Source organism: Rhizobium sp. CB3090 (assembly GCF_029714285.1).
In the GTDB taxonomy this organism is placed as follows: domain Bacteria; phylum Pseudomonadota; class Alphaproteobacteria; order Rhizobiales; family Rhizobiaceae; genus Rhizobium.
Window position 1 is genome coordinate 3,248,085 of record NZ_CP121662.1, and the last position, 115,343, is coordinate 3,363,427.

General features: G+C 60.5%; 96 protein-coding genes and 2 riboswitches (1 of these 98 only partly in view). Of the genes, 55 read left to right on the forward strand and 41 right to left on the reverse strand.

Annotated features, from left to right (window positions below; genetic code table 11):
* Window positions 1-211 precede the first annotated feature (211 nt).
* Window positions 212-856 carry a TetR family transcriptional regulator gene (locus QA646_RS15655; RefSeq protein WP_283056337.1) on the forward strand — a complete coding sequence of 215 codons (645 nt, stop codon included), beginning with the start codon at window positions 212-214 and terminating at the stop codon, window positions 854-856.
* A 61-nt stretch (window positions 857-917) separates the two neighbouring features.
* Window positions 918-1,295: a DUF427 domain-containing protein gene (locus QA646_RS15660; protein ID WP_283056338.1), complete on the forward strand. Its 378-nt coding sequence runs from the start codon at window positions 918-920 to the stop codon at window positions 1,293-1,295.
* On the opposite strand, the gene ugpC (QA646_RS15665) is transcribed toward QA646_RS15660, so the two are convergent.
* From ugpC (QA646_RS15665) to QA646_RS15680, 4 genes are all read right to left on the reverse strand, one after another.
* Entirely contained in the window at window positions 1,292-2,362 is a 1,071-nt protein-coding gene (ugpC, locus tag QA646_RS15665; protein WP_283056339.1) for a sn-glycerol-3-phosphate ABC transporter ATP-binding protein UgpC, read from the reverse strand. The two genes, QA646_RS15660 and ugpC (QA646_RS15665), sit on opposite strands and share 4 nt — an antisense overlap.
* Window positions 2,363-2,383: 21 nt before the next feature.
* Entirely contained in the window at window positions 2,384-3,232 is an 849-nt protein-coding gene (locus tag QA646_RS15670) for a carbohydrate ABC transporter permease (protein ID WP_283056340.1), read from the reverse strand.
* Window positions 3,225-4,163 carry a sugar ABC transporter permease gene (locus QA646_RS15675; RefSeq protein ID WP_283056341.1) on the reverse strand — a complete coding sequence of 313 codons (939 nt, stop codon included), beginning with the start codon at window positions 4,161-4,163 and terminating at the stop codon, window positions 3,225-3,227. Before QA646_RS15675 ends, QA646_RS15670 begins: the two co-directional genes overlap by 8 nt.
* 274 nt (window positions 4,164-4,437) lie before the next feature.
* Entirely contained in the window at window positions 4,438-5,739 is a 1,302-nt protein-coding gene (locus QA646_RS15680) for an extracellular solute-binding protein (RefSeq protein ID WP_283056342.1), read from the reverse strand.
* Window positions 5,740-5,959: 220 nt separating this feature from the next.
* Here QA646_RS15680 and QA646_RS15685 point away from each other — a divergent pair, with 220 nt between their 5' ends.
* The 11 genes from QA646_RS15685 to QA646_RS15735 all read left to right on the forward strand — a co-directional run bounded on the left by QA646_RS15685 (window position 5,960) and on the right by QA646_RS15735 (window position 18,174).
* Complete coding sequence (locus QA646_RS15685) at window positions 5,960-7,162, forward strand: ROK family transcriptional regulator (RefSeq protein WP_283056343.1); 1,203 nt, start codon at window positions 5,960-5,962, stop codon at window positions 7,160-7,162.
* Between the two features lie 141 nt (window positions 7,163-7,303).
* Window positions 7,304-8,404 carry a Gfo/Idh/MocA family oxidoreductase gene (locus QA646_RS15690; RefSeq protein WP_283056344.1) on the forward strand — a complete coding sequence of 367 codons (1,101 nt, stop codon included), beginning with the start codon at window positions 7,304-7,306 and terminating at the stop codon, window positions 8,402-8,404.
* Between the two features lie 24 nt (window positions 8,405-8,428).
* A complete protein-coding gene (locus tag QA646_RS15695; RefSeq protein WP_283056345.1) occupies window positions 8,429-9,070 on the forward strand; it encodes a ThuA domain-containing protein in 642 nt (213 codons plus the stop codon).
* A gap of 329 nt (window positions 9,071-9,399) precedes the next feature.
* Window positions 9,400-10,443 (forward strand): zinc transporter ZntB, encoded by a 1,044-nt coding sequence (locus QA646_RS15700; RefSeq protein WP_283056346.1) that lies wholly within the window; start codon window positions 9,400-9,402, stop codon window positions 10,441-10,443.
* A 943-nt stretch (window positions 10,444-11,386) separates the two neighbouring features.
* Window positions 11,387-12,469, forward strand: coding sequence for an ABC transporter ATP-binding protein (locus QA646_RS15705; protein WP_283056347.1), 1,083 nt, complete (start codon window positions 11,387-11,389; stop codon window positions 12,467-12,469).
* Between the two features lie 15 nt (window positions 12,470-12,484).
* On the forward strand, window positions 12,485-13,555 hold the full coding sequence (locus QA646_RS15710; protein WP_283056348.1) for an ABC transporter ATP-binding protein: 1,071 nt from the start codon (window positions 12,485-12,487) through the stop codon (window positions 13,553-13,555).
* Window positions 13,556-13,557: 2 nt separating this feature from the next.
* Window positions 13,558-14,430, forward strand: a complete 873-nt coding sequence (locus QA646_RS15715) for a sugar ABC transporter permease (RefSeq protein WP_283056349.1) — start codon at window positions 13,558-13,560, stop codon at window positions 14,428-14,430.
* Window positions 14,427-15,350: a carbohydrate ABC transporter permease gene (locus QA646_RS15720; protein ID WP_283056350.1), complete on the forward strand. Its 924-nt coding sequence runs from the start codon at window positions 14,427-14,429 to the stop codon at window positions 15,348-15,350. Before QA646_RS15715 ends, QA646_RS15720 begins: the two co-directional genes overlap by 4 nt.
* Window positions 15,351-15,362: 12 nt before the next feature.
* Window positions 15,363-15,650 (forward strand): DUF2160 domain-containing protein, encoded by a 288-nt coding sequence (locus QA646_RS15725; RefSeq protein ID WP_283056351.1) that lies wholly within the window; start codon window positions 15,363-15,365, stop codon window positions 15,648-15,650.
* A gap of 125 nt (window positions 15,651-15,775) precedes the next feature.
* The gene (locus QA646_RS15730) at window positions 15,776-17,506 is read left to right on the forward strand and encodes an ABC transporter substrate-binding protein (RefSeq protein WP_283056352.1); all 1,731 of its coding nucleotides are present in this window, start codon (window positions 15,776-15,778) and stop codon (window positions 17,504-17,506) included.
* A 224-nt stretch (window positions 17,507-17,730) separates the two neighbouring features.
* Window positions 17,731-18,174, forward strand: a complete 444-nt coding sequence (locus tag QA646_RS15735) for an SRPBCC family protein (protein ID WP_283056353.1) — start codon at window positions 17,731-17,733, stop codon at window positions 18,172-18,174.
* Between the two features lie 126 nt (window positions 18,175-18,300).
* Here QA646_RS15735 and QA646_RS15740 read toward each other — a convergent pair whose 3' ends face one another.
* Window positions 18,301-19,596 (reverse strand): extracellular solute-binding protein, encoded by a 1,296-nt coding sequence (locus QA646_RS15740; RefSeq protein WP_283056354.1) that lies wholly within the window; start codon window positions 19,594-19,596, stop codon window positions 18,301-18,303.
* A gap of 161 nt (window positions 19,597-19,757) precedes the next feature.
* Between QA646_RS15740 and QA646_RS15745 the strand changes: the two genes are divergently transcribed.
* From QA646_RS15745 to QA646_RS15760, 4 genes are all read left to right on the forward strand, one after another.
* Window positions 19,758-20,780 carry a LacI family DNA-binding transcriptional regulator gene (locus QA646_RS15745; protein WP_283056355.1) on the forward strand — a complete coding sequence of 341 codons (1,023 nt, stop codon included), beginning with the start codon at window positions 19,758-19,760 and terminating at the stop codon, window positions 20,778-20,780.
* A gap of 42 nt (window positions 20,781-20,822) precedes the next feature.
* Window positions 20,823-22,679 carry a DUF2264 domain-containing protein gene (locus QA646_RS15750; protein ID WP_283056356.1) on the forward strand — a complete coding sequence of 619 codons (1,857 nt, stop codon included), beginning with the start codon at window positions 20,823-20,825 and terminating at the stop codon, window positions 22,677-22,679.
* On the forward strand, window positions 22,676-23,701 hold the full coding sequence (locus tag QA646_RS15755; protein WP_283056357.1) for a hydroxyacid dehydrogenase: 1,026 nt from the start codon (window positions 22,676-22,678) through the stop codon (window positions 23,699-23,701). The genes QA646_RS15750 and QA646_RS15755 overlap by 4 nt, the downstream gene beginning before the upstream one ends.
* Before the next feature lie 102 nt (window positions 23,702-23,803).
* Window positions 23,804-24,391 (forward strand): hypothetical protein, encoded by a 588-nt coding sequence (locus QA646_RS15760; protein WP_283056358.1) that lies wholly within the window; start codon window positions 23,804-23,806, stop codon window positions 24,389-24,391.
* Between the two features lie 21 nt (window positions 24,392-24,412).
* Here the strand turns inward: QA646_RS15760 and QA646_RS15765 are convergent, their stop codons facing one another.
* The 3 genes from QA646_RS15765 to QA646_RS15775 all read right to left on the reverse strand — a co-directional run bounded on the left by QA646_RS15765 (window position 24,413) and on the right by QA646_RS15775 (window position 28,191).
* Window positions 24,413-25,675 (reverse strand): Gfo/Idh/MocA family oxidoreductase, encoded by a 1,263-nt coding sequence (locus QA646_RS15765; RefSeq protein WP_283056359.1) that lies wholly within the window; start codon window positions 25,673-25,675, stop codon window positions 24,413-24,415.
* 139 nt (window positions 25,676-25,814) lie between these two features.
* Window positions 25,815-27,266, reverse strand: coding sequence for a mandelate racemase (locus QA646_RS15770; RefSeq protein WP_283056360.1), 1,452 nt, complete (start codon window positions 27,264-27,266; stop codon window positions 25,815-25,817).
* Window positions 27,267-27,495: 229 nt separating this feature from the next.
* Window positions 27,496-28,191 carry a TetR/AcrR family transcriptional regulator gene (locus QA646_RS15775; protein ID WP_283056361.1) on the reverse strand — a complete coding sequence of 232 codons (696 nt, stop codon included), beginning with the start codon at window positions 28,189-28,191 and terminating at the stop codon, window positions 27,496-27,498.
* Window positions 28,192-28,371: 180 nt separating this feature from the next.
* Between QA646_RS15775 and QA646_RS15780 the strand changes: the two genes are divergently transcribed.
* The 7 genes from QA646_RS15780 (at window position 28,372) to QA646_RS15810 (ending at window position 36,677) form a co-directional block, all read left to right on the forward strand.
* Window positions 28,372-29,655 carry an ABC transporter substrate-binding protein gene (locus tag QA646_RS15780; RefSeq protein ID WP_283056362.1) on the forward strand — a complete coding sequence of 428 codons (1,284 nt, stop codon included), beginning with the start codon at window positions 28,372-28,374 and terminating at the stop codon, window positions 29,653-29,655.
* 61 nt (window positions 29,656-29,716) lie between these two features.
* Complete coding sequence (locus QA646_RS15785; RefSeq protein ID WP_283058884.1) at window positions 29,717-30,628, forward strand: sugar ABC transporter permease; 912 nt, start codon at window positions 29,717-29,719, stop codon at window positions 30,626-30,628.
* 103 nt (window positions 30,629-30,731) lie between these two features.
* Complete coding sequence (locus tag QA646_RS15790) at window positions 30,732-31,505, forward strand: carbohydrate ABC transporter permease (protein ID WP_283058885.1); 774 nt, start codon at window positions 30,732-30,734, stop codon at window positions 31,503-31,505.
* A 73-nt stretch (window positions 31,506-31,578) separates the two neighbouring features.
* Window positions 31,579-32,604 (forward strand): Gfo/Idh/MocA family oxidoreductase, encoded by a 1,026-nt coding sequence (locus QA646_RS15795; RefSeq protein ID WP_283056363.1) that lies wholly within the window; start codon window positions 31,579-31,581, stop codon window positions 32,602-32,604.
* 7 nt (window positions 32,605-32,611) lie between these two features.
* A complete protein-coding gene (locus QA646_RS15800; protein WP_283056364.1) occupies window positions 32,612-33,682 on the forward strand; it encodes a Gfo/Idh/MocA family oxidoreductase in 1,071 nt (356 codons plus the stop codon).
* A 44-nt stretch (window positions 33,683-33,726) separates the two neighbouring features.
* Window positions 33,727-34,806 (forward strand): sn-glycerol-3-phosphate ABC transporter ATP-binding protein UgpC, encoded by a 1,080-nt coding sequence (gene ugpC / locus QA646_RS15805; protein ID WP_283058886.1) that lies wholly within the window; start codon window positions 33,727-33,729, stop codon window positions 34,804-34,806.
* 29 nt (window positions 34,807-34,835) lie between these two features.
* Complete coding sequence (locus QA646_RS15810; protein ID WP_283056365.1) at window positions 34,836-36,677, forward strand: aconitase X; 1,842 nt, start codon at window positions 34,836-34,838, stop codon at window positions 36,675-36,677.
* A gap of 14 nt (window positions 36,678-36,691) precedes the next feature.
* Here the strand turns inward: QA646_RS15810 and QA646_RS15815 are convergent, their stop codons facing one another.
* From QA646_RS15815 to epmA, 7 genes are all read right to left on the reverse strand, one after another.
* On the reverse strand, window positions 36,692-39,163 hold the full coding sequence (locus QA646_RS15815) for a glycoside hydrolase family 2 protein (RefSeq protein ID WP_283056366.1): 2,472 nt from the start codon (window positions 39,161-39,163) through the stop codon (window positions 36,692-36,694).
* A 67-nt stretch (window positions 39,164-39,230) separates the two neighbouring features.
* A complete protein-coding gene (locus QA646_RS15820) occupies window positions 39,231-40,190 on the reverse strand; it encodes a DUF1839 family protein (RefSeq protein WP_283058887.1) in 960 nt (319 codons plus the stop codon).
* An 8-nt stretch (window positions 40,191-40,198) separates the two neighbouring features.
* On the reverse strand, window positions 40,199-41,107 hold the full coding sequence (locus QA646_RS15825; protein ID WP_283056367.1) for an amino acid--[acyl-carrier-protein] ligase: 909 nt from the start codon (window positions 41,105-41,107) through the stop codon (window positions 40,199-40,201).
* Between the two features lie 5 nt (window positions 41,108-41,112).
* Complete coding sequence (locus QA646_RS15830) at window positions 41,113-42,306, reverse strand: acyl-CoA dehydrogenase family protein (RefSeq protein ID WP_283056368.1); 1,194 nt, start codon at window positions 42,304-42,306, stop codon at window positions 41,113-41,115.
* Window positions 42,306-42,557: an acyl carrier protein gene (locus tag QA646_RS15835; protein ID WP_283056369.1), complete on the reverse strand. Its 252-nt coding sequence runs from the start codon at window positions 42,555-42,557 to the stop codon at window positions 42,306-42,308. The genes QA646_RS15830 and QA646_RS15835 overlap by 1 nt, the downstream gene beginning before the upstream one ends.
* Window positions 42,558-42,911: 354 nt before the next feature.
* Window positions 42,912-43,964: a lysine-2,3-aminomutase-like protein gene (locus tag QA646_RS15840; RefSeq protein WP_283056370.1), complete on the reverse strand. Its 1,053-nt coding sequence runs from the start codon at window positions 43,962-43,964 to the stop codon at window positions 42,912-42,914.
* Window positions 43,961-45,025 (reverse strand): EF-P lysine aminoacylase EpmA, encoded by a 1,065-nt coding sequence (gene epmA / locus QA646_RS15845; RefSeq protein WP_283056371.1) that lies wholly within the window; start codon window positions 45,023-45,025, stop codon window positions 43,961-43,963. The genes QA646_RS15840 and epmA overlap by 4 nt, the downstream gene beginning before the upstream one ends.
* A 149-nt stretch (window positions 45,026-45,174) precedes the next feature.
* Here epmA and efp point away from each other — a divergent pair, with 149 nt between their 5' ends.
* The 3 genes from efp to QA646_RS15860 all read left to right on the forward strand — a co-directional run bounded on the left by efp (window position 45,175) and on the right by QA646_RS15860 (window position 46,521).
* A complete protein-coding gene (efp, locus tag QA646_RS15850) occupies window positions 45,175-45,744 on the forward strand; it encodes an elongation factor P (RefSeq protein WP_106999436.1) in 570 nt (189 codons plus the stop codon).
* 170 nt (window positions 45,745-45,914) lie between these two features.
* Entirely contained in the window at window positions 45,915-46,115 is a 201-nt protein-coding gene (locus QA646_RS15855) for a DUF4160 domain-containing protein (protein WP_283056372.1), read from the forward strand.
* Window positions 46,108-46,521, forward strand: coding sequence for a DUF2442 domain-containing protein (locus tag QA646_RS15860; protein ID WP_283056373.1), 414 nt, complete (start codon window positions 46,108-46,110; stop codon window positions 46,519-46,521). Before QA646_RS15855 ends, QA646_RS15860 begins: the two co-directional genes overlap by 8 nt.
* Window positions 46,522-46,530: 9 nt before the next feature.
* Here QA646_RS15860 and QA646_RS15865 read toward each other — a convergent pair whose 3' ends face one another.
* Complete coding sequence (locus QA646_RS15865; protein WP_283056374.1) at window positions 46,531-48,384, reverse strand: ABC transporter ATP-binding protein/permease; 1,854 nt, start codon at window positions 48,382-48,384, stop codon at window positions 46,531-46,533.
* Window positions 48,385-48,552: 168 nt separating this feature from the next.
* Between QA646_RS15865 and QA646_RS15870 the strand changes: the two genes are divergently transcribed.
* From QA646_RS15870 to QA646_RS15910, 9 genes are all read left to right on the forward strand, one after another.
* The gene (locus QA646_RS15870; RefSeq protein WP_283056375.1) at window positions 48,553-49,395 is read left to right on the forward strand and encodes a MoxR family ATPase; all 843 of its coding nucleotides are present in this window, start codon (window positions 48,553-48,555) and stop codon (window positions 49,393-49,395) included.
* The gene (locus tag QA646_RS15875; protein WP_283058888.1) at window positions 49,395-49,817 is read left to right on the forward strand and encodes an NUDIX domain-containing protein; all 423 of its coding nucleotides are present in this window, start codon (window positions 49,395-49,397) and stop codon (window positions 49,815-49,817) included. The genes QA646_RS15870 and QA646_RS15875 overlap by 1 nt, the downstream gene beginning before the upstream one ends.
* 275 nt (window positions 49,818-50,092) lie before the next feature.
* A riboswitch (SAM riboswitch) is annotated at window positions 50,093-50,170 on the forward strand.
* A gap of 48 nt (window positions 50,171-50,218) precedes the next feature.
* Window positions 50,219-51,145: a homoserine O-succinyltransferase gene (gene metA, locus QA646_RS15880; protein WP_283056376.1), complete on the forward strand. Its 927-nt coding sequence runs from the start codon at window positions 50,219-50,221 to the stop codon at window positions 51,143-51,145.
* A gap of 2 nt (window positions 51,146-51,147) precedes the next feature.
* Complete coding sequence (locus QA646_RS15885; protein ID WP_283056377.1) at window positions 51,148-52,335, forward strand: VWA domain-containing protein; 1,188 nt, start codon at window positions 51,148-51,150, stop codon at window positions 52,333-52,335.
* A 198-nt stretch (window positions 52,336-52,533) separates the two neighbouring features.
* Window positions 52,534-53,559: an aldose epimerase family protein gene (locus QA646_RS15890; RefSeq protein WP_283056378.1), complete on the forward strand. Its 1,026-nt coding sequence runs from the start codon at window positions 52,534-52,536 to the stop codon at window positions 53,557-53,559.
* A gap of 112 nt (window positions 53,560-53,671) precedes the next feature.
* Complete coding sequence (locus QA646_RS15895) at window positions 53,672-54,445, forward strand: GntR family transcriptional regulator (RefSeq protein WP_283056379.1); 774 nt, start codon at window positions 53,672-53,674, stop codon at window positions 54,443-54,445.
* Complete coding sequence (locus tag QA646_RS15900; protein ID WP_283056380.1) at window positions 54,442-55,473, forward strand: SIS domain-containing protein; 1,032 nt, start codon at window positions 54,442-54,444, stop codon at window positions 55,471-55,473. The genes QA646_RS15895 and QA646_RS15900 overlap by 4 nt, the downstream gene beginning before the upstream one ends.
* The gene (nagA, locus tag QA646_RS15905; RefSeq protein ID WP_283056381.1) at window positions 55,473-56,630 is read left to right on the forward strand and encodes an N-acetylglucosamine-6-phosphate deacetylase; all 1,158 of its coding nucleotides are present in this window, start codon (window positions 55,473-55,475) and stop codon (window positions 56,628-56,630) included. The genes QA646_RS15900 and nagA overlap by 1 nt, the downstream gene beginning before the upstream one ends.
* A gap of 83 nt (window positions 56,631-56,713) precedes the next feature.
* The gene (locus QA646_RS15910; protein ID WP_283056382.1) at window positions 56,714-57,442 is read left to right on the forward strand and encodes an SIS domain-containing protein; all 729 of its coding nucleotides are present in this window, start codon (window positions 56,714-56,716) and stop codon (window positions 57,440-57,442) included.
* A gap of 6 nt (window positions 57,443-57,448) precedes the next feature.
* Here the strand turns inward: QA646_RS15910 and QA646_RS15915 are convergent, their stop codons facing one another.
* From QA646_RS15915 to QA646_RS15935, 5 genes are all read right to left on the reverse strand, one after another.
* Window positions 57,449-60,628 carry a multidrug efflux RND transporter permease subunit gene (locus QA646_RS15915; RefSeq protein ID WP_283056383.1) on the reverse strand — a complete coding sequence of 1,060 codons (3,180 nt, stop codon included), beginning with the start codon at window positions 60,626-60,628 and terminating at the stop codon, window positions 57,449-57,451.
* Window positions 60,625-61,809, reverse strand: coding sequence for an efflux RND transporter periplasmic adaptor subunit (locus QA646_RS15920; protein ID WP_283056384.1), 1,185 nt, complete (start codon window positions 61,807-61,809; stop codon window positions 60,625-60,627). The genes QA646_RS15915 and QA646_RS15920 overlap by 4 nt, the downstream gene beginning before the upstream one ends.
* A 417-nt stretch (window positions 61,810-62,226) precedes the next feature.
* A complete protein-coding gene (locus QA646_RS15925) occupies window positions 62,227-64,053 on the reverse strand; it encodes an ABC-F family ATP-binding cassette domain-containing protein (RefSeq protein ID WP_283056385.1) in 1,827 nt (608 codons plus the stop codon).
* Window positions 64,054-64,055: 2 nt separating this feature from the next.
* A complete protein-coding gene (locus QA646_RS15930; protein WP_283056386.1) occupies window positions 64,056-64,709 on the reverse strand; it encodes a thiamine diphosphokinase in 654 nt (217 codons plus the stop codon).
* 72 nt (window positions 64,710-64,781) lie between these two features.
* Window positions 64,782-65,309 carry a MarR family winged helix-turn-helix transcriptional regulator gene (locus QA646_RS15935; RefSeq protein ID WP_283058889.1) on the reverse strand — a complete coding sequence of 176 codons (528 nt, stop codon included), beginning with the start codon at window positions 65,307-65,309 and terminating at the stop codon, window positions 64,782-64,784.
* Between the two features lie 214 nt (window positions 65,310-65,523).
* Here QA646_RS15935 and QA646_RS15940 point away from each other — a divergent pair, with 214 nt between their 5' ends.
* The 7 genes from QA646_RS15940 to QA646_RS15970 all read left to right on the forward strand — a co-directional run bounded on the left by QA646_RS15940 (window position 65,524) and on the right by QA646_RS15970 (window position 73,131).
* Window positions 65,524-67,059, forward strand: coding sequence for an MDR family MFS transporter (locus QA646_RS15940; RefSeq protein ID WP_283056387.1), 1,536 nt, complete (start codon window positions 65,524-65,526; stop codon window positions 67,057-67,059).
* Window positions 67,060-67,140: 81 nt separating this feature from the next.
* Window positions 67,141-67,258, forward strand: a riboswitch (TPP riboswitch).
* Between the two features lie 49 nt (window positions 67,259-67,307).
* Window positions 67,308-68,336 (forward strand): thiamine ABC transporter substrate binding subunit, encoded by a 1,029-nt coding sequence (gene thiB, locus QA646_RS15945; protein ID WP_283056388.1) that lies wholly within the window; start codon window positions 67,308-67,310, stop codon window positions 68,334-68,336.
* Window positions 68,337-68,343: 7 nt separating this feature from the next.
* Entirely contained in the window at window positions 68,344-69,987 is a 1,644-nt protein-coding gene (gene thiP / locus QA646_RS15950; protein WP_283056389.1) for a thiamine/thiamine pyrophosphate ABC transporter permease ThiP, read from the forward strand.
* Window positions 69,977-70,705, forward strand: a complete 729-nt coding sequence (locus QA646_RS15955; protein WP_283056390.1) for an ATP-binding cassette domain-containing protein — start codon at window positions 69,977-69,979, stop codon at window positions 70,703-70,705. The genes thiP and QA646_RS15955 overlap by 11 nt, the downstream gene beginning before the upstream one ends.
* A gap of 342 nt (window positions 70,706-71,047) precedes the next feature.
* On the forward strand, window positions 71,048-72,508 hold the full coding sequence (locus tag QA646_RS15960; protein ID WP_283058890.1) for a M48 family metalloprotease: 1,461 nt from the start codon (window positions 71,048-71,050) through the stop codon (window positions 72,506-72,508).
* A gap of 97 nt (window positions 72,509-72,605) precedes the next feature.
* Window positions 72,606-72,857, forward strand: a complete 252-nt coding sequence (locus QA646_RS15965; RefSeq protein WP_283056391.1) for a type II toxin-antitoxin system prevent-host-death family antitoxin — start codon at window positions 72,606-72,608, stop codon at window positions 72,855-72,857.
* A gap of 1 nt (window position 72,858) precedes the next feature.
* Window positions 72,859-73,131 carry a Txe/YoeB family addiction module toxin gene (locus tag QA646_RS15970; RefSeq protein ID WP_283056392.1) on the forward strand — a complete coding sequence of 91 codons (273 nt, stop codon included), beginning with the start codon at window positions 72,859-72,861 and terminating at the stop codon, window positions 73,129-73,131.
* Window positions 73,132-73,214: 83 nt separating this feature from the next.
* Here QA646_RS15970 and QA646_RS15975 read toward each other — a convergent pair whose 3' ends face one another.
* The 5 genes from QA646_RS15975 to QA646_RS15995 form a co-directional block, all read right to left on the reverse strand.
* Complete coding sequence (locus QA646_RS15975; protein ID WP_283056393.1) at window positions 73,215-74,078, reverse strand: RNA polymerase factor sigma-32; 864 nt, start codon at window positions 74,076-74,078, stop codon at window positions 73,215-73,217.
* A gap of 411 nt (window positions 74,079-74,489) precedes the next feature.
* The gene (locus QA646_RS15980; RefSeq protein WP_107109815.1) at window positions 74,490-75,062 is read right to left on the reverse strand and encodes a CarD family transcriptional regulator; all 573 of its coding nucleotides are present in this window, start codon (window positions 75,060-75,062) and stop codon (window positions 74,490-74,492) included.
* 400 nt (window positions 75,063-75,462) lie between these two features.
* Window positions 75,463-75,801 carry a ferredoxin FdxA gene (fdxA, locus tag QA646_RS15985; RefSeq protein ID WP_107109816.1) on the reverse strand — a complete coding sequence of 113 codons (339 nt, stop codon included), beginning with the start codon at window positions 75,799-75,801 and terminating at the stop codon, window positions 75,463-75,465.
* A 207-nt stretch (window positions 75,802-76,008) separates the two neighbouring features.
* The gene (locus QA646_RS15990; protein WP_283056394.1) at window positions 76,009-76,413 is read right to left on the reverse strand and encodes an RNA-binding S4 domain-containing protein; all 405 of its coding nucleotides are present in this window, start codon (window positions 76,411-76,413) and stop codon (window positions 76,009-76,011) included.
* Window positions 76,414-76,416: 3 nt separating this feature from the next.
* Window positions 76,417-79,602: a helicase-related protein gene (locus tag QA646_RS15995; RefSeq protein ID WP_283056395.1), complete on the reverse strand. Its 3,186-nt coding sequence runs from the start codon at window positions 79,600-79,602 to the stop codon at window positions 76,417-76,419.
* Window positions 79,603-80,888: 1,286 nt separating this feature from the next.
* Between QA646_RS15995 and QA646_RS16000 the strand changes: the two genes are divergently transcribed.
* From QA646_RS16000 to QA646_RS16010, 3 genes are all read left to right on the forward strand, one after another.
* Entirely contained in the window at window positions 80,889-81,044 is a 156-nt protein-coding gene (locus tag QA646_RS16000; RefSeq protein ID WP_283056396.1) for a DUF3309 domain-containing protein, read from the forward strand.
* A 47-nt stretch (window positions 81,045-81,091) separates the two neighbouring features.
* Entirely contained in the window at window positions 81,092-81,346 is a 255-nt protein-coding gene (locus QA646_RS16005) for a YMGG-like glycine zipper-containing protein (protein WP_283056397.1), read from the forward strand.
* Between the two features lie 170 nt (window positions 81,347-81,516).
* Window positions 81,517-81,690 (forward strand): hypothetical protein, encoded by a 174-nt coding sequence (locus QA646_RS16010; RefSeq protein WP_283056398.1) that lies wholly within the window; start codon window positions 81,517-81,519, stop codon window positions 81,688-81,690.
* A 46-nt stretch (window positions 81,691-81,736) separates the two neighbouring features.
* Here QA646_RS16010 and QA646_RS16015 read toward each other — a convergent pair whose 3' ends face one another.
* Both QA646_RS16015 and QA646_RS16020 read right to left on the reverse strand, forming a co-directional pair.
* On the reverse strand, window positions 81,737-82,462 hold the full coding sequence (locus QA646_RS16015; RefSeq protein ID WP_283056399.1) for a beta-ketoacyl-ACP reductase: 726 nt from the start codon (window positions 82,460-82,462) through the stop codon (window positions 81,737-81,739).
* 122 nt (window positions 82,463-82,584) lie between these two features.
* Entirely contained in the window at window positions 82,585-83,766 is a 1,182-nt protein-coding gene (locus QA646_RS16020) for an acetyl-CoA C-acetyltransferase (protein WP_283056400.1), read from the reverse strand.
* A 236-nt stretch (window positions 83,767-84,002) separates the two neighbouring features.
* Here QA646_RS16020 and phaR point away from each other — a divergent pair, with 236 nt between their 5' ends.
* The gene (phaR, locus tag QA646_RS16025; RefSeq protein WP_107109823.1) at window positions 84,003-84,575 is read left to right on the forward strand and encodes a polyhydroxyalkanoate synthesis repressor PhaR; all 573 of its coding nucleotides are present in this window, start codon (window positions 84,003-84,005) and stop codon (window positions 84,573-84,575) included.
* Window positions 84,576-84,750: 175 nt separating this feature from the next.
* Here the strand turns inward: phaR and QA646_RS16030 are convergent, their stop codons facing one another.
* From QA646_RS16030 to mtgA, 5 genes are all read right to left on the reverse strand, one after another.
* A complete protein-coding gene (locus tag QA646_RS16030; RefSeq protein ID WP_283056401.1) occupies window positions 84,751-85,158 on the reverse strand; it encodes a hypothetical protein in 408 nt (135 codons plus the stop codon).
* Window positions 85,159-85,322: 164 nt separating this feature from the next.
* A complete protein-coding gene (gene rpmF / locus QA646_RS16035; RefSeq protein WP_003543812.1) occupies window positions 85,323-85,508 on the reverse strand; it encodes a 50S ribosomal protein L32 in 186 nt (61 codons plus the stop codon).
* 179 nt (window positions 85,509-85,687) lie between these two features.
* Entirely contained in the window at window positions 85,688-86,335 is a 648-nt protein-coding gene (locus QA646_RS16040) for a glutathione S-transferase family protein (RefSeq protein WP_283056402.1), read from the reverse strand.
* Window positions 86,336-86,347: 12 nt separating this feature from the next.
* Window positions 86,348-87,070, reverse strand: a complete 723-nt coding sequence (locus QA646_RS16045; RefSeq protein ID WP_283056403.1) for a DUF1868 domain-containing protein — start codon at window positions 87,068-87,070, stop codon at window positions 86,348-86,350.
* Window positions 87,071-87,165: 95 nt separating this feature from the next.
* Window positions 87,166-87,912 carry a monofunctional biosynthetic peptidoglycan transglycosylase gene (gene mtgA / locus QA646_RS16050; RefSeq protein ID WP_283058891.1) on the reverse strand — a complete coding sequence of 249 codons (747 nt, stop codon included), beginning with the start codon at window positions 87,910-87,912 and terminating at the stop codon, window positions 87,166-87,168.
* Window positions 87,913-88,091: 179 nt separating this feature from the next.
* On the opposite strand from mtgA, the gene QA646_RS16055 reads away from it, so the two are divergent.
* Together QA646_RS16055 and QA646_RS16060 are read left to right on the forward strand one after the other, a co-directional pair.
* Entirely contained in the window at window positions 88,092-89,006 is a 915-nt protein-coding gene (locus QA646_RS16055; RefSeq protein WP_283056404.1) for a polyprenyl synthetase family protein, read from the forward strand.
* A gap of 147 nt (window positions 89,007-89,153) precedes the next feature.
* Window positions 89,154-89,795, forward strand: coding sequence for a LysE family translocator (locus QA646_RS16060; protein ID WP_283056405.1), 642 nt, complete (start codon window positions 89,154-89,156; stop codon window positions 89,793-89,795).
* A gap of 18 nt (window positions 89,796-89,813) precedes the next feature.
* Here the strand turns inward: QA646_RS16060 and ispG are convergent, their stop codons facing one another.
* Together ispG and QA646_RS16070 are read right to left on the reverse strand one after the other, a co-directional pair.
* Window positions 89,814-91,067, reverse strand: a complete 1,254-nt coding sequence (gene ispG, locus QA646_RS16065; RefSeq protein WP_283056406.1) for a flavodoxin-dependent (E)-4-hydroxy-3-methylbut-2-enyl-diphosphate synthase — start codon at window positions 91,065-91,067, stop codon at window positions 89,814-89,816.
* A gap of 129 nt (window positions 91,068-91,196) precedes the next feature.
* A complete protein-coding gene (locus QA646_RS16070) occupies window positions 91,197-92,396 on the reverse strand; it encodes an MFS transporter (protein ID WP_283056407.1) in 1,200 nt (399 codons plus the stop codon).
* A 253-nt stretch (window positions 92,397-92,649) separates the two neighbouring features.
* Between QA646_RS16070 and QA646_RS16075 the strand changes: the two genes are divergently transcribed.
* Window positions 92,650-93,522 (forward strand): DMT family transporter, encoded by an 873-nt coding sequence (locus QA646_RS16075; protein ID WP_283056408.1) that lies wholly within the window; start codon window positions 92,650-92,652, stop codon window positions 93,520-93,522.
* 144 nt (window positions 93,523-93,666) lie between these two features.
* On the opposite strand, the gene QA646_RS16080 is transcribed toward QA646_RS16075, so the two are convergent.
* Window positions 93,667-94,137, reverse strand: coding sequence for a BA14K family protein (locus tag QA646_RS16080; protein ID WP_283056409.1), 471 nt, complete (start codon window positions 94,135-94,137; stop codon window positions 93,667-93,669).
* A 289-nt stretch (window positions 94,138-94,426) separates the two neighbouring features.
* Here QA646_RS16080 and QA646_RS16085 point away from each other — a divergent pair, with 289 nt between their 5' ends.
* The 3 genes from QA646_RS16085 (at window position 94,427) to QA646_RS16095 (ending at window position 96,720) form a co-directional block, all read left to right on the forward strand.
* Window positions 94,427-95,200, forward strand: coding sequence for an amino acid ABC transporter substrate-binding protein (locus QA646_RS16085; RefSeq protein WP_283056410.1), 774 nt, complete (start codon window positions 94,427-94,429; stop codon window positions 95,198-95,200).
* Window positions 95,201-95,281: 81 nt separating this feature from the next.
* Window positions 95,282-95,962: an amino acid ABC transporter permease gene (locus tag QA646_RS16090; RefSeq protein WP_283056411.1), complete on the forward strand. Its 681-nt coding sequence runs from the start codon at window positions 95,282-95,284 to the stop codon at window positions 95,960-95,962.
* The gene (locus QA646_RS16095; protein ID WP_283056412.1) at window positions 95,959-96,720 is read left to right on the forward strand and encodes an amino acid ABC transporter ATP-binding protein; all 762 of its coding nucleotides are present in this window, start codon (window positions 95,959-95,961) and stop codon (window positions 96,718-96,720) included. Before QA646_RS16090 ends, QA646_RS16095 begins: the two co-directional genes overlap by 4 nt.
* Before the next feature lie 188 nt (window positions 96,721-96,908).
* Here the strand turns inward: QA646_RS16095 and pyc are convergent, their stop codons facing one another.
* Both pyc and QA646_RS16105 read right to left on the reverse strand, forming a co-directional pair.
* Window positions 96,909-100,370, reverse strand: coding sequence for a pyruvate carboxylase (pyc, locus tag QA646_RS16100; RefSeq protein WP_283056413.1), 3,462 nt, complete (start codon window positions 100,368-100,370; stop codon window positions 96,909-96,911).
* 117 nt (window positions 100,371-100,487) lie between these two features.
* Complete coding sequence (locus tag QA646_RS16105; protein WP_283056414.1) at window positions 100,488-101,228, reverse strand: LuxR family transcriptional regulator; 741 nt, start codon at window positions 101,226-101,228, stop codon at window positions 100,488-100,490.
* Between the two features lie 366 nt (window positions 101,229-101,594).
* Here QA646_RS16105 and QA646_RS16110 point away from each other — a divergent pair, with 366 nt between their 5' ends.
* Both QA646_RS16110 and QA646_RS16115 read left to right on the forward strand, forming a co-directional pair.
* Window positions 101,595-103,364, forward strand: a complete 1,770-nt coding sequence (locus QA646_RS16110; RefSeq protein ID WP_283056415.1) for a glucan ABC transporter ATP-binding protein/ permease — start codon at window positions 101,595-101,597, stop codon at window positions 103,362-103,364.
* Window positions 103,365-103,558: 194 nt separating this feature from the next.
* Window positions 103,559-104,317 carry a DUF3800 domain-containing protein gene (locus QA646_RS16115; protein WP_283056416.1) on the forward strand — a complete coding sequence of 253 codons (759 nt, stop codon included), beginning with the start codon at window positions 103,559-103,561 and terminating at the stop codon, window positions 104,315-104,317.
* Between the two features lie 143 nt (window positions 104,318-104,460).
* On the opposite strand, the gene opgC is transcribed toward QA646_RS16115, so the two are convergent.
* From opgC to QA646_RS16130, 3 genes are all read right to left on the reverse strand, one after another.
* Complete coding sequence (opgC, locus tag QA646_RS16120) at window positions 104,461-105,672, reverse strand: OpgC domain-containing protein (protein WP_283056417.1); 1,212 nt, start codon at window positions 105,670-105,672, stop codon at window positions 104,461-104,463.
* Between the two features lie 91 nt (window positions 105,673-105,763).
* Complete coding sequence (locus QA646_RS16125) at window positions 105,764-114,274, reverse strand: glucoamylase family protein (protein WP_283056418.1); 8,511 nt, start codon at window positions 114,272-114,274, stop codon at window positions 105,764-105,766.
* Between the two features lie 423 nt (window positions 114,275-114,697).
* Window positions 114,698-115,343, reverse strand: the 3' portion of a protein-coding gene (locus QA646_RS16130) for an XRE family transcriptional regulator (RefSeq protein ID WP_283056419.1). The gene runs 38 nt beyond the window's last position; the window shows 646 of its 684 coding nt (coding positions 39-684); its start codon lies beyond the right edge, outside the window; its stop codon occupies window positions 114,698-114,700.

A 115,343-nucleotide genomic window follows, 5' to 3' on the forward strand; every position in this document is an offset into this window, starting at 1 on the left:
GTAATCAGGCTACAGCGCTTTCGCCGGCGCTCGTGGCTCGTAGTGGGACGCCTGCAAGGGCCGCGCTTTCACCGTCTACGCTCCTCCGATCAGACGGCAATGGCATCTTGGCCCGTTATGCGATAACAATCCTCTGGTACTCCAGATTAAGCGGAGGCGCCTCCGTTTATTATCCTAGAGACTTGTCGGATATCGTCAAGTCGCAATCCGCATGGAGCGAAAATTGGCTTCGAGGCCATCGTCAGAGCTGAAGGACGACACGCCGCCAGGCACCAAAACCCTACGCGCGGATGCGCGTCGCAATCGTGACAAGCTCATCGAAGCCGCGGCGCAAGCCTTCGCCAGCCACGGCACCGCCGCCTCGCTCGAAGACATTGCCCGACGCGCCGGTGTCGGCGTCGGTACGCTCTACCGTCATTTTCCGACCCGCGAACATCTGGTCGAAGTCGTCTATCGCCATGAGGTGGAAGTGCTCTGCAATGCGGCCGAAGAGCTTTCGCGTGAACATGCGCCGGATCAGGCGCTGGAAGAATGGATGCACCGCTTCGTCGGCTATATTGCCACCAAGCGCGGCATGGCCGACAGCCTGCGCATCCTGCTCAACAGCAATTCCGAACTCTTCGCCGACAGCTACGGCATGGTGCCGATCGCGCTCCGTGGCCTGATCGAACGGGCAGTGGCCGACGGCTCGATCCGCACCGATGTCGACAGCACCGACGTGCTGCATGCCCTATCCGGAACCTATTCCATGCCCAATTCACCCGAGTGGCACGACCGCTCCCGCCGCCTCGTCCGCCTGCTGATGGATGGCCTGCGCTGGGGGGCGCCGAAAGCGCGGATGCCGCAGGGGACCTGATAATCGGCTGGATGCTTCCTATATGCTTTTGAACTGAGATCGTCAGGCGAGGAGAGCAAGAATGTCCGAAAAGCCGATCAAAATCCCCGGACCTGATCATCCCATCACGATCGAGAACAAGCGTGCGCATGTCACCGTTTCGGCTGCCGGCAAGGTCATTGCCGATACACGTGACGCGCTGTCCCTGAAGGAAGCCTCCTATCCGGCGGTCATTTATGTGCCGCGCAAGGATGTCGATATGTCCGCGCTCCAGAGAACGGACCATGCCACCTACTGTCCCTACAAGGGCGATTGCTCCTACTACAGCATCCCTGCCGGCGGCGAGCGTTCGGTGAACGCGGTCTGGACCTACGAATATCCCCACGCCTCCGTCAGCCAGATCAAGGATTACATGGCCTTCTACCCGGATCGGGTCGACGCTATAAGGGTCGATGCTTAAAGAGCCAGACCGCTTCCACTGTCGAAGACATAGACCTGATCGGCATTGACGTTGACCTTCAGTTGCTCGCCATAGCGAACCGGCGTCTCTCCGTCGACGACGGCGGTCACCTGCTCGCCGGCCAGATCGAACAGTACATGCGTCTGCGCACCAGTCGGTTCGACCAGCAAGGTCTGGCCACTGAGCGGTGAGCCGCTGCCCGTCAAGCTCAGATGTTCCGGTCGAAGGCCGATCTTCACGCTCTGGCCGGCCTTCACTTTGCGCTCGCCGGCGATGCGGATCGGCGTGCTGTCCTTCAGCCGCACGGCGGGGGCGCCCTCGACGCCATCCACCACGCCATCGAGGAAATTCATGGCTGGCGAGCCGATGAAGCCGGCGACGAAGAGATTGGCCGGCTGGCGGTAAAGCTCGATCGGCGTGCCCTGCTGCTCGATCCGGCCCTGATTCAGCACGACGATGCGGTCCGCAAGCGTCATGGCTTCGATCTGGTCGTGGGTGACATAGATCGAGGTGGTCTGCACCTTCTGATGCAGCGCCTTGATCTCCGAACGCATCTGCACGCGCAGCTTTGCATCGAGGTTCGACAAGGGTTCGTCGAACAGGAAGACGGCCGGATTGCGCACCACGGCGCGGCCCATGGCGACACGCTGGCGCTGGCCGCCGGAAAGCTGCGCCGGCTTGCGGTCGAGCAGCTTGGTGAGGTCGAGCATGCGCGCCGCTTCGTTGACCCGCTGCTCGATCACCGGCTTGGTCTCGCCCGAGAGCTTCAGGTTAAAGCCCATGTTCTCGGCGACCGTCATATGCGGATAGAGCGCATAGGACTGGAAGACCATGGCAATGTTGCGCTCGCGCGGCGTCATGGCGTTGACCACCTGCCCGCCGATCGACACATCGCCGTCCGTGATTTCCTCAAGCCCGGCGATCATCCGCAGTAGCGTGGACTTGCCGCAGCCGGACGGGCCAACGAGCGCGATGAACTCACCGTCCTCGATCGAAAGCGAGATGTCGTGGATGACGGTCAGCGCCCCATAGGCTTTATGGATGTTATGTAGTTCGACGGATGCCATTTGTTTGTGCTCCAATAAGGCTCAGGATTTCACGGCGCCGGCGGTGAGGCCGGCAATGATGTGCTTCTGCGCCAGGAAGAAGACGATAATGGTGGGCAGGATGGTCAGCGTGATGAAGGCAAGTACCAGCTCCCATTCCGTGCCGAATTCGCCGCTATAGACCATCATGCCCAGCGGCCAGGGATAGATCGAATCCGAGTTCAGCATGATGAGTGGCAGGATGTAGCTGTTCCAACTGCCGACGAAGGAAATGATGCTGACGGTCGCGATGATCGGTCGCGAGAGCGGCAGCGAGATATGCCAGAAGAAGCGGATATAGCCGCAACCATCGACGAAAGCCGCCTGGAACAATTCTTCCGGAAGGTTGCGAAAATAGTTTCTAAACAGAAGAATGCTCATGCCGAGGCCGAAAGCCACCTGCGGCAGCACCACTCCCCAATAGGTGTTCAGCAGGCCGAGATCGCGGATGCGGATGAAGAGCGGCAGGATCGCAGTCGCCGCCGGAAACATCAGGCCAATGAGGAAATAGTTCAGCAGGAAGTTCGAGCCAAAGAATTTCACATGCGCGAAGGCGAAAGCCGCCATGGCCGAGACCGACAGCGTCAGGAACACGGTCAGCACAGCGATGATCAGCGAATTCATCATCTGTCGCCAATAGCGGTCACCGAACAGGATGCCGGTATAATTCTCGAAATGCCACTCGGCCGGCAGGCCGAAGGGGTTGGTGCGGAGATCGCCTAGCGTCTTGAAGCCGCCGAGCGCGGTCGTCAGAAGCGGGATCAGCACGATGGCGGCGATGATGGTCAGCGACACGTAGAGATAGATCTTGGTGCCGGTGGTCATGCGAACGGATGAAGCCATATCAGTCATTGCGCATAAATATCCGTTTGTAGCCGAAGGCGAGGGTGACGCAGATCACGAACAGCACGACGCCGACGGCGCTGCCGAGGCCGACCTGCATGCGGGTGACGCCGAAATTATAAAGGAAGGTCACCATCGTCTGGGTCGAGTTGAACGGGCCGCCGCCGGTAAGCGGCATGATCATGTCGAAAAGCTGCAGCGATCCGACGACGGCGAAGAAGACGGAAAGACGTAGCGTCGAGCCCAAGAGTGGCAGCGTCACGTAGCGGAATTTCTGCCAGCCGGTGGCGCCGTCGATCTCGGCCGCCTCCAGCACGCTCTTGTCGAGCGACTGCATGCCGGCGATGAACAGCATCATGTGAAAGCCGAAATATTTCCACACGATCACGCCGAGCACGGCATACATCGCCAGATTTTTGTCGGCGAGCACGTAGGGCGTCGGGGTACCGATGAAATGCGCGATCGCGGCAAACAAGCCGTAATCACCGTCATAGACGAAACGCCAGATCAGGCCGGCCGCCACTTCGGCCAGCACGTAGGGCAAAAAGAAGATCAGCCGGAAGAGCACGACGCCGCGAATGCGGTGCGCCAGCATCGTCGCCAGCCAGATAGCAAGCGGTACCTGGACTGCGATCGAAACCAGGATGATGAGCGCATTGTTCTTGAGCGACGTCAGGAAGGCGCCGTTCTTGAACAACACCTGGAAATTGCGCAGGCCCACAAATTCGGTCGGTGGCCCGTAGCCGTTCCAGCGATAAAGGCTGTACCAGGCCGCTTCCCCCATCGGCAGGATGACGAAGATGGTGAAGAGCAGCAGCGCCGGCGGCAGGAACAGCAGGATGACGGGCAAGCGGCCGCGCGCAGCCGGCGATTTTCGTTTCGCAGCAGACCTCGCTCTTGCGATGGAAGGCATGGCGGTCGTGGCGCTGACATCGGTCATTGATGATCCTGACCCCTGAGGTTCCAGGGAAGCATGTCGTCTTTGGAATGGCGAGCCGGTTTCGGAGCTGGCTCACCCGGTCAATTGTCTCGCCAAATTGGCGAAAGGCACGTTTCACCTTCGCCCCGCCGGGGAGAAGGATGCCCGAAGGGCAGGTTGAGGGGGCATTGCACCGTAAGGGTTGCACAGGACACCCCTCATCCGTCTCTCACGATTTCGCGACGCTCAATCGTTCGATTCACCTTCTCCCCGTCGGCGCGAAGGGGTTTAAACGTCAGAACTGATCCTGTTCGAAGGCGTCCTGGACCTGCTGCGCGCCATCCTTTGGCGAAATCTGGCCGGAGACGATGCCGACAGCCACATCGTTGACGACGCGGCCGACCGAGGGGCCGAGATCCTGGTCGAAGAAGTTCTGATGCCAGGTGGAATGCGCGAGCTGGTCGGCCGCTTCGTGCATCAGCGGCCCCTTGACGCCGTCTTCTGCGCCGACGGCGACCGGGATGATCATGCCGGCCTGCGCCATGGTGCGCTCGTTTTCGGCATTGGTCAGATAGGCGAGGAAATCAAGCGCCTCGGGCGGAGCCTTCTTGGTGACGGCCCAGCCGTTCAGGCCACCGAGCGTATCGGTCGGAAGACCGGCACCGCCAGTCACGGCCGGGAAGGCGAAGCGACCGATATTATCGTCCGCCAGACCCTTGCCGTCGCCGGAATTGGTGCGTTGGTTGGCAACCGTATTTTCGAAGCCGAGGATCATCGCAGCCTTGCCGTCGCCAAAGACGCCGAGAGCCTGCGGCCAGGTCGTGCCGAGATAGCCGGGCTGGAAGGGTTCGAGCTTGCCGAGTTCGGCAAGCTGTTCGCCGGCCTTGATGATCGCCGGATCGTTGAAGCCGTTGCCCTTACCGGTTTTGGCGTCGTTGAACACCTGCTGGCCGCCGTCGCGCATCACCAGATAGCTCCAGTAGAAATGGATCGGCCACTTCTCGCCGCCACCGCCGGCGATCGGCGCGATACCCGCAGCCTTGAGCTTCTTGACGGCGGCCAGATAATCGTCCCAGGTCTTGATAGCATTGGCATCGACGCCGGCCTTGGCGAACAGCGCCTTGTTGTAGAAGAAGGAAACCGTGCCGAGCTTATAGGGTACGGCGCTGATCTTGCCGTCGAACGTCAGGCCTTTCACCGCCGCGGGATTGTAGCTCTTCACCCAGGCGCCATCCTTGGCGTTCATCGCCGCAGTCAGATCCATCAGCGTGCCGGTCGCCTGCTGCTGCTTCAGCACGCCGCCGCCCCAGCTAAAGAAGAAATCGGGCGCGTCCTTCGATTGCAGCAGCGTCGGCAGTTTGGCCTTGAAGGCCTCGTTGGCGAGGAACTGCATCTCGATCTTGGTGCCGGGATGCTTGGCCTCGTACTGATCCGCGATCTTGCGCCAGACGGCGACATAGTTCGGATCGGTTTCCAGATGCAGCCATTTGACGACGGTATCGGCGGCAGCGGTCGACGCACCCGCCAGAATCGTCAGCCCGGTCGTTGCGGCAATCGCGGCGATGCGAAGGGCCTTGGCCCCACGTAGATGGATCATGATTTTCTCCTCCCAAGGGAACCAAGAGCCTCAATATTTTTTCCCTTATGCGGAATAATTCAGCGGAGCTTTGCTGAAATGTCAACCACCATCCCTAAATTTTTGCCGCATCGCCTGCAAAACGGCTTGACATTGGGCGACGACCATAGGCTATTTAATTCGTATTCCGTCAAAAATATCAGGCCGTAGCCGAGCGGGTCCATCATTCGGCGCCATTCTCATGAAAACAGCAGATCCCGAGCTTATGCGGGCGATAAACCGCTTCAATGTGCTGGATACGATCCGGCGGGCAGGCTCCATCGCACGTATCGAAATCAGCGACCGCACCCAGCTTTCGACCACGACAGTCTCGGCAATCACCGCGTCATTGCTGGATGACGGGCTGATCCTGGCGCGCACCGAAGGCGACCTGCGCGAGGCGGCCGCCCGAGGCCGGCCCCGCGTCATGCTGGAACTCAATCCGGATGCCGCGCGCGTCGTCGGCGCGAAAATTGCCGCCAACCGCATGGTCTTCGTCGTGACAGACTTCCGCGGCGAGGTTCTTTCCACGCTGACGCTGGCGCTCCGCGTCGACCGGCAGCCGATCGGCGTCATTGCCGATCTCATCGAAGATGGCGTGCGCCGCTGCGTCGTCGACGCCAATCTGGCTCTGGACGAGATCGATTCCGTCTGTCTCGGCCTGCCCGGCGTCGTCGAGCACCGCACCGGCCACGTCCGCACCAGCCCGATCTTTCGCGAAACCGGCGTCGATTTCGCCAAGGAAATGTCGGAACGCCTGGGTGTGACCACCATCGTCGAGAGTGATGCGCATGCCATCACCCTGGCGCATCACTGGTTCGGCAAGGCGAGAGACCTGGACGACATGGTGCTCGTGTCGCTGGAACAGACGCTGGGGCTTGGCGTGCTGCATGGCGGCCAACTCTTTCGCGGCGCCGGCGGCCTTAGCCACAATCTCGGCGATCTCGTGCTCGGCATGGGGCCGCAGGGCACCATCAGATTGGCAAGCCTTGCCGGCGAAAGCGCTATCCTTGGCGATCAGCCGAGCGGCCGTTTTGCCGAAGCCATCCGCCTCGGCCGGGGAATGGCGCATGCCAAGACGCTGATCGACGCCGACGACAACACGCTGATCAGCGCGGCAATCCGCGCCGGCGAGGCCTGCGGCATGGCTCTCGCCAATATCGTCACGCTGTTTGCCCCGCCGCGCGTCATCCTGGTCGGTTCGAGCCTGGCGCTCGGTCAGCCCTTCCTCGACAGGCTGCGGGAAGCCTATTCGCTGGCGATCCCGCCATCGATCAAGGGCGTGACCGAACTCGTTTTCGACCAGTCGACCGACGAGACCTGGGCGCAGGGCGCTGCGGTCGTGGCGCTGCGGGAACTCTACGAATCGCCCTGGGGAACGACGGGACCGGCACCGGCCCTTTGATCTCCGGAGCAATTCCAGGAAAAGTGCGCAGCGGTTTTCCGTCCGGAATTGCGTCGAAACAACAGGATAGAGCGGCTCAGCGCTTCTGTGAACGCTGAGCCGCTCCAAGACAGCCAAAGACAATTCATCTGGATTAAACCTATGAACAAGGTCGGCATCGGCATTATCGGCTGCGGAAACATTTCCGGCGCCTATCTCACCGCCATGAAATCCTTTCCCATCCTCGACATCAAAGGTGTGGCCGACCTCAATCGCGAACTCGCCGAGGCGAAGGCCGCCGAATTCGGCCTGAAGGCGGTCGATATCGCTTCCCTGCTGGCAGACCCCTCGATCGAGATCATCGTCAACCTGACCATTCCAAAGGCGCATGTCGCCGTGGGGCTGCAGGCGCTGGAAGCCGGCAAACATACCTATTCGGAAAAGCCGCTCGGCATCAATTTCACCGAGGGCAAGACGCTCGCGGATGCGGCGGCCGCCAAGGGCCTGCGCATCGGCGCGGCCCCCGATACCTTCCTCGGCGGCGGCCACCAGACGGCGCGCGCCATCATCGACGAGGGTGCGATCGGCATTCCGGTCGGCGGCACCGCCACTTTCATGTGCCCCGGCCATGAACGCTGGCATCCGAATCCGGCTTTCTATTATGAAGTCGGCGGCGGCCCGATGCTCGATATGGGCCCCTATTACATCACGGATCTCGTCAACCTGCTTGGCCCCGTCTCCCAGGTCGCCGGCTTTGCCGTCACGCCGCGCAAGGAGCGCATCATCACCAGCGAGCCGCGCAATGGCGAGCACATCCCCGTGCATGTGCCGACGCATGTTGCCGGCGTTATGGCCTTTGCCAATGGCGCTGTCGTCCAGATCGGCATGAGCTTCGATGTCGCCGGCCACAAGCATGTGCCCCTCGAAGTCTACGGCACCGAAGGCACGCTGATCGTGCCCGATCCGAATCGTTTCGGCGGCCCCGTGGAGTTCCTGAAGAAGGGAGGCGAATTTGCCGAGCGCGAAATCACCGCACCCTATGCCGACGGCAATTACCGCTCGCTCGGCGTCGCCGACATGGCGCATGCCATCCGCTCGAACCGTCCGCATCGCGCCAATGGCAGCCTCGCGCTGCATGTGCTCGAAGTCATGGAAGCCTTCCAGACGGCCTCCGACACCGGGCGCACCGTCACTATCACGACGCAAACGGAGCGTCCTGCCCCTCTGTCCGAGTCCCTGGTTGACGGACAGATCGGCCGCTAATTGAGCTAGTTCAGGAGGAATATCATGCGTGAAGCACTCATCGTCTGGGGCGGCTGGAGCGGCCATGAACCGCAGGAATGCGCCCATATCATCCGTGACATGCTGGAGGAGGACAGCTTCAAGGTCTATCTCGAAAACAGCACCGAAGCCTTCGCCGATCCGTCGATCCACGATCTCAGCCTGATCGTGCCGATCGTCACCATGTCGAAGATCGAGAAGGAAGAGGTGAAGAACCTTGCCGCCGCGATAGAAAGCGGCGTCGGCATCGCCGGCTATCATGGCGGCGCGGGCGACAGCTTCCGCGAAAGCGTCGAGTATCAGTTCATCATCGGCGGCCAATGGGTCGCCCATCCCGGCAACATCATCGACTACACAGTCAATATCACGCGCCCGGATGATCCGGTCATGGAGGGGATCACCGATTTCCCCTACACGTCGGAGCAATATTACATGCATGTCGACCCGTCGAACGAGGTGCTGGCGACCACGACCTTCACCGGCGACCATGCCTACTGGATCGACGGCGTCGTCATGCCGGTCGCCTGGAAACGCAAGTACGGCAAGGGCCGCGTCTTCTATTCCTCGCTCGGCCACCAGGCCAAGGAATTTAACGTGCCGCAGATGAAAACCATCTTCCGCCGCGGCGCCAACTGGGCGGCGCGTTGAGGCGCCTGCCTTTATTTGATTTCTGAGCCAGAATGGCCCCTCACCCTAGCCTCTCCCCGTTTTGACGGGGAGAGGGGACGACCTCTCTACCCACGTCTAGGCAACTGGATGAAGGGAAGGCTGCAAGTGCGCCCATCCCCTTCGCCCCATCCTGAGCTTGTCGAAAAGGCGGGGAGAAGGTGGCCGCCCTTCGCCAAGTTCAGGAGGCCGGATGAGGGGCTTCACACACCATCCATCTCATCTTGCCACCTTGACCCGAACTGATAAAATAGCGTCAGCACGCCACAAATCCTTGTGCTGCTTGCGCTTTTTGCTGTCATGGGGGACGGATGGGTCAAGGCGCCATGGAAGCATCGAACACCTCGACGGTCAGCTACGGCACCGAACCGGGTTTGCGTTTCGCTTCCCAGCTCGACGGACACGGCGGCTGCAAGCAGTTGTGCTTGGATGAGGTCAGTGTCTGGAAACCCGGAGAGGGTGTGACCTGGCTGCATCTCGAGCGCGACCACCCCGCCGCAGCCGACTGGGTCACCCATAAAAGCGGTTTCGATCCCTTCGTCATCGAAGCGCTGTTGGAAGAAGATTCGCGCCCGCGCGTCGAACCCGTAGGCGATGGCCTGTTGATCATCCTGCGAGGCGTCTGCGCCACGTCGCCGGACGGCGCGACGCAGAAACCTGCCGATATCGACCTTGTGCCCATACATCTCTGGGTCGATGGCAATCGCATTGTTTCGCTCCGCGACAGCGGTCACTATATCACCGCGCTGCGCGATATCCGCCTGTCGCTGGAGAAGAAGAAGGGACCGCAGCGCACCGGCGACCTGCTCGCTCTCATCGGCGACAAGCTGGTGCGCGACCTCGAACCCGTGCTCGACGCCATGGACGAAGAGGTGGACGAACTCGACGAACTGATCTTCCATGGCGAAGCCGGCCAGGTGCGCGAACGTCTGAAACTGCTGCGCCGGCGAGCCGTGCAGCTTCGCCGCTATCTCGCCCCGCAACGCGACGCGCTGAACCGCATCGAGCATGACGATGCGCCCTGGCTTGCCGAGCGCGACAAGCTGCGCATGCGCGAAGTCATCGACAAGCTGATGCGCTACATCGAATATCTCGACGCCATCCGCGACCGCACCAGCATCCTGCACGACGACTTGTCGACCGTCATCAGCGAGCGCATCGCCCGCAACTCCAACCGCCTTGCCGCCCTCGCGGCCCTGCTTTTGCCGCCAAGCGTCGTGGCCGGCCTCTTCGGCATGAATGTCGGGGGCATTCCCGGCGTCAACGACACCTGGGCCTTCATCATCATCGTCGTCTTCGTCACGGTAAGCTCGATCGCGACTCTCTGGGTGCTGAAGCGCATCAACTGGCTTTAGATCAGAGCACCCCAACACCGGTCAGTCCGCCCTGAACGGCACCGCCAGCGGCTGGATAGGGCGTGCCTATGAGGGTTTCGGCCACGCTTCTGCGAACTTCATCGCTTTCGAATATACGACAGGCGATCCGGACTGGTGTTACGACATCATGAAAGGACCGCTGGAGGTGATTATCAAGAACGGCTTCATCGATGTCATCGGCCGGCCGGCATAGTGTCGATCTTATCCCGGAAAAGGCCAGCCGCTATCCTGCCGGGGGACGATTGCGATTTCTTCACCTGATTCTTCGGCCCTATTCGGAAAGGGAAAGCCGAGCATGCGGGGCAGAACCGCCGTACCTTGGCTCTCCATGCTTGGGCGGACTTTCAGCCATTTTCGATATCGATCCAAGTTGCGACGTGGGTGAAGGCATGTGCCTTGGATACGGGTTTCGATTGGAAATTGCGGCGCGCCCAATTTTCGTTTGACATTCCTTTATCTTCATTTATCGTCATTCCGGTTTCGGTTTTCGCGTGAGGGGCGGAAATCGAAACGAGGGGAGATACAATTGTCCAAAACTCAAATCGACGTCACGGATGTCATTGATTATGGCGTGAGCCGCAGTCGCGTCGGGCGTGCTTGCCGTATCCTTCAAAGGAAGATGCAGGCTTCCGCCTCACGGGCTCCGAACCATATTCGCCATGGTCTGCGCCATCGCGAACTCCTGACATCCGGATTGACGCAATTCGCTTCCCCACGACCATCCAGCCGCGCCCCAATCTGTCGAAGGGGCGGGGCTCTCAGTGTCGATACCTTAGTCGATTTGGCAACAGGCATCGCTCAGTGAAGACATAAGCGATCGGGGCGGAGTCATATCCTCCGGATCGTTACCCAATGGGCAACAAACAGGCCTCACGGCCAATCCGTCGCAGCGTCACCATATGACGCACGGAAGGAGCATATCGTGCTTGAACTTAGAAACGTGTCGAAGGCGGTCAGCGGCGAAATGCACATCGCCGAAACGAACCTGACGCTGCAGCGCGGCTCGTTGAATGTCCTGCTCGGACCGACACTTTCGGGCAAGACGTCGCTGATGCGGCTGATGGCTGGGCTGGACAAGCCGACTTCGGGCACGATCCACGTCGACGGCACCGATGTTACGGGCGTGCCCGTGCAACGGCGCAACGTCGCCATGGTCTACCAGCAATTCATCAACTATCCGGCCATGACCGTTTACGACAATATCGCATCGCCGATGCGCCTTAGCGGCGTCAATGCGGCGACGATCGACCGCGAGGTGAAGAAAGCGGCCGATCTCCTGCGGCTCGGGCCCTTCCTCGATCGCCTGCCGCTCAGCCTCTCCGGGGGCCAGCAGCAGCGCACGGCGCTTGCCCGCGCCATCGTCAAGAATGCCGGCCTGGTGCTGCTCGACGAGCCGCTTGCCAATCTCGACTATAAGCTGCGCGAAGAGCTGCGCGCCGAATTGCCGAAAATCTTCGCCGAATCCGGCGCCATCTTCGTCTACGCCACGACTGAGCCCTCCGAAGCGCTGCTTCTGGGCGGCAATACCGCCACTCTGTCGGAAGGCAGGATCACGCAGTTCGGACCGACGATCGATGTCTTCCGCAGGCCGAAGGATCTGATCACCGCCGTCACCTTCGCCGATCCGCCGCTGAACACGATCTCGCTCGACAAGCGCGGCAATCTCTTCGTGCTGAACGGCGCGATAAGCCTGCCGGTGCCGCAGGGCCTCGAAGCCCAGCCGGACGGCCCCTACACCATCGCCTTCCAGCCGCACCATCTGGCGCTGAAGCCGCAGACATCCGAGGCGGTCGCAGCGCCTGCAAGGGTGATGGTAACCGAAATCACCGGTTCGGAAAGCTTCATCCACATCGATTTCGCCGACCAGCGCTGGGTCATGCTGACCCAGGGCGTCGAGGACATCGATGTCGACGACGCGATCGATATCTACATCGACCCGCGCCACATCATGGTGTTCGACACCAACGGCGCCGCCGTCACACCCGCCCTGCAACGGGCCGCCTGAGGAGAGACACGGCCAATGGCACGCATCGACCTTGACCATATAAGACACGCCTATAACGACCACCCAAAATCCGATGCGGACTATGCGCTGAAGGAAGTTCATCATAGCTGGGAGGACGGCAGCGCCTATGCGCTGCTCGGACCGTCGGGCTGCGGCAAGACCACCCTGCTGAACATCGTTTCCGGCCTCGTGCGCGCCTCGGAAGGCCGTATCCTCTTCGACGGCAAGGACGTGACCAAGCTGTCAACGCAGGAGCGCAACATTGCCCAGGTCTTCCAGTTTCCGGTTGTCTACGACACGATGACGGTCTTTGAAAACCTCGCTTTTCCCTTGCGCAACCGGCACGTGCCGGAAGCCGAAGTGAAGCGCAAGGTCGATGAGATCATCGAGATGATCGGCCTTTCCGACAGCGCCCATCGCAAGGCGCGTGGATTGACGGCCGATGCCAAGCAGAAAATCTCTCTCGGCCGTGGCCTGGTGCGCTCCGATGTCAGCGCCATCCTGTTCGACGAACCGCTGACGGTCATCGACCCGCATATGAAATGGGTGCTGCGTTCGCAATTGAAGCAGCTCCACCGCCGCTTCGGCTTCACCATGGTCTATGTCACCCACGATCAGACGGAGGCGCTGACCTTCGCCGACAAGGTGGTGGTGATGTACAATGGCGAGGTGGTGCAGATCGGCACGCCGAACGATCTCTTCGAGCGGCCGCGCCACACCTTCGTCGGCTATTTCATCGGTTCGCCGGGCATGAACGTCATGCCGGTAGAGATCGAGGGCCGCAACGCCCGCCTTGCCGGCAGCACCGTCGCGCTGCCCGGCGCCCCAGCCAACGGCCAGGGCGGCAAGACTGAACTCGGCATCCGCCCGGAATTCGTCCGCCTCGGCCGCGAGGGCATGCCGGCGACCGTGACCAAGGTCGAGGACCTCGGCCGCCGCAAGGTGGTGCGCGCCAAACTGCAAGGACAGGAGATCACGGCGATCATCGGCGAGGATCAGACCGTGCCGGCCGAACCGCACATCGCCTTCGATCCCGCCGGCATCAATATCTATGCCAACTCCTGGCGCGTCGAGATGGGAGCCTGATCATGGACAAGACCTGGAACAACAAAGCCTGGTTCATGCTCATTCCCGTCCTGGTGCTGGTCGGCTTCTCGGCCGTCATCCCGCTGATGACGGTGGTGAACTATTCGGTACAGGACACCTTCGGCAACAACGTGTTCTTCTGGGCGGGGACGCAGTGGTTCGAGGAGATTCTTCATTCCAGCCGCTTCTGGGATTCGATGATCCGCAACCTGATCTTCTCCTTCGTCATCCTGGCGATCGAGGTGCCGCTCGGCATCTTCATCGCTCTCAACATGCCGAAGAAGGGGATCGGCGTGCCGGTCTGCCTGGTGCTGATGGCGCTGCCGCTGCTGATCCCGTGGAATGTCGTGGGGACGATCTGGCAGGTGTTCGGCCGCAGCGATATCGGCCTGATGGGCTATGTCCTCGTCGGCCTCGGCATCGACTACAACTACGTGTCCGATCCGGCCGATGCCTGGGCGACGATCATCATCATGGATGTCTGGCATTGGACCAGCCTCGTCGTGCTGCTCTGCTATGCCGGCCTCGCCTCCATTCCCGATGCCTTCTACCAGGCCGCCAAGATCGATGGCGCCTCGCGCTGGTCCGTCTTCCGCTACATCCAGCTCCCGAAGATGAACCGCGTGCTTTTGATCGCCGTGCTCCTGCGCTTCATGGACAGTTTCATGATCTATACCGAACCCTTCGTCGTCACCGGCGGCGGCCCCGGCAATTCGACGACCTTCCTGTCGATCGATCTCGTCAAGATGGCGCTTGGCCAGTTCGATCTCGGCCCGGCGGCGGCAATGTCGCTCATCTACTTCCTGATCGTGCTTCTGCTGTCCTGGGTCTTCTACACCGTCATGACCAATTATGATGCGGGAGCGACGCGATGAGCGGCAAACCTCTTACGACCTCCGCGGGCGATAACGCCATGAACAAAGTGGCAGCTTCCAGCCCGGTCGCGGGCGTCACCCCCACGACCGGCACACAACTGGTAAGCCGGCACCGCGAGGAAGGGCGCTGGTCCTGGGTGGTGCCGACGCTCTACATCATCTTCCTGCTGCTGCCGATCTACTGGCTCGTCAACATGAGCTTCAAGACGAATGAGGAGATCGTCAGCGGATTGACGCTCTATCCGCATGAGCCGACGCTGCGCAATTACGCGATCATCTTCACCGATCCGTCCTGGTACAAGGGCTATATCAACTCGATCACTTATGTCGTCATGAACATGGTGATCTCGGTTGCCTGCGCCCTGCCCGCAGCCTACGCCTTCTCGCGCTACCGGTTCCTCGGCGACAAGCATGTCTTCTTCTGGCTGCTGACCAACCGCATGGCGCCGCCGGCGGTCTTCGCCCTGCCTTTCTTCCAGCTCTATTCGGCCTTCGGCCTGATCGACACCCATATCGCCGTGGCGTTGGCGCACTGCCTGTTCAACGTGCCCTTGGCGGTCTGGATTCTCGAAGGCTTCATGTCCGGCGTGCCGAAGGAGATTGACGAGACGGCCTATATCGACGGCTATTCGTTCCCGCGCTTCTTCCTGAAGATCTTCATTCCGTTGATCGCAAGCGGCATCGGCGTCGCCGCCTTCTTCTGCTTCATGTTCTCCTGGGTCGAACTGTTGATCGCTCGCACGCTGACGACAACAGACGCCAAGCCGATCGCCGCCATCATGACGCGCACGGTCTCCGCCGCCGGCATGGATTGGGGCCTGCTTGCCGCCGCCGGCGTGCTGACGCTCATCCCCGGCGCGCTCGTCATCTATTTCGTCCGCAATTACATCGCCAAGGGCTTCGCGCTCGGCCGCGTCTAAGAGGAAACCGCCATGAATACTGATTTCTCCTGGATGGCCTGGACGCTGCCGACGGCGCTGTTCTTCGTGACCATCCTTCTGCTTCTGCTCGGCATGGCCATTTGGGAATATTTCTCGCCCGGCGGCAATCCGCGCGTCGGCATCCTGCATTTCGAAACGACACGCGGCGACCGGCTGTTCGTCTCGCTGCTCGGCGCCGCCTTCATTCATATCGCGTGGCTAGGCCTCGGAGGGCCTAACCTGTGGTGGGCGGTTGCCATTTCCGTGGTCTACGCCATCGGCGTTTTCCGCCTGGTCTAACGGTTTCAAAGAGTTACCGCGCCCTTTGCCCATTTCCGGACAGGTGGCGCCGTAAGACAAGTCGATACAGATGGCCGGGGGTCTGGCTGTCTGACAAAGCACTCGCAACCTGTAGGGAGGAATATATGCGAAGACATCTCTTGACGACGACGGCTGTCGCGCTGCTGGCCCTGGCCGGCACGGCCCACGCCGGCATGAACGAAGCCAAGGCGTTCCTGGACAAGGAGATCGGCGATCTTTCGACGCTCTCGCGCGCCGACCAGGAAAAGGAAATGCAATGGTTCGTCGATGCGGCCAAGCCTTTCCAGGGCATGGAAATCAAGGTCGTTTCGGAAACCCTGACGACGCACCAGTATGAATCGCAAGTTCTGGCACCTGCCTTTACCGCCATCACCGGCATCAAGGTCACGCACGACGTCATCCAGGAAGGCGACGTGGTCGAAAAGATCCAGACGCAGATGCAGACCGGCCAGAACCTCTATGACGGCTGGGTCAACGATTCGGACCTGATCGGCACCCATTGGCGCTACAAGCAGGTGCGCAACCTGACCGACTGGATGGCGGGCGAGGGCAAGGACGTCACCAATCCCAATCTCGACATTGCCGACTTCATCGGCACCAGCTTCACCACCGCTCCGGACAAGAAGCTCTATCAGCTTCCCGACCAACAGTTCGCCAACCTCTATTGGTTCCGCTACGACTGGTTCAACGACCCGAAGAACAAGGCCGATTTCAAGGCCAAATACGGCTACGACCTCGGCGTACCGGTCAACTGGTCGGCCTATGAGGATATCGCCCAGTTCTTCACCGGTCGCGAAGTCGACGGCAAGAAGGTCTTCGGCCATATGGACTACGGCAAGAAGGATCCCTCGCTCGGCTGGCGCTTCACCGACGCCTGGCTGTCCATGGCCGGCAACGGCGACAAGGGCCTGCCGAATGGTCTGCCCGTCGACGAATGGGGCATCAAGGTCGACGCCAATTCACGTCCGGTCGGCTCCTGCGTCGCGCGCGGCGGTGACACCAACGGTCCGGCCGCCGTCTACTCCATCCAGAAGTATCTGGATTGGTTGAAGGCCTACGCACCGCCGGAAGCCCAAGGCATGACCTTCTCGGAATCCGGTCCGGTTCCGTCACAGGGCAATATCGCCCAGCAGATCTTCTGGTACACGGCGTTTACCGCCGACATGGTCAAGCCAGGCCTTCCGGTCATGAACGCCGACGGCACGCCGAAATGGCGCATGGCTCCCTCGCCGCATGGCGTCTACTGGAAGGACGGCATGAAGCTCGGCTACCAGGACGTGGGTTCCTGGACGCTGATGAAGTCCACGCCGGTCGACCGCGCCAAGGCTGCCTGGCTCTACGCGCAGTTCGTGACCTCGAAGACGGTGGACGTGAAGAAGAGCCAGATCGGCCTCACCTTCATTCGCGAATCCACCATCCGCGACAAGAGCTTTACCAAGCGCGCGCCTGAACTCGGCGGTCTGATCGAGTTCTACCGCTCGCCGGCGCGTGTACAGTGGTCGCCGACCGGCACGAACGTTCCTGACTATCCGAAGCTGGCGCAGCTTTGGTGGCAGGCGATCGGCGATGCCGCATCCGGCGCCAAGGATGCGCAGGGCGCCATGGATGCGCTTTGCGGCGATCAGGAAAAGGTGCTGCAGCGCCTGGAACGCGCAGGCGTGCAGGGCGATATCGGTCCCAAGCTCGCCGAAGAGCATGATCTCAACTATTGGAACGCCGATGCCGTCAAGAACGGTCATCTTGCTCCTCAGTTGAAAATCGCGAACGAGAAGGAAAAGCCGGTTACCGTCAACTATGACGAACTGGTCAAGAGCTGGGCTGACGCAGCGAAATAAGCCCGATCTATAGTGGGGTGGGGATGCCGGGGCTCGAAAGGGCTCCGGCATTTTTCTGTAAACGACCTTGCAAAATCGGCCTTTTGAGACCGAAGTGTTCCACGGCCGATCTCATACCGCGTCAGAGCTGAATAATTTTTTGAAGAAAAGATCGATCCAATGTCGGATTACTGAGGTACCGTTCGTCCTAAGGTCGTCCAATTCAGTTCAGAAGGATCACAACCATGCCGAATACCATACGCCTGCATCGCGTTCTGGCAACCAGCCCGGAAAAGGTCTATCGCGCATTCATCGAGGCGGACGCGCTTGCCAAATGGCTTCCGCCCAACGGCTTCGTCTGCACCGTGCATCATCTGGAAGCAACGGCCGGCGGCACGTTCAAAATGTCCTTCCGCAATTTTACGACAGGTAAAAGCCACGCCTTTGGTGGCGAATATGTCGAGCTCATTCCCGGCGAGCTGGTGCGCTATACCGACAAGTTCGACGATCCCAACCTGCCGGGCGTAATGGAAGTGACCGTGACCTTGAAGAAGGTCCTGGTCGGGACGGAAGTGAATATCACCCAGGCCGGTGTGCCCGACGTCATTCCGCCGGAAGCCTGCTATCTCGGCTGGCAGGAGTCGCTACGCAATCTGGCAAAACTCGTCGAGCCGGATATCAACGAATAAAAGGTCACGGATTTACGGCATTTGCCGATCTGAACATCTCCCTCCATGTGAGGGAGATGTCATTGAGAAGGGACGGAACGGTCAGAGGCGCGGCATATCGCACGGCCCTGAATGAATCTCACTCCATCAGCTCCTCTTCAGCTTCGCCTTCCCCTCGTCCAGCAGCTTCTGCGCCGCTTCCGCAACCGTGATCTTGCCGAAAGCGAGTTGATCTGCGACCGGGCGCATGACGTTCTGGTCGAATTCGGTCGAGCCAAGCGGCGCCGGCGCGGGATAGGCGCCGACCTGATCCTTCAACAATTCCACATATTTCACCGTCTGTTGTTCCACCGGATTGAGCGTCGGCAGGATGGCGGCACGCACGGCAGGCGACATCGGCACGCCGCGCTCGACGCCAAGGATCTTGCCTGCTTCGAGATCGTTGACGAAGAAATTGATGAATTTTGCGGCCGCTTCGCCATTCTTGCTGGTGGCCCCGACGCTCCAGATCAGGGCTGGGCGGTAATAATGGCCGGAAGGACCGTCCTTCTTTTCGCGTGGCAGCATCGTGATGGCAAGCTTGCCCTTGACAACAAGCTGATAGCCGACGAGCTGGTTGGAATAAGCCATGCCGATGGCCGATTTGCCGAGCGCCAGGCAATTGCTCTCGATGGTGTTCTGGTCGAGCGTCTGCACATCGGCGGAAACCGTGCCGCCGCGTTGGCGCAGGTCTTCCCAATAGGCATACCATTCCTTGGCATCGTCGACACCGAAGCCGAGACCGCCCTCATCCGCGTAGAGACTCTTGCCGCGCTGGCGCAGCCAGGCATCGAAGACATAATTGTAGCGCGCGCCGTAGGGACCGCCCCAATAGCCGCGCTTGTCGGATGCCTTGGTCATTTCGACCGCCAGATCGGCATATTCGGCCCATGTCGTGGTCGGGCCGGGCGGCGTCAGGCCGGCCTTCTTGAAGGCGTCCTCATCATAGAACAGCGCAAAGGAATTCAAACCGAGGCCGACGCCATAGAGCTTGTTGTCGACCGTTGTGAGCTTCAGCACATCCTTGCCGAAACTGTCGACATTCAACGTCGAGGGGACGAACTGGTCGAGCGGCATGCAGGCGCCACGCTTCGAATAATCCGAGATTGTGCTCGGCTCGAGCTGGAAGACATCCGCTATGTTCTGGCTCGCCATTCCCGTTGCGAGCTTGGCCCAGTAGCCGTCGCCGCTGATGCTCTCGCCGACGACGGAGATATCCGGGTTCTTGCTGTGGAACAGCTCGGCGACGGCGACCGTGCGCTTGCCGCGATCGGGTGAGCCCCACCACATTGCCCGCAATTGCGTCGCATCGGCGAAAGCAGGCAGCGATCCGCCGGCTCCGAAAGCGAGGCCCGCGGCGGCTCCGGCAGTTCCAATCATGAATGAACGGCGATTCATGCGCATGAGATTCCTCCTTCTCTTGCGATGCCTATGACGCACTGCCCGCGGCGATCTCCCGACGCCTTGTGCGGACAAATTCAACGGGAGGATATGCAATTGTGTTGCGTAATGCAATAAATAATCTTTTTCTTGCAAATTTGCATAATTTGCGAAACTATTGCCGCATGAGTGAAATTCGATCCAAACGTGTAAGGCAAGCCGACATTGCCATCCAGGCAGGCGTCTCCGTTTCGACGGTGTCGCGGGTACTGACCAATGAACCTGGAATCAGCGAGGCAATCCGCCAGCACATCTTCAAGGTGGCGAGCGATCTCGGCTATCCCGTCAAACAGGCCGTGGAAACCATGCCGGCCGCGCTGGCGCTGATTGCCAGCGATAGCGTCACCGGCGGCCTAAGCGTCTTCTACGAAGGCATTGTCGAGGGCCTGCGCGCCGGCGCAGCCGAACAAGGCATGCCCTTCGACATTCGCCTCGTCCGCGAAGCAAGGACAGCGCCGGACCATATCAGGGAATATCTCCAGGCCGCCGGTGCCCAGGGTCTCTTCCTCGTCGGCATCGATCCCTCCGATGAGTTACGCATCTGGCTGGAGGATAGCGGCACGCCGGTCGTGCTCGTCAACGGCACCGATTCAAGGCTGCGCTTCGATGGTGTCTCGCCCTCGAATTTTTTTGGCGCTTACGCGGCGACGCGACGCCTGATCGACGCCGGCCACCGCCGTATCCTGCATCTCACCGGTTCGCATCGCCAGACGATTCTCGAGCGCATCCGTGGCTTCGAGGCGGCAATTGCTTCCGTCGAAGGCGGTGAGGGCCGTATCGTGCCATTGACGTTCCGCGGCAGCGCCAGCGCGGAAGCCCATGATGCCACGATCGCTGCCCTTGCCGAGGATCGCAGCTTTACCGCCGCCTTCTGCATGAATGATTTCGTCGCGGTCGGCGTGCTCGAAGCGGTGATGGAAGCCGGTCTACGCGTGCCGGACGATTTTGCCATTGTCGGCTTCGACGACCTGCCCTGCGCGCTGATGACCAATCCCCGCCTCGCCACCATGCGCGTCGACCGCGCCGCCATCGGACGCGAAGCCATCGGTTTAATGACCGCTCGCTTTCGCGATCGCGACGCGCCCGCGCGCCAAGTCTGTCATGCCGTCGTTCCCATTTCCGGCGGCACGCTCCCGCCCGAAACTTGAGCCCGTATCTTTAGCGGCAACGACCGAAAAAGAGCCAGACCGATGACCTACGACCCCGCCAGCACCAACCCGCTCGCCGGCAATCCATTGGAAAACCGCACCGATATGTGCCGAGCGCTGATCGACCTGTTCTGTCCGCTGCTTCCCTACTTCTCCAAGGGCAACGCCCGGGTCCGCATCGACGCCGCCGGCGCCCATTTCGACCGCGCCGCCGCCGATCTCGAAGGTTTCGCCCGCCCGCTCTGGGGTCTTGCGCCGTTCGGCGCCGGCGGCGGCGATTTTGCGCATTGGGGCCGCTATGCCGAAGGGATTGCCAATGGCGTCGATCCCAGTCATCCGGAATATTGGGGCACCGTCAACGGCCGCGACCAGCGCATGGTCGAACTCGCCGCTCTGGGTTTTGCGCTGGCATTGGTACCGGAAAAGATCTGGGAACCGCTCGATGGCAAGGCCCGCGACAATCTCATCGCCTATCTCAAGCACGCCCGCACCTTCGACTATGCCGACAACAACTGGAAATTCTTCCGCGTTCTCGTGGATATCGCCCTCGACCGTCTCGGCGCGGAGTTCGATCGCAGCCTGACGGAGGATTACCTCAGGGAATTGGACGGCTTTTACATTGCCGATGGCTGGTACCGCGACGGCAATATCAGGCGCATCGATCACTACATTCCCTTCGCCATGCATTTCTACGGGCTGATCTATTCCAAGCTCGTCGATGATGACCGCGCCAAGCGCTATCGCGAGCGCGCCATTCTCTTCGCCAAGGATTTCCGCCATTGGTTCGCGCCTGATGGCGCCACCGTGCCCTTCGGCCGCAGCCTGACCTACCGCTTTGCCTGCGCCGGCTTTTGGTCGGCACTCGCCTTTGCCGATGTCGAGGCGCTGCCCTGGGGCGAGATCAAGGGGCTCTGTCTGCGGCACCTGCGCTGGTGGGCCGACAAGCCGATCGCCAATCGCGACGGCACATTGCCGATCGGCTACGGCTATCCCAACCTGCTGATGTCGGAAAACTACAATTCCGCCGGCTCACCCTACTGGGCCTTCAAGGCCTTCCTGCCGCTGGCGCTCCCGGAGACGCATCCCTTCTGGACTGCGGATGAGAAGCCGCTGGTCACTGAGCCGGCGATCGTGCCGCTCAAGCACCCCGGCATGGTGATGGTGCATGGCAAAGCTGATGTCGTGGCGCTGTCTTCCGGCCAGGAAAACCTGCAGATGCGCTTCGGGTCGGAAAAATACGCCAAATTCGCCTATTCCGCCCGCTACGGTTTCAGTGTCGAAAGCGACGAGCGCGCCTTTGCCGGCGGCGCCTTCGACAACATGCTCGCCTTCAGCGACGATGGCCTGCACTATCGTGTTCGCGAGACCAATGAAGAGGCGAAGCTCGCCGGCGATACGCTTTACGCCAAGTGGTCGCCCTGGCCCGATGTCACAGTTGAAACCTGGCTGATACCCGCCGCACCCTGGCATATCCGCCTGCACAAGATCATCACGCCGCGGCCGCTGCAGACCGCCGAAGGCGGTTTTGCCATTGCCCGGCGGGATTTCGAGGCCGATACGCTTTCGTCGCAGAAAGGCACTGCCTATGCTATCGGCGAGACGGATTTCAGCGGCATTGTCGATCTCGGCTCCACGGTCCCGCGCGACGGCCTTGCGCAGAAAGCGCCGCCCAACACCAATCTGATCGTTGCCAAGACACTGGTGCCGCAACTGCGCGGGGCGATTCCATCGGGCGAGACCATTCTCGTATCCGCCATTCTCGCCGAGCATGATCCCGCCGCCGTCTCCGGCGCCTGGACGAAACCGCCGGCAAAACCCGACCTCGATATCTTGCGCGCGCTGATCGCTGAAAAGGGCGTCACCGTCAGCGCCATCGACGTGCCGGGACGGCCGGCATGACCCGATCCCTCCCAGATCGCCCCACCATTGCCTTTGCCATGCAGCCCGCACGCACGCAGCATGTCTTGACGCCCGAACTGATCCGACGGCTCGACACGATCGCCCGGGTACTGGACGTCGCGCCAATGGAAAGTTTTGACGACGAAAGAGCGCAGAGGCTGCTGGGCGAGACGGAGATTCTGATCACCTGCTGGGGCTCGCCGCATATAGATGCCGCGGTGTTGGAGCGGGCACCGCATCTGAGGCTGGTGGCGCATGCGGCCGGGACCGTGAAGGGCCTGATCGACGACAGCCTGTTTGCGAGAGGCATAGCGGTGAGTCATGCGGCGCAGGCCAATGCCCTGCCGGTCGCCGAATTCACCCTCGCCGCCATCATCTTCGCCGGCAAACAGGTCTTCCGCTTCCGTGATGCCTATGTCGCCGATCGCCACCGCGGCCGAACGCAGCCGATGCAGAGCGAAGCGATCGGCAACTATGGCAGAACGGTCGGCATCATCGGCGCATCGCGCATCGGCCGGCGGGTGATCGAATTGCTCGCGCCGTTCGACTATAAAATCCTGCTTTACGATCCGATGGTCGATGCGGCGGAAGCGGGGCGGCTCGGCGTCGAGAAAACGGAACTCGACACCTTGATGGCCCGCGCCGATATCGTCTCGCTCCACGCCCCTTCGCTGCCGGCGACGCGGCACATGATCGACGCCCGCCGCCTGTCGCTGATGAAGCAGGGCGCCACCTTCATCAACACGGCGCGCGGCGCGCTGGTCGATGAGGCCGCCCTACTCGCGGCGCTGAAAACCGGCCGCATCGACGCGATCATCGATGTCACCGATCCGGAAATCCCGGAGGCAAGCTCCGCCTTCTATGAGCTGCCGAACATCTTCCTGACGCCGCATATCGCCGGCGCCGTCGGCCTGGAACGCACCCGCCTCGGCGAGATGGCGGTCGATGAGGTCAGCCGCTTTATCGAGGGCAAGCCGTTGCTCTATGAAATCCGCCGCGACGACCTGGCGCGCATGGCGTAAAGCCCCGGAATCATCACCAAACCGCCCCATTTCGGCACGCGCGGAAAACCCGTTTTTAATCATTCTGGGCTAGCAATCGCTTCAGTGAAGAGGTTGTTAGTTATGCGTACCCGTATCGTGTCTATCGCCGCGTTGTTGTTGTTTGGAATTTTGGCGGGCTGTGCCACGGCTCCGTCCCATACCCGTAATGTCTGCGCGATCTTCGATCAGCGCGACGGCTGGTTCAACAATTGGCAGCGTGCCGCCGAGCGCACCGAGCGGGAATACGGCGTGCCCGTCCCGATTCTGATGGCGACGATCTACGCCGAATCCGGCTTCCAGCCGCATGCCCGGCCACCACGCAGGAAACTGCTCGGCTTCATTCCCTGGACGCGGCCTTCCAGTGCCTACGGCTATTCCCAGGCCCTCGACGGCGCTTGGGAGCACTACCAACGCGACACAGGCCGCTGGGGTGCGCGCCGCTCCGACTTCTCCGACGCGATCGAATTCATCGGCTGGTATCACGCCCAGAGCCATGTGCGGAACGGCATCCCGCTGAACGATCCCTATAATCTTTATCTGGCTTATTATGTCGGCTGGAAGGGCTATCAGCAAGGAGCGTGGCGCGGTAACGGCGACCTGCAGCGTACGGCACAGAAGGTCGCCAGCATGTCGGCCCTCTATGCCTCGCAGTTGCGCAATTGCAATTAAGCCATCTGTCGAGGCTTGCAGCTAAGGCCGTGCCTCGAGCAGGTTGAGCCCGTCATCCTGACCCCAGATATCGGCGATCGATACCTGTTGGCCGGTCCGGCTGCTTTCCAGTGCCGCGATACCGCAGAGAACCGAGAGCGCGCCTGCGCGTGAGCCGGCGCGCTGTCTCAACTCGTCGTTCGGCCCGGACCGCAGCAGCATATTGCGCAGCCGGTCGTCGCCGCCGTAATGGCCGCCCGAGGAATAGGGTACCCAGATGCGTTCGACATCGCCGAAATTCTTCATGACGACGATTTCGTCGGCCGGCGGCGTCGTCCAATTCTGCTTTTCGTATTGGCGCAGTTCGATACGGCCCTTGTGGCCGTTGAAGGCGATATGGTGACCTTCGATCGGCATGTAGGTGTTCAGCGAATAGGAGACATTGACGCCGTTGCGATAGCGGATCGCGGCGACCATCGTATCGGGAATGTCGATATCCTCGCGGAAGACGCAGGCGTCGCGGACATAACCGTCGACGGTCGACGGATCCTCATAGAGGCTTTCGAGTAGCGGCGTGGCGCTGATATCGAGATAATAGTCGCATTCGTCCTTGTAGCGACAGGTGCGACAGCGCTCGCCACGGAAAGGTCCCTTGCGGCCATAATGCTTGAGATCGGCAAAGGCGGAGACCGTTTCCGGATCGGAATCGAGATACCAGTTGAGAAGGTCGAAATGGTGCGTCGCCTTATGGACGAAGAGGCTGCCGGAATTTTCGACAAAGGCATGCCAGCGCCGGAAATAATCGGCACCGTGGCTGGTATCGAGATACCAATGAAAATCGACGGAGGTCACATCGCCGATGACGCCTGAGTTGATGAGTTCCTTGATCTTCGCCGCTGTCGGCGCAAAACGGTAGTTGAAGGATACGTCGACCCGCTTGCCCGTCCGGGCCTCGGCATTAAGGATGCGTTTGATTTTGTCGACCGTCGTCGTCATCGGCTTTTCGCTGATGACATTGGCGCCTGATTCCAGCGCCTTGACGATCAGGTCGTCATGGGTGGAATCGCGAGTGCAGACAATAACGAGATCCGGCTTTTCGACCCGCAGCAGCTCGTCGAAATCGGTGTAGACGGGCACCGAAGCGCCGATATATTCCAGGGCGCGCTTGGCCCGCATCCCGTTCAGATCGCAGACGGCGACAAGTTCGACCTCATTGCTCCAGCGCTCGACCAGGTCCTTGCCCCACATGGTAGCGCCGCGATTGCCCGTGCCGACCAGGGCGTAGCGTTTCTTCGATAACGGCATGTTTTTCCTCCAGAGTCTGGTTTCTCCTTCTCCCCTCGGGGAGAAGGTGCCCGCCCCTCGACAAGCTCAGGAGGCGGATGAGGGGGGAGCGCGGCAGATTCAAGGGCAGCCTTACGGTGCAACGCCCCCTCAACCCGCGCTACGCGCGACCTTCTCCCCGATGGGGAGAAGGTGAGTAAGACGCCTCCATCGCGCTCCAGTCCGGCTCGACGGATGAACCGAGACCGACCGCGCCGATGACCGAACCGATGGCGATCCTCCCGCCCTCGATCTTCAGCCGCGTCCGCCCGTCCCGAACGGCATATAAGTCGGAATGAGCACGCGCGAAGGAGGCCTGCTCCGCCTCGGGAGCGCCGGCCATGCCGTCGACATAGTGGTGGCCGTTGCGCTCGATATGCGTCATGCCGATGAGCGACGCGAGCGCCAGATCCTGTTGCACGGCAAGGCCGCCCTGTGTCGTCAGGTCCTCCGCCGACATGAAATAGGCTACTCCGTCATCGGCGCTCCACTTGGCGACGCGCGCCCGGTTCAGCAGCGAACGATAGAAGCCCTTGCAGGATTTGGAGGAGATGCCGGTATAACCAAGCCGTCTGGCGGTGACGAAGGCATTGATATCGGCATCGGATTCATCGATCTCCACCGGCTTGAAGGCTGCGAGTGCGGTGACAGGTTTCTCGAAGGCATGCGCCCGGGCGATCGGCTGCTCGACAAACAGGATCGAAGCGGCAAAACGGGCAAGCCGCGGCTCAGCCTGGATGCGCGCCAGCAGATCGGCGACCGCCTCGGCGGAGGCAAATTGCTCGTTGCCGTCGAGCGTCACCGAATAGGCCGGCATCTTGGCATCGATCACCGCAGCAATGCGGCAGAGACGGTCGATATCGGCATCGGGAACACCCGATACCTTCACCTTGAAGAAGGTCAGGCCATAGGCGTCGATCGCCTCTTCGAAACTTTCCGGCAGGCCGTCGTTCAGACGGTCGGCGGCCGGGATCTCGCTCGCCCGGATGGCATCGACCAGACCGACCGTGTGGCGCGCGGCAAGGCTTTCGGCCGGCGCCAATCTCGACAGGAAACCGGCAAGGTCGAAACCTGCCAGATCGGGCGCCGTCGATGCATCGATGCCCGGCCGATTGGCCCTGATCGCCTGCTCTACCGGCAGCCCTTCCAGCCGGCAGAGCGCATCGAGAACCGCCCGATTGGCGAGCGCCAGGCCGAAGGACGCGACCAGGCCGTTCAGCGTCTCGGCCGCGGCCCGGGAATGGTGGGCGGTTTCGACTGCGGCATGCAGCGCGAAAGCCGTTCCCAATCCGGCACCTTGCAAGGCATTGAGGGCCAGTGCCAGCGAGCGGCGAAGCTGGTTTTCATTATCGGCATTGGAAAGCTCGGGCGATTTGTCGAACCATTTCGGCACCATCAGTTCGGCCGCCATGCCGTTCGCCGAGCCGCCGCGGGCATCTTCAATGCGGACACGCAGAAAAATCTGCCGCGCCTCCCGCAGTGTCGCCGCTCCGAACCGGAAAGGAAGCCGCAATCGTACCGGCCGCTCGAAGGTTTCGGCCTCGACAACTCTGATTTTCAGCGGTTCGGTCATGGTATCAGTTGGCTCCTGTGATCGTCAGGCAAGTCTGCCTATGCCGCTTCTGCGTGCCTGGCCCCTCGCCCCAGCCCGTTGCTTCAGGAGCCACCATCTCTCAAATCTCCAGCCGCTCGACGAATGTAACTATATAGTTACACGATCGCGCGATATCTCCGGACTTGTCAATCGCCTTTTGAAACTTTCTCGTGATCATTGGAGCGCCGTACGCCCAAAGCCGCAGGCACTAGGCTCTGATCGAGGCCAAGGTCACCGAAACGATATGCTCGCCCCAGGCCTTCAGCGCTGCCGGCGCGGTCAGCTTGCGAGCGAAAATCGTCGACAGCGTATGCCGATTGGACAGGTAGAAGAAACCGAGCGCCGCAATGGTGAGGTAAACCGACACCGGGTCGATGGCCGGGCGGAAAATGCCGGCTGCTTCACCTCGTCGCAGCACGTCGGCCAACTCGCCGATGAAGTGCGAATGCATCGCCGAAATCTTGTCGGAACGTTTCAGATAGCGCGCTTCATGCAGGTTTTCGGTGACGAGCAGGCTTAAAAATTCCGGATGTTCGAGGAAGTGATGCCAGGTGAAGAGCGCCAGTTCGCGCATCCCTTCCTCGGGATCACGGCGCGCAAGATCGAGATTTTTCTCGGCATTGCGGATCGTCGCATAGGTCGCTTCCAGCACGGCGACATAAAGCCCCTCCTTGTCGCCGAAATAATGATAGAGCATGCGCTTGTTGGTCTGCGCCCTCGCCGCGATCGCATCCACCCTGGCACCGCCGAAGCCATGAGCGGCGAATTCTTCCGTCGCCGCTTCGAGGATCATGGCATGGGTGCGCTGCGGATTGCGCGGCACCTTCTTCGGCCTTGTTTCCTCATTGCCGTAAGCGCCCGCTTTCGCTGATTTTTCAGTTCCTTGCGTTGCTCTGGCCACCATGGACATTCCTCCTCCCCGATCTATCTCTTTCGCAACGGACGCCTCCAGCCTCAGCGCGGGTCATTTGATTGTGACACGATTGGCGCTTGACAGCGGTCGCGTTTCTATCCAACTTGTAACCAAATAGTTATATCACGCAAGCAGTTCGTAAATCACCGGTTAACTGGGGAGGAGACCAGGATGACGTTGACGATCGATCGCCGGCAGTTGCTGGCCGGCATGGCAGCCACGCTGGCTTTCAGCGGTATCGGACTTTCACGCGCCAATGCAGCTACCGCAATGCGCCTTCTTTGGTGGGGATCGAAGGAGCGAAGCGACCGGACATTTGCGGCAGTAAAGGCCTATCAAGCCAAGAACCCGGATGTCAGCATCGCGGGCGAATCCTTCGGCTGGGACAGCTACTGGACGCGTCTGGCCACGCAGACCGGCGGCGGCAATGCACCCGATCTCATTCAGATGGATTATCGCTACATCTTCGAATATGCCCGCCGCGGCGCGCTGCTCGACATGACGCCCTATCTCGGCAAGAGCCTGGCGATCGAGGATTTCGGCCCTGCCAACATCGATTCCGGCAAGGTCGATAACAAGATCTATGGCGTGAGCCTCGGCGTGAATTCCTCGATGGTCGTCGTCAATACCTCCGCCTGGGTGGAAGCCGGCGTGGAGCCGCCGCATGACGGCATGACTTGGGAGCAGCTCGGTGATGCCTGTGCCAAGGTCACGGCTGCCAAGAAACGCCGCGGATTTTATGGCACTGCGGATGCAAGCGGCGGGGAGCCCGCTTTCGAATGCTGGCTGCGCCAGCGCGGCAAGGCGCTTTATACGGCCGACGGCAAATTGGCCTTCGAGGCCAAGGATGCCACCGAATGGTTCGATTTGTGGGCACATATGCGCAAGATCGGTGCTTGTACGCCGGCCGATGTCCAGGCGCTGGACCAGCAGACCCTCGAAACCGACATGCTCGTGACCAAGAAGGCAGCCGTCAGCTACGCTCATTCCAACCAGTTCGTGGCCATCCAGGGTCTGGTCAAGGAAAAGATCGATCTCGTCTCTTACCCGATGGATGCCGGCAGCAAACCCGGCCAATATCTGAAACCCTCGATGCTGATGTCGGTTTCAGCAACGTCCCCGAACAAGGATGCCGCCGTCGCCTTCGTCAATTACCTGGTGGAGGATCCGGAGGGCGCCAAGACGCTCGGTGTCGAGCGCGGCGTTCCCGCCTCGCCCAAGATCCGCGACCTGCTGACGCCGGATCTCGATGCGACAAGCAAACAGGTGGTCGATTATATCGGCCGATTGACGCCGCATGTCGGGCCACTGCCGCCGTCTCCGCCAAACGGCGCCGGCGAGAACGCATTCCTGCTGAAGAAGATCGCCGAGGAAGCGGCTTTCGGCAAAACCAGCACGAAGGACGCTGGCGCAAAGTTCACCGAACAGGCAGCAGCAAACATTACGCGAGGCTGATACCGTGGGTACAAACAGCAAGAGCGTTGCCGACGGCTTGGCCGTCGGCGGGCGCGCGCCATTGCGCGTGGAAACCTCCTACAAGGCGCCGAGCGCATTCGCGCGCAACGCCCCCGGCTATCTCTTCCTCTTGCCGTGGTTCATCGGCTTCTTTGGATTGACGCTCGGCCCGGCGATCGCCTCGCTCTATCTGTCCTTCACCGACTACAATCTGCTCCAGGCGCCGAACATGGTCGGGCTGGACAATTACGTGCGGATCGCGACGGCAGACGACAAGTTCCTGTCGTCGATGAAGGTGACGCTGTTCTACGTCGTCTGTTCCGTGCCGCTGAAGCTTGCCTTCGCGCTGCTGGTGGCGTTGTTGCTCAACCGCGGCATCCGCGGCTTGCCGGTCTACCGCGCCATCTTCTACCTGCCGTCGCTGCTCGGCTCCAGCGTCGCGATTGCGGTGCTGTGGCGACAGATCTTCGATGCCGACGGCATCGTCAACACCCTGCTCTGGTACGCCTTCGGCATCAACGGGCCGAGCTGGATCTCCAATCCTGACTATTCGCTCTATACCCTCGTGATCCTCGCCATCTGGCAGTTCGGATCGCCGATGATCATCTTTCTTGCCGGCCTCCGGCAGATCCCGACCGATCTCTATGAAGCGGCTAGCCTGGACGGTGCGTCAAAGGCGCGGATTTTCTTCAAGATCACCCTGCCGCTGCTGACGCCGGTCATCTTCTTCAACGCCGTCGTCCAGACCATCGATGCCTTCAAGGCTTTCACGCCGGCCTATGTCATCTCGTCCGGCACCGGCGGTCCGATCGATTCGACGTTGTTCTACACGCTCTACCTTTACCAGGAGGCCTTCGGTTATTTCCGCATGGGCTATGCCTCGGCGCTTGCCTGGGTCCTGGTGATCATCATCGCGATTTTTACCGCCTTCTCCTTCCTCTCCGCTCGTTATTGGGTCCACTACGATGACTGACGCGAAGCTCACCCATTTTGCCGACGATCTGAACCCGCCGCGCGAGCGGCCGTGGTTCCTGTCCGTCCTCATCCATGTCGCTCTCGTCGGCGCGTCGATCGTGATGCTTTACCCGCTGCTTTGGATGCTGTCCGGTTCGGTCAAGGATCAGAACGAGATCTTCGGCACGGCCTCGCTGATCCCGTCGCACTTCGATTTCAGCTCCTATGCCCGCGGCTGGTTCGGCGGGCAGGTCACCTTCGGCTCGTTCGTGTGGAATTCCGTCGTCATCGCCGTCCTTTCCGTGATCGGCAATGTCATCTCCTGCTCGCTGGCGGCCTATGCCTTCGCGCGGCTGAATTTCTGGGGCAAGAATTTCTGGTTCGCGCTGATGCTCGGCACGCTGATGCTGCCCTATCACGTGACACTGATCCCGCAATATATCCTGTTCCTGAAGCTCGGCTGGGTGAAAACCATGCTGCCGCTGGTCGTGCCGAAATTCCTAGCGGTCGACGCCTTCTTCATCTTCCTGATGGTGCAGTTCTTCCGCGGCATCCCCCGCGAGCTCGACGAAGCGGCGATGATGGACGGCTGCAGCGCGTGGCGCATCTATTGGCGCATCATGCTGCCGCTGTCGCTGCCGGTTCTCGCCACCGCCGCAATCTTCTCCTTCATCTGGACCTGGGACGATTTCTTCGGGCCGCTGATCTACCTCTCCGATATCAACACCTACACGGTGCAGCTCGGCCTGCGCTCGTTCGTGGACTCGACCGGAAGCTCCGACTGGAGCAGCCTGTTTGCCATGTCGAGCATCTCGCTGATCCCCGTTTTCCTGATCTTCCTGTTCTTCCAAAGGCTGCTGATCGACGGCATCGCAACGGCCGGTCTGAAACGCTGACACGAACCATACGGTCCCGAACGCCCAAGGTTTGGGACTGTATTCAAAGAAACGCACTGAAAGGAAATGTCGCATGAGCGCGCTGCGCTTTGCTGCCATCGGCCTCAACCACGATCACATCTACGGCCAGGTCAACGTCATGCTGCGGGCCGGCGCCGAGCTCGTCGCCTTCCACGCAGTCGAGGACGACCTCGCCGCCGTCTTCGCCGGACGCTTTCCGCAGGCAAAACGCGTCACCGACAAGCGCGAAATCCTGGAGAACCGCTCCATCGACCTGATCGTCAGCGCGGCGATCTCCAGCGAGCGGGCCGGCCTTGCCATCGAGGCCATGCATCATGGCAAGGACGTGATGCTCGACAAGCCCGGCATGGTAACGCTCGATCAGCTCGCCGAAGTGCGAAGGGTTCAGGCCGAAACCAAGCGTATCGTCTCCATCCTCTATTCCGAGCACTTCGAGACGGCATCGACCGTCAAGGCGGGCGAATTAGTCAAAGCCGGCGCCATCGGCAAGGTCATCCACACGACCGGCCTCGGTCCCCACCGGCTGCGCAAACCGACCCGGCCGGATTGGTTCTTCGACCGCAAGCGCTACGGCGGCATCATCACCGACATCGCTTCGCATCAATGCGAGCAGTTCCTGTTCTTCGCCGACTCGCTCGAAGCCGAGATTCTGTCCGCGACGGTTTCCAACCGCGCCAATCCGGAAACGCCCGGCCTGCAGGACTATGGCGATTTCCACCTGCGCACGCCTGACGTTACCGGCTATGTCCGCGTCGACTGGTTCACGCCCGACGGCCTTTCCACCTGGGGCGACGGCCGCCTCTTCATCGTCGGCACGGAAGGCGCGATCGAGCTGCGCAAATATATCGACGTAGCCGGCCGTCCCGGCACCGATCACCTCTTCCTCACCGACCGCAAGGGCATGCAGCATATCGATTGCAGCGGCGTCGAGCTGCCCTACGGCCGGCAACTGGCCGCCGATATCAGGGACCGCACCGAAACCGCGATGGGACAAGACCATTGCTTCAAGGCCATGGAGCTGGCGCTGAAGGCGCAGGCGCTCGCCGAGGCAACATCGCTCAAAAGCATTCAGAGGTAATCTCGACATGTCCGACGTGAAGAAAGTCGCAATCATCGGCCTCGGCATCGGCCGCTCCCATATTGTCGAAGGCTATCTGCCGCATCCGGACCGCTTCGAAGTTGCCGCTCTCTGCGATCTCAATGAGGAACGCCTGAACGCCGTGGGCGACGAATTCGGCATCACGCGGCGGCTCAAGGATTTCGTCGAGATCCTGAACATGCCGGATATCGACATCATTGATATCTGCACGCCGCCCGGCTCGCATTTCGAACTGATCATGCAGGCGCTTGCCGCCGGCAAGCATGTGGTTTGCGAGAAGCCGCTGGTCGGCTCGCTCGCCGATGTGGACGCGCTCATCGCGGCGGAAAAGACGGCCAAGGGCAGACTGATGCCGATCTTTCAATATCGCTATGGCGACGGCATTCAAAAGGCAAAGCGCATCATCGAGGCCGGCATCGCCGGCAAGGCCTATGTCGCCACTTCGGAGACGCATTGGGTGCGCGGCGCCGACTATTATGCAGTCCCATGGCGCGGCAAATGGGATACCGAGCTCGGCGGCGTGCTGATGACGCATTCGATCCATCTGCACGACATGCTGACCTATCTGATGGGCCCAATTGCCGGCCTTTTCGGCCGCGTCGCCACCCGCGTCAACGATATCGAAGTGGAAGATTGCGCCAGCGCCAGCCTGCTGATGGAGAATGGCGCGCTGGCGACGATCAGCGCAACGCTCGGCTCGCAGGAACAGATCAGCCGCCTGCGCCTCGCCTTCGAAAACGTGCTGATCGAGAGCAATCACGAGCCCTACAGCCCCGGCCAGGACCCCTGGAAAATCGTTCCTGCGAACGACGAGATCGCCGCGAAGATCGATGCGCTGCTGACCGATTGGACGCCAATCCCGATCCGCTTCAACACGCAAATGAAGCTGTTCCATGAAGCGCTGGTGTCGGGCGGTCCGCTGCCGGTGACGACAGCCGATGCCCGCCAGGCACTGGAGCTTGTCACCGCATTCTATGAATCGTCGGAAACGCGCACCGAAGTCCGCTTTCCGGTCGGCCCGGAAAGCACGAAATACAAGAGCTGGAGGCCGGCATGACAACGGCCGTGCGAGCCATCAGGACGAACAAGGAGGAAGCGCCCATGGCGACAAGCGTCTCGCTGCAGAAAGTTATCAAGCGCTATGGCGAGCTCGAGGTCGTCCACGGCATCGACCTGGAAATCGAGCCTGGCGAATTCGCCGTTTTCGTCGGCCCATCGGGCTGCGGCAAGTCCACGCTGCTGCGCATGATCGCCGGCCTGGAGCCGATTTCCGGCGGCGCGCTCTATCTCGACGGAAGCCGCATGAACGATGTTCCCGCCTCCAAGCGCGGCATCGCCATGGTGTTCCAATCCTATGCGCTTTATCCGCACATGTCGGTCTACAAAAACCTCGCCTTCGGCCTGGAAACGGCGGGCATGAAGAAGCAGGAGATTCAGCCGCGCGTCGAGAAGGCGGCCGAGATCCTGCAGATCAAGCAGCTCCTGCAGCGTAAGCCGAAGCAACTTTCCGGCGGCCAGCGCCAGCGCGTCGCCATAGGCCGCGCCATCGTGCGCGAGCCGAAAATCTTCCTCTTCGACGAGCCGCTGTCCAACCTCGACGCCGAACTGCGCGTGCAGATGCGCGTCGAGATCGCCCGCCTGCATCAACGGCTCGGCAATACGATGATCTACGTCACCCACGATCAGACGGAAGCCATGACCATGGCCGACAAGATCGTGGTGCTGAACGGCGGCAATATCGAACAAGTCGGCGCGCCCCTCGATCTCTACAACAAGCCGCGCAACAAGTTCGTCGCCGGCTTCATCGGCTCGCCGAAGATGAACTTCCTGGACGCCAAGATCGTTGCCTCCGACGACGGCTCCGCCGTCATCGACCTCAACGGCCAGACGGTGCGCCTGCCGCGCCGCCTGGGCGGTCTCCAGCCGGGACAACCCGTCACCCTCGGCGCCCGTCCGGAACATCTGAATGTCGGCGACCGCGGTCTGGCGCTGGGCAACGCCCGCGTCGATCTGGTCGAACATCTCGGCGGCCAGACGATCCTCTATGTCACACTGCACGGTGGCCAAGCGCTGACGGTCGCGCTGGAAGATCAGCAGGCTATCCGCGCCGGAGAAACGGTTAGTATCCACATCGATCCCGAGCGCTGCCATCTGTTCGGACCGGACGGCGTGACGTTGTAGAAGGGCTGCAAGTTGCGCTTATCTCTCCCTTGGCCGGCGAGAAAGCGACACGAGGTTGCTTGCGTGTCGTCTTAGCGTCGACAAAGCCAAACGAAAAAATTATGCTCCGACGGCATAGAAGCCGTGGGAGAGACGCGATGGACCCGAGAACATTCATTGGCGAGAGCCTGGTGGCAGGGGAGGCCTCCGGCGAGATCCTCTTTGCGGACGTGGGCCTGAGCTTCATGGGCGGAACGAATCCCGCCACAGGTCAGGTGACCGACACCCACCACCCATTGCATGGGCAGAGCGTGGCCGGGAAAATCCTTGCCATTCCGAGCGGTCGTGGATCTTGCGCCGGCAGCCTCGTCATCTTCGAGCTACTGACGAACGGACATGCACCCAAGGCCCTCGTGTTCCATCACAAGGAAGCAATTCTCACATTGGGGGTCATGATCGCAAACGAGCTGTTCGCGCTCGGGATTCCTGTCATTTGTCTCAGCAAGGATGATTTCGAATCTCTGAAACTGTATCGCTACGCCGAAATCCGGAACGGGGCCGTCACCGTATCCATGGACGCGCCTCAAGATGTCGAGTCGAATGTGCCGGTCGCACCGCTTGACATCGAAGGGTTTCAGCTCAGCGACCTCGACAGGAAGTTCCTGGATGGGGCGTACGGCGAAGCAGCGCGCATTGCCATGCGGGTCATCATCCGTGCGGCGCAGCTCGAGGGTTCGGACAATCTGATTGCCGTCGACATGGCGCACATCGACGGCTGCTTCTATCAGGGACCGGGCAGCTTGCTGTTCGCGCGAAAGCTTTGCGATCTTGGCGCTTTTGTCAGAATACCGGCGACCATGAACGCGCTTTGCGTCGATCGCCAGCAATGGAAAGACCAGGGCGTCGTCGAGGCCCTCGGGCTTCCTTCCGACGAGCTCGCAGACTGTTTCGTCAGGATGGGGGTCCGCCCGACATATACCTGCGCTCCCTATCTCCTCGACGGTGCCCCGACCTTCGGACAGCAGATCGCCTGGGCAGAATCGAATGCCGTCGTTTTCGCCAATTCCGTGATCGGCGCGCGGACGCTAAAATATCCCGATTATCTGGACATTTTGGTCGCCATTACGGGCCGCGCTCCGAACGCCGACTGCCACGTCGAGTCCAAACGTCGGGCCACTTTGCGTATCGACGTCTCCCTCTCGAACGTCGACGACTCGCTATATCCGCTGCTCGGCTACCATGTCGGAAAGATCGCCACGAATGAAATTCCGCTCATCTGCGGGCTGGAAGGATTCCCTGTTTCGCACGATGACCTAAAGGCGTTCGGCGCCGCGTTTGCCACGACATCGGCAGCGGCGATGTTCCACATTCTCGGTATTACTCCGGAGGCGGCGACGATCGCCGACGCCTGTTCCGAGAACGAACACGTCGAAGTCGTTACCGTGACCCGCGAAGACCTGCTCGAAACATGGCATGAATTGAACAACGCGACGACCGACCACGTCGATCTGGTCTCCCTCGGAAATCCGCATTTCTCGCTGACCGAGATCGAACGGCTCTCCGAACTGTGCGGTGGTCAGAAGAAGGCGGACGGGTTGTCGCTCATCGTGACGTGCGGCCGCGAGGTTTATGCCAAGGCGAAGGAAAAGGGTTTCGTCCAGCCGGTCCTGGACTTCGGCGGCACCTTTCTAAACGACACCTGCTGGTGTCTGATCGGAGAACCGGTCGTCGGCCGTGATATCAGGAACATCATAACCAATTCTGGAAAATACGCGCATTACGGCCCGGCAGCAGTGCAGCGAGGTTTCCACTTTGGAAGTCTTGAACGCTGCGTCGACGCAGCAAAAACTGGCCGGGTCACACGCGATCTGCCCGGCTGGCTGCGTGGCTAGAGTGTTCCGCCCGGTCACACTTCGACTATTCGCCGGCCTCCCAAGGTCCTGATCTGACCGGTGGGTACGGTGTCTACCGCAGTTCCAGCCCGCGGATGAAGCCTCAACCGCCGGGGCGCCCCCGGGGCGAGATGGAACCAATCGTCCTCCGCCCGATAGGCTTCGAAATCGATCTGTACCGACTGTGCCAACCGGTCGCTGCTGAGATCAAGGAACCAGTGATTGTCCTGCTGCGCGACGGAAGCAGTGATTTCTGCCTCGTGAAAGGCTTTCGTCCTGCCCAAAGGAAAATAAAAGGCTTCGGCGATCAGCGCCCCCGTTTCGCGCGCTGTAAGCCGCGCTACCGTCACATCATGCGACGGCGGGCCGAAGCGGAAAGCATAGGTCGAGTCAAAAAAGGCGCCGAAGAGATCGGTGCAGGCGATCTTGTGCTTGCTGCGGGCTTCGATCGATAATTCCCGCTTGCCACTGACCACTGTCTGCCGACCGTCGCGCAGGCAGACCACATCGAGATCGAGGTCGAGGGCAACATCGCCCTCGTTGATGACATGCGCATCGAGACCATTGGTGCCTTCATCGGTGAGCAATACCTGCACCGGCCGGAAGGAGCGGCGGAGCGCGTACCATATGGGCTTCGGCTCGCCGGTGGAATCGATCACACCCCAGCCGGGGCCGGGCAACAGATCCTGCAGCGTCCAGACGAGGGCACCGTTGCAGTCGGAGCCCTGCCGCCGCCATTCGGCATAGGTTTCTTCCGCGACTTCGCCTGTAACGGCCCGCGACAGATCGAGATAGAGATCCGGATCTTCGCGCCGCAGGCGATTTGGTTCAAAGCCATAGAGCTCGCTGAGATAATGGTCGCGCGCATCCTCGAAATCCCAGGAAGCGCCGCGGTCGCGGGGCACGCGCTCTTTCCATAGCGGGCTATGGACTGCCGGGACGGGCAAATGCCGCGCCAAGCTCCGGGCCTGCGGCACATGCGCGAAAGCCAGGCTTTCCGCCGCGAAGCGGACATCGGCACGCCGCGCGTCGTCCAGCGGCCGCATGTAGGCGCCGACGCCATAGTAGTGCGTCACGCCCGCATTCGGGGAAAACGGCATAGCGCCGCCCGAGGGGGAATTGACGACATAGGGAACATCGGGCCGTAGAGACTTTACGACGGCAGGAATGATCTCCTCCACGATCGGGCTTGCCCAGAAGCGCTCGGGCAGGCCCATCATTGCCGCCTGCTGATACATTTCGCTGCCGCCGCAAAGGACGGCGAGCGAGGGAGACAGGCGCGTACTGGAAAGAAGCTGAGCCGCTTCCGCCTCGACATGGGCATTGAAAGCCTTGTCGTTCTTCGGATAGTCGAAATTGGCGAACATGAAATCCTGCCAAACCAACAGGCCGAGTTCATCGCAAAGCCGGAAGAATTCCGGTGTCTCATAGGCCATGGTGCCGCCGATGCGGATCATGTTCATGCCCGCCTCCGCCGCCAGCCGGAGCCATAGCTCGTAATCTTCACGGCTACCGGGCAGGCGGGCGATATCCGCCGTCGTCCAGACGGCACCGCGGCAGAAGATGCGCTCGCCATTGACAACAAGCGCAAAATCCTGGCCATCAGCACCGTGATCGACCGTCAGCCGGCGGAAGCCGGTACGCCCGAGCGGATGCTCCACGCCATCGATGATCAGCGCCACGTCATAGAGATCGGGCGTTCCGTGGGTATGCGGCCACCATGGCGTCACGCCGGGGATTTTCAGGATCGCCGTGCAACGGCCGCCATTGTCTTTCTGGAAGGCCTGTTCGACCTCGCCACAACGAAGCACGATCTCACCGACCTGCCCCTCGACGATAAGCGAGGCGTAAAGCCGGCCCTCGCCATCCTCCAGCAGATCCGGACGCAGCGAAAGGTCGCGGATGACCGGGCTATGCGGACGCAACAGCGAAATCGGCCGCCAGGGACCGACAGCGTGAATCTCGGGGCACCAGCCGGGCATGTGGCCGAGCAAGGTCGTCCGGACCAGTCGCAGCCCCTGCGGCGTGATCATCTGCGGCCGCCACCGGGCTCTTGGGCCGGGTTCGGCAAGCCGCGGCTCCAGCGCGCGAAAGCAGAGCGCCAGCTCATCACCACCCAGCAGATGGATGGCGAGTTCGTGCGATTCGAACATGCTTTCGGAGACGAGAATTTTTCTGCCATTCAGGAAGACTTCGCAGAGCGTTGCCAGCCCTCCGAGCCGCAGAACGGCATTGCCGGGGTCGGCGTCGACCAATCGGCAAAGATACCAGGCATCCTTGTCGTTCAGCGGATGGGGATTCTCGCGATTGAAGAGCCCGGCCTTTTCGAGCGACCCGGCCACGGTGCCCGGCACCGACGCTGGGATGAACCCGGCCGAAAGCGGCACGTCCGAAGGCGAGGCGCAGGCACCCGCATCCGTCAGAACCACATTCCACCCTTCGCTCAGCAGCGTCTCGCCGCCAATATCAGCCAAACGCCCGTGCATTGCATCCCTCAGCTCAGAACAGGATTCCCAAGAGCGCAGTCGGCTTTTGGGAGGCGATCATGTTCGCCTACAGCTTTTGTTCAAGCAGCCCCATCATCGAATCCCATGCATCCGCGGCCGGATCAAGGGCCGTCTGCAGCGGCTCGAATTTCTTGCGTGTTATGGCGCGAGCAAGCTGGAACTGTACCGATTTCGCCACCTCCGAAATTCGCCGGGCCTCGCCGGCAGCTTCCGAAAAATCTGCCGAGAGCCAGTCGAGATGACTGCCCGCCAGCTCGAAATTGGCGCCGAGCTGGCGCAGCGTGTTGAAGGCATATTTATGGAAAAAGCCGAAGGGCCGCTCGGCCACCGCTTCCACCTGCGCCGGGAAAACCGCTGCGAAGGCACGGATGGGATTGGCGACGGGACGACGGCGGAAATGGAAGGCCAGAAGTTGCCTGGATGTCTGCCGAATGGCTGCCTCGCCAGGCACACTCTCGGGAAACTTCGCAAATTCCGTATAGGGCAGGAAAGGCAGATCCTCTTCCGTCAGATGCAGTTGGAACAGCCCGTCGAAATCCTCGCCCGATAGCCGGAAGAAACCGCCATTGTGGAAATAATCGAGCTCGCGGCCCGCCATATCCAACCGGTTGATGGCGACGGTCGTCTTGCCATGCTCACGGCGATAACCGACGCCCTGGGTGTCGGGCATATAGAAGGAATCCATCTCGACAAGGCAGAGCCGACCACGGCCGATCTGCTCGGCAATGTGGTACTGGACCTTGTCGTAGATTGCCAGTTCCGTGCAGCGGATTCCGTAAAGCGCTTCCAGATCTTCAAGCGGCACCTTGAAGAAGGTGAACTGGTCACCCTCGAAATCCTGCGTCATCGTGAAGCCGAGCATGGCTTCCGGCGGCAGCTTCAAGCTTGAAAGCACCTCGATCCAGAGATCGATGTAGCAATTGGTTTCCGGCCACATGCGCTCGCTGTCGTGCAGCGCATGTGGCTTATAGGCGGCGGGATCCAGTCCCTGAAAAACGGCAACCATGGAAGCGATCAGCCCCACAACGCCTTGCGCACGCTCTCGGGCCATTCCTTAGTATCGAGACCGTGGGTGTGGAACAGCGCCAGCGCGATGCGCTCCAATCCGAAGCCGACGCAGGCTGTATGCGCGACGCTGCCGTCTTCGAAGTTCAGACCCCATTTCGCGCCGAATGCGTCCTGGTGATAGTTGAAGCTCATGCAGGCGGTCGGATTGGCGGCTGAGGTGATCGGGATCAGCAGCTCGAATTTCAGGTTCTGGTCGCGCTGATTGTTGGCAAGCATCTTGCCGGCCCGGCCAAAGAACGGGTCGTTGGCAACATCGATGGTCACGTCGAGCCCAACAGCCTTCATCATCTCGATGCCGCGATCCATCCAGCTCTGGCGAAAATCCGTCACATGCTTGTCGGTGCCCATGCAAACATATTCTCGCATGCGGAACAGTTGCTGGCGAGCCGGATCCTTGGAAGGCTCGTGGCGAAAGCAATAGGACTGCAGGTCGAAAAGTGCGCCGCTATCCGGCAACGCGCCGCGCTTGGCGACCGTCGGATAGAGCGGATAGCAGGCGGCCGGCGTCAGCACGATATCCGTCGCTTCCTGATCCTTCGTCCAGTCGTCGCCCACTTCCATGCACTTCAAGAGGCTCATGTGGTCGAGTTCGTTGCCGCAGAAGCTGTGCACCGTGCCGGCAAGCTGCGGGAAGCTCTTCATGTAGCCGCTCTTTTCGAAGAAGGCGCGGTTCATGCCCGGCGGAAAGCGGATGGCTTCGGCACCGTCGGCGCCGCCGAACCTGTCGATCAGCCTCTCGAAGGCGGAAATGACGTCTTCGAATTGGCCGCTGCGGCCATAGAGCCCATCAACGCCGGTGTCGATCAGAAGACCGGATTCGAAAAGGCGGTCGAGAAACGAGGTCTGCATATCCATGACGATTATCCCAGTAGGCTGGTATCTTGTTTGTGGACGAGCAACATGGTCGACGTGTTGCCGAGAATGCGGTCGTTCGAGATCATCAGTTGAGCGGAATGCGCATCGCGCAAATGGCGGCCGAGGCTGTAGGGAGTACCGTTCTTGTAGCCCATGATGCCGCAGATCAGCATCGCGTGGTTGATGATCGGCAGGATCATCTCCGACGACGCGATCTTGACGTTGTTCATGGCAACGGCAAACGCCATCGAGGAGAGCCGGTCGGCATCCACCTTGGCCTCCTCATAGACTTTCAGGCCGGCGACGACGTTCGATTTTACCATCTGCAGCAGGCTCGAGACTTCCGCCAGCCGCAATGCGCCAGGCGGCTGCGTGCCGGGCGACTTGCGGGCCGCGGCGCGCACGAAAGCCTGGGCGCGAGCCACCGCATCGGCTGCGATGCCATACCAGACGCCGCTCCAGAGCAGATGCGAGCTAGCCAGCATCGACTGCGCGGCGATCTCGGCAAACGGCTTCGGCAGGATCTGCACGGCCGGCGCTTCGCCTTTGAACAGGAAACCGTCGGAGCAGGTGCCGCGCATGCCGAGCGTGTTCCACTCGATGGTGCGCTCCAGCGTGTATTGATCCCTGAGAAACACCGTCATGACCTGATCGGAGGAAGCTGCCTCGGCATGGCTGCGCGAGGTGATCAGAATCGCGTCGGCATGGGCGCCGTAGGAGATGACGGTTGCGTCCTTCTCAAGGAAGCACCACTCGCCTTCCACCTTGATGGCGCAGATGCTGTTGCGGAGATTGCCGCCGATGCCGCCTTCCGTCGTCGCCGATGCCAGCAGAAGCTGTTCCTTGGCGATGCGGCGCATGAATTCGCAGTGCCATTCGCTGCCGGCGCCATGTTCGACCAGGCTCGAAAGCTTGATCTGATGCATGGCGAAAACCATGGCGCTCGCCGCGCAGGCCTGACCCAGGATCGAGCAGAGCTCGGCTATTTCGGTGATAGACGCGCCTTCGCCGCCAAGATCGGCAGGGATTTGGATCGACAGCAGCCTTTCGGCACGCATCGCATCCACGGCCTCCCGCGGGAAGCGGCCCTCGGCGTCGACTTCATCAGTATATTTGCCGGCGATGACAGCGACCCGCGCAGCGCGCACCGCCGCCGTATCTCCGGCTCCGGCTTCAACCAAAGCGACCGCGACATTCATCAGGCAACCTTTCGGCTGTCCAGGATCATGCCGACCGTCTTTTCGATGGCAACGATGCTGGCAAAGGATTTGCGGTTCAGCAGATTATCGGGGAACTCGATGTCGAAAGCCTCTTCGATGCCGAGCATGAGCTGCACCGACGCAAAGGAAGACAGGCCTGCCGCATAGAGATCGGCATCGTCGGCAATCTGATCGATCGTAACGGGAAGCGCACCAAACTTGGCCAACAAATCGCGAATCGTCTTATTCATCCTTTAGTCCTCCAGGTAAACGTAAACACGACGGCAGTAACGCCGCCCTATCCTGAGCCGAGAAGTAACAGGGAAAATAGAACATTCCGCTAAGCGACGTGGTAAATACAACCATGCTATACTTAGCAAGAAAATCTTATATTTTAGATTTACCTAAGAGAAATTTACGGTTTTTAAGCCATATAACATGCCGTTTCCGGAATAATATCTGGTATGGCTAAAATTTGTGCCGAATGATGTGGGAGAAAATGATACTTGGCGGCAAGGTTAACGTGCAAATTTACCCGCCAAGTTCATTTATAAACGCAGCACTGCAGACATCCTGAAGTAGCAGTGGCGGGTATGGAGCAGATCCTACCTTTCCGGCGGATAGACATGCTCGCCGCCGCGATAGTCCGCGATGGAATAGCAGCCTTCGCCGACCTCGCGGACGGCGCTTCTGCCGATGTCCGCCTTGCCATGGCCGCCTGGTATATCGAGGATGTAGGTGGGTTGGCAGAGGCCGGAAATACGGCCGCGCAGCGCCGCGACGATCTCCTGCCCCTCCGCTATCGTCATGCGAAAATGGCTGGTGCCGGGGGCAAGATCGGGGTGATGCAGGTAATAAGGCTTGATCCGCGTCTCGACGAAAGCCCTCATCAGCGCCGCCAGAACATCCGGATCGTCGTTGACGCCCTTCAGCAATACGGACTGGCTGACGAGCACAATGCCGGCATCGACAAGCCGCGCGCAGGCGGCACGCGCCTCTGCGGTCAGCTCGCGCGGATGGTTGGCATGCAACGCCAAATAGACCGTCTTGCCGCTCGCCTTCAGCGCCGCAATCAGCGCCCCATCGATCTTCAAGGGATCGACAACGGGCACACGAGTGTGGAACCGGACGATCTTCACGTGCTCGATATTGGCCAGCGCACTCAGCATCTCCTCGAGCCGGCGCGGCGACAGCACCAGCGGATCGCCGCCGGTCAGGATGACCTCCCAGATCTCGCGATGATCGCGGATATAGGCAAAGGCGGCATCGAGCGCCCCCGCATCCAGCGTGCCGAGGCCGTGCGGCCCGACCATCTCACGGCGGAAACAGAAGCGGCAATAGACCGGGCAGACATGCACGGCCTTCAACAAGACGCGGTCGGGATAGCGATGGACGATGCCTTCGACCGGACTATGGGCATGATCGCCGATCGGATCGGCCCGCTCTTCCGGCAAAACGATGAGTTCAGCCATGTCGGGCACGAATTGCCGGGCGATAGGATCGGCAGGATCGCTGCGGTCGATCAGCTTTGCCATGGTAGGCGTGAGCGCAATGGCGTAACGCTCTGCTACCGCCTCCAGCGACCGAGCCTCGCCGGCATCGATCAAACCGGCCTGTTCGAGGTCGTCGACACTTCTGATCGGACGCATCACATTCATGAACCAAACTCCGAAACCGGCGCCCAGAGCACCTGTTCGATCCGCGATGCGCCCGTCGCCAGCATCACCAGCCGGTCGAAGCCCAGCGCTATGCCGCTCGCCTCCGGCATGACGGCAAGGGCTTTGAGAAATTCCTCATCCAGCGGATAGGTCTCGCCGTATATGCGGGCTTTCTCGGCCATCTCGATCTCGAACCGCCGCCGCTGCTCGTCGGCATTGGTGAGTTCCCCGAAAGCATTGGCGAGCTCGACGCCGCAAGCATAAAGCTCGAAGCGCTCGGCGACGCGATGATCGCGCGCCGAGGGCCGGGCAAGAGCGGCTTCCGAGACCGGATATTCATCGAGGATCGTCGCCCGGCCGAAGCCAAGATAGGGCTCGATCTTTTCGACCAGCACGCGGCTGAAAAGATCGGGCCAGTGGTCGTCCTTTGCAACGCGCATACCGATACGCCGCATCTCGGCGGCCAGATGCTCACGGTCCGTCGATCCGTCGAGTCCGATCGAACCGAGCAAATCGATCTTGGCGTAACGTTCGAAGGCGGCGGCGACGCTGATGCGCTCCAGTGTTAGGAACGGATCGGTTTCGGCGCCGCGATAGCTGAGTTTCTTCGCCCCCACCGTCTCCGCCGCCAGCGCCAGCAGCGCGGCACAATCGGTCATCAGCGTCTCGTAGGTCTCGCCCGCCCGGTACCATTCCAGCATGGTGAATTCCGGATGGTGCAGCGGCCCGCGCTCGCGGTTGCGATAGACATGGGCGAAGCAGGCGATGCGTTCCTCACCGGCGGCCAGCAGCTTCTTGCAGGCGAATTCCGGTGAAGTGTGGAGATAAAACTGCGCCTTCTGGCCATCTGTCGTCAGCGCCTCCGTGGCGAAGGCATGAAGATGCGCCTCGTTGCCCGGCGACACCTGCAGCGTCGGCGTGTCAACTTCGATGAAACCATTACGGACGAAGAATTCCCGCAGCGCCGCCTGGATAGCATTGCGGCCAATCAGGAACGGCCGCCGGTCAGCGTGCACGCTGCGGGTCCACCATGGGGACGCTTTGCTGCTCGTTGGTTCCATTGCACGCTTTCTTCTCGGGATCGCCGGGGTGGGGGTGGCTATTTCCGCTGATTTAGGGTAGTTGCGCGCCCAAGCAAACAATAGCTGCGTCTCGAGGTGCATTTCGACAGTCCTCTACGACGCGACAGGCCGAGTTACAAGGAAGTCTTATGGTCAAGGTCATCGCCTCTTCAGTCCGCAAGGGCAACGTTCTCGACGTCGACGGCAAACTCTACGTCGTTCTTACCGCTCAGAACTTTCATCCGGGCAAGGGCACGCCGGTCACCCAGGTCGACATGCGCCGCATCGTCGATGGCGTGAAAGTGTCCGAGCGCTGGCGCACCACCGAGCAGGTCGAGCGCGCCTTCGTCGAAGACGTGAACTTCCAGTACCTCTATGAAGATGGCGAAGGCTTCCACTTCATGAATCCGGCCACCTACGATCAGGTCGTCGTCGACGTCGAAACCATGGGCGACCAGAAAGCCTATCTCCAGGAAGGCATGACCTGCATCCTGTCGATCCACGAAGGCGTTCCGCTCGCCATCGAACTGCCGCGCCACGTCACGCTGGAAATCACTGAAACCGAACCGGTCGTGAAGGGCCAGACGGCATCGTCCTCCTACAAGCCCGCCATGCTGTCGAACGGCGTGCGCACCATGGTGCCGCCGCACATCAACGCCGGCACCCGCGTCGTCATCGCCACGGAAGACAATTCCTACGTCGAGCGCGCCAAGGACTGAGTGATCGGCCCATCGTTGCACGGGAAACGCCCTGTCCTCACGGATGGGGCGTTTTTTTGTTTTGGGTTTCGGCGTGATGATAGCAGACGGATGCTACGCCGAACCGCGCTTGAAAATACCCAAGTTGTTAGGTTATTTTTCTCCCGGTTACAGTTCTTCGTCAGCATGGAATGCGCTTCGTCATTTACACGGCTGATCACGAACCCCCTCATGCTCACGTTGTCGGCGAAGGTGAAGCGCGGATCGATATCGTCACTCTGATCGTAATCACCCAGGGCGGGATGTCTGATAGAGACGTCCGCCGGGCGGTGGCTACAATAGAAGCAAACCAACAATTAATCCTGGATACCTGGAGAAAGTATCATGGTTGAGGTCACCGATGCGGAATTGGCCCGAGCAAAGCAGCGCTGGGAAGCAGAACGAATTGAGCGGCCCATTCCACTTTCCGTCCGTTTCGATAGCCCCTCGGAGCGCGTCGTTGTTGAATTTACCAACGGAGCATCCTTTATGTTCCCGGCCCGCTCCCTAGAGGGTTTGGAAGAGGCAACCGCTGCGCAGTTGGCCGAAGTGGAGCTCCTGGGCGAGACGGCACTGCATTGGGAAAGCCTCGACGCCGACTACACGATTACCGGTCTGATGAACGGAATATTCGGCACAAAAGCATTTATGGAAGCTCAGCGACGTGGCGGCCAATCCCGCTCGCCCGCGAAAATCGCGGCTAGCCGCGCAAACGGCGCCAAGGGTGGGCGCCCCAAGAAATCTGCGGAACATTCCTGACAGAGGTTGCTACCGCGACGGCGCGTTCGCCCTCTTGGGGCTTGGAGCCTGTATCACTGACGCCGGCGGCACGACTTCGGCGATGACCTCTTCGTGCGGCACCAGCGCCTGCAAATGCAGGACGCGCGGCGACATTGTCTGGAGGTAGGCTTCGGAACGGCCGATATAGATGACGGTAGCGTCGGTGAATTCCGTCAGCAGCGCCGAGAACTTGGCCTGGATATCCGGCTCCAGTCCTTCCATGACTTCGTCGAGGATGATCCATTTCGGCTGCGCCAGCAGCAGATGCGCAAAGGCGAGCGCCTTTTGCTCGTCATTGTCCAGCAGCCGGTCCCAGCGGGCCTGCGTATCGAGCCGGCTCTTCAGGCGGCCAAGGCCGACCCTATCCATCGCGGCCTCGACGGCGGCATCGTCATAGGCATCCCGATCCTCGGGGAAGCAGATCGCTTCGCGTAGCGTTCCGCCCGGCACATAGGGCGTATGCGGCATGAACAGCATGTCTTCCATCGGCGGCAGGCTGATCTTGCCGGCGCCGCAGTTCCATTGATGTGCCAGCGACTGGAACAGTAGCCTGCGGTTCACGCCATGATCGCCGTTGACCATGATGTGCTCGCCGGCGGCAATCGTCACCGTGCCTTCGCGGATGCGGAAACCGTTCTCGATGGCATCCTCGCTGGTCTTGGTGGAAATCTCCACGTCCGCCCAGACCATTTCACCGGGCGCCGCATGATCGAAGGCAATGGTATGCGGCATGACCTTACCGTCATCCATTTCCGTCAACGCCTGGCGAAAATCGGTGACGCGCATCAGCGTGGCACGCCATTCCGCGATCGGGCCAAAATTGGCGACATACCAGCGCAAGGCAGTATTGACCTGGTTGAAAGCGCCCACCGCCACCATCAACTGGCCGATCGTCAACCCGCCGGAGAAATAGGCGGGCGCAGCCACCAGGATCGGGATGATCAACACCAGCCAGCCATAACCGGCCGAAACCCAGGTGAGATTGGTATTGGCGATGGCGAGCTGGCGAATGACGGCAAGCACCGCGGAGATATCGAGATTGATCCGCCGGCGCTCATTCTCCTCGCCACCGGCAATGGTGATCGCCGGCATGTGCTCGTTGGCGTGCATCAGCGCAAAGCGCAGCTCGGCTTCCTTGGAATAACGGTCGGCATTCAGCCGCACCAACCTGCGGCCGACGAACTGGCTCAGGAACGAAGCGGAACCGGCATAGATGATCGCCGCCCAGACCATGTAGCCGGGAATGGAGAAGCTCATGCCCTTGAAATTGAAGACCATGCCGCTGGAGAGTTCCCAAAGCACGCCGATGAAGCTCAAGAGCAGGATGGTCGCCTGCACCAGGCCGATCGCCAGACCTGTCGTGCTTTCGGCAAGATTGCGCGCATCCTCATGCAGCCGTTGGTCCGGATTGACGCCGATCAGGCCGGAAGAGGCGAGACGAAGCGCGCGCTTGGCCTGCAGCCATTGGTCGACGAGGTCACGCGCCAGACCTTCGCGCATATAAAGCGCGGTCATTTGATTGAGCCATGCCTGCACGACGTTGAGGACCAAGAGCAGGCCGGCGATGATGCCGAAGACGCCGAGCTGATGGAAGAATGCCCTGGTATCGCGTCGCGCCAGCGAATCATAAAACGGCGCATTCCAGTTGTTCAGCAGAACCTGGACATAGGCCGTGACGAGGATAATTACGAACAACGCAATCGTAAGCGAAACGATCTTGACGCGTACGGCCGAATTCCAAAAGGCGGAAAACATCATGCGCAGCCGATAGAGAACGCTAAAGTCGTATCCGACCCGGTCAGCACTCTCGATATTCGGCTTGGCTTGCGTATCAACTGCCATCAACACTTCCCTGCAACGCACTTAATCCTCAGTTAATCATGACCTGCTCACATGTCCATCCATGCGATACATCAGCGTGATCACGTTCGGTATATACACCGTTTCACGCCTTGAACCGAATAGGGCCAAGGACTAGCTTGCGCCCCAAAGATTGATGAAAGCCTTCCAATGCAATTTCAGGGCACCGCAGACTATATTGCCGACAAGGATCTGATGGTTGCTGTCAACGCCGCCATTCGGCTGGAACGACCCCTTTTGGTGAAAGGCGAACCGGGGACCGGCAAGACGGAACTGGCTCGCCAGGTCGCCGCAGCGCTGGGGCTCGATCTCATCGAATGGAACATCAAATCGACCACCAAGGCGCAGCAGGGCCTCTATGAATATGATGCCGTCTCACGCCTGCGCGACAGCCAATTGGGTGACGCGCGCGTCAACGACGTCAAAAACTATATCCGCCAAGGCAAGCTCTGGCAGGCGTTTACGGCACCAGAGAAATGCGTGCTGCTGATCGATGAGATCGACAAGGCCGACATCGAATTCCCGAACGATCTGCTGCAGGAACTCGACCGCATGGAGTTCCATGTCTACGAAACCGGCGAAACGATCCGCGCCGCCGTCAGGCCGATCGTCATCATTACCTCGAACAATGAAAAGGAGCTGCCGGATGCTTTTCTCCGCCGCTGCTTCTTCCATTATATCCGCTTTCCCGATGCCGAAACGCTGACACGCATCGTCGAGGTGCACTATCCCGGCATCAAGCAGGCATTGGTGCGAGCAGCACTCATCCAGTTTTTCGAGATCCGCGATGTGCCGGGTCTGAAGAAGAAGCCCTCGACCTCCGAAGCGCTCGATTGGATCCGCCTGCTGGTCGCCGACGATGTCGATCCGGCTACCCTGCGTGTCGATGCGAAGAGCGCGCTGCCAAAGCTGCACGGCGCGCTGCTGAAGAACGAGCAGGACGTCCATCTCTTCGAACGGCTGGCCTTCATGGCGCGCGGGCAAGGGAAATGATGCAGCCGGATGCCCTGAAGGTCTTGATCTATGCGGTGAACGACCGGCACTTGCTGGTATTCGATGAGCCGGATTTTCCGGCCGTCCAGCTCCAGGTTCCCGGCGGCACGGTGGAACCGGGCGAAGATATCGCAACGGCGGCGGCGCGCGAATTCGAGGAGGAAACGGGTTTTGCGCCAGACGAACTCCATCCGCTCGGCGTTCACGATTATCGTTTTGAAAAGAACGGGCGCGAGCATCACCACCAACGGCACTATTTCCGCTGCCGCATCTCCGAGACGGCGCCCTCCACCTGGCTTCACTATGAAATGACGCCATTCGACGGCGGCGATCCGATTGGCTTCCGTTTCTTCTGGCTGCCGATCGAGGACGCCAAGCGGCGTCTGGGCTATGGTATGCAAGCACTCCTTGAACATCTGTAGGTGGCACCCGACATCACGGCGCGGCCGCGGTCGCCCTGTGCCTCGAAAAGCGACGGAGGGCCGACCATACCCGCCCTCGCCCTTCGAGGCTCCACCCTCCGGGTTCCGCTCCTCAGGGTGAGGGCTGATCTTCTACGCCTTGGCGCAAACCCTCTCCGCCTCACCCTGAGGTGCCTTGGCGTTGAAGCGTCAGCGCAAACGTCAAGGCCTCGAAAGGCGAGGCGGCCCTGGGCCTGGAGTTAACCCATTGACCCGCCGGGGTCACAGGTCTATTGAATTTCTCCCGTGGTGATTTGGCCGGCCGGCTTGCAGCCACGTTAAAAAAGTCGCTAAAGGGCCGCGTGCGGACCGGTAGCGATTCTTATCGCGGCCGGTTTTTTGTTTTTGGTCGAGTGACAACGATGCCCATCAAGATTCCCGATACGCTGCCCGCGTTCGAAGCCCTCCAGAGCGAGGGCGTGCGGGTGATGACCGAAACGGTGGCGATCCGGCAGGATATTCGCCCCCTTCAGATCGGGCTTCTCAATCTCATGCCGAACAAGATCAAGACCGAAGTGCAGATTGCGCGCCTTGTCGGCGCCTCGCCGTTGCAGGTGGAATTCTCGCTGATCCGCGTCGGCGGCCACAAGGCCAAGAACACATCCGAAGAGCATCTGCTCGCCTTCTACCAAACCTGGGAGGAAGTGAAGGAGCGCAAATACGACGGCTTCATCATCACCGGCGCGCCGATCGAGCTGCTGGATTATGAGGAGGTCACCTACTGGGACGAGATGCAGCAGATCTTCGACTGGACGGCGACCAATGTGCATTCGACGATGAACGTCTGCTGGGGCGCGATGGCGGCTGCCTATCATTTCCATAAGGTGCCGAAATATACGCTGAAGGAAAAAGCCTTCGGCGTCTATCGCCACCAGAACCTGAAGCCGTCCTCGGTCTACCTCAACGGCTTTTCCGATGATTTCGCCATTCCGGTCTCGCGCTGGACGGAAGTGCGCCGCGCCGACATCGAAAAGGTGCCGGGGCTGCAGATCCTGATGGAATCGAGCGAGATGGGCGTCTGTCTGGTCCACGAGCAGGCCTGCAACCGGCTCTACATGTTCAATCACGTGGAGTATGATTCCACTTCGCTGGCCGACGAATATTTTCGGGACGTGAATGCGGGCGTGCCGATCAAGATGCCGCACAATTATTTCCCGCATAACGACCCGGACATCGCGCCGCAAAACCGCTGGCGCAGCCATGCGCATCTGTTCTTCGGCAACTGGATCAACGAGATCTATCAGACGACCCCCTATGATCTCGAGGAGATCGGCCAAGAGAGGTTCTGAGCTTGTTCATTCCCTTCTTCCTGAAGCTGAAGGAAGCAAAGGTTCCGGTGACGCTCCGGGAATTCCTGTCGCTTCTGGAGGGAATGGAAGAAGGGATCGCCGATTATGACGTCGAGGCCTTCTACTATTTGGCCCGCGCATCGCTGATCAAGGACGAGCGCTTCATCGACCGCTTCGATCAGGTGTTTGCCGATTATTTTCAGGGTGTCGAGGCCGTCGGCAATGATGCGGCACCGGCCGAGCCGGTCGCTGTCCCCGATGAATGGCTGCGCAAGCTCGCCGAAAGACATCTGACGGACGAGGAAAAGAAGCTGGTCGAGGCACTCGGCGGCTTCGAAAAGCTGATGGAGACGCTCCGTCAGCGCCTTGCCGAACAAGAAGGCCGCCACCAGGGCGGCTCAAAATGGATCGGTACGGCAGGCACGTCGCCGTTCGGCGCCTATGGCTATAACCCGGAAGGCGTGCGCATCGGCCAAGACGCGTCCCGTCACCGCAAGGCGGCGAAAGTCTGGGATCGCCGCGAATTTCAAAATCTCGACGATAGCGTCGAGCTCGGCACCCGCAACATCAAGGTGGCGCTGAAACGGCTCCGCCGCTGGGTGCGCGAAGGCGCGGCAGAGGAGCTCGACCTTTCCGGCACGATCCGCTCCACCGCCGAACATGGCTATCTCGACGTCCAGACCCGGCCGGAGCGGCGCAATGCCGTCAAACTGCTGATGTTCTTCGATGTTGGCGGCTCGATGGACGATCATATCCGCGTGGTCGAGGAACTGTTCTCCGCGGCCCGCGCCGAATTCCGGCATATGGAATATTTCTACTTTCACAACTGCCTCTACGAAGGCGTATGGAGGGACAATCGCCGCCGGCGTGTCGATGTCACCGCGACGACCGATCTGATCCGCACCTTCGGCCCCGACTACCGCGTCGTCTTCGTCGGCGACGCCTCGATGAGCCCCTATGAGATCACCCATCCCGGCGGCTCGGTGGAACATTGGAACAAGGAGGCGGGCGATATCTGGCTCAGCCGCATCACCGGCCATTTCCGCAAATGCGTCTGGCTCAATCCCATACCGGAAAACTATTGGGGCTATACGACCTCGATCTCGATCATCCGCCGCTTGCTAGCGGAGCGGATGTATCCCCTGACTCTTGGTGGGCTGGAAAAGGCGATGCGGGAATTGTCGCGCTAGAATTGCCCATAGCTCCTCACCCTAGCCTCCGTTGTCACATACATTGCACACTCCCGGCGCAGTCTGGAAACCACGAACCAGACGAGCTCTTGATCCCCCTCTGCCCGCCCCTAAATTTCGCGATCGAACCGGTTGCGGACCGACGCAAATGGGGGCAGGGTCTGGCCTCGAATTTTCGATAGGAATGGATGAGCTGATATGACGAAGGATAATTTGGAGCGGGAAGTTTTCGGAACGACGGCCGATGGAGAAACGGTCTATCGCGTCAGAATAGCGGGCGGCGGCCTGACGGCCCATATCATGACCTGGGGTGCCGTCATTCAGGACCTGCGGTTGGACGGCCATAGCCCCGCCCTTCTGCTCGGCTTCGACAACTTCGACGATTATCCGGCCCACTCCTCCTATTTCGGCGCTACGCCCGGTCGCTGCGCCAACCGCATCGGCGCCGGCCATTTCACGCTGGACGGTAAGGACTATCAGCTCGACCTCAACGAAAAGGGCGTCACCCATCTGCACGGCGGCAAGGACAACATCGCCAAGCGCAACTGGACGATCGTCGAACACGCCGTCGACCGCGTCGTGCTGAAGATCGTCGATCCCGACGGCCGGGCCGGCTATCCCGGCAATTGCACGATCCAGGCGACCTATTGGGTGCATGGCAACGGCGAATTCTCGGTCATCTATGAATCGACGACCGATAAGCCGACGCTCGCAAATGTCTGCCAGCACGCCTATTTCAACCTCGATGGTCGCGACGACGCACTCGGCCACGACATCATGATCGCTGCAGATAACTATACGCCAACGGACGAAAAGCAGATACCGACGGGGGAAGTGCGCCACGTCGCCGGCACCGTCTTCGATTTCCGCGAAATGGCGCCGATGATGCGCTTCGATGGGGCCGAACAGGCGCTCTACGACCATAATTTCTGCCTGTCGTCCGAGCGTACCGCCAAGCGCTCGGTGGTGCTGGCGCGCAGCGTCAATTCCGGTGTTTCGCTTGAGGTGCGCACGACCGAGCCCGGCGTGCAGTTCTACGCCGGCTTCAAGCTGGATGTTCCCGTTCCCGGTCACGACGGCCGCAAGATCGGCCCCTTTGCAGGTTTCTGCCTTGAAACTCAGATTTGGCCGGATGCCATCAACCACCAGAACTTCCCGAACGCCGTCCTTCGTCCCGGTGAAGTGCTGCGGCAGGAAACGGATTATATCTTCACCAAGAATTAAGCTGACGACATCCTTTTCGACCGGGCGCACATCACGCCCGGTCGATTCATTTTTGGCCGCTAGATCAGATTCACCTTGCGGATTGGTTCTAAATAGGTTCTATAAAGAACCCATGGATAGAACCAGTTTGATCACTGAACTGAACAGCCGTGGTCTGCGCGACGAGGCCATGACGGGGCCGTTGTACAAACGCCTGGCGCAGGCGCTGACCGGCCTTATCCAGGAAGGCCTGCTGAAGTCCGGAACGGCCCTGCCGGGCGAGCGCGATCTGGCCGAGGCTTTACAGGTCGGCCGCGTCACGGTCCGCACCGCCTATCGCGATCTGCTTGCCTCCGGCGCGATCGAGTCGCGCCATGGCAGCGGTACATTCGTGTCGGAGCGCGTCGAGCGCATCGAACAACCGCTCTGGCGCCTCTCCTCCTTCTCGGCCGATATGCGCTCGCGGGGCCGTGAGCCGGCGGCAAAGATCCTGTCGCGTACGGTCAGCGCGCCCGCCCCGGAAGAATCCTTCCTGCTCGGTCTCGGCCTGGACGAGCCGGTGCTGCGGCTCGACCGCCTGCGCTTGGCAGACGGCCAGCCGCTTGCCATCGAGCGAGCCGTCGTTCCGATCAAATTTCTCGGCGAGGATGCGGTTTCCGAGGGTTCGCTCTATGATGCGCTGGCTGGGAACGGCTTCAAGCCGGTCCGGGCTCTGCAGCGATTGACAGCAGTGACACTCGATCCGAGCTCCGCGTCGATCCTCAATGTCAAAGCCGGCGCGCCCGCGCTTTTGATCGAACGTATTTCACGCCTGGAAGACCAGCGCGTCGTTGAATACACCCGCTCGCATTATCGCGGCGATGCCTACGATTTCGTTGCCGAATTGAGAATTGGAGATGACCTATGAGCGAGACCCAATCCCTGATGCTGACGGAAGCCGGCCAGTCGCCGGACGTCGTCGCGGCCGTGCTTGAGAAAGAAAAGCCCGTCTTTGCCGAAATCGCAAAGCTCTTCGCCTCCATCCGTCCCTCTGTGATCACCACGGCAGCACGCGGTTCTTCCGATCACGCCGCCACCTTCTTCAAATATCTCTTCGAAATCTCCCATGGTGTGCCCGTCGCTTCGGTCGGTCCTTCGATCGCCTCGGTCTACGGCGCTCCTCTGCACCTGAAGGGCGGCATCCACTTCACAGTATCGCAATCCGGCGGCAGCCCCGATATCATCGCGCTGCAGGCCGCCGCCAAGCAGGGCGGCGCCACCACGATCGCCGTCGTCAACGTCACCGACAGCCCGCTCGCCAAGGAGGCCGATATCGTACTCGGCCTCAATGCCGGCCCGGAAAAAAGCGTCGCCGCCACGAAATCCTTTATAGCCTCCGTCGCAGCGCTTGCCGGCGTCACCGCCGCAATCTCGAAAGACCAGGCGCTCGCTACCGGCCTCGCCAAATTACCGGAAGCGCTTGCGGCGACATCGGGGATCGACGGCAAGGCCGCCGAAGATGTGCTGTTCAACGCCACATCGCTTTATACCGGCGGCCGCGGCCCTGCCTTCGCCATTGCGCTGGAGGCCGCACTGAAGGCCAAGGAGACCTCCGGCCTGCATGCCGAAGCCTTTTCGCTTGCCGAGCTGATGCACGGGCCGATGCGACTGGTGCAGCCGGGCTTCCCGATTGTCGCCTTTTCGCCCGACGATGCGGCCTTCGCCAACAACGCCCAGGCGCTGGAGCGCCTGCAGAAGCTCGGCGCCACTGCCGTATCCTTCTCCACCGCGCCCCTCGCCGGCATCAACCTGCGCATGCCGACCACCGGCAACGGCCTGCTCGATCCGCTGGTGTCGCTGCTCTGCTATTATCGCCTCATCGAGTCGGTGACCCGGCGCAAAGGTTTCGATCCGGATAAGCCGGCTAATCTTCTCAAGGTAACGGAGACCATGTGATGAACTACAAGGTCTTTGCCGGCGCCCGCATCTTCGATGGCGACAGGTTTCATGAGGACAGCGCGCTGGTGATCGGCAACGGCCGCGTGCACGCCATTACGGGCGCGAACGACGTGCCCGACAATGCCGAGACGATCCGCCTGAATGGCGGCGTGCTCGCCCCCGGCTTCATCGACGCGCAGGTGAACGGCGGCGGCGGCCGCATGCTGAACGACGAACCCTCGGCCGAATCCATGTACATGATCGCCGAGGGTCACCGGCCCTACGGCACGACATCGGTGCTGCCGACCCTCATCACCGATGTCGCAGCCGCCACGACGGCGGCGATCGAAGCCGCCATCGAGGCGGTCAAGACCAATCGCGGCGTCGCCGGCCTGCATCTCGAAGGCCCGCACCTGGCGCCAGCACGCAAGGGTGCGCATCTCGCCGAGCTGATGCGACCTGTCGAAGACAGTGACGTCAAGACATTCATCGGCGCTCGAGAGGCGATCGGCACCCTGCTGATCACCATGGCGGCCGAACAGGTAACCGAACGCCAGGTACAGGCGCTGAACGAAGGCGGCGTCATCGTCAGCATCGGCCATAGCGACAGCACGGCGGAAGCGGCAGATGCCCGCTTCGACGCAGGCGCCCGTGGCGTCACCCATCTCTTCAACGCCATGAGCCAGATGGGCCATCGCGCCCCGGGCCTCGTGGGAGCTGCGATCGACCATCCCGCGCCCTGGTGCGGCATCATCGCCGATGGCCACCATGTCGATCCGCGAGCCCTGCGCATTGCGCTTCGCGCCAAGCGCGGCGAAGGCCGGCTGTTTTTCGTCACCGATGCCATGTCGCTTGTCGGCACCGACCTTTCGAGCTTCACCCTGAACGGCCGCACGGTCTATCGCACCAAGGGCGGCTATTGCTCGAAGCTGACGCTGGATGACGGCACCCTTGCCGGCTCCGACGTCGATATGGCCTCGACGATCCGCTACGGCGTCAACATCCTCGAATTACCGCTCGCCGAAGCCCTGCGCATGGCGACGTCCTATCCGGCGCAGTTCCTGCGGCTCACCGATCGCGGATATCTGACGCCCGGTGCGCGCGCCGATCTCGTCCATATCAACGACGGCATCGAAGTCATGGGAACATGGATCTCCGGCCAGCGATCGGCCTAGAGCAATTCCAGGAAAAGTGCGCAGCGGTTTTCCGTCCGGAATTGCGTGAAAACAAAGAGATAGAGCAAACGAGAGAGGCACAGATGACCGCAGTCACGGACAGCTATTTCTCCGCCCTCATCGGTCGGCTGAAAACCTTGCGGGAGACGCTTGCCGAGCCGATGGAAAAGGCAGCCGGCGTCATCTCTGCGGCGGCGCGCGCCGACCGGCGCGTCTATGTCTTCGGCACAGGCCACTCGCATATGCTGGCGGAAGAAGTGCATTACCGCGCCGGCGGCCTTGCCTTCACCATCCCCGTGCTGGTCGGCTCCGCCATGTTGCATGAAGGCGCCGTCATCAGTTCGGTCTACGAGCGCACCGAGGGGCTGATACGGCCGATTTTCGAGCGCTACGGCATGCAGCCCGGCGATGTCCTGATCATCGCATCCAATTCCGGCGTCAATGCCGCACCGATCGAAGCCGCCGATTATGGCCGCGAGATCGGCGCGACCGTCGTCGCCATTACCTCGCTCGCCTACTCCACCGCTATAGCAAACGGCCGCCGACGCTTGGCCGATATTGCCGACATCGTCCTCGACAACGGCCTGCCGCCGGGCGATGCCATCATCGATCTGCCGGGCAGCGATTTAAAGGTCGGACCGGCGTCGACCGCGATCGGCGCCACTGTGCTGAACGCCATCTTCGCCGAGGTCGCCGCCGAGCTTTGCAAGGACGGCGACCCGCCGGTCTATCTCAGCGCCAATATGCCCCGCGCCAAGGAAATCAATCAGCGGCTGGTGAAAAAATACCGGCCGCGCAATCCGCATCTCTGATCGGCATCACTGCGCTGCGTCGCGAACTGAAGACGCTTCCGCCCCGGCCTCCTCCGCCTGCCTGCGCCGCCTGCGCAGCACGACGTAGAAGACGGGCGTCAGGAACAGGCCGAACAACGTCACGCCGAGCATGCCCGAGAAGACCGCAGTACCCAGCGACTGGCGCATTTCCGCGCCGGGGCCGGTTGCGATCATCAACGGCACGACGCCGAAGATGAAGGCGAAGGCGGTCATCAGGATCGGCCGCAAGCGCAGATGACTGGCCTCGATTGCCGCTTCGACGGCGCTCTTGCCCTCCAACTGCGCCTGGCGGGCGAATTCCACGATCAGGATCGCGTTCTTCGCCGCAAGGCCGATCAGCACGATGAGGCCGATCTGCGTCAGGATATTGTTGTCCATGCCCCTCAGATGCACGCCGATGAGCGCAGCCAGCACCGCCAGCGGCACGATCAGGATGATGGCAAGTGGCAGGATCCAGCTTTCATACTGCGCCGAAAGCGCCAGGAAGACGAAGATGACCGATAGCGCGAAGATATAGACCGCCGTGTTGCCGGTATTCTTTTCCTGATAGGCAAGCTCCGTCCATTCGAAGGTCGTGCCCGCCGGCAGCAAATTCTTCGCCAGCCCCTCCATCGTATCGAGCGCAGTGCCGGTCGACACGCCCGGCCCGGGGTTGCCCTGGAGGGGAACCGAGACATACATGTTATAGCGCTGAACGAGCGTCGGTCCGGTCGTATCCTGAATGTCGACCAGAGTGCCGAGCGGCACGAGCGCCCCGGTTGCCGAACGGACCTTCAGAGCGAGGATATCGTCCCGGTCCATGCGGTATTGCTGGTCCGCCTGCGCCCGCACCTGGTAGACGCGGCCGAAGGCGTTGAAGTCATTGACATAGGAGGTGCCGAGATTGATCGACAAGGTCTCGAAAATATTCGGGATCGGCACGTTGAGCGCCCGCGCCTTGTCGCGATCGACCGCCAGGAAATATTGCGGACTGTTGGCCGAGAAGGTGGTAAAGACGCCGCTGACACCTTTGTTCTGCGCGGCCACGCCCATGAGCTGATAGGCAAGCGGCAGGATCCGGCGCATATCGGCATTTTCCCGGTCCATGAGCTGCATCTTGAAGCCGCCGGAATTGCCGACGCCGCGAATGGAGGGCGGCGGGATGGCGATGATGAAGGCTTCCTGGATGCCCTGCAGGCTGCCATAGAGCTGACCGATGATCTTGCTGGCCGATTCTCCGCTTTTCAGCCTTTCCTCGAATGGCTTGAAGGGCGTGAAGATGACGCCGGAATTGGAGGCATTCGTGAAGGTCGCGCCGTTAAAGCCGGCGAATGCAACGGCATTTTCGACGCCCGGTGTCTTCCTGATGATCTCAGTAGCCTTCTGAATGACTGCATTGGTGCGCGCGAGCGACGCCCCATCCGGAAGCTGTACGACGACGATCGCATAGCCTTGGTCCATGGTCGGCACGAAGCCTTGCGGCACGATCTTTGCCATGTACCAGGTCGCACCCAGCAGGCCTGCGAAAACGACAAGCGCGCAGCCGAGCGCAACCCAGGTGGTGACCAGATGGCGGACGATCCAGGAATAACCGCGGCTCATCCGGTCGAAGCCGCTGTTGAAACCGTTGCCGAGAGCGCGGCCAAAGCGCGAGAAGATGTTCGTCGATTTCTTGTGGTCGTGCGGGCGCAGCACGATCGACGCTATCGCTGGCGACAGCGTCAGTGAATTCAGGCAGGAAATCGCCGTCGCAACGGAAATCGTCACCGCGAACTGCCGGTAGAACTGCCCCGTTATGCCAGGAATGAAAGCCGTCGGCAGGAAGACGGCGATAAGGACCAGCGAAATCGCCAGCACGGCAGTTCCGACCTCGTTCATGGTCACGTGCGACGCCTCTTTCGGCGTCATCCCGAGCGCGAGATTGCGCTCGACATTTTCGACGACGACGATCGCATCGTCGACAACGATGCCGATGGCAAGCACCAGGCCGAACAGCGTCAGCATGTTCAGCGAGAAGCCGAAGGCGAGCAGAAAGGCGAAGGTACCGATCAGCGAGACCGGGATGGCGACGATCGGAATGATCGCCGTTCGCCAGGATTGCAGGAAGACCAGCACGACGATGGCGACGAGGATCGCGGCCTCGAAGATCGTCTTATAGACTTCGCTGATCGATTCCGAGATGAACTCCGTCGGATTGTAGACGATGCGGTATTCGAGGCCCTGGGGGAAATCCTGTGCGAGATCCTTCATCGTCTTCTGGATATCTGCGGCAGCGGCAAGCGCATTGGTGCCCGGCCGCGCAAAGATGCCGAGCGCAACGGCAGGAGCGCCGTTCAGATAGCTGTTGGTGACATAGTCCTGCGCGCCGAGTTCGATACGCGCCACGTCCTGCAACTGCACGAGCCGGCCGCTATCCGTCGCCTTGACGATGACATAGCGGAATTGCCGCGCATCGGAAAAACGCCCTTGCGTCGTCACCGTATATTGAAAGGCGTTGGTGCCCGAAATCGGCGGTCCACCGATCGAGCCACCCGATACCTGCACGTTCTGATCCCTCAATGCCTGGACGATATCGCCGGCGGTCATGCCGTAGGCGGCGAGCTTTTCCGGGTCGAGCCAGATGCGCAGCGAATATTGCCGCTCGCCGAAGAGCTGCACGTCGCCGACACCATCGAGCCGGACGAGAAGGTCGCGGATGCGCGTGCGGGCATAGTTGGAGATGTAGAGCTGGTCGTAGCGATTGCTCGGCGAGAGCAGATGCACGACCATCATCAGATCGGGCGAGCTTTTGACCGTGGTGATGCCGATGCGGCGGACCTCATCCGGCAGGCGCGGTTCGGCGATAGAAACGCGGTTCTGGACCAGAACCTGCGCCTTATCGAGATCGGTGCCGAGCTTGAAGGTAATAGTCAGCGACATCGAACCATCGGCGCTGGAATAGGAGGACATATAGAGCATGTCCTCGACGCCGTTGACCTCCTGCTCGATCGGTGTCGCCACCGTATCGGCGATCGTCTGCGAGTCCGCGCCCGGATAGGAGGTTCGCACCACGATCGTCGGTGGCGCCACCTCCGGATATTGCGCGACCGGAAGCTGGAAATAGGCGATGCCGCCGACGATCAGCAGCACGATGGAAAGGACCGACGCGAAGATCGGCCGGTCGACGAAGAAGTGGGAAAATCTCATTGGTCCGACCCCTGGACCGATGCCTGCGCCGGCGCCTCGTCGTTCGACGCTTCCTGTGGAAGCTGGATCAGTTGCGGTGCGACCTTGACGCCGGGCCGAATGCGCATCAGCCCGTTGACGACGATGGTTTCGTCGCCGGTCATGCCGCTGCGAATGACGCGGTAGCCGTAAAGCTTCGGCCCAAGCCGCACGGATTTCGGCGTCACGCTGCCATCGGTGCCTACGACATAGACAACGCGCTGATCCTGATCGGAGCCGATGGCTTCATCAGGAACCAGGACTGCCTTGTAGCTGTTGGAACCCTCGACCTGGATTCGGCCGAACAGGCCGGGCTGCAGGACGAGATCAGGATTGGGGAAGCGGGCGCGTACGCGGATCGTACCGGTTTCGTTGTCGACGCGGTTTTCCGCGAAATCGAGCTTGCCCTTGAACGGCTTCTGCCGCGGATCGGCGATCGTCACGGTGACATCGAGGCCGCCGCCACCCTGCTGCAGGGCGCTGCCGTTCTTGCGCGCTTCGTCGGCATAGGAAAGCAGCCGGCGCTCATCGACATCGAAATAGAAATCGATCGGATCGAGCGAAACGATGGTCGTTAAAACGGTCTGATCGGCCTGGACGAGATTGCCGACAGAAATCAGGCGCCGGTCGATGCGGCCGCTGAGCGGCGCGGTGATCTTGGTATATTCCATGTCGAGCGAGGCGCGATCGACAGCCGCCTGCGCGCCGCGGACGTTCGCCTGCGCCGAGATCAGGTCGCGGCGGCGATCGTCGAGATTGGATGCGGACAGACTGCCGGTGCCTGCCAACGCCTGTGTTCGCTGAAATTGCGCATCGGCATTCGTCAGCGTCGATTTCGCGACCTCCAGGGAAGCCGTGGCCTCATTCAGCGCATTGACATAGGGCCGCTGGTCGATGACGAAGAGCAGGTCTCCCTGCTTGACGATGGTGCCATCCTGAAAATGCACTTCCTGCAGATAGCCGCCAATGCGCGAGCGCACGGATACCTCGTCGACCGCCTGGAAGCGCCCGATGAACTCGTCGCTGTCGACGACATCACGGACCACCGGTTTGGCGACCGTCACGGGCGCCGCGGGCGGCGCGCTTTGCGCCAGCACCTGATATCCCGGGAAAACAGCAATTGCACAGCTCAATAAAGCGACACGCGCCAGCGTCATCGGCATGAAGGACCCCCTGAACAATAGATCACTTACGGCAAAACTGCCGTGTTAAGCGTTCGTGATGTCTGCCTGCTGCTGCCTTCCACGAAGGACCTGCCACCGCCGGGCGGCGCAATCTCGCAAGGTCTCTTCGGACTTCCCCATTGCGTCGCGGATGACCGACGATCCGCGGCGTTCTCCAGCTAGAGCGGCGCGCGTTGGTTTAAACGCAAAATGGGCGCTCTGGACGTTTGGACCTGGGCATCTGTTCGCTTGGAGGGAATGTCACCTGAAAGCAGGATGCTCTGGTCTGGCATTTTCAACACAATGTATAAACGGTTTATCGAATTCGACAACAGGGAATAGCACTGGCTGCAACCATCTGTTTTCTTTCATATGCAGATGGCGATGAAAGGTTGATGACACGGCTTGAACCGCTCTTCAGCCCTCCAGCTCTTCCCGCAGCATCTCGAGCTCCAGCCATTCCTCTTCCATCTTCGTCAGGCTGTCGCGGAGCTTTTCCATTTCGGCCGCAAGACGGTTGAAGCTGGCCGGATCCTTGGCGAAGAGGTTGGGATCGGCCATTTTCTTTTCGCGGGCGGCGATATCAGCCTCGGCCTTTGCCATCTCCTTCGGCAGGTTTTCGAGCGCGAATTTCTGCTTGTAGGAGAGCTTGCCCTTACCCTTCGAAGTCTCGGCCACAGCCGGCGTCTCCACTGCCTTCGGTTTCTCGGCCGCCTTTTCAGCCCGTCTGCGCTCCTCGATCGCGCCCTTGCGCTGGGCGAGCATGTCGGAATAGCCGCCAGCATATTCGATCCAGCGGCCGTCGGGCTCTTCGGGATTGGCGGGGGCGATGGTCGAAGTCACGGTGCGATCGAGGAAATCGCGGTCGTGGCTGACGAGGATAACGGTGCCGTTGAAGCCGGCGACGATCTCCTGCAGCAGGTCCAGCGTTTCGATATCGAGATCGTTGGTCGGCTCGTCGAGGATCAAGAGATTGGTCGGCCGCGACAGGATGCGCGCCAGTATGAGCCGGGCGCGCTCGCCGCCGGAAAGATTTTTGATCGGCGTACGCGCCTGTTCCGGCTGGAAGAGGAATTCCTTCATATAGCCGGTGACGTGCCGCTGCTCGCCATTGACCAGCAGGTTTTCGCCGCGGCCATCCGTCAGATAATTGGCGAGCGTATCCTCCGGATTGAGGTCCTCGCGCTTCTGATCAAGAGTAGCGATCTCCAGATTGGTGCCGAGCTTGACCGTGCCGCTATCCGGCGCCAATTGCCCGGTCAGCATCTTCAAAAGCGTCGTCTTGCCGGCACCATTCGGGCCGACGAGACCGATGCAATCGCCGCGATGCACGCGGATCGAAAACGGCGCAACGATGGTGCGCCCGTCATAGGCCTTGGTGATCTTGTCCGCCTCGATCACCAGCTTGCCGCTCTCCTGCGCGTCGGCCGCGGTTGCCTGCACCGTGCCCTGCGGTCCCTTGTGGCCGCGATGACGCGCGCGCATGTCCTGCAATTCGCCGAGACGGCGCATATTGCGCTTGCGCCGGGCGGTCACGCCGTACCGCAGCCAATGTTCCTCGCGTTCGATCGCCTTGCCGAGCTTGTGCTGCTCCAACTCCTCGGCCTCCAGCACCTGGTCGCGCCAGGCTTCGAAGAAGGCGAAGCCGCGATCGAGCCGCCGTGACGTGCCGCGATCGAGCCAAACAGTTGCGGTCGATACTTTTTCAAGGAAGCGCCGATCGTGCGAGATCAGCACCAGGGCGCTGCGGCTCTTCTGCAGCTCGCCTTCCAGCCATTCGATGGTCGGCAGGTCGAGATGGTTGGTCGGCTCGTCGAGCAGCAGGATATCCGGTTCCGGCGCGAGAACGCGGGCGAGAGCCGCGCGGCGCGCCTCGCCGCCCGAGAGAGTCTTCGGGTCTTCCTCGCCGGTGAGGCCAAGATGCGAGAGCAGATAGGTCACACGATAGGGATCGTCGCCCGGTCCCAGCCCTGCTTCGGCATAGGCTGCCACCGTCTTGTAATCGGCGAAATCCGGCGCCTGCTCGAGATAGCGCACCGTCGACGAGGGATGGCGGAACACTACACCGGACTGCGCCTCGACGAGACCGGCGGCGATCTTCAGGAGGGTCGACTTGCCCGAGCCGTTGCGGCCGACAAGGCAGATCTTGTCGCCCGGCTCCACCTGCAGCCCGGCGCCGGCCAAGAGCGGCGCGCCGCCGAAGCTCAGGAAGATGTCATCGAGTTTGAGGATGGGAGGGGCCAAGATCAGACTCCGCTGAGATCATAGGGGCGGGCAAGGACGATGGCCCTGCCGCTGCCGAGCGAAAAGCGCACAGGGCCTTCCGCCACGTTGGAAATAGTGCGCGATGCGCCGAAAGGCAGGTGGAAATCACGCAGAGGATAACGGGCATTGTGAATGAAAAGACCGGTCAGATCGCTGAAGCCGAGAATGGAAAACAGCGAGCCGGCCGGCAGCGCCAGTTCCAGTTCACCCGGCAGCAGCGGCACGGCCTCTTCGTCGCCCGAGGTCAGCAGCACATCGAAACCTTTTTCGGCGAGCTGAATGCCATAGAGCATGTGCTGGATCGCGTGATCCGAACGTTCCCCGCCCATCGCGCCGGCAAGGATCAGCTTTGTTGCGCCGCGGTCGATCGCTTCCGATATGGCGATCTCGCCGTCCGTCGCCGCCTTTGCCGCTGGATAGGGCTGCTTGGGCACATCCGGGAATGCGCCACGCAGGTCCGCCGGCGTCGAGTCGAAATCGCCGACCCAGAGCTCGGGCGTCGCGTTAAGCGCCACGGCATGGCGCATGCCGCCATCCGCCGCGATGAACCGGCTGTCGGCGACCGCCGCGCGCAGCCGGTCTGTCAGGCGAAGCTCGCCGCCGAGAAGGATGGTGAAGGTGGTGGATTGGCTCATGTGCCAAGCCCATAGCGCAAAGACGCGTCACTAGGGAAGAGCGCTGTTGGCAAGAACGGCAGCGTCAGCCGCTCAGCCGTCCGTTTCCTTGATGCGCGCCTGAAAAACCCGCTCGTAGCCGCCGACGAACCGATCGAACAGCAGCGAGAAAGCCTCGACATCCTCCGCCGGCCAGTCGGCAATGATGCTCTCGATGACCGAAAATTTCTGCGCCTGGATCTCGGCGAGCAGCCTTTGCCCAAGCGCGGTCAGCACGACGACGATGCGCCGCGCATCAGCCTGCGAGGCCTTGCGGCGCAGCACGCCCCTGCCGACCATCTCGGCAACGATGCGGCTTGCCCGCGATGGATCGATACGCAGGATATCCGCAACCGTCCCAACCGTGACTTCACCGGCCTCTTCCGCCCGCCTCACGGCATCGATGACGTCGAGATGCGAAAGCTCCAGGCCCGGCGCCACGCTCTCGATGGCAAGCCGGCCGATCATGCGGCGGCCCGTCATCAGGCGCATGCGCGTCATCACCTGCCCGATACGCAGCAGGTTTTCGTCTTCGGGCAGCGGGGAAGCTTCAACTTCTCGTGTGTTCGTTGCTGTTGTCATCATTCCAACATATCAGAGACGGACAGGAATTGAAATATGCAGACAGCATTCACTTGCTGTTGACAATTATATGCTGATAGCACATATATTGTTGCGGAACATGCGCTTTCGAAGACCTGCCCGAAAACGCCATGTGCCGCATTCAGGAACCGAGGCGTTCCCATGCGTTCGGTCGACCGCATAGCGTTTCGGACAAGCTCGGATTTCTCGTTCCATGGATATGCAAATCGCGCCCGCGCCACTCGTGGCGGATCATCGCCGCCGGCTGATTCTCTTCCTTTTCCTGATGACCGCCATGTTCATGGCAACCCTCGACAACCAGATCGTCTCGACGGCACTGCCGACCATCGTCGGAGAGTTCGGGCATTTGGAACGCTTTGGCTGGATCGGCTCGGCCTATCTATTGGCCCTTTCCGCCTCGATGCCCGTCTATGGCAAGCTCGGCGACCTCTTCGGCCGCAAATATGTGATGATGGCTGCGATCGGGATCTTCACCATCGGCTCGGCCGTCTGCGGCCTCGCGGTATCGATGAACACGCTGATCGCCGCCCGCGTGCTGCAGGGCCTTGGCGGCGGGGGCATCATGGTGTCGATCTTCGCCGTCAACGCCGATCTCTTCGAGCCGCGTGAACGCGCCCGTTATCAAAGCTATTCCAGCCTGGTGCTGATGGCCTCCGGCGCCATCGGCCCCGTTCTCGGCGGCACGATGAGCGACCTCTTCGGCTGGCGCTCGATCTTCCTCGTCAACGTGCCGATCGGCTTCGTCGTTTTGACCGGCCTCGCTTTCATGCTGCCCTATCGCAAACCGGGCCGCAAGCCGAAGATCGACTATGCCGGCGCGCTCCTTCTCGCGCTGACCACCACCAGTATCGTGCTTGCCGCCGACGGCACCGAGCTCTTCGGTTCGCTGCTCTCGCCGCAATGCCTCGGCATCATCGCTTTCGGCGCCCTCTGCGCGCTGGCCTGGGTCTTCGTCGAACGCCGTGCACCGGAGCCTATCGTGCCGATGACGCTGTTCCGCAACCCGACCTTCGGCCTGCTGCTGATCATCTCGGTCACCAGCGGCGCTGTCGCGATCGGCATGGTCAACTACTTCGCGCTCTTCCTGCAGACGACGACCGGACTGTCGCCGTCGATGGCCGGCCTGCTGTTCATCCTGTTGACCGGAGGTATCGTCTGCGGTTCGCTTTCGGCCGGCCGGCTGATCTCGATCAGGGGCCGCTACAAGCCCTTCGCCATCGCCAGCGCCGCCTGCAGCACCATCGCCTTCGCCGCACTGGCGCAGGCCCATGCCGGCACGCCCATCGTCTTCATCGGCGCGCTGATGCTGCTGCACGGCATCGGCATCGGCTTGGCGCAACAGGTTCCGGTCATCGGCGTGCAGAATGCCGCCGCAAGGGGTGATGTCGGTGCGGCCACCGGCGCCGTGACGCTCTCGCGCATGGGCGGCGCCTCGATCGCCATTTCCATCTATGGTGCCATCATCGCCGCCAAACTCGGCAATGTCGGCGTCTCCATTCCGGGCGTCGCCAACATCGAGGAACTGACGCCGAAGATGATGGCGGCCTTGCCGGAGGCCACGCGCGAAAGCGTCGCCAATGCCTACGCGAGCGCCTTCAGTCCGCTGTTCATGACGGCCGCTGCCATCTGCTTCCTCGGCCTGCTGACGGCGATCACATTGAAGAACGTGCAATTGCCCGGCGCCGCCAAGACGCTCGACAGCCGGACAGCCGCCCACGCCGCCGAGTAAAAAAACGCGTCCTGCAATCGACAAGGGAATCATCCACTTTTTATTCCCTTGTCATCCCTTCATCACAGGACTAAACCTGCCAACGCTCTAACGGGGTGCCTTATGTCTTTTCAAGACATCTGGCTGAGAGGCTTTCACCGGCCAACCCGCGGAACCTGATCCGGCTAACACCGGCGGAGGGATTAGACGCGTGACACAATCATAGCGCCCTTTTCCCGTTCAAGACAAACCAACGAAGAGGCGCTGTCATGCCCAACCGATCGCTGTTATCACTGTTTGCCGGCTTGGCTCTCGCCGCCGGCGCGACGCTTTTTGCCGCTGAGCGCGCCGAAGCCGCCGACAAGACGCTCACCATCTATACCTATGAGAGCTTCACCGCCGACTGGGGTCCGGGCGCCAAGGTCAAGGCCGCTTTCGAGAAGACCTGCGGCTGCACCGTCAATTACGTCAGCGTCACCGACGGCGTCGCGCTGCTTTCCCGGCTGAAACTGGAAGGTACGGGCACCAAGGCCGACGTCGTTCTTGGCCTCGACACCAATCTCGTCGACGAAGCCAAGGATACCGGCCTGTTCGATGCCAGCGGCATAGACACCTCCGGCCTCAAGGTTCCCGGCGATTTCAAGGACGATGTCTTCGTCCCCTATGATTACGGCCATTTCGCCGTCGTCTATGATACGCAAACGATCAAGAACCCGCCGAAGAGCATGAAGGATCTGGTCGAAGGCGATCCGTCGCAGAAGATCGTCATCGAGGATCCCCGCACCTCGACGCCGGGTCTCGGCCTGCTGCTCTGGGTGAAGTCGGTCTATGGCGACAAAGCTGCGGAAGCCTGGACAAAGCTCAAGGGCCGCATCTTGACCGTGACGCCCGGCTGGTCGGAAGCCTATGACCTCTTCACCAAGGGCGAAGCGCCGATGGTGCTCTCCTACACGACATCGCCGGCCTATCACATGATCACGGACAAGACCGATCGCTATCAGGCCGCCGCCTTCTCCGAAGGTCACTACATCCAGATCGAAGTCGCCGGCCTGATCAAGTCGTCGCCGAACAAGGAGCTTGCCCGCGACTTCCTGAAATTCATGATCTCGCCAGGCTTCCAGGACACCATCCCGACCAACAATTGGATGATGCCGGTCTCGGCGACGTCCGAGCCGCTCCCGGATGCATTCAGCAAGCTGGTCGTCCCGTCGAAGACCTTCCTAATGAGCCCCGACGCGGTCGAGAAGAACCGCAAGGCCTGGATCGACGAATGGCTGGCCGCCACCAGCACCAATTGACGGTGAGATGTTGCTGACGGCGCCGGAGAAAAGACATGCCATTGCCGGCGGGGCCTTCAGCCTCGCCAGCATCGTGTTTTTCATCGGCCTTGCCATCATCACCCTACTTGCCGCCGGCATCGAATCCGCCGGCGGTAATCCGCTTACCGATCCCTATCTTCTGCGCGTGCTGCGTTTCACACTGCTGCAGGCGACACTGTCCACCCTTCTTTCCGTCGCGCTTGCAATTCCCGTCGCCCGTGCGCTGGTGCGGCAGCCGCGTTTCCCCGGTCGGCTGTGGCTGATCCGCCTGATGGCTGTCCCCATGGGCTTGCCGGTGCTGATCGGTGCACTCGGCCTGCTCGGCATATGGGGGCGTCAGGGCATCTTCAATCAGGCGCTGACGGGGCTCGGGCTGTCGCAACCGGTCAGCATCTACGGGCTGACCGGCATCCTGCTCGCGCACGTCTTCTTCAACCTGCCGCTGGCCGCCCGCCTGATGCTTGCCGGGCTGGAGCGCGTGCCGGCGGAATATTGGCTGATGGCCGGCGGACTCGGCATGCGCCCGGCCTCCGTCTTTCGTTTCATCGAATGGCCAATACTGCGCGGCCTCATTCCCGGCGTCGCCGGTCTGATCTTCATGCTCTGCGCCACCAGTTTTACACTGGTGCTGATCCTCGGCGGCGGCCCGGCTGCGACCACGCTCGAAGTGGCGATCTATCAGGCACTGCGCTTCGATTTCGATCCCGGCCGCGCCGTGGCCCTGTCCCTTCTGCAGATCGTGGTAACCGCCGCAGTTCTCAGTGCGATGGCCTTGCTTCCGGCACCAGACGATCATGGGCTGACGGCGGGCCGTGCCGTACAGCGGATCGACGGAACATTGCCCGCCGCCAAATTGGCCGATAGCGCGCTGCTCCTGCTCGCCACCCTGTTCATCGGCCTGCCGCTCGCCTCCGTGGTCGTCACCGGCCTGAAGGCAGATCTTCTCAGGCTTATCAGCCAGACGGTCTTCCTGCAGGCGACCCTGACCAGCCTCGCAATCGCTTTCGCTGCCGGCATTCTGGCGGTCCTGGCCTCCTTCGCCATTATCCGAGCCCGCGCAGCCATATCGGCCGAACGCAGGAAAGTGCCGCGCCTGCGTGGCTTGGCCGTCGCCTTGAGCGGCACGTCCTCCCTCGTTTTGCTGGTGCCGCCGATCGTGCTGGCGACCGGATGGTTTCTTGCGCTCAGGCTGTTTGGCGATCCCGCCCGCTTCGCTGCCCTTCTGATCGTCGTCATCAACGCCCTCATGGCACTGCCCTTCGTCATCCGCGTCGTCGAGCCGGCCCATGCCGTCCATCGCCGCCGCACTGAACGGCTCACCGCAAGCCTCGGCCTTCATGGTCTGGCGCGGTTGCGGTTGGTCGATTGGCCTGGCCTGCGCAAACCGCTTTTTACCGCGCTTTCTTTCGCCATGGCGCTGTCACTCGGCGATCTCGGCGCCATCGCTCTCTTCGGCTCCGATAGCCTGATGACGCTGCCCTGGCTGGTCTACAGCAAGCTCGGCAGCTATCGCACCAACGATGCAGACGGACTTGCTTTCATTCTGGGGCTGATATGTCTTCTCCTGACCATCGCCGGCACGGCCGGTCAGGGCAAGCATCAAGACGAAGGCGGGCGGAATGACCGATAATCAAAGCACGGCGGCACGAGGCATCGTGATGACCGATGTCGAATTGCGGCTCGGCACGCATGATTTCCGCTTCGATTGCGAACTGCCGCGGGGCCGGATCATCGCCATCACCGGTCCGTCCGGATCGGGCAAATCCACTTTCCTCAATCTGCTCGCCGGCTTCGAGACACCGGACCATGGCCGCATCATGCTTGCGGGAGAGGATGTGACCAAGCTGCATCCCTCGGAACGACCTGTCTCGCTGGTTTTTCAGGATAACAACCTCTTTGCCCATCTCGATCTCTTCACCAATGTCGGGCTTGGCATCAGTCCCTCGCTAAAGCTCTCGGCGGACGACCGGCAAAGGATTTCGCAGGCCCTGACCCGCGTCGGGCTTGCCGGCTTCGACAGACGCATGCCCGGTACCCTCTCCGGCGGCGAGCGTCAGCGCGCAGCCTTTGCCCGGGCGCTAGTGCGCGATAAGCCGATCCTGCTGCTCGACGAGCCGTTTGCCGCGCTCGATCCCGGCCTGCGCTCCGGCATGGCCGAGCTTTTGTCCGCGCTTCACCGCGAGACGGGCAATACGGTGCTGATCGTCTCGCACGACCCGGCCGAAGTTCGTCGTCTCGCCGACTATGCCGTCTTTATCGATGGCGGAACCGTCAGGCTTTCAGCTCCCATCGACCGTTTCCTGGAGCAGGACAATATTCCGGCGCTGACCACATTTTTGCGGCATTGAGTGCGACGCAGCATTTTGCTGCCGCTTTGCCTTAATTTCGTCGCGGCGGGCGGCTGAAAGTCCTGGCATATGCTTGCCAAAATACAACGCTGCCACATTTAAACGGAGTCTCGCTATGCAACTGCTGCCGAAATCGGCTACAGCAAAGGGCGGAGACCATCCGGATGAACTCAGGTCTGATCGGGATGGATGCAACCTTTGACGAAACGCGGCGATGATCGGCCTAGCCATGATCAACCGGGTTCGGCGTTCGGCCGGCATGGCAGCGAGATGAGTGGGACACAGGCACTGAAGCAGAGCGAATACGCAGGACGAAGGATCAGCGCGACTGTTGCGGCCCGTATGCGCCGCTTCGCCCCCGTCCTCATTGCTGCGACGGTGCTCAACGGCTGCCAGTCGGTGCTGGATCAGTCCTATCAGCCGAATGTTTCGCCGTCATCCAATCCGCAGATCGTTTCCGAGGTGCAGAAGAACGATCCGCGCGCACAGATGGGTGCCCGCGAGCATCCGCGTATCCTTGCGAGCTATGGCGGCGAGTACAAGGATGCCAGGACAGAGCGCCTGGTCGCCCGCATCGCCGGCGCATTGACCAGCGTGTCGGAAAATCCGCAGCAATCCTATCGCATCACCATTTTGAATTCGCCGTCGATCAATGCCTTTGCGCTGCCCGGCGGCTACCTCTACGTCACCCGCGGTCTGCTTGCCCTTGCCAACGATGCCTCGGAAGTCGCCGCCGTGCTGTCGCATGAGATGGCGCACGTCACCGCCAATCACGGTATCGAACGCCAGAAGCGTGAAGAGGCCGAAGTCATCGCCAGCCGCGTCGTCTCGGAAGTGCTGTCGAGCGATCTTGCCGGCAAACAGGCGCTTGCGCGTGGCAAGCTGCGCCTTGCCGCCTTCTCCCGCCAGCAGGAGCTGCAAGCCGACGAGATCGGCATCCGCACGCTTGGCCAAGCCGGCTACGACCCCTATGCGGCCGCCCGCTTCCTCAATGCGATGGAAGACTACAGCCGTTTCATGTCGGCCAATTCCGACGCCGACCAGAGCCTGGACTTCCTATCGAGCCATCCGAGCACGCCGCAGCGTATCGAGCTTGCCAAGACGCATGCCCGCGAATTCGGCGAGGAAGGCAAGGTCGGCGATACCGGCCGCGACTATTACCTCAACGGCATCGACGGCCTGCTTTATGGCGATAGCCCGGAAGAAGGCTATGTGCGCGGCCAGACCTTCCTGCACGGCGGCCTCGGCATTCGCTTCGACGTGCCGCCCGATTTCCACATCGACAATAAGGTCGAGGCGGTTATGGCGACCGGTCCCGGCGATATCGCCGTCCGCTTCGACGGCGTGGCAGACAGCCAGAATCAGAACCTGACGAATTATATTTCCAGCGGCTGGGTCACCGGTCTCGATCCCTCGACCATCAGGCCCATCACCGTCAACGGCATGGAGGCGGCGACCGCGCGTGCCTCGGCCGATCGCTGGGATTTCGACGTCACCGTCATCCGCGATCGCTCGCAGATCTTCCGCTTCCTGACGGCCGTGCCGAAAGGCAATATCACCGCACTGGAGCAGACGGCCGACGTGCTGCGCTCAAGCTTCCGGCACATGACGCCGGAGGAAGCCTCGTCGCTGAAGCCGCTGCGCGTACGCGTCGTCACCGTCAAGGCCGGTGATAACATTACCACGCTGGCCGCCCGGATGATGGGCACCGACCGCAAACTCGATCTGTTCAAGCTGATCAACGCCTTGCCGACAGGCGCAACGGTCGCGCCCGGCGACAGGGTCAAAATTATTTCGGAATAACTGGCCATACCTTCGCCAGCGGGGAGAAGGCCCCTACCTGACTTCCAAGAAATCTGTACGCATATCCGTACATATAGTGACTGGGAAGGAATGCGCGATGGCACACGTTCGTTTGACGGAGTTCCTGCAGAACATCGCAACCTATTTTGATCAGGTTCTGTCTTCACGGGCTCCCCTGCTGGTGACCCGTCAAGGTTCGGAAGCAATGGTTTTAATTGCCGAAAGCGAGTACGAGAGTATGCAAGAGACACTACACTTGCTCTCGACGCCTGCTAACTCTGCACGGCTACGCGACAGTATCCAACAGCTCCGTAAGGGGCAGTTGATAGAGAGCGATCCAACGCTCTGACATGAAGTTGCTATGGACCCCCAATTCCTGGGAAGAATACGAATACTGGCAGAAAAACGACCAGAAGATGGTCGAGAAAATCAACGAACTGCTCAAGGACGTAAAAAGATCACCCTTTAAAGGTCTTGGCAAACCGGAGCCACTGAAGGGCGATCTATCTGGATTTTGGTCAAGGCGCATCCTTGGAGAGCGTCGCCTCGTCTACTGCGTCACAGGCAAGGGTTCCAGCCAGCAGTCGGAAATCATCCAATGCCGATTTCATTATGAAAAATAGCTTCTGGCGCATTGACGGTAGTTATGACCATGCGAAAGATCGCGCCACAGCCTGGTAGCAGTTCGCTACCGAACTGCGGCTAATCAAGCATAACTCGCCATGCGCGGATCGGCGTCGACCAGAGCGCAGCGGAGTTTTTCCATAGCGCGGCTTTCGATCTGGCGCACGCGTTCCTTGGAAATGCCGAGATCGGCACCCAGCTCTTCCAGCGTCGCACCATCTTCCACCAGGCGGCGTGCGCGGATGATCTTCATTTCACGCTCGTTGAGGTGCTTCAATGCGGAGGCCAGCCAGACGCGGCGCCGCTCGCCGTCGATCATATTGGAGACCTGCTCGTCGGGCAGAGGCTCGTCGCTGATCAGGAAATCCATGCGCTCGGCGCTTTCGGCGTCGCCGGAAATCGACGGCGCCTGCAAGGATGCGTCGTTGCTGGAGAGGCGCGCATCCATGGTCTGCACATCGGCAAGGCTGACGCCGAGGGCGACTGCGATTTCCTCATGGATGGACTGCACGGTGACGCCGGTATTGCCCCTGGCGAGCTTGGCGCGCAGGCGGCGGAGATTGAAGAACAATGCCTTCTGGGCCGAACTCGTGCCTCCACGCACGATCGACCAGTTGCGCAGGATATAATCCTGGATCGACGCGCGGATCCACCAGCTTGCATAGGTCGAAAACCGCACTTCCCGTTCCGGTTCGAACCTTGCCGCCGCCTCCAGGAGACCTACATAGCCTTCCTGTACCAGATCGCTCATCGGCAAGCCGAAATTGCGGAATTTGCCCGCCATCGAAATAACGAGGCGCATGTGGGCTGTGGCGATCTTGTTACGAGCGCCGCGGTCGTCGTGATCCTTCCAGCGGATGGCGAGATCGTGCTCTTCGTCGCGGCCGAGATAGGGAGCGGCCATCGCGATCTTAATCATACGCCGATCTGCAGACATATTCTTCATATGCATATCCCCTAATCCTGCCCCAAAATCGTCTCTGTGCCACGGTCAACGGAAAAGGCAGCAAACATCGTTTCCGGACATTGCTGCACGGGTGAAAATCTATGAATGGAATGCAATTGGAGGCCGATCTCCGGATATCCGACGATCGGTTACGGGTCTAATTCGGCTTCACCGAAATGACCTAGCGAACGAAATGACTTCCGATCGCCGGGAAATTTCCAATCAAAACACATGGGGTCCGGTCCTCGTGAACGTTAAGGGAAGCGGCTGGCCGAGAAACTCACATCTTAGAAAGCTCGCAGCAGACGCGAATACGAGGCATAAACGCGGCAGACCCAAAAAGGTTCCAAAGAAAAAAACCCGGCGCAAGGCCGGGTTTTTGGGACATGATTTGGTATGTGGCCTCTGGCCTTATGCGGCTTCGTCCTGGGAATCGTCTTCTTCGACGACCTTGCCGCGCTTCGGGCCTTTGTTCAGATTGACTTCAACGAGGCGAACAGCCTCGGTCTCGGACATCTTGTTGACGGCGGCGATTTCGCGCGCCATGCGATCGAGCGCAGCTTCATAGAGCTGACGTTCGGAATAGGACTGCTCAGGCTGATTTTCAGCGCGATAGAGATCGCGGACCACTTCGGCAATCGAGATAAGATCGCCCGAATTGATCTTGGCATCATATTCCTGAGCTCGGCGCGACCACATGGTACGCTTGACACGAGCCTTGCCCTGAACAACCTTAAGCGCCCGATCGACGAAATCCGTCTCGGAAAGCTTACGCATTCCGATGCTCATGGCCTTGGCCACAGGCACCTTCAGACGCATCTTGTCTTTTTCGAAGTCGATTACAAAAAGCTCAAGCTTCATGCCTGCGACTTCTTGCTCTTCGATCGCGGTGATCGTACCAACACCGTGGGCGGGGTACACGATCGCTTCACCGGTCTTAAAGCCATGGCGTGCTGCTGAAGGTTTTTTCTGCTGGATCGTCATTCTTTTCAAAAACTCCCTGTTACGCACCCAGCGCGAGCCGGGGCCGGGTCAGTCAGGCCCGGTTGAGACGGAAGCACCGTCGGGGTGACTTCATCCTGGTCCAGCCAGACGCGTGCAAAAAGAAATCCGTTCATCGCGATCCCAGACCCCGACAACTCAAAACGTTGATATGTCAAGGAAACCGCGTACGGATTTGTTATTTGCTTTCGTGATGGTTTGGGGCACGCGAAATGCCGCAGTGGATCAGTGTGGGGAAGCTATCACAAAAATCTGACTAAATCAATAATTTGCTTTACGCACACCAAAACGGCCACGTCGACCGCTCTTGCGGCCAACGGCAATGATTCGTCTTTATGCGCTATCGACTACACCTTTATCGGCGGCCTGTCACGACCTTCGATCAGTCGCCGGAACCAGGATTGGCTGAGAAATATTTCTCGAACTTGCCCTGCTCGCCATCCATTTCCTTGGCTTCCGGAAGGGGATCACGCTTGACCGTGATGTTCGGCCAGATCGATGCATAATCCGCATTGATTTTCAGCCACTTATCGAGGCCTGGCTCCGTATCGGGCTTGATCGCCTCGGCAGGACATTCCGGCTCGCAAACGCCACAATCGATGCATTCGTCAGGATGGATGACGAGAAAGTTCTCACCCTCGTAGAAGCAGTCGACGGGGCAGACTTCCACGCAGTCGGTGTATTTGCAGCGAACGCAATTGTCGGTCACGACGTATGTCATGAAGCACTCCAGGAATGTCTCTCGTTTCCGTGGATGCGCAACCTGGAACGTCGCGCTTTTCCCTCGGAAGCCGGCGGACAAGCGCATGCGCTATGCGCAGGCATGCCGACCGGCTGGTTACCAGCGGGTTGACCGTGAGGTATCGACTTTGCCGGCCAATTTCAAGGGATAAACAATCCCAAAATCATTGAGGTCGAGCAGAGTTTTCTAATCGTCCTCGGAGGTCAGTCGGTCGATGGCGCGCCGCTCGCGTTTCGTGGGCCGTCCGCTGCCCGGCGCACGAAGCGCCTGCTCGAAGGGCGTGAGACGTTTTGTCTCATCCGGCGGCGGCGTCAGATCCTCATAAAGAAGCTTCGCTTCCTCAAAGGGGCCTCTCCGCTCGCCAGCCTGACGCACGATCAGGACGACATCGCGCCGCTCCAGCGAAAGCTCGATCCGATCGCCAGCCTTGACGCTGTAGCTCGGCTGCGTGACCCGCTCGCCATTCACCCGCACGCTACCGTTCTGGACATAGACCTGCGCCAGCGAGCGGGATTTTACCATGCGGGCAAAGAACAGCCATTTGTCGATGCGCTGACGCGAACCGGAAGATGGCTGTTTTTCGTCCGTCATGGCCTATTTCTTCATCTGCTCCTTGAGGGCAGCGAGTTTGGCGAAAGGAGAATCCGGATCGATCGGCTTTTCCTTGCGCGGCGGCTTGGCCTCGAAGCGCAGCGGCTGCGAAGCGCCGCGATTGTTGCGGTCGTTGCGGTCATTGCGATCGTTACGCTCTTTCCGGTCGCCGCGGTCCTGGCGGTCGTTGCGTTCGGAGCGATTGCCTTGATGCTGCGGGCGGCCGCCGTCGCGATTGCCGCGCGGCCCCTTGTTGTCACCACGGACCTCGCGTCCTTCGCGATGATCCCGGCCGTCACGATTGCCTTCGCCGCTCGCCGGCTGCTCGCCACCACCATTGCGGCGATTGCCCTGGTGACCGCGTCCATCGCCCTGATGGCCGCGACGATCGCCATGGCCACGTCCGCTCTGACGCTGCTGGTTGTCGCTGCGTCCGCCAAGGCGCCACAGCAGAACCGGCTTCGGCTCGACAGGCTCGGCGGTGACGGCATCTGCGCCCGCCAGCCCGGTTGCAGCTTCGATAGTTTCCGTCGGCTCGGCAGCGGCGGCGGCCGGCTCAGCCGGAGCCTGCGCTGCGGCAACCGTGTCCTGCACGACAGTTTCACCTTCCGTAGCCGGCTCATCGCTGCTGCCATCGGCATCATCATGATCGGCCTTGTCGGCGGCAGCTTCGGCAGTCTGTGCCGCTTCAGGTGCCGAGGAGGCATCCTGCTGCGAAAGGAAGGCTGCTGCATCTTCGGCCTTCACGGCGTCGGCTCGGTAGCCGAGACCCTTCAGGATCTCTTCCATATCTTCCAGCGTTGCTCCGAGAATGGAGAGCATCGCCGTGGTCGTCGTGAAGCGACGGCCGTCATAGGCGCCTTCCGGGCGCGACGCCTGGCCGGGTTTCCACTGCAACAGCGGACGGATGATATCCGCCAGCCGCTCGAGAATATCGATGCGCACCGCGCGCTTGCCGAGGAAACGGAAGCCGGCGAGCTTGTAGAACATGCGCTCGAAAGTCGGATCGGTGACCACGGATGTGCGGCCGGCCGCCAGAACGGGGATCAGATCGCCGTAACCCGGTTTGTCGAGGCCGTCGTTCTTCAATGCCCAAAGCAGGGTGATGAGCTCGGCCGGAGCCGGCTTCAGCAAGGCGGGCACGAAAATGTGGTAGGCGCCGAAGCGGACGCCATAACGGCGCATCGAGGCACGCGCATCCTGATCCAGCGACTTCACCTCTTCCGTGACGTCGCGGCGGAAGAGCACGCCGAGATTTTCGACGAGCTGGAAGGCCAGCCCCTTGGCAAGACCCTGCAGATCCTCGGCGCGCGACAGATCGTCGAGCGGCTTCAGCACCGTGCTGATATGATGGTTCACGAAGCGCTCGATACGCGCGGCGACATGGTCGCGCGCATTGCCCGTCAACTGCTCGTCGGCGAGCAGGATGACGCGCGGGCGCATGACGTGATCGCTGCCCGACAGCCGCGCCACGGGATCGCCGAGCCAACGGACAAGGCCATCCGCACTGATCGCCAGATCGCTGTTGCCGGCCGCATGGATACGGGCGGCCCGCGCCTCGAATTCCAGCGCCAGCGCCTTCTGCGAGGCCGTCTGGACAGCCTTGGCGTCCGGCCCCTCGGTTCCCGCGATAGGCGTGAACCGGAATCCGGTCAACTGTCCCACATGATGCCCCTCGACGAAGACATCCCCATTCACACTGATTTCAGCTTCCAGCATCGCATTCTCTCTCAGGCGCTTCATGAGCACAGATGTCCTGCGATCAACAAAGCGTTTCGTCAACCTCTCATGTAACGCATCAGACAATCGATCTTCGATTTCCCGCGTCTTTTCTTGCCAGTGTGTCGGATCGGCAAGCCAACCGGGCCGGTTCGACACATAGGTCCAAGTCCTTATCTGCGCGATTCGCGCCGAAAGCGTGTCGATTTCGCCATCCGTCCGATCGGCGCGGTGCACCTGTTCGGCCAGGAAATCCTCTTTTACCGTGCCATAGCGCACAAGGTCGGAAAAGAGGGTGGCGATAAGATCGGCATGCTGGGCGGGCGTAATCCGCCGATAATCCGGAAGCGCGCAGGTTTCCCATAATTTTTCCACGCGCGCCGGATTGTTGGCGAGATCGGCAATCTCCAGATCGCGCGACAGATATTCCAGCGCCTGCTGATCGACTGCCGGCAGCGCGCGCGTCAAGCCCTGCACGCGCGGCGCGCTCTCGAGGCTCGCACGCAGCGATGCGATCGAGGAAAAATCGAATTCCTTCGAGCGCCATTGTAGCACTTTAACCGTATCGAACTCATGACCTTCGATGCGCCGTACCAATTCGTCCTCGAAAGGATCGACCTGGCCCGTTACGCCAAAAGTGCCGTCCTTCAGGTGACGGCCGGCGCGGCCGGCGATCTGGCCGAGTTCGGCCGGATTGAGATTGCGGAACTGATAACCGTCGAACTTGCGATCCTGGGCAAAGGCGACATGATCGACATCGAGATTGAGCCCCATGCCGATCGCATCGGTCGCCACCAGATATTCGACGTCGCCTGCCTGATAAAGGGCGACCTGCGCGTTGCGCGTGCGCGGGCTGAGCGCGCCGAGGACGACGGCCGCTCCGCCGCGCTGGCGACGAATGAGTTCGGCGATGGCATAGACTTCGTCGGTGGAGAAGGCGACGATCGCAGTGCGCTGCGGCAGGCGGGTGATCTTCTTCTGCCCGGCATAGAAGAGATGCGACAGCCGCGGCCGCTCGACGACCGTGATTCCCGGCAAGAGCTGTTCGAGGATCGGCCGCATCGTGCCGGCGCCGAGCAGGAGCGTCTCGTCGCGTCCGCGCAAATGCAGGATGCGGTCGGTAAAGATGTGGCCCCGTTCCAGATCGCCGGCAAGCTGCACTTCATCGATGGCGACGAAAGAGGCTCGCGTCTCGCGCGGCATAGCTTCGACGGTGCAGACGGAATAACGCGCATTCGGCGGCGAAATCTTCTCCTCGCCGGTGACCAGCGCGACATATTGCGCCCCGACCTTCTCGACGACACGGGTATAGACCTCGCGCGCCAGCAGCCTCAGCGGCAGGCCGATGACGCCGTTGCCGTGGGCCACCATGCGCTCGATGGCATAATGGGTCTTGCCGGTATTGGTGGGTCCGAGCACCGCGGTCACGCCGCGTCCGCTCAGGATCATTGGCTGCGAAGTCTGAGTCATAGGTCCATGCATGGGCGAGAAACCACTGTCTTCCGATCAGCAAGGTCCCCAGGGAAGAGAAGAAGAGATGACGACCATATGTGACAAAGGCAAGACCTGATTCAAAAAACAACGGCGGCAAGATGCGTTTTTATCTTTGGCGGGTTCAACCAAGAGCTACATTCTCCCCACATCCAAAACGAGTCCCGACGAGTCGGGAACAGCTTGAGAACGAATCGGCGACGAATCGCTGACTCCGTTTGGTTCCGTTTTCGTTCACTACTATATATGGATTTTGATTCGCAAAAGCCCACCAGATCGTGAATCGCCATTTTGCTCCTTTTCCATGTGAATCACGAGCCGAATGGCGAATCCGACGGAACGCACTCTCATTTGAAAGCATCGTTAACCATTTGTAAATTAGATGAATTCCTCCGGACTGCAGCCTGAAGGATTCGAAATTAAGATTCGGGCCAAAGCCGGAACGAATCGGCGACGAATCGCTGACTTCCCTCAATTCTGCATTTGTTCTCCACAACATCTAGCGTCTTCCAGAACGAAATGCACAGGACTCTGTAGGGTTGAAGTGCCGAATCACGTCGAATCGTGGATTGCAATTAACCTTTGAGCGAATCGTAATATAAAAAGCCCAGAGTTTCGCGCAATGATTGAAACCGTTAACTTATCGATCAAAGCCGGAACGAATCGGCGACGAATCGCAGATTATCGCATGTACTGTATTTGTTCACTGCTAGATATAGCGTTTGGAGGGGGAAGCTCATCCAAATGGAGAATGGCGCAGTGATACGCGTTGCAAAAAAATTGCTCGGCATTAACCATTTCGATCGAGAGAGTACTACTTTCCAGCGATTTGGCTTAAATCCCCTCACCCAAAGAGATAGGTCTCCCCTGAGGCAGTCTCAGTGCACGGTTAACCAAAGGCCAAATGCAGAACGAATCGCTGACGAATCACGGACAAGTCCGCTTTCTCGTTTCGTTCACCGCAACATATTGTATTTAAAGCAATTTTTAACCATATATGGAACTCGGCGCCGGGTGTTCCTTCGCATTGCTCCTCTGTCTGCGTTAACATTTCGCCTCGACATGCCGGCTCATGTTCACGTCTTGTTATTTCTGAGCCGGAACAATTTCTCGTGAAATAAGTTTCTATCGACAGCGGCATTGATGCGCCTCGATCGGCAAGAACGGAAAAGGACGCATCAGGACTTGTATCTAGCGCATCTTATCCGCTTGCGTGAGGTCGCTCTGGCGGGATGCTCTAGGCGCTCGACGCGGAGGATTACGCCATGCTTGGTACAATACTGCTCGTGATTTTGATTCTGCTACTGATCGGAGCACTCCCGAACTGGGGTTACAGCCGGGGGTGGGGTTATGGTCCGTCGGGTGGTCTCGGACTAGTTTTTGTCATCGTTCTCATTCTGCTGTTGATGGGCCGGATCTGAATCCAGCCAAATATTGTTGAAGACTTCACACACCAGGGAGCAATGCCATGAAGAAAATTATCGTCGCGATCGCTCTTGCCGGAGCCCTTGCCTCGTGCACGGCAACCGAAAGGGGGACAGCCATTGGCGCCGGAACCGGCGCGGTCATAGGCGGCGTCGCCAGCAATAGCTGGGGTGGTGCCGCAATCGGCGCCGTCGCCGGTGGTGCCGTCGGCTACCTCATCGGTCGGTCCCAGGAGCACCCAGGCTATTGCATCTACCGCGACCGCCACGGCCGTCGCTATGAAGCTCGCTGCCGCTAAGAGGGCTATACGCGAAGATTGATTTCCTTCAGCCGATCATCAACACCCCGTTGATGATCGGCCATGAAAGTCCATCTTTCGAAGATTTCGGGCCGATTTTCTTAAGACGAACACTCAACCCACGCCGGTTTCGGGGGATCGCGTCAACGTTTTTGGAAAGGAACGGCACCATGGCCGAATTCATCGCAAGCGTCGCGGCGCTCACACTTCTCGGCACCACATTTTATGTACTGGGTCATGCCGTACGAATGCGGGAAAAGGAGATGCGCCGCGTGGCCCTCAAGGCCGTCGTTTTGGAATTCAAACCTCGGCCACACCGGCCCGGGAATTCAGGCCGGCAATGACTGCCGGGCATTCCCCCGACAATCATCGCCACTCCATTTCGTCAGCTCAAACGAAGAACTGCCCACCATTGGCGCTGATGGTCGATCCCGTGATGAAGCCGGCATCGTCGCTGGCAAGGAAGACCGCGATGCGCGCGATTTCCTCGGGCTCGCCGAGGCGCCCCACAGGGATCTGCGGGATAATGCGCTCGTTCAGCACCTTTTCCGGCACCGCAAGCACCATCTCCGTGCCGATATAACCCGGGCAAATGGCATTGACGGTAATGTTCTTGGCGGCACCTTCCTGTGCAAGCCCCTTGGTGAAGCCGAGATCGCCAGCCTTGGCGGCGGAATAATTCGCCTGCCCCATCTGGCCCTTCTGACCGTTGATCGAGGAGATGTTGATCACGCGACCGAAGCTGCGATCGCGCATGCCCTGCCAAACATGATGGGTCATGTTGAACAGGCCGGTGAGGTTCGTATTGATGACATCGTGCCACTGCTGCGGCGTCATCTTGTGGAACATGGCGTCACGGGTGATCCCGGCATTGTTGACGAGGATATCGATCGGGCCAAGCTCGTCCTGCACCTTGGCGATGCCGGTGCCACAGGCTTCATAATCGGACACATCCCACTTGTGAACGGAAATGCCGGTCTCGTCCCGGAAAGCCTGCGCCTTCTCGTCGTTGCCGGCATAGGTTGCCGCAACCCGGTAGCCCGCATTGCGCAACGCTATCGAAATGGCCGCTCCAATACCGCGCGTACCGCCAGTCACCAACGCCACTCTGCTCATAGTCCACTCCCCTCTGTTGTCGCCAAAGCGGGGATGAATGATTTCGAATCACTCATCCTTCGCTTGCCATCTATTTTAGAATAGCCTTATTCACAACCCTCGCATGTTTGGGCAGAAGCGCATCAGAGCGCTTCGAAGCACATGGCGACGCCCATGCCGCCGCCGATGCAGAGCGTTGCGAGACCCTTCTTGGCGCCGCGGCGCTTCATTTCGAACAGTAGCGTGTTGAGGATGCGGGCACCGGAGGCACCGATCGGATGACCGATGGCGATGGCACCGCCATTGACGTTGACAATCGACGTATCCCAGCCGAGATCCTTGTTGACGGCGCAGGCTTGCGCGGCAAAAGCCTCGTTGGCCTCAACGAGATCGAGATCGCCGACGGACCAGCCCGCCTTTTCCAGGGCCTTGCGCGAGGCCGGGATCGGGCCGCTGCCCATGATCTGCGGGTCGACGCCGGCGGTTGCCCATGAGACGATGCGCGCAAGCGGCTGGATGCCGCGGCGCGAGGCTTCCGCTTCGGTCATCAGCACAGTCGCAGCCGCGCCGTCATTGAGGCCCGACGCGTTGCCGGCCGTCACCGTGCCTTCCTTATCGAAGGCCGGGCGCAGCTTGGTCATGCCATCCAGCGTCGCACCGAGACGGATATATTCGTCGGCGTCGACGCTGACGTCGCCCTTGCGGGTCTTGACGATGAAGGGCACGATCTCATCCTTGAAGCGGCCGGCGAGCTGCGCCGCCTCGGCCTTGTTCTGCGAGGAAACGGCGAACTGATCCTGATCGTCGCGCGAAAGCTGCCACTGGCGGGCGATGTTTTCCGCCGTGATGCCCATGTGATAGCCATAGAAGGCGTCCGTCAGGCCGTCCTTGATCATGGTGTCGATCATCTTCATGTCGCCCATCTTGGTGCCACCGCGAAGATGGGCGGCATGGGGAGCCATCGACATGGATTCCTGGCCGCCGGCGACGATGATCTTGGCATCGCCGGACGTAATCTGCTGCATGCCGAGCGCCACGGCGCGCAAACCGGAGCCGCAGAGCTGGTTGACGCTCCAGGCAGTCGCCTCCTGCGGGATGCCGGCCTTCATGGCAGCCTGGCGGGCCGGGTTCTGCCCTTCGCCGGCCTGCAGCACCTGGCCGAGGATCACCTCGTCGACTTCCCTGCCCTCGACACCGGCGCGCTCCAATGCGCCCTTGATCGCAGCCGCACCGAGCTCATGAGCCGGAATGGTCGCAAAGGCGCCGTTGAAGGAACCGACAGCAGTGCGAGCTGCACTGGCGACGACGATGGATGGATTGCTCATGGAAGCCTCCTCACAGGTTGAACATATATAAGTCGAAACTGTCAAAGCTTTGCGCCCGAGTCAAACACAAGAATTTTGATCTTGCAGATTTCATGAAGCCGTCATCACCGGCAAAAATCCGATTAATGGAAAGGGTTTGCCGCATCGCACAAAGCGATTGTCACCAAGCTTCTTTTGCGTCTACACTTGGCGGCTGAGGAGTTTCCATACAATCAGACGGGGCCAGGAGACTGATAATGGCAAAGAATGAGGGCCAGATCGTAATCAAGAAATATGCCAATCGCCGCCTGTATAATACCGGCACCAGCACGTACGTAACGTTGGATGACCTGGCGGAGATGGTGAAAAAGGGAGAGGAATTTATCGTACAGGATGCAAAAAGCGGCGAGGAAATCACGCATTCGGTGCTGACGCAGATTATTTTCGAACAGGAATCGAAGACCGGAAATACGCTGTTGCCGATTTCATTTTTGAGGCAACTGATCACCTATTACGGCGATCAGATGCAGATGGTCGTACCGAGCTTTCTCGAACATTCCATGCGCGCCTTCACCGAGCAGCAGACCCAGATGCGCGAGCAGATCAACCGCGCCTTCGGCGAAACGCCGCTGGGCAAGAACCTGCAACTGCCGATCCAGATGGTCGAGGAACAGGTCCGTCGCAATACCGAAATGTTCCAGCAGGCCATGCAGATGTTCTCGCCCTTCATGAAGCCGCCGGCGAAAGAAAGCCGCAAGGCAGAGGCAAAGGATATCGACGAGCTGAAAGAACAGCTCCGCGCGATGCAGAACAAGCTGGATAGTTTGTAAGCTGAAATTTTACCCTCGCCCCATCGGGGAGATGGGTGGCGCGTAGCGCCGGGTGAGGGGGCGTTACCGGCAATATTGTGTTATTGCTCGCTTTTTTTCGCCAACTTACGATGCAACGCCCCCTCAACCCGTGCTCCGCACGACCTTCTCCCCGGTGGGGAGAAGGTAAAAACCTTCACAATCCGATCGAAACATCCCGTCCTGCCGAACGGATCGAGATCGTAAATCCGCCGATGACGTCGAGGAAGGCAATGGTCATCAGGACGAAAAACGTCTGCGTCGCCGCATCCTTGACCAGCAGGAACTCGACGAGAAAGGCGATGAACACCAGCATCGACAGCATGTGATTGAGCAATGAGCCCGAACCATTGCGCGTCGCCTTCAGGATTTCGAAGAACAGCATGATCAGCGCGACGACGATGAAGAGATCGCCGAGCTGCAGGGTCCAGGTCGCACCCGAGAGCATGGCGAGAGCAAGCATGACATCGTTGAGGGACGCAACGCCGCCGGCGCCCATCAAACCCAGCATCGCCAGATTATAGAGCACGAGCGGAACGATCATCAGCGGGAAGGCAACAATCATAGCCAGGAAAATCCCTTCAGAATTGAAATCGCCGCGAGTTTTAAAGCAATTCCAGGGAAAGGGCGAAGCGTTTTCGGCCGCGATCCTCTTGGACCAATGCGCAAATGGAAAAAGGCCGGCGAAACGCCAGCCTTTGAATTTCAGCCCTTACGGGAGCGCTTGAATTATGCGCTTTCCTTCGGCGTCAGAACCTGACGGCCACGATACATGCCGGTCTTCAGGTCGATATGATGCGGGCGACGCAGTTCGCCGGAGTTCTTGTCTTCGACATAGGTCGGAGCCTTCAGCGCATCAGCCGAGCGGCGCATACCGCGCTTGGACGGGCTCGTTTTTCTCTTCGGTACAGCCATTCTCGTTACTCCACTTTGCGGACGAAACATATCAGCGGCCAGCCAGGCGGCCGAAACAGACATGGATCAATTTCGGAAATTGGGCGGGCTTATACATGGCTAAAGGGACTTTGACCAGTCCCTTCACGCATTTTTTGCCCGCAGCACCGGATTCGGCCAGATGGAAGCCGAATCACCGATCAGGCTTCGTCCTCCGGCACGATCCACGGTTCCTCACGCGCTGCCTTTTCCCATTTCTGCCAGGCGGGCAGAGCTTTCATCGCAGCCATATAGTCCAGCGTATCGGCGGCACTGACGAGATCATAAACCTCCAGCCGATTGACGACTGGCGCAAACATGGCGTCCGCACCGGAGAAGGCGCCGAACAGGAAGGGGCCGCCGGAACGGGCGCGCATCTCGCGCCAGATCGTCTCGATACGCGCCACATCCTCCATGACGCCCTCCGGCAGATCGAGCCGGCTGATGGGACGACGGATATTCATCGGGCAGGCATTGCGCAGCGCCCGGAAACCCGCCAGCATTTCCATGGAGATCGAGCGCGCCAATGCGCGCGCCTGCCGCTCCTTGGGCCAGAGGCCGGCATCTGGGAAAAGCTCGGCCACATATTCGATGATGGCGAGCGATTCCCAGACCTTGAAACCATCATGGACCAGCATCGGCACCCTGCCTGTCGGCGAAACCTCGCGGATGCGCGGATTGCCGGCCGGAAAATCGAAGGGGATCAGCACCTCTTCGAAAGCGATGCCGCAACCCTCCAAGGCGATCCACGGCCGGAACGACCAGGAGGAATAGTTCTTGTTTCCGATATAGAGGGTAAGCTTGTCCATGGTTTGTCCTTCTTATTTTTGGAACTCGAACACCAGAAGTTCCTCGAAATGTTTCATGTCGTCGAAGGCGCAGAAGGCCGGCGGGCGCAGCTCGAGAACCGGCACCTCGGCGCGGACATCGGCGGCAACCTTGTTCAGCATCGCCTGCCAACGCGGCAGCGCCTCATCATCCAGCCGCTCGATGACATAGGCGAAGGTGATGTGGAACGGATAGACGTCATGATCGGGATGGCGGTAGCCAAGAAGATCTGCAAGAGCGTTGCGCCACTCCCGCATCACCTTCCGATCTGTCTCGGTCGCGCCATCTACCAGAAGGCCGCTCGGCCGCGCATGCGTCACCGCCACCTTGAAGGGATCGCGCATGGAAAAGGCCTTCAGGCGCTCGCCCAGGATCTCGGTCATCTCGTCGATCGGCGTATCCAGCGCAATACCCGCCGGCCAATAGGGCTGCGTGCGGCGGTATTCGATAATACCCTGAAACAGCGTCATGTGCAGGCTGGAAATCGGCGTGAAGGTGAATTGCGAGGCTTCCGGCATCGCCAGAAATTGCTCTCGGGCAGCAACGAGGGCTCGCTGCGTCTCGGAACCTTCCACCACATGGCAGACGATCGTATTGCCCGGCTCGTATTGGAAATTGCCCGAGAGATCGAAGCGCGTGCCGAGATGAACGGATGGCTCGGGATGACGGCTCTTGGAATATTGCAGCAGTTCGGGCGAAAAGGCATCGATGCTCATGGGGCAGGTCCGATTTGGTTGGCAGATCACCCGCCCTTACGTCACGAGCAAGAATGCCAGATGACGGTCAGCCGATCGAACGACAAGTTCTGATATCAGTTATAAAGGCATTTGATGTACTCGCCGGAATTCTTCGCCCGCCGCTGGATCAGCGAGGCGAGCTGGCGCAGTCCGCGCCCCGGCTTGCTTGCCACCCGGTCGATCGGATTGGGCAGCGAGACGGCGAGAAGGGCGGCCTGGCGGGCGTTCAACTTGGAGGCCGGCACCTTGAAATGATGGCGCGCGGCCGCGTCTATGCCATAAATGCCCGGCCCCCATTCGGCGATATTCAGATAGATTTCCATCATCCGCCGCTTCGACCAGACGAAGGAGGAGGAAACGGCCAATGGCAGCTCCAGCGCCTTGCGCACGAAGGAGCGGCTGTTCCAAAGGAAAAGGTTCTTCGAGGTCTGCATCGGAATGGTGCTGCCGCCCCGCGTGGACTGACCCCGCAGCGTGTCCTGCACCAGCATGCGCATCTCGCCCCAGTCGACCCCACCATGAAAGCAGAATTGTCCGTCCTCGGAGACCATGACCGACTGAACCAGCACCGGCGCTATCTCATCGAAGGAAACCCATCGGCGATCGTATCCTTGAAAGGTGACGGCGTCGCGTAGCATCAGGGTCGATATGGGGTGAATGAACGGCAGAACATAAAGCAGGATCAGCAGATAGGGCAGCAGCATCAAACCGACGAAGACGAGAACGATGCGCTGCCAGAGCGGACGGGCCTTGAACCGGGCAAGACGGCCCGGGCGTGGCGGCATCTCGGCTTCCTCATCGCTATCCGTCGATATGTCCAATTGCTGAAGGCCCTCCGTCACTCCACCCCCGAACCCCTTGCGCATTCAAGGGACGCGCCAGGAATGCTCCAATCGTCATACCGTCTACACGGAGCAATGACCAGAGTGCGGCGAGATTCCCACCTTGGCTGTTGACAATTCTCGTTGCCAGCAACCCGCACTCATGCCAAACAGCGGCCATGGACAGCACCAATTCCCCCTTCGAACACCGCCTCAGGGACAATGTCGGCAAGGTCGAGGCTATCTTGAGCCAGCTTCTTGCAGACGCCAGCCTGAACGGCGAAATCATTCGCCCCATGCGCCTGCTCGAGGCGATGCGTCATGGCGTGCTGAACGGCGGCAAGCGGCTGAGACCGTTTCTCGTGATGGAGACTGCAGCGCTTCTCGGCGGCAACAGCGACGCGGCGCTCCGCATCGGCGCGGCGCTCGAATGCGTGCACTGCTATTCGCTGGTCCATGACGACCTGCCGGCCATGGATGATGACGACCTTCGCCGCGGCCAGCCGACCGTGCATATCGCCTTCGACTATGCGACGGCGATCCTCGCCGGCGACAGCCTGCTGACCTACGCCTTCGACGTCATCGCCGCACCGGAAACCGAGCTGCCGGCGGACCGAAAGATCGAGCTCGTGCTGGCGCTGTCGCGCGCCGCCGGCATCGGCGGCATGGCCGGCGGCCAGGTCCTCGATCTCGCTGCCGAAAAAGAGACCCCGGACGAGCGCGGCATCACCATGCTGCAGGCTATGAAGACCGGTGCGCTGATCCGCTTTGCCTGCGAAGCCGGCGCCATCATTGCCGGCGCCTCGGCTGAGGACCGTCAGCGGCTCCGCATCTTCGGCGAAAAGACTGGCCTCGCCTTCCAACTCGCCGACGATCTCCTCGACCTTACCGCTGATGCGGCAACAATGGGCAAGGCCACTGGCAAGGATGCGGCGCGCGGCAAAGGCACGCTAGTCGCTTTGCACGGCCAAGCCTGGGCCGAAACCACGCTTGCCCGCCTGGTGACGGAGGCTGCGGAGCTACTATCCCCTTATGGAGAGAAGGCGAATTTGCTGATCGAGACAGCGCGCTTCGTGGCGAGCCGCAAGAGCTGAAATCTATCGTGGCGCAAAATGTCACCGTGACAAGAAATCTTCGGGACAAGAGTGACGTTCCGACGATTCCGTGGCAATTCTGGCGCCCATTGCAGTTTCAAGCGCGCGGAATAGGCCGCGTCGTCTGAAATCCTGCGGAGCCATCCCATGCATGAGGCGCTTGCCTATCTGCCGCAGATCCTGCCGGCCTATATTGCCTATCTTATCGCCGTCGTCAGTCCGGGACCGGCGATCATGGCCATCATTGCCACATCGATGACTCACGGCCGCAAGGCGGGCATGACGATTTCGCTTGGCATCTTTGGCGGCTCGCTGACCTGGGCGACCGCTGCCGCCGCTGGGCTTGCCACCCTGTTGCAGACTTATGCGATGGCGTTGGAGATCCTGAAGATTTTTGGTGGGCTCTATCTGCTCTATCTCGCCTACAAGGCATTTCGCGCGGTGCGGGCAAGTGGCGACTTGCCGGCCGCCAGGGAAGAGGCGAAAAGCCCGGCCTTCAAATCGCTGATTCTGCGCGGCTATGGAATCCACGTCACCAATCCGAAAGCGATCTTCGCTTGGCTCGCCATCATCGCGCTCGGCATGCCGCAGGGCGCACCGGCCTCCGTTGCCGTGCTGATCATCGCGGTCTGCTGCTCAACCGGTTTTATCGTGTTCATGGGCTATGCGACGCTGTTCTCTACGCCGCATGCTCTCAAGATTTACAGGAATGCCCGCCAGTGGATTGAGGGCGCCATGGCCGGCTTCTATTGCTTCGCCGGCATCAAACTTTTGACCAGCAACATCTAAGGGCAGCTCGGCGGCGGATCACTCCGCCGCGACGCTCTTCTGGCCGAAACGCTTCTCGATGTAGTCGGTCACCAGCGCTTCGAAGTCCGATGCGATATTCGGACCACGCAGCGTCATCGCCTTCTGGCCGTCGATGAAGACGGGAGCGGCTGGCGTTTCGCCGGTGCCGGGCAGCGAGATGCCGATATCGGCATGCTTGCTTTCGCCAGGGCCGTTGACGATGCAGCCCATGACGGCGACATTCAGCGCCTCGACGCCTGGATATTTCTCACGCCAGACCGGCATGTTCTTGCGGATGTCGTTCTGAATGTTCTGCGCCAATTCCTGGAATACGGTCGAGGTCGTACGGCCGCAGCCAGGACATGCAGCGACGACCGGCACGAACTGGCGGAAACCCATGACCTGAAGCAGCTCCTGCGCCACCTGCACTTCGCGGGTGCGATCGCCATTCGGCTCCGGCGTCAGCGAAACGCGGATGGTGTCGCCAATGCCATGCTGCAGCACATAGCCCATGGCAGCGGATGAGGCGACGATGCCCTTGCTGCCCATGCCGGCCTCGGTCAGGCCGAGATGCAGCGCGTGATCGGAACGGGCGGCAAGCATGGAATAGACGGCGATCAGGTCCTGCACCTGGCTGACCTTGGCGGAGAGAATGATGCGGTTGCGCGGCAGGCCGATTTCCTCAGCGAGATCGGCCGATATCAGCGCCGATTGCACGATCGTCTCGCGCGTCACCTCGCGGGCAGACAGCGGCGAGCCTTCGGCGGCATTCTTATCCATTAGTGCTGTCAACAGGTCCTGGTCGAGCGAGCCCCAGTTGACGCCGATACGCACCGGCTTGTCATAGCGGATCGCCATCTCGATGATTTCGGCGAACTGCTTGTCCTTCTTGTCCTTGAAGCCGACATTGCCGGGATTGATGCGGTATTTTGCCAGCGCCTCGGCGCAAGCCGGGTGGTCGGCGAGCAGTTTGTGACCGATATAGTGGAAATCGCCGATCAGCGGCACGTCCATGCCGAGGCGCAGCAACCGCTCGCGGATCTTCGGCACGGCGGCGGCACTTTCGTCGCGATCGACGGTGATGCGCACCAGCTCCGAACCAGACCTATAGAGCGCCGCGACCTGCGCCACCGTCGAATCGACATCGGCGGTATCGGTGTTGGTCATGGACTGCACGACCACGGGCGCGCCGCCGCCAACGATGACGCCGCCGACATCGACGGCAACGGAGGAACGGCGCGGCTTCGGATCGAAATCACTGGCGGACGACATGGAGAACTCTCGTTAGCCTCGGGAAATGGGTGCCTTTCAGGTGGATCACGGAGCGGTCGTTGTCAACCGCTCCGGGCATCACTTTTGCTCAGGCGAATGCATTGGCGATAGCAGGCGAAAGCGACCAAATTAATGCGAGCTGCGGCCGATGCCATCTGCGTAACGTGCCAGAGACGACAGCGCCAGCACGACGAGCAGCAGCACCGGCAGCGCCATCAAAACCGGCGAGAAGCCGACATGCTCGGCGGCGAAACCGATGGCTGACGGAGCGACCAGCATGCCGGAATAGCCCATGGTGGTGACGACCGAGATGCCGATGCCCGGCTGCAGCCCCGGAATATTGCCGGCAGCCGAAAAGGCGATCGGCACCATGTTGGAAATGCCGATACCGCATAGGGCGAAGCCGACAATGGCCAGTTCCGCATTCGGCGCCAGCGCCGCAAGCAGCATGCCGACGATCGCAAAGACCGTGCAGACACGCAGCGTCTTGACGGCGCCCAGCCGATCGCGGACGAAATCGCCGGCAAAACGCATCGTTGCCATGGTCAGCGAAAAGGCGGCGAAGCCGAAGCCCGAGAGGGTCACCGATGCGGCCTTTTCCTGGCCGAGATAGAGCGCGCTCCAGTCGAGCACCGCACCTTCCGGGATCATGCAAAACAGCGCCATCATGCCGAGCAGCCAGGGCAACGGGATCAACGGCAACCGCGCCTTCGGCTTTGCCTCGTCCGGATGCGGCTGGTCACCGAGGATCATCGGCCAGGCGACGGCGAGGAAGAGAAGGGCAAGGGCGGTAGAGACTTCGGCGTGGCCGAGTACGCCCCAGCGCGAGATCAGAAAACCGCCGATCGCCGAGCCGATGAGGCCGCCAAGGCTCCAGAAGGCGTGACAGGACGACATGATCGCCCGATGCATGGATTTCTCCACCGACACGGCATTGGCGTTCATCGCCACGTCCATCGCACCGATGAAGCCGCCGAACAGGAAGAGGGCGATCGCGGCGGTCCAGACATTCTGGGTGACAGTCAAAGCCAGCAGCATTGGCAGCAGCAGCACGGCAAAGGCCTTGACGACGATCTTCGAGCCGCGCCCGGCAATCTGCGCACCCGCCACCGGCATCATCACCAGCGATCCCAATCCGAAGACCAGGATCATAAGGCCGAGTTCGAACTTGGTCAGTTGCAGCCGCTCGGCGAACTCCGGGATCTTGGGCGCCCAGCAGCCAACGGTGAAGCCGTTCATCAAAAACAGCAGGGAAACGGCGGCACGCGATTTTGTGAAAAATCCGCTTCTACGAGCCTGAAAGCTTCCGGATCGGGTCATATCATCCATTAAAAATCCCCCAAATCGATGGCTGCAGGATATTTAAATCGATTGAAATCTCAATATCCCAAAAGACGAACATTGGTCACGTTTCGTCTCCGTCTGTTAAATCGGGCAAGGAAGTCACAACCGCAAATAATCTTTCGCGCTCGGTCTAGCTTGCCCATATGGCCTATTGACGGCGAAAAACTAGCCGCCTATCGGTTGAGCCTTAAAAGATTTTTCGACCGGCCTGCTTCAAAGCCATTCCCCTGGTGCTTCCGTGAAAAACCCCATCAGCTACGGCATCCTGCTTACGGTGATTGCCTATATGCTGTTCACTGCCCACGACTCGGTGGTGAAACTGCTCGTCACCGACATTCCGGTCTGGCAGATCCTCTTCTGGCGCAGTTGCAGCATTCTTGCCGGCTGTTTCCTCTTCGAGGGGCCATCGCTGGTGCGCAAGGTTCGCCACTCGCCCATCATCAAACCGATGATCGTGCGCAGCATATTGCTGGTGATCGCCTGGACTTCCTACTATTCCGCTGCCCGCTACCTGCAGCTCGCCGAAGTTACGACGCTCTATTACGCCGCCCCCGTCGTCGGCACGATTCTCGCGACCATCGTGCTCCGCGAAAAGGTCAGTTTCGTACGCTGGATGGCGGTGGGCCTCGGCTTCTGCGGCGTGGTGATCGCCTCCAATCCGGTCGGCCTGTCGATCTCCTGGCCCGTCTATCTGGCGTTGCAGGCAGCCGTGCTCTGGGCAATGGGCATGGTGCTGCTGCGCAAGACCGCGCTGCATGAGAAGAGCCATATCCAGATGGCCGTCTCGAACATCATCTTCATCGCGCTGACCGCCACGATGGCCATCCTGCATTGGCATACGCCAAGCGCCTATCAGGTGCTGCTGCTTTTCGGCACCGGCGTCATCGCCGGCGCGGGACAGCTTGCCCTGTTCGAAGGCATGCGGCAGGCGCCGGTCTCCGTTCTGGCGCCGTTCGAATATACCTCGCTCATCTCAGCCTTCCTACTCGGCTTTCTGATCTGGGGCGACATCCCGACGGCCAACACCTTCGTCGGCGCAGCCTTCATCCTCAGCGCCGGCCTGATCATCATCGTCAGCGAGCGGATAAAGGGGAGAGTGGCGGCGGCTTGAGGCAAGAACAGTTTGCGGTTGCCGAGACATGCTATGCACTGTCGCATCAGTTCGCTGCGCGCGTCTCAACAGCAACGATGATCCTCGCCGACCGGCAGCTCTGCGCCACCGGCAGCGATTCCGATAGATGCTTTCACGCCCTCGCTAGTATGGCGAAACGCACAGCCGCCGCGGACCGTAAGAGGGCTGGAACGTGTCGTCGAAAGCCCTGTAGGACCGATAACGCGCATAGCACCACCGCACATGCGCACTGCCACCATAGTAGGCCGGGCGGTAATACCGGGGCACGTAGTAGTACCGTGGCGTGTAATAGCCGGGGCCATAGTAGGACGGACCGTAATAGCCCGGATCGTAGTAGCCGGGACCATAATAATTCGGCTGCGCCAGCAGCCCGCCGATTAGCGCGCCTGCGGCAAAGCCGCCGAGCCCCCAACCCCAGCCACCACCGTGGTGGTGATGGTAGTAGCGGCCGCGATAGCCGCCATGGTAGTCTATGAGCTGCGCTTGGGGCGCTGCCTCAACTTTCGGCACGACAATAGTGGGAAACGCCTCGGCCGGCGGGACGCTCGTCAACGTCGTCGCTAGCGACAAGGCAACGATTGCTAGCCTGTTCATTAGCTTCACCTTTCGTCTACATTGCAACCGAATACTATAGCGCGGAAAGGACTGCCTGGCACTTAATTTCCAAGCTGACGATTGTGTCGGCCGGGCTGACTTTTGTGGGCATTTCTCGCTCAACGGTCGATCCGCCTTGCTGGTCGCGCGGCCGACCACATCTTCGGCTCCTTTGAGAAAAATATTCGCAATTGTCGATTTCTTTTGCAGTTTTCTACGCTTCACTGCCCTAGATTTTCTGCAATGTATTCGTCATCGATTGAAACCGCTCAAGAAACGGAAGAAGACAATGAACTGGTTGAAGACCGTCGCCGCTGCCGCCCTCGTTCAGGCTGCGTTCCTGCTGCCCGCCCACGCCGGCGATAACCTGAAGGCGATCCAGTCCGCCGGTGTCCTGAAGGTCGGCACGGAAGGCACCTATGCTCCCTTCACCTACCACGATGAAAGCGGCAAGCTCGTCGGCTTCGATGTCGAGATCGCCGAGGCGATCGCCGGCAAGCTCGGTGTCAAAGCGCAGTTTCTGGAAGGCAAGTGGGACGGCCTGATCGCCGGCCTCGACGCCAATCGCTACGACACCGTCATCAACGAGGTCGGCATTACCGATGCCCGCAAGCAGAAGTATGATTTCTCCGATCCCTACATCGCTTCCAAGGCCGTGCTGATCGTCAAGGAAGGCAACAGCGACATCAAGGACTTCGCCGATCTCAAGGGCAAGAAGGCCGCTCAGTCGCTGACCAGCAATTTCGGCAAGCTCGCCGAAAAGTCCGGTGCCGAACTCGTCGGTACGGATGGCTTCGACCAGTCGATTCAGCTCGTGCTGACCGGCCGCGCCGATGCCACCATCAATGACAGCCTGTCCTTCTTCGATTTCAAAAAGCACAAGCCCGATGCGCCGGTGAAGATTGTCGCCCAGCAGGCCAATGCCGATTATTCCGCCGCCATCATCCGCAAGGGCGAGCCGGAGCTGCAGGCTGCCATCAACAAGGCGCTGGCCGACATCAAGGCCGACGGCACCTATGCCAAGATTTCCCAGAAATACTTCGGCCAGGATGTTTCGAAGTAATAGGCATAGACGCCAAATTGTGAAAAAGATGCGTCCGGAACCCTTTCCGGACGCATTCTCTTATTGAAAGGCCGCTTTTTCGTGCAGCACTGGTTGCAATTGTGGTGGGAGTCTCTGGGCACGCTGCTTTGGGCGGGGCTCGTCTTCACCATCCCGCTCACCCTGATCACCTTCGTTCTCGGCTTGCTGCTCGGCCTGCTCACCGCCGTCACGCGGCTCTTTGGCCCGCGACCGCTCGTCGCCGTTGCACGCTTCTACGTCTGGGTGATCCGCGGCACGCCGCTGCTGGTGCAGCTCTTCGTCATCTTCTACGGCCTGCCGAGTCTCGGCATCCTGCTCGATGCCTTCCCCGCCGCCGTCATCGGCTTCACGCTGAGCATCGGCGCCTATACGTCCGAGATCATCCGCGCCGTCATCTCCTCGGTGCCGAAGGGCCAGTGGGAAGCGGCCTATTCCATCGGCATGAGCTGGCGGCAGGCGATGAACCGCACCATCCTGCCGCAGGCGGCGCGCGTTGCCGTGCCACCGCTGTCGAACACCTTCATTTCGCTGGTCAAGGATACGTCGCTTGCCGCGGCGATCACCGTGCCGGAACTCTTCCAGGCGGCGCAGCGTATCGTGGCGACGACCTATGAGCCGCTGATCCTCTATATCGAAGCGGCCCTGATCTATCTTGTCATGAGTTCTTTCCTGTCGACGCTGCAGGTCTCTCTCGAACGTCGTTTCGCCCGCTATGGTGGCACGCTGGAGGCGCAGGCATGATCGAGCTGTCGCACATCGAAAAACGCTTCGGCGACAATGTCATCCTGAGAGACATCGGCCTGCTCATTCCGGAAGGTACGGTGACGGCGCTGGTCGGCCCCTCCGGTGGCGGCAAGAGCACGCTGCTGCGCTGCATCAACCTCCTGGAAATCCCGACCGCCGGCATGATCCGCATCGGCGAGGAGACGACCACCTTTCAGCCGGGCAAGAAGATCGGCTGGCAGGATATCCAGAAAATCCGCCGCCAGACCGGTATGGTCTTCCAGAATTTCCAGCTCTTTCCGCATCAGACGGCGATTGAAAACGTCATGGAAGGTCTGGTGACCGTGTTGCGCTGGCCGGCTGAAAGGGCGCGTGCCCGCGCTGTCGAGCTTCTGACCAAGGTCGGCATGGCACACAAGATGGATGCCTGGCCCTCGACGCTATCGGGTGGCCAACAGCAGCGCGTGGCGATCGCCCGTGCGCTTGCCCCTTCGCCCCGCGTTCTCCTTTGCGACGAACCGACCTCGGCGCTGGACCCCGAACTCGCCGCCGAAGTCGTCGACGTTCTCGGCCGGCTCGCCAGCGAAGGCACGACCATGGTGATGGCAACGCACGACCTGCGCCTTGCCTCGAAGATCGCCACCAACGTCGTCTTTCTCGAGGCTGGCAACATCGTCGAAACCGGCCCCTCCCGCATCATTTTCGGCGCTCCGACACAGGACCGCACGAAGCAGTTCATCTCGACCCTGAATGCGGGTCATACCTACGATATATGAGGAAAAACCCTCGCCCCTTCGGGGAGAGGGTCGCGCGGAACGCGCGGGGTGAGGGGGCGTTATGGGGGTAAAATATCTTTCGCTTGCCGCCCAAGGCGCTTGACGCTCTGCTCCGATTCCCCTTATCCGCTCTCCTGAGCCTGTCGATGGGCGGACACCTTCTCCTCGAACGAGGAGAAGGCAAAACTTCAACCCCCGTAAACCACCAGTAGGTCCTTCGCGTCGATCTGATCACCGGCGCGGACCAGGACTTCGGCGATCGTGCCGTCCTTTTCCGCATGCAGCGCCGTTTCCATCTTCATCGCTTCGATGGATACCAGCACGTCGCCGGCCTTGAGCTCCTGGCCGGGCGTGACGAAGACGGTGGAGATGACGCCCGGCATCGGTGCGCCGACATGGGCGGCATTGCCGACCTCGGCCTTGCGGCGGACAGCGCTGCCGGACGCACCGTGGGCGCGATCCGGCACCTTGATACGGCGCGGCTGGCCGTTGAGTTCGAAGAACACCGTCACCATGCCCTTCTCATCGGTCGCCGTCATAGCCTGATTGACGATGACAAGGGTTTTGCCCTTCTCGATCTCGGCAAACAGCTCGTCGCCTTCCTTCAGCCCGTAGAAATAGGCAGGCGTCGACAAGACCGAGACTGGACCGTAAGTATCGGCGGCCAGCGCATAGTCGGTGAAGACCTTCGGATACATCAGATAGGAGGCGAATTCGAAATCGTTGACCTTGCGTTCCAGCTTGGTCTCGATGACCTTACGCTCCGCATCGAGATCGGCCTCGGCGAGCAGCGAGCCCGGCCGCACCGTATAGGGCTTGTCGCCTTTCAGCGCCTTCTTCTGAAGCGCAGCCGGCCATCCGGACGGCGGCTGGCCGAGATCTCCCTTCAGCATGGAGACGACCGAGTCCGGGAAGGCGATATCCTTGGCCGGATTTTCGACATCGGCAACCGTCAGGTCCTGGGAAACCATCATCAGTGCCATATCGCCGACCACCTTGGAGGATGGCGTCACCTTGACGATATCGCCAAACATCTGGTTGGCATCGGCATAGGCCTGGGCCACCCGATGCCAACGGGTTTCGAGGCCGAGCGAACGGGCCTGCTCCTTGAGATTGGTGAACTGGCCGCCCGGCATTTCGTGCAGATAGACTTCCGAGGCCGGTCCTTTGAGGTCGCTTTCGAAGGCCGCATATTGATTGCGCACCGCCTCCCAGTAGAAGGAGATGCGGCGGATCCATTCGGGATCGAGGCCGGGATCGCGCTCCGTGCCCTTCAGGGCTTCGACGATCGAGCCGAGGCAGGGTTGCGAGGTATTGCCCGAAAGCGCATCCATCGCCGCATCGACCGCATCGACACCGGCGTCCACGGCGGCCAGCACGGTTGCGGCTGCAATGCCCGACGTGTCGTGCGTGTGGAAGTGGATCGGCAGGCCGGTCGCCTCGCGCAGCGCCTTGAACAGCACCTTGGCCGCCGCCGGCTTCAGGAGGCCCGCCATGTCCTTCAGGGCGATGATATGGGCGCCGGCCTTTTCCAGCTCGACGGCGAGATCGGTATAATATTTGAGATCGTACTTCGGGCGGGCGGAATTGAGGATATCGCCGGTGTAGCAGATGGCTGCTTCACAGAGCTTGTTCTCCTCGGCAATGGCATCCATCGACACGCGCATGTTTTCGACCCAGTTCAGGCAGTCGAAGACGCGGAAAAGATCGATGCCGCCCTTGGCTGCCTGGCGGACGAAATATTTGACGACATTGTCGGGATAGTTGGTGTAGCCGACGCCGTTGGCGCCGCGCAGCAGCATCTGCAGGAGCAGGTTCGGCGCACCCTCGCGGATCAGCGACAGACGCTCCCACGGATCTTCAGTCAGGAAGCGCATCGAGACGTCGAAAGTGGCGCCGCCCCAGCATTCCAGCGACAGCAATTGCGGCAGCGCGCGCGCATAGGTGCCGGCGACCCGGGCAATGTCGAAGGTGCGCATGCGGGTGGCGAGCAGCGATTGATGGCCGTCGCGCATCGTCGTGTCGGTCATCAGCACGCGCTTTTCATTGCGCATCCACTCGGCGAACTTCTGCGGGCCGAGCTGATCCAGGCGCTGCTTGCTGCCCTCCGGAACCTTGCCGTCGATATAGGGCAAGACCGGTTCGGCCGCCTTCGGCGACGGCGCCGGCCGGCCGCGGGCCTCCGGATGACCATTGACGGTGACGTCGGCAAGATAGGTCAAAAGCTTGGTGGCGCGGTCCTGGCGCTTGACCTGCTGGAACAGCTCCGGCGTCGTGTCGATGAAGCGCGTCGTATAGCTGTTATCCTTGAACTTCGGATGGGTGATGATCGCTTCGAGGAAGGTGAGGTTCGTCGCCACGCCGCGGATACGGAATTCGCGCAGCGCGCGGTCCATGCGGGCGATCGCCTCGGACGGGCTCGGCGCCCAGGCCGTCACCTTGACGAGCAGCGGATCGTAATAGCGGGTGATGATGGCGCCGGAATAGGAAGTACCGCCATCGAGACGGATACCGAAACCGGAGGCCGAGCGATAGGCGGTGATGCGGCCGTAATCCGGAATGAAATTATGCTCCGGATCTTCCGTGGTGACGCGGCACTGCAGGGCATGGCCGTTGAGATGGATGTCGTCCTGCTTCGGAACGCCCGATTCCGGCGTACCGATGGCGAAGCCGTCGAGAATATGGATCTGCGCCTTGACAATATCGATGCCGGTGACGACTTCGGTGACCGTATGCTCGACCTGGATACGCGGATTGACTTCGATGAAGTAGAATTTGCCGGTGTCGGCATCCATCAGATATTCGACGGTGCCGGCGCCGATATAATTCGTCGCCTGGGCGATTTTCAGCGAATAGGCGGCGAGCTCCTGGCGCTGCGCTTCCGTGAGATAGGGTGCGGGCGCGCGCTCGACGACCTTCTGGTTGCGGCGCTGAACGGAACAGTCGCGTTCGAAGAGATGCACGACATTGCCGTGCGTGTCGCCCAGCACCTGGCTTTCGACATGGCGGGCGCGCTCGACCAGCTTTTCCAGATAGACCTCATCCTTGCCGAAGGCGGCCATCGCCTCGCGCTTGGCTTCGGTCACTTCCTTGGCGAGATCGGCCTTGGAGCGGATGACGCGCATGCCGCGGCCGCCGCCGCCCCAGGAGGCCTTGAGCATGACCGGATAGCCGATCTCCTCGGCCATCTTGGCAACCTCCGCCATATCATCCGGCAGCGGCTCGGTGGCCGGCACGACAGGAACGCCGACCGAAATCGCCAGATTGCGGGCTGCCACCTTGTTGCCGAGCTGGCGCATCGTATCGGCGCGCGGGCCGATGAAAATAATGCCGGCGGCATCGCAGGCATCGACGAATTCCGGGCTTTCCGACAGGAGGCCGTAGCCCGGATGGATGGCATCGGCGCCGGACAGCTTGGCGACGCGGATGATCTCGTCGATCGACAAATAACTCTCGATCGGCCCGAGATCGCGGGCAAGATGCGGGCCGCGGCCGACCTGATAGCTTTCATCAGCCTTGAAGCGATGCAGCGCGAGTTTGTCCTCCTCGGCCCAGATGGCGACTGTTTTTATGCCGAGCTCATTGGCCGCGCGAAACACGCGGATGGCAATCTCGGAACGGTTGGCAACCAGGATTTTGGAAATGGGCAATGCGCTCTCCCTCACGAAGCCGATAGCGGGCATGCTGCACCCGCGAAGGAAATTCTTAACTTCTTGTCACAAGAAGTTCAATTTCCCCTGCGACATCCGGCATCAAAATAGTTGCCATTACGGAATAAGTCCGTTTCTAAAAGCGATGGCAACGATATGTTGGCGGTTCTTGGCGTTCAGCTTGCCCTGGATGCTGTTCATGTACCAATCGACGGTGTGATTGGAGATCTTGAGCATCCGGCTGATTTCCATGGACGTCATGCCTTCTGCCAGGTGGTTCAACACCTCCACCTCGCGCCGGGTCAAATTGACGTCGATTGTCGCCGGCTGTTCCAGCGAATGCGCTTCGTTGCGAAATTCCAGGAGCCGCCAGAAAGCTTTTTTTGCCACCGCGTCGAAAAGGGAGATTTCTGCGGGCGACAGGTCGACCATGTTGCCGCCGACCGTCATGCTGCCGAGCAGACCATTGCGTCCATGAATGGGGAAGATATAGCCGTCGATCAGCCCGTTGGTGCGGGCATCGGCCATCATCTGCTCCATGCGCCGGCGCAGCGGATCGCCCTTCAGCGCCGCCATGGCATCGCGCCAGCGGAAAGGCCGTTGCGCGCGGCCGAGATAGCGGATGGTCGGGTCGACAAGCAGGTATTTCTTGGCGACATAAGTGAGGGGCCATTTGTCGGGCCAGCGTCCGGCCAGCATCAGAGTCATCGGGTCCGTATTCGGCCGCGGCTGCTTCAGCAGACCATAAAAATCGAACTTATAAGACCGCAGCACCAGCTCCAGCTCCGCTACGACGTTCTTGGCTAGCTTGCATTCTTCAATGACCACAAGCAATTGTATTAAGGAACGAATATTCATATGCACCCCTGGCCCGAAGGCCTGGTTGTTCGTCAGCAGTTGCCGCCTCATTTTCCGCTCGGCCTCCGAGGCGGCCGATGGCGGGCAAACATAATCGGATCGAAATTAAATTAAACGTCATTGGCGAAAAATTCAGTCATCAACCCTGAATAGCAACCGCATCGCCGCGCGACAATGCCATGATATGAACTATTCTCACATTGCCGCACTTCTCCGGCGGCCGATTGCGCACCCTTGCGGCTAAGGGCAAGACGCCTAAAAATTCCCCTGAAAAAACAGCGTCAGATTCCGTTAATCGCCGGTTCAGGAACCAATCTGTAGCATCCCAGCATTCCCAATTTCGCAGATGCACAGAGGGTACCTGACGTGTCGCTGTTCAAAGTCTATGCAAGAGCCCTGAAGTATCTTGGCGCGTATCGATATCGCGTCTGGATGGTTGTCATCGCAAACATCGCACTGGCGATGACGACCATTTACGAGCCGGTTCTGTTCGGCCGCATCTTCGACGCCATCGCCAAGAAACAGGCCGTGGCGCCGACCATGATGCTGTGGGCCGGTTTCGCCGTCTTCAGCGCGGTCGCTTTCATCGTCGTTTCCCGCGAGGCGGATCGTCTCGCCCACGGACGTCGCGCCTCGCTGCTGACCGAAGCGTTCAGCCGCATCATCTCCATGCCGCTCTCCTGGCATAGCCAGCGCGGCACGGCGAGCGCGCTGAACACGCTGCTGCGCGCCTGCGAAGCCCTCTTCGGCCTATGGCTCGAATTCATGCGCAACCACCTGTCGACGGCAGTGGCTCTCGTCGTGATGATCCCGACTGCCATATCCATGGACCTGCGCTTGTCGGCCGTTCTCATCCTACTCGGCGTCTTCTACTGGATCATCGGCCGCCTCGTCATGCACCGGACGAAGGATGGCCAGACCTCGGTGGAAAGCCATTATAATACTGTGTTCTCGCATGTCAGCGACAGCATCAGCAACGTTTCCGTGCTGCATAGCTACAACCGCATCGAAGCCGAAACCAAGGCGCTGAAGTCCTTCACCGAACGACTGCTCGCTGCGCAGTATCCGGTTCTCGACTGGTGGGCGTTGGCCGGCGCGCTGAACCGCACGGCTTCGACCGTCGCGATGATGGCGATCCTGATGATCGGCACGCTGCTCGTCGAAGGCGGCAGCCTGAGCCTCGGCGCGTTAATCACCTTCATCGCCTTCGCCAACGTGCTGATCGGCCGCCTGGAACAACTCCGCAACTTCGCCAACCAGATCTTCGAAGCGCGCGCCAAGCTGGAAGACTTCTACACGCTGGAAGATTCCGTCCGCGACCGTGAAGAGCCGGCCGGCCTTGCCGAGATCAAGGACGTCAAGGGCGAGGTCGAGTTTCGCAACGTGTCCTTCGGCTTCGGTAATACGTCGCAGGGCCTGCACAACATCAACTTCACGGTAAAGGCCGGTCAGACGGTCGCCATCGTCGGTCCGACCGGTGCCGGCAAGACGACGCTGGTCAACCTGCTACAGCGTGTCTTCGATCCGCAGGACGGCCAGATCCTTGTCGACGGCCACGATATCACCAAGGTGACGCGCAAGTCGCTCCGGCGCTATATCGCCACCGTCTTCCAGGATGCCGGCCTGCTGAACCGCTCGATCAGCGACAACATCCGTCTCGGCCGCGAGGGCGCGACGGAAGAAGAGATGGTCCGCGCTGCCGAAGCGGCCGCTGCCAACGACTTCATCGAGAATCGCGAAAGCGGTTACGAAACCCGGGTCGGCGAACGCGGCAACAAGCTCTCCGGCGGCGAGCGCCAGCGTATCGCGATTGCCCGCGCCATCCTCAAGGATGCGCCGATCCTCGTGCTCGACGAGGCGACCAGCGCGCTCGACGTGGAGACCGAGAACCGGGTCAAGGCGGCGATCGACAATCTGCGCCAGAACCGCACGACCTTCATCATCGCTCACCGCCTGTCGACGGTACGCGAGGCCGATATCGTCCTCTTCCTCGACAATGGCCGCGTCATCGAAAACGGCAGCTTCAACGAACTCAGCCAGAGCAACGGCCGCTTCGCCGCCCTGCTCCGCGCCAGCGGCATCCTGACGGATGACGAAGTCCGCAAGGCACATACAACGGAAAACGAAGCCGCCTAGTATTTCGCAGGGGCCTAAAAATCGAAGCCGGGAGAGCAATGCTCTTCCGGCTTTTTGTTTAAGAAGTTTCATTTGGTAGATGCGCTTTATAAAGTAGTATTCACCGATCCAGAGCGATATCAATATGCGTGAGAGAAGTGATTCTGCGCGACATCCTCCCGATATATTTACGCACCCTGCTCTAAGGCGGCGCTGTGACCATCAAAATTCAAGCCTTCTTCGACGAGAGCGGTACTCATGACGGTTCCCAAATTTTAGGAATCGCAGGATATATTTTTAGGAAAAGCGAGGCCATTAAACTCGGCCATGAATGGAAGAAAGTATTAAAATTGAAAAATCTTCCATATTTCCATATGGTAGATTGCGCTCACGGCAATGGACCTTTTGCAAATCTAACCAGACAAGAGAGAATTGAGGTAGAGACAAAAATCATTGAGATCGTAAGGAAACGATCGATACAGGGATTTGCCGTCACTGTTGTTGAAAGCGAATTCAAACAGGCTTTAGAGGATTTCCCTCAAATCAAAGAGATTTACGGTAGCGCCTATTCGTTCTCGGTCCACTTGATTCTCGCAGGAGTGTTAGCATGGATCGGCGCAAACCCAAGAGCCGGCGAGATATCTTACTTTTTTGAATCAGGCCATAGCAGCGCTTCAAAAGCGAATTCTGTAATGAACGAACTTTTCCACCATAAACGGCAGGAATATCGATATCTCAGACACGGGTTTGTGGAAAAGGCAAGAAGCCCAGCGGTTCAGGCCGCTGATCTATTGGCATGGCAATGGTGTAAGGACAAAAAGAACCAGATGGAAAATCGGCCGCGCCGAAAGGATTGCGAAGCGCTGCTAAAGCAGAGGGTTAATGCCATCCATTTGGGTAGGAAGGAACTCATAGAGATGAGAAGCGCCGCTGCACTTAGCGGAGCTTTTGGTCAGCCTTCCGCAAGGGTGTAACTTCTCCGCACCAATCGTCTGGGAGGCAGAACGGTTGCTGATAAGGTAGGAGCCGGTATAACTGTTCAGCTTGTCGCGATCCGTATTTCAACCGCCCATCAGGAAGGCGTTGAAGTCAACGAAATCGGCGTCGATGCGGACTATCAACGCTTTTCGATTTGCACCGGCAGCGGCAGCGTGGCCACGGACGTCGAAAGGGGCTGACGGTTGACTACATCCAACCGCCTATACTCGAGATAATAGGCATAGGCAAACTGCACGACGATGCCGACGAGGACATAGGCGCCGCCGACCGCGGGATCCTTATGGGTGACGTATAGAATGACCTGGCCTGCCATGGCGAGAATCGTGCCCGCGACGAAGATGCTGAGGGAGTGCCGCCCGAGGATCGTCAACGGATGATCGGCGGACCGGCGCAGCAACCGCGAAACCGCCGGCACGCTGATGATGAGATAGGCCAACGCCAGCACATGCAGCAATCGCGGCAGAGACAGAAACGTCTTGTCGAAACCGGTGACCACCGTAGGCAGGCCGAATGCTGCCAGATGATCGCCCAGCACCCAAAGCTTGTCGGTCACCCAGATAAAGGACAGCGCGACATAGGCAAACGATAGCGCAAACAGGACCGGATTATAGGATATCCGGCCGCCGCGTTTCACGTGCATGACGGCAACGAAACCGATGACGAACAGGAACTGCCAGGACAGCGGATTGAGAAACCAAAAGCCGTCCAGCAGCATCGTGTGCGGCGCGATCTGATAGATGCCCGCGACCAGCCAGACGCTGCCGGAAACCAAAAGCAGAAGCAGCGGGCTTCGCGCCTCCAGCAGCAGGATCAGCGGCAGCATCAGGAACAATGCGCCATACATCGGCAGGATGTTGTTGTAGCCGATCTGGTGTCCGAGCAGCAGCAAGGCTTGAATGCCGCGAACGGGATCCATCAGGACGGCAAGGATGTTCACCTCGCAAAGCAGGCCTGCCTGACGGAATATCCATGCACCGGAAATGAACAGCACCAGCGTGATGAAGGTGGTGATCATATGCGCCGTATAGAGCGTAAAGGCGCGCCTGACAGCCTTCCAGGCGATCGACAACCGATTGCCTGGCTTGAACCGCGTGCCGTAGGCGAGGCCGACGGAGATGCCAGAGATCAGCACGAAAGCTTCCGCCCCGTCGGAAAATCCGAAATTCTTGGTGGTCAGCCGCTCGAGGAACTGACCGGGTACATGATTGATGAAGATCGTGATCAGGGCCAAAGCCCTCAATACATCCAGTCTCGTATCCCGCAGCGCCGCCGCCTTCGGCAAGCTAATTCGCGTTGCCGAGGCCACGTCGATATTTGCCCTGGAATTCATGGACCTCTCCTGTTCCGACAACCAAATGCGATCGGGGCCAAAGAGTTCCCCCTTTGGCCCCGATCGTCGAAGCGAAACAGTGCGGGAAACGCTACTGTCCGATCGGATAGCCCTCTTCGGGATGGGCGATCGCCCTGTCATTCACGGTCACCAAGTATCCCTTAGCATCGGGCGCTTTTGAGACGGAAATACGGTATTTTCCGCTCGGCAGATCGAGGTCCGCCGCAAATCCATCCCACTTCGACGGCAGCGCCGGCTTGACGTAGAGATGGCCGTTTTTGACACGAATACCGAGAATACCCTCGATTGCTACGCGATAAAGCCATCCGGCCGAGCCTGTGTACCATGTCCAGCCGCCGCGGCCGGTCAATTGCCCCTCGCCGTAAACGTCGGCGGCAATGACATAGGGCTCTACACGGTAAGTATCGGCCTGATCACGATTGCGTGCGTGGTTCACCGGATTCAGCAGTTCGAAGCAATGCCAGGCATCGTCGCCGCGATTCAATTCCGCCAGGGCCATAACCACCCAGGTCGCGGCATGGGTGTATTGACCACCGTTTTCGCGTACACCCGGCGGATAGGACTTGATGTAGCCCGGATCGCGCGCGGATTTGGCGAAAGGCGGCGTGAACAGCCGGATGATGCGGTTTTCATCGTCCACCAGCTTTTCGAGAACGGCGTTCATCGCCTTCTCGCCGCGCTCACGGTCACCTTCACCGGAGAGGATGTTCCAGGTCTGCGCGATCGAATCGATCTGGCATTCGAAATTCTCGTCCGAGCCGAGCGGGCTGCCGTCGTCGAAGTAGCCGCGGCGATAGTGACTGCCATCCCAGCCTGCCGTTTCCAGCGCCTTGCGCAATTCCGGCAGATGCTTCTTCCAGCGCTCGACGCGTTCCTTGTCGCCGCGGGCTTCCGCATAGGGAAGGAAAGCGGTGAGCGTGCCGGCCAGGAACCAGCCGAGCCAAACGCTTTCGCCGCGGCCCTGAATGCCGACGCGGTTCATGCCGTCGTTCCAGTCGCCGCCGAGAATCAGCGGCAGACCGTTACCGCCCTTGCGCTTGATCGCGAGATCGAGCGCCAAGGCCGCATGCTCGTAAACGCTGACCTTATCCTTCGAGACGGTCGGCTGATAGAAGACATCGTGCGTGCCGGGCATAAGGGCAGCGCCTTCGACGAAGGCAAGCTCTTCGTCGAGAAGCGACTTGTCGCCGGTCACGGTGCAATACTGGTCGATGGCATAGGCGAGCCAGACGACATCGTCGGAGATACTCGTGCGCACGCCGGCGCCGCTGCCCGGTAGCCACCAATGCTGCACGTCGCCTTCGCGGAACTGGCGCTGCGCCGCATTCAGGATCTGGTTGCGGGCAAGCTCCGGCGCATGCATCAGGAAAGCCAGAGTATCCTGCAACTGATCGCGGAAGCCGAAAGCACCCGACGACTGGTAGAAGGCCGTACGTGCCATGATGCGGCAGCCGAGGCTCTGGTAGGGAAGCCAGGCATTGATCAGATTGTTCATCGCCTTGTCCGGCGTCGATATCTGCAGACGGCCGGTGAAGCCGTCCCAGAAGCCGCGGCTGGCCGAAAGCACAGCCTCGAAATCGGAATTGCGGATATCGGCGACCAACGCGCGTGCCTCTTCGACCGAAGCGGTATCGCCCATATAGAGATAGATATCCTTCTGCTCTCCGGCTCCGACGGTCAGGTCGAAGGCGAGTGCCGCACAGGGATCGCCGTCGAGATCGGTGGAGTTGGAGAGAAGGGCACCGGAAACGACCGCTTCCGGCATCTGCACCGTGCCGTGGCGGCCGATGAATTCGCGGCGGCTAGCCGAGAAGCTCGAATGCGCCTCGCTCGCCGCCATGAAGGCGACACGCTTGGAATAGTCGATGCTATAGGGATTGTTGGCAAACAGCGCACCCGTTTCCTCGTCCAGCGACGACAGGATGAACGGCCGTGTCTTGTTCGGATTGGTGCCGAGCACCCATTCCGCATAATTGTAGAGCCGCAGCCGGCGGGCGCCGTCGCCCGTATTGCGGATGCGCAGACGGAAGAGCTTGACGGGACGTTCGCGGTCGACCGTTTGCGTCAGCTCCAGCGCAATGCCGCTCTGTTCGCTCGAGAAGACCGAATAGCCGAGACCGTGGCGGGCCTCGAATCGCACCTTCGGATCACGCGACAGGTTCGCATAGGGAGTCATCACCATGCTGCTGTCTAGGTCGGTCACGTAAAGCGCCTCACCCGGACGGTTAATGACCATGTCGTTGGTCCATGGGGTCAACTGATAGTCGCGCGAATTGTGGCTCCAGGTGAAGCCACCGCCTTCGGCCGGCACATGGAAGCCGAAGCGCTCGTTGGAGATGATGTTGACCCACGGCTGCGGCGTCGACTGGCCGCCGGCCAGCCGGACGACATATTCGCGGCCATTGTCGGCAAAGCCGCCATAACCGTTCCAGAAGTCCAGATCGTCCTGTGCTTCCAGGTCTTCGGCTGCAAAGACCGATTTCTGCGGCACCATCGGCACGGCAAGGCGATTGACCGGCGCCGGCCCATCGGACTGCGCGGAACCGAACAGCGTTGCCGCGCGGGCGATTTGGTCGACAAGCTTGCCGTTGCGTGCGTGGAAGATCACCCGCGAGGCGGCGACGATCTGCTGGTAAGTCTCCTGCTCGATCAGATCCTTGCGAACCGAGAAGACATTCTGGCGCAGCCCCTCACCTTGATTGTGCCTGACATGTTCAACCAGCTTGTCCAGCTCGCGTTGCATGTCCTGCGCCTGATCCACGGCACGCTCGTTGACGATCACCAGATCGGCATTGATGCCGCGCGAACGCATATATTCCGCCGCGCTCAGCGCTTCCCTGGCGATTTCAAGGTCGATGTCGTCATTGATGCGCAGGGTGAAGATCGGGAAATCACCCGAGATCGTCACCGGCCAGAGCGCCGATTGCGAATGCAGGCCGGCCTGCACGGTGGCGCCATCGGCGCGCAGATGCATGTCGGGATAGACGAGATAGCGCGCAAGCTTCTGGAAGGCTGCGGCCTGCTGCGAGGTGACGCCGACATGGCGCATCTGCATCTGCGTGCGGGTCCAGGCCTGCGTGAGCTCGATTCCGAACGTATCGGGATTGCGATAGCGGTCGACCGCCTTGTCGACATCCTCGCGATTCGGCGCGGCGATCGTCCAGAAGATCACGCTGACCTTCTTGCCCGCCGGCACGCGGACGACGCGGCGCAACGAAAGGCAGGCATCCATGGTAAAGCCGTCCGTACCGGAGAGGACCGCACCCGGATCGAAAGCGGCGGCTTCCGCCAGCGTTCGGCCACGACCAAGGAACTTGCGGCGGTCCGTCTCAAATTCTGTCGGGCGCTCCGATCCTGCGTTGTCGACGACCAGATGGGCGATCGACATGTCAGGCTCGTTATAATCGCGCTTGTTGCGTTCAGCGCGGATCACATCGCCGCTGCTGCCGATCTCGGTACGCACGAACATGCGCGCAAAGACCGGATGGCCCGAATCGACATCATCGCTGGCGATAGCCGGCTCGAGATAGGAGGTCACTTCGATGAAGCGATCCTCCGCGCCCATGTTGAGCAGCGTCACGCGGCGGCCTTCGGCATCGTGTTCGGTTGCGACGATGCACTCGACGTCGCTGGTGAGATCGCCCACCGTCTTGCTGTATTCCGCCTTTTCGTCGCTGAAGGTGACCTTGACCTTCTCGCCCTCGACGCTGCGCGGCTCGGAGGTGGCCGACCACCATTGGCCGGACGCGGTATCGCGCAGGAAGATGAAGGTGCCCCAGCGGTCTTCCGTCGGGTCGGGCCGCCAACGCGAGACGGACAAGCCGTTCCAGCGCGAATAGCCGGCGCCAGTCGCCGTCAGCATAACGGCGTAATGACCGTTGGAAAGGAAGGCGAGTTCGCGGTCGTGCGTGGCCGGATCGGCGATCTTGCGGATCTCCGGACGCAGCATGTCTTCCTGGATATTGGCCGGTTGGTCGCTCTCATGCTTGGCGGCCATCACGGGAATATCGCGCGGCGCCTTTTCCTGCAGCAGCAGTTCGGCTGCTTCGATCACCGGATCGGCGTGGAACAGCTCACGTAGGCGGCCATTGAAGGCGACGTTGGCAATAGCCGCGATCGACATGCCGTGATGGTGGGCATAGTAGTTGAAGACCACCGCGCATTTCTTGCCTTCCGGAACGCGGGTCGGCGTGAAGTCGACGGCGTCGTGGAAGCCATAGGTGCCGAGGGCGCCCACCTTGCGCAGCTTCTGCAGGTTTTCCAGCGCCTCTTCCGGCCGGTATTGGCTGGCGAGGATCGAGGCATAGGGCGCGATGACGGCATTCTGACCTAGGCCGCGCTTCAGGCCGAGCGAAGGCACGCCGAAGTTGGTGTACTGATAGTGCATATAGTGGTCACGGGCATTGAAGGCCGCTTCCGAAATGCCCCAGGGAATGCCGGCGCCCAGGCGCTTGGCATAGTTCATCTGTTCCTGAACGATCAGATTGTTGGTCTGGTTCAGGATACCGCCCTGACGCTCCTGCATGACCAGCGGCGGCATCAGATATTCGAACATCGAGCCGGACCAGGAGACCAGCGCGCCGCGCGAGCCGATCGGCACGACCTGGCGGCCGAGACGATACCAATGCTCCGTCGGCAGGTCGCCCTTGGCAATGGCGAAGAGGCTGGTCAGTCGGGCTTCGGACGCCAGCAAATCGTAGCAGGCAGCGTCAAGCTCGTTGGTTTCCACACGGAAGCCGATGGAAAGCAGGCGCCGTTCCGGACGATAGAGGAAACCGAATTCCATGCCGAAAGCGGTTTCGCGCATGCGGTCGCGCAGCTTGGCGAGCCGCTGACGCAGCGCATCGACATTGGCAAGATCGAAGACGCTGTCGGCAATATGGCCTTCGCAGACCTTTACCAGGGATTCCGACCAGGTGAGCACTTCGCCGCTCTGCGGTGACTTGACCTCGTGGTCGAGGTTCGCGGCAAGCTTCTGGATATCATGCGCCAGGACCGACAGGTTGATGATGCGGATCGAGGCGAACTCATGCTCGCGCTTGACCGCTGCCAACGCATTCCGGAAGCCGATGATGCGTTCTTCCAGGCGATGACGCAGCGGACGAACGGTCTTGCGGTCATCCGGCAGTTCGGCGAGCATTTCGCCGAGAATGCCGGCGACATCGCCGATACCATCGAGATTGCCCTGCATATGCGCGGAAGGCGCTTCCGCCCAGATGCGGCAGGCCGAAGACACGGCGATCAGGTGACCGGCAAAGTTGCCGCTGTCGACCGCCGAGACATAGCGCGCGCCCATCGGCTTCAGCGTGTCCGTATGATACCAGTTGCAGAGATGCCCGCGGAATTTCTCGAGCTTCTCGACAGTCGCCATGGTCTTTTCCATGCGATCGATGGTTTCTTCGAAGGAAATCCAGCCGAAATTGCGGGCCGAGATCACCGAGAGCAGGTAGACGCCGATATTGGTCGGCGAGGTGCGTGAAGCGACCACTGCATGCGGCGTCTGCTGCACATTGTCCGGCGGCAGGTGGTTCTGCTGCTCGACAACGAAGGTGTCGAAATAGCGCCAGGTGCGCCGTGCGATCTTGCGCAGTTCGGCCGAAACGCTTTCCGGCACTTCGAGCTTGTCTTCGGTTTCCGCCGTCTGGCTGACATACCAGGCGATCGCCGGCGACAGGATCCACAGCAGCGCAAAGGGAATGCCGACGAAGAAGGCATTGTCGCCGGAAACAGATGCGAAAGCCAATGCCAGCAGTGCCAGCACCGGTGCGTGCCACATGACGCGGTAGTGGCCGAGGATCGTCGTCTGTGCCGCAGCCTGGGCGCTGGCCGCCGTGCGCCATTGCAGCATCAGCTTGCGGCTGACGAAGGCGCGGTAGAGCGAGCGGCCGATGGCGTCGGCCATGATGCAGGCGCTGTCGGCGATGAAGACGATGCGTAGCGCCACCTGGGCATTGGCGGCGCGAATATCCGACCAGACCGTGTAGAGATGGGCGCGGGCGACGATATCGCTGGTGCGCGGAATGATGCCGTTGATCAGCGACAGCGTCGGCGCCACGAACAGGCAGAAGATCAGCAGGATCTGCCAGATCAGGGCGGCGAACGGCCCCATGAAATACCAGCCGAGAACGGAGGCGAAGAACCAGGCGATTGGGGTCAGCGAGCGGCGCAGATTGTCCATCATCTTCCAGCGACCGAGGCCGGTGACGCCGCGCTTCGGGTTGAAGAGATAGGGAAGCAACTGCCAGTCGCCGCGCGCCCAGCGATGCTGGCGCGAAACCTCGACTTCGTAACGGATCGGGAAATCCTCAACGAGTTCGCAGTCGGTGACCAGCGCGCAGCGCGCCATCGAGCCTTCGAGCAGATCGTGGCTGAGAACCGCGTTCTCCTCGATCTTGCCCTTCAGCGAAGCTTCGAACGCGTCCACATGATAGAGGCCCTTGCCGGTAAAGGTGCCTTCCTCGACCAGGTCCTGGTAGACGTCGGAAACGGCGAAGACATAGGGATCGAGACCGCGATTGACGGAGAAGACACGCTGAAACACCGAAGCGTCCTTGCCGGTCGTCAGCGACGGGGTGACGCGCGGCTGCAGCACGCCGTAGCCACGCACGACGCGCTTGGTTTCGGGATCGAAGACCGGACGGTTGGTCGGATGATGCAGTTTGCCGACGAGCTTCGTGACCGTGTCGCGCACGAGGCGCGTGTCGGAATCGAGCGTCATGACGTATTGCACGTTTTTCGGGACGGTATTGGCGCCGGGCAGGAAGGTCGTGTCGCGGTCGCCGCGCAGCAGCAGGTTCAGCTCATGCAGCTTGCCGCGCTTGCGCTCCCAGCCCATCCAGGCGCCTTCGGCCGGATTGTAGAGGCGGCGACGATGCAGCAGGTAGAAACGCTGCTTGCCATCCTCGGCATAGCGGGCCGAGAGGTTGGCGACTTCGCGGCGGGCGTAATCCAGAATTTCCAGATCGCGTTCGCTCTCTTCTTCCTTGCTGTCCGGCCAGTCGCTCAGCAGTGCGTAATAGACTTCGCCGAGCGGGTTGGCGAGATAATGAACCTCGATGTTGCGCACCAGTTCGTCGACGCTGTCGCGATTGGCGATCAATGTCGGCACGACGACCAGCGTGCGGGCCTCTTCCGGAATGCCCTCCTTGAACTCATAGCCGACGAGACGCGCCGGCGTGAGGAACATGGTGACTAGGAAGTTGAACAGGCCGGTGGCGCCTTCGGATGCCGGCAGCGAGAACATCAACAGCAGGATGATGGTTTCAGCCCAGCCCATGCCGGCCTGGATCATGAAATAACCGACGACCCAGAGAGCGATGACGGTGACCAGGAGAACCGGTGCGGCGATCGCCAGCCAGTTGAACTTGCGCCACTGCCGGACGAAGCGCTGCGACAGCTTCGGGCTGAAGCCGACCGCCTTTTCCAGCTTCTCGATCTGCTGGCCGACAATGAAATCGCCGATATTGGGCTCATACGGCTGCGGCTCGCCCGAGGCCTTTGCCGCTTCGGTCATCGCCATGGCGATCTGGGCGATCTCCATTTCCGTCTTGTCGGAACGGCGCGCAAGCTTCTCGATGGCGCGGCGATAGCTGTTGCGCGAGCCGGGATCGAGCTTTGCGTAGTCGGTCTCGTCCCAGAGCAGCTTGTCGACTGCGCTGACCTCCTCGACCCAGCCCGACCAGTCGGTATCGTCGATCAGCCGCAGGCTTTTGATGATGTTGCCCATCGTCACATTGCCGGACGACAGGCGGTTGTGCTCGGCCATCATGACGGTTTCGGCATCGGTGCCGGCTTCAGTCAGCCGCCTTTCCAGCCAGGTGACGGCAAGGCCGGAGGTGTGCGAGCCATCGCGCAGGCGATAGAGGAACTGCGTGGCGAAGGTGTTGTCGGACGTATAAGGCTCGAGGGTCCTCAGGAACTCGGTGACCTTGGCATCGTCATTGAGGCGGATCAGCTCATCGACGGCGGCATTGGCCTTCTTGCGCGTCAGGCGGCTCTGCTCGACGCGGCTGGAGATGCGGCGCAGATTATCGACGAGAACATAGCGCACCAGCGACGGAACGGCCCAGAGCTCGCCGATCTTCAGCATCTCATGGGACTGGAAGCCTTCGACGAGCGCCAGCAGGCCCTGGTTGGATACGGTGCTGTGCGTGTGGGCGACATAGAGCCAGGCGAGCGCCAGCGTGCGCGGCATCACCATGCCATCGATGGCGATCGTCTGCAGTTGATCGTAGAACTTCTTCGGGAAATCGCGGCGGACTTCCTGGATCGCCTCTTCGATGATGTAGTGGTTGTCGAGCAGCCATTCAGCCGCGGGCGTGATCGATTCGCCGGCATCGACGTCGGCATTGGCCGAACGATAGACGCGCAGGATCTCCTTTTCGTTCTCCTTGTGCCGGGCGAAGAAATCGAAGGGGGCAAAGCCCGGCAGCTTCGTTTTGGCGCCGTTGCGGGCGAAGGTCGCGCCGCATTCCCGGATCTGATCGTTGGAGAAATAGGTGGCACGGATCGAATCGTTATGATCGATCTGCTTGGCTTCAGAATCGCGCGGCGGAACAGTGGAGAGATTTTGAGACGTCATGGATTCGGGTTCTGGGTCCAAACAGAGTGACAGGCATTGTCGCCTTTAACGACTTTTGTCCTGCCCCACACGACTATTCATGCATTTGGACCCTTTGCTTCGCTTCCCGGCGTGCGAAGGGGATGAATTCGAAGTGGCGGCTAGAACAAACATATTCAGGCGAAGGTTTTCACGGCCTCTTCGTCAGGATCATGGCAATTTTGCGCCACAATTCGAAACAGGCTTCCGTGAAACTTGAGACGCGACCGGATGATTCCGGCAGCAGTCCGCACGTGTCAAAGACAATCGATCAAGGTCATGAGGCATTCTCCTTAGGCTGATTTCTTGCGACCGCAAATTCAGCAGGCTTGGTAGGTTGAGCCCTCCATATCCCGCGGAAGATGAACTTAAACTGAACTCCCTCAAAAGATTCGCAAATTCCTCTCAAGAGCCGTTTTTCTCCGGGTAGGAAATGATCGACAGAAAGCGGATCGGCAGGCTCGTGAGCACTTCCGGACCATGTGGCGCGTCGGCGTCGAAGAACAGGCTGTCGCCGGGCCGCATCGCATAGAGCTTGTCGGCATGACGGTATTCGACCTCCCCTTCCAGCATATAGATCAATTCCAGCCCTTCATGTTGAAACGCTGGAAAAACATCGGAATCGGCTGTCAGCGTGATGAGATAGGGCTCGACCTGCAGTCCGCTAGACCCGTTGGCTATGTGACCGAGCAGATTATACTGGTGACCGGCACGCGTGCCTCGCCGTTCCATCTCCAAGCCCTCGCCGGCCCGGACGAAGACGGCGTTGCGTTTTTCCTCGAAACGCCGGAAAAACGACGTGACGGGGACGCCGAGCGCCCGTGCCAAAGCCTGCAATGTGGTGAGAGACGGTGACGTGTTGCCGTTTTCGATCTTTGAGAGCATGCCGAGCGATATGCCGGTGGCTGAGGCGAGGTCGGCACCGGTGATGCCGAGCTTCTTGCGAAAGGCGCGAACCTCGTGGCCGATCGCCAATTCGAGATTATTCTCCTTGGCGTCGCGTACGGTATGCGAATCCTGATTGAGGACCGCCCTCGCGTTGAGAGCACCA

What these genes read in the sequence shown, in the direction of transcription:
- QA646_RS15655 (WP_283056337.1), top strand. Translation starts at nt 212, where the DNA reads ATGGAGCGAAAATTGGCTTCGAGGCCATCGTCAGAGCTGAAGGACGAC.
- QA646_RS15660 (WP_283056338.1), top strand. Translation starts at nt 918, where the DNA reads ATGTCCGAAAAGCCGATCAAAATCCCCGGACCTGATCATCCCATCACG.
- ugpC (WP_283056339.1), bottom strand. Translation starts at nt 2,362, where the DNA reads ATGGCATCCGTCGAACTACATAACATCCATAAAGCCTATGGGGCGCTG.
- QA646_RS15670 (WP_283056340.1), bottom strand. Translation starts at nt 3,232, where the DNA reads ATGACTGATATGGCTTCATCCGTTCGCATGACCACCGGCACCAAGATC.
- QA646_RS15675 (WP_283056341.1), bottom strand. Translation starts at nt 4,163, where the DNA reads ATGACCGATGTCAGCGCCACGACCGCCATGCCTTCCATCGCAAGAGCG.
- QA646_RS15680 (WP_283056342.1), bottom strand. Translation starts at nt 5,739, where the DNA reads ATGATCCATCTACGTGGGGCCAAGGCCCTTCGCATCGCCGCGATTGCC.
- QA646_RS15685 (WP_283056343.1), top strand. Translation starts at nt 5,960, where the DNA reads ATGAAAACAGCAGATCCCGAGCTTATGCGGGCGATAAACCGCTTCAAT.
- QA646_RS15690 (WP_283056344.1), top strand. Translation starts at nt 7,304, where the DNA reads ATGAACAAGGTCGGCATCGGCATTATCGGCTGCGGAAACATTTCCGGC.
- QA646_RS15695 (WP_283056345.1), top strand. Translation starts at nt 8,429, where the DNA reads ATGCGTGAAGCACTCATCGTCTGGGGCGGCTGGAGCGGCCATGAACCG.
- QA646_RS15700 (WP_283056346.1), top strand. Translation starts at nt 9,400, where the DNA reads ATGGGTCAAGGCGCCATGGAAGCATCGAACACCTCGACGGTCAGCTAC.
- QA646_RS15710 (WP_283056348.1), top strand. Translation starts at nt 12,485, where the DNA reads ATGGCACGCATCGACCTTGACCATATAAGACACGCCTATAACGACCAC.
- QA646_RS15715 (WP_283056349.1), top strand. Translation starts at nt 13,558, where the DNA reads ATGGACAAGACCTGGAACAACAAAGCCTGGTTCATGCTCATTCCCGTC.
- QA646_RS15720 (WP_283056350.1), top strand. Translation starts at nt 14,427, where the DNA reads ATGAGCGGCAAACCTCTTACGACCTCCGCGGGCGATAACGCCATGAAC.
- QA646_RS15725 (WP_283056351.1), top strand. Translation starts at nt 15,363, where the DNA reads ATGAATACTGATTTCTCCTGGATGGCCTGGACGCTGCCGACGGCGCTG.
- QA646_RS15730 (WP_283056352.1), top strand. Translation starts at nt 15,776, where the DNA reads ATGCGAAGACATCTCTTGACGACGACGGCTGTCGCGCTGCTGGCCCTG.
- QA646_RS15735 (WP_283056353.1), top strand. Translation starts at nt 17,731, where the DNA reads ATGCCGAATACCATACGCCTGCATCGCGTTCTGGCAACCAGCCCGGAA.
- QA646_RS15740 (WP_283056354.1), bottom strand. Translation starts at nt 19,596, where the DNA reads ATGCGCATGAATCGCCGTTCATTCATGATTGGAACTGCCGGAGCCGCC.
- QA646_RS15745 (WP_283056355.1), top strand. Translation starts at nt 19,758, where the DNA reads ATGAGTGAAATTCGATCCAAACGTGTAAGGCAAGCCGACATTGCCATC.
- QA646_RS15750 (WP_283056356.1), top strand. Translation starts at nt 20,823, where the DNA reads ATGACCTACGACCCCGCCAGCACCAACCCGCTCGCCGGCAATCCATTG.
- QA646_RS15755 (WP_283056357.1), top strand. Translation starts at nt 22,676, where the DNA reads ATGACCCGATCCCTCCCAGATCGCCCCACCATTGCCTTTGCCATGCAG.
- QA646_RS15760 (WP_283056358.1), top strand. Translation starts at nt 23,804, where the DNA reads ATGCGTACCCGTATCGTGTCTATCGCCGCGTTGTTGTTGTTTGGAATT.
- QA646_RS15765 (WP_283056359.1), bottom strand. Translation starts at nt 25,675, where the DNA reads ATGCCGTTATCGAAGAAACGCTACGCCCTGGTCGGCACGGGCAATCGC.
- QA646_RS15770 (WP_283056360.1), bottom strand. Translation starts at nt 27,266, where the DNA reads ATGACCGAACCGCTGAAAATCAGAGTTGTCGAGGCCGAAACCTTCGAG.
- QA646_RS15775 (WP_283056361.1), bottom strand. Translation starts at nt 28,191, where the DNA reads ATGGTGGCCAGAGCAACGCAAGGAACTGAAAAATCAGCGAAAGCGGGC.
- QA646_RS15780 (WP_283056362.1), top strand. Translation starts at nt 28,372, where the DNA reads ATGACGTTGACGATCGATCGCCGGCAGTTGCTGGCCGGCATGGCAGCC.
- QA646_RS15790 (WP_283058885.1), top strand. Translation starts at nt 30,732, where the DNA reads ATGCTTTACCCGCTGCTTTGGATGCTGTCCGGTTCGGTCAAGGATCAG.
- QA646_RS15795 (WP_283056363.1), top strand. Translation starts at nt 31,579, where the DNA reads ATGAGCGCGCTGCGCTTTGCTGCCATCGGCCTCAACCACGATCACATC.
- QA646_RS15800 (WP_283056364.1), top strand. Translation starts at nt 32,612, where the DNA reads ATGTCCGACGTGAAGAAAGTCGCAATCATCGGCCTCGGCATCGGCCGC.
- ugpC (WP_283058886.1), top strand. Translation starts at nt 33,727, where the DNA reads ATGGCGACAAGCGTCTCGCTGCAGAAAGTTATCAAGCGCTATGGCGAG.
- QA646_RS15815 (WP_283056366.1), bottom strand. Translation starts at nt 39,163, where the DNA reads ATGCACGGGCGTTTGGCTGATATTGGCGGCGAGACGCTGCTGAGCGAA.
- QA646_RS15820 (WP_283058887.1), bottom strand. Translation starts at nt 40,190, where the DNA reads ATGGTTGCCGTTTTTCAGGGACTGGATCCCGCCGCCTATAAGCCACAT.
- QA646_RS15825 (WP_283056367.1), bottom strand. Translation starts at nt 41,107, where the DNA reads ATGGATATGCAGACCTCGTTTCTCGACCGCCTTTTCGAATCCGGTCTT.
- QA646_RS15830 (WP_283056368.1), bottom strand. Translation starts at nt 42,306, where the DNA reads ATGAATGTCGCGGTCGCTTTGGTTGAAGCCGGAGCCGGAGATACGGCG.
- QA646_RS15835 (WP_283056369.1), bottom strand. Translation starts at nt 42,557, where the DNA reads ATGAATAAGACGATTCGCGATTTGTTGGCCAAGTTTGGTGCGCTTCCC.
- QA646_RS15840 (WP_283056370.1), bottom strand. Translation starts at nt 43,964, where the DNA reads ATGAATGTGATGCGTCCGATCAGAAGTGTCGACGACCTCGAACAGGCC.
- epmA (WP_283056371.1), bottom strand. Translation starts at nt 45,025, where the DNA reads ATGGAACCAACGAGCAGCAAAGCGTCCCCATGGTGGACCCGCAGCGTG.
- efp (WP_106999436.1), top strand. Translation starts at nt 45,175, where the DNA reads ATGGTCAAGGTCATCGCCTCTTCAGTCCGCAAGGGCAACGTTCTCGAC.
- QA646_RS15855 (WP_283056372.1), top strand. Translation starts at nt 45,915, where the DNA reads ATGCGCTTCGTCATTTACACGGCTGATCACGAACCCCCTCATGCTCAC.
- QA646_RS15860 (WP_283056373.1), top strand. Translation starts at nt 46,108, where the DNA reads ATGGTTGAGGTCACCGATGCGGAATTGGCCCGAGCAAAGCAGCGCTGG.
- QA646_RS15865 (WP_283056374.1), bottom strand. Translation starts at nt 48,384, where the DNA reads ATGGCAGTTGATACGCAAGCCAAGCCGAATATCGAGAGTGCTGACCGG.
- QA646_RS15870 (WP_283056375.1), top strand. Translation starts at nt 48,553, where the DNA reads ATGCAATTTCAGGGCACCGCAGACTATATTGCCGACAAGGATCTGATG.
- QA646_RS15875 (WP_283058888.1), top strand. Translation starts at nt 49,395, where the DNA reads ATGCAGCCGGATGCCCTGAAGGTCTTGATCTATGCGGTGAACGACCGG.
- metA (WP_283056376.1), top strand. Translation starts at nt 50,219, where the DNA reads ATGCCCATCAAGATTCCCGATACGCTGCCCGCGTTCGAAGCCCTCCAG.
- QA646_RS15890 (WP_283056378.1), top strand. Translation starts at nt 52,534, where the DNA reads ATGACGAAGGATAATTTGGAGCGGGAAGTTTTCGGAACGACGGCCGAT.
- QA646_RS15895 (WP_283056379.1), top strand. Translation starts at nt 53,672, where the DNA reads ATGGATAGAACCAGTTTGATCACTGAACTGAACAGCCGTGGTCTGCGC.
- QA646_RS15900 (WP_283056380.1), top strand. Translation starts at nt 54,442, where the DNA reads ATGAGCGAGACCCAATCCCTGATGCTGACGGAAGCCGGCCAGTCGCCG.
- nagA (WP_283056381.1), top strand. Translation starts at nt 55,473, where the DNA reads ATGAACTACAAGGTCTTTGCCGGCGCCCGCATCTTCGATGGCGACAGG.
- QA646_RS15910 (WP_283056382.1), top strand. Translation starts at nt 56,714, where the DNA reads ATGACCGCAGTCACGGACAGCTATTTCTCCGCCCTCATCGGTCGGCTG.
- QA646_RS15915 (WP_283056383.1), bottom strand. Translation starts at nt 60,628, where the DNA reads ATGAGATTTTCCCACTTCTTCGTCGACCGGCCGATCTTCGCGTCGGTC.
- QA646_RS15920 (WP_283056384.1), bottom strand. Translation starts at nt 61,809, where the DNA reads ATGCCGATGACGCTGGCGCGTGTCGCTTTATTGAGCTGTGCAATTGCT.
- QA646_RS15930 (WP_283056386.1), bottom strand. Translation starts at nt 64,709, where the DNA reads ATGAGCCAATCCACCACCTTCACCATCCTTCTCGGCGGCGAGCTTCGC.
- QA646_RS15935 (WP_283058889.1), bottom strand. Translation starts at nt 65,309, where the DNA reads ATGACAACAGCAACGAACACACGAGAAGTTGAAGCTTCCCCGCTGCCC.
- QA646_RS15940 (WP_283056387.1), top strand. Translation starts at nt 65,524, where the DNA reads ATGGATATGCAAATCGCGCCCGCGCCACTCGTGGCGGATCATCGCCGC.
- thiB (WP_283056388.1), top strand. Translation starts at nt 67,308, where the DNA reads ATGCCCAACCGATCGCTGTTATCACTGTTTGCCGGCTTGGCTCTCGCC.
- thiP (WP_283056389.1), top strand. Translation starts at nt 68,344, where the DNA reads ATGTTGCTGACGGCGCCGGAGAAAAGACATGCCATTGCCGGCGGGGCC.
- QA646_RS15955 (WP_283056390.1), top strand. Translation starts at nt 69,977, where the DNA reads ATGACCGATAATCAAAGCACGGCGGCACGAGGCATCGTGATGACCGAT.
- QA646_RS15960 (WP_283058890.1), top strand. Translation starts at nt 71,048, where the DNA reads ATGCGCCGCTTCGCCCCCGTCCTCATTGCTGCGACGGTGCTCAACGGC.
- QA646_RS15965 (WP_283056391.1), top strand. Translation starts at nt 72,606, where the DNA reads ATGGCACACGTTCGTTTGACGGAGTTCCTGCAGAACATCGCAACCTAT.
- QA646_RS15970 (WP_283056392.1), top strand. Translation starts at nt 72,859, where the DNA reads ATGAAGTTGCTATGGACCCCCAATTCCTGGGAAGAATACGAATACTGG.
- QA646_RS15975 (WP_283056393.1), bottom strand. Translation starts at nt 74,078, where the DNA reads ATGAAGAATATGTCTGCAGATCGGCGTATGATTAAGATCGCGATGGCC.
- QA646_RS15980 (WP_107109815.1), bottom strand. Translation starts at nt 75,062, where the DNA reads ATGACGATCCAGCAGAAAAAACCTTCAGCAGCACGCCATGGCTTTAAG.
- fdxA (WP_107109816.1), bottom strand. Translation starts at nt 75,801, where the DNA reads ATGACATACGTCGTGACCGACAATTGCGTTCGCTGCAAATACACCGAC.
- QA646_RS15990 (WP_283056394.1), bottom strand. Translation starts at nt 76,413, where the DNA reads ATGACGGACGAAAAACAGCCATCTTCCGGTTCGCGTCAGCGCATCGAC.
- QA646_RS15995 (WP_283056395.1), bottom strand. Translation starts at nt 79,602, where the DNA reads ATGACTCAGACTTCGCAGCCAATGATCCTGAGCGGACGCGGCGTGACC.
- QA646_RS16000 (WP_283056396.1), top strand. Translation starts at nt 80,889, where the DNA reads ATGCTTGGTACAATACTGCTCGTGATTTTGATTCTGCTACTGATCGGA.
- QA646_RS16005 (WP_283056397.1), top strand. Translation starts at nt 81,092, where the DNA reads ATGAAGAAAATTATCGTCGCGATCGCTCTTGCCGGAGCCCTTGCCTCG.
- QA646_RS16010 (WP_283056398.1), top strand. Translation starts at nt 81,517, where the DNA reads ATGGCCGAATTCATCGCAAGCGTCGCGGCGCTCACACTTCTCGGCACC.
- QA646_RS16015 (WP_283056399.1), bottom strand. Translation starts at nt 82,462, where the DNA reads ATGAGCAGAGTGGCGTTGGTGACTGGCGGTACGCGCGGTATTGGAGCG.
- QA646_RS16020 (WP_283056400.1), bottom strand. Translation starts at nt 83,766, where the DNA reads ATGAGCAATCCATCCATCGTCGTCGCCAGTGCAGCTCGCACTGCTGTC.
- phaR (WP_107109823.1), top strand. Translation starts at nt 84,003, where the DNA reads ATGGCAAAGAATGAGGGCCAGATCGTAATCAAGAAATATGCCAATCGC.
- QA646_RS16030 (WP_283056401.1), bottom strand. Translation starts at nt 85,158, where the DNA reads ATGATTGTTGCCTTCCCGCTGATGATCGTTCCGCTCGTGCTCTATAAT.
- rpmF (WP_003543812.1), bottom strand. Translation starts at nt 85,508, where the DNA reads ATGGCTGTACCGAAGAGAAAAACGAGCCCGTCCAAGCGCGGTATGCGC.
- QA646_RS16040 (WP_283056402.1), bottom strand. Translation starts at nt 86,335, where the DNA reads ATGGACAAGCTTACCCTCTATATCGGAAACAAGAACTATTCCTCCTGG.
- QA646_RS16045 (WP_283056403.1), bottom strand. Translation starts at nt 87,070, where the DNA reads ATGAGCATCGATGCCTTTTCGCCCGAACTGCTGCAATATTCCAAGAGC.
- QA646_RS16055 (WP_283056404.1), top strand. Translation starts at nt 88,092, where the DNA reads ATGGACAGCACCAATTCCCCCTTCGAACACCGCCTCAGGGACAATGTC.
- QA646_RS16060 (WP_283056405.1), top strand. Translation starts at nt 89,154, where the DNA reads ATGCATGAGGCGCTTGCCTATCTGCCGCAGATCCTGCCGGCCTATATT.
- ispG (WP_283056406.1), bottom strand. Translation starts at nt 91,067, where the DNA reads ATGTCGTCCGCCAGTGATTTCGATCCGAAGCCGCGCCGTTCCTCCGTT.
- QA646_RS16070 (WP_283056407.1), bottom strand. Translation starts at nt 92,396, where the DNA reads ATGGATGATATGACCCGATCCGGAAGCTTTCAGGCTCGTAGAAGCGGA.
- QA646_RS16080 (WP_283056409.1), bottom strand. Translation starts at nt 94,137, where the DNA reads ATGAACAGGCTAGCAATCGTTGCCTTGTCGCTAGCGACGACGTTGACG.
- QA646_RS16085 (WP_283056410.1), top strand. Translation starts at nt 94,427, where the DNA reads ATGAACTGGTTGAAGACCGTCGCCGCTGCCGCCCTCGTTCAGGCTGCG.
- QA646_RS16095 (WP_283056412.1), top strand. Translation starts at nt 95,959, where the DNA reads ATGATCGAGCTGTCGCACATCGAAAAACGCTTCGGCGACAATGTCATC.
- QA646_RS16105 (WP_283056414.1), bottom strand. Translation starts at nt 101,228, where the DNA reads ATGAATATTCGTTCCTTAATACAATTGCTTGTGGTCATTGAAGAATGC.
- opgC (WP_283056417.1), bottom strand. Translation starts at nt 105,672, where the DNA reads ATGAATTCCAGGGCAAATATCGACGTGGCCTCGGCAACGCGAATTAGC.
- QA646_RS16125 (WP_283056418.1), bottom strand. Translation starts at nt 114,274, where the DNA reads ATGACGTCTCAAAATCTCTCCACTGTTCCGCCGCGCGATTCTGAAGCC.